This window comes from Mycobacterium sp. NGS58, assembly GCF_059812385.1.
Genome location: NZ_JCALCO010000004.1, coordinates 114353 through 226915, shown reverse-complemented (window position 1 = coordinate 226915; position 112563 = coordinate 114353). Strand labels below are relative to the sequence as shown.

The 112563-nt window shown below is 68.4% G+C and carries 113 protein-coding genes and 2 pseudogenes (2 of these 115 only partly in view); 82 read left to right on the top strand and 33 right to left on the bottom strand.

Annotation, left to right across the window (positions count from 1 at the left end; genetic code table 11):
- Positions 1–104, bottom strand: partial view of a class I SAM-dependent methyltransferase gene (locus tag AC5Y4H_RS06330; RefSeq protein ID WP_499979500.1) — the beginning only. The gene continues 730 nt to the left of window position 1, outside the view; 104 of the gene's 834 nt are visible here — the first part of the coding sequence; the start codon lies at positions 102–104; its stop codon lies beyond the left edge, outside the window.
- A complete protein-coding gene (locus AC5Y4H_RS06325; protein ID WP_499979498.1) occupies positions 104–412 on the bottom strand; it encodes a DUF2249 domain-containing protein in 309 nt (102 codons plus the stop codon). Before AC5Y4H_RS06325 ends, AC5Y4H_RS06330 begins: the two co-directional genes overlap by 1 nt.
- 56 nt (positions 413–468) lie before the next feature.
- On the opposite strand from AC5Y4H_RS06325, the gene fdxA reads away from it, so the two are divergent.
- From fdxA to AC5Y4H_RS06300, 5 genes are read left to right on the top strand one after another with little or no spacing between them, the layout of a single operon-like run.
- Positions 469–825, top strand: a complete 357-nt coding sequence (gene fdxA / locus AC5Y4H_RS06320; protein ID WP_499979497.1) for a ferredoxin — start codon at positions 469–471, stop codon at positions 823–825.
- Positions 826–849: 24 nt separating this feature from the next.
- Entirely contained in the window at positions 850–1548 is a 699-nt protein-coding gene (locus AC5Y4H_RS06315) for a helix-turn-helix transcriptional regulator (RefSeq protein WP_499979495.1), read from the top strand.
- The gene (locus tag AC5Y4H_RS06310; protein ID WP_499979494.1) at positions 1545–1970 is read left to right on the top strand and encodes a hypothetical protein; all 426 of its coding nucleotides are present in this window, start codon (positions 1545–1547) and stop codon (positions 1968–1970) included. The genes AC5Y4H_RS06315 and AC5Y4H_RS06310 overlap by 4 nt, the downstream gene beginning before the upstream one ends.
- Before the next feature lie 50 nt (positions 1971–2020).
- The gene (locus AC5Y4H_RS06305) at positions 2021–2365 is read left to right on the top strand and encodes a cupin domain-containing protein (protein ID WP_499979493.1); all 345 of its coding nucleotides are present in this window, start codon (positions 2021–2023) and stop codon (positions 2363–2365) included.
- A 6-nt stretch (positions 2366–2371) separates the two neighbouring features.
- Complete coding sequence (locus AC5Y4H_RS06300; protein ID WP_499979491.1) at positions 2372–3313, top strand: NAD(P)H-dependent flavin oxidoreductase; 942 nt, start codon at positions 2372–2374, stop codon at positions 3311–3313.
- Between the two features lie 38 nt (positions 3314–3351).
- On the opposite strand, the gene AC5Y4H_RS06295 is transcribed toward AC5Y4H_RS06300, so the two are convergent.
- A complete protein-coding gene (locus AC5Y4H_RS06295) occupies positions 3352–4059 on the bottom strand; it encodes a helix-turn-helix transcriptional regulator (protein ID WP_499979489.1) in 708 nt (235 codons plus the stop codon).
- Positions 4060–4150: 91 nt separating this feature from the next.
- On the opposite strand from AC5Y4H_RS06295, the gene AC5Y4H_RS06290 reads away from it, so the two are divergent.
- On the top strand, positions 4151–4600 hold the full coding sequence (locus AC5Y4H_RS06290; protein WP_499979486.1) for an Rv2617c family stress response/phage resistance protein: 450 nt from the start codon (positions 4151–4153) through the stop codon (positions 4598–4600).
- Positions 4601–4603: 3 nt separating this feature from the next.
- On the opposite strand, the gene AC5Y4H_RS06285 is transcribed toward AC5Y4H_RS06290, so the two are convergent.
- The gene (locus AC5Y4H_RS06285) at positions 4604–5104 is read right to left on the bottom strand and encodes a DUF1990 domain-containing protein (RefSeq protein ID WP_499979483.1); all 501 of its coding nucleotides are present in this window, start codon (positions 5102–5104) and stop codon (positions 4604–4606) included.
- Between the two features lie 22 nt (positions 5105–5126).
- On the opposite strand from AC5Y4H_RS06285, the gene AC5Y4H_RS06280 reads away from it, so the two are divergent.
- The 14 genes from AC5Y4H_RS06280 (at position 5127) to AC5Y4H_RS06215 (ending at position 18545) form a co-directional block, all read left to right on the top strand.
- The gene (locus AC5Y4H_RS06280) at positions 5127–6047 is read left to right on the top strand and encodes an aldo/keto reductase (protein ID WP_499979479.1); all 921 of its coding nucleotides are present in this window, start codon (positions 5127–5129) and stop codon (positions 6045–6047) included.
- A 36-nt stretch (positions 6048–6083) separates the two neighbouring features.
- A complete protein-coding gene (locus tag AC5Y4H_RS06275; protein WP_499979477.1) occupies positions 6084–6710 on the top strand; it encodes a PaaI family thioesterase in 627 nt (208 codons plus the stop codon).
- A gap of 34 nt (positions 6711–6744) precedes the next feature.
- On the top strand, positions 6745–7461 hold the full coding sequence (locus AC5Y4H_RS06270; protein ID WP_499979475.1) for a trimeric intracellular cation channel family protein: 717 nt from the start codon (positions 6745–6747) through the stop codon (positions 7459–7461).
- Entirely contained in the window at positions 7451–8716 is a 1266-nt protein-coding gene (locus AC5Y4H_RS06265) for an amidohydrolase (RefSeq protein WP_499979473.1), read from the top strand. Before AC5Y4H_RS06270 ends, AC5Y4H_RS06265 begins: the two co-directional genes overlap by 11 nt.
- A gap of 109 nt (positions 8717–8825) precedes the next feature.
- Complete coding sequence (thrS, locus tag AC5Y4H_RS06260; protein ID WP_499979471.1) at positions 8826–10880, top strand: threonine--tRNA ligase; 2055 nt, start codon at positions 8826–8828, stop codon at positions 10878–10880.
- Positions 10881–10882: 2 nt separating this feature from the next.
- Positions 10883–11458 (top strand): ATP adenylyltransferase, encoded by a 576-nt coding sequence (locus tag AC5Y4H_RS06255; RefSeq protein WP_499979469.1) that lies wholly within the window; start codon positions 10883–10885, stop codon positions 11456–11458.
- Positions 11455–12096 carry a phosphatidylinositol phosphate synthase gene (pgsA, locus tag AC5Y4H_RS06250; RefSeq protein WP_499979467.1) on the top strand — a complete coding sequence of 214 codons (642 nt, stop codon included), beginning with the start codon at positions 11455–11457 and terminating at the stop codon, positions 12094–12096. Before AC5Y4H_RS06255 ends, pgsA begins: the two co-directional genes overlap by 4 nt.
- Before the next feature lie 23 nt (positions 12097–12119).
- Entirely contained in the window at positions 12120–13073 is a 954-nt protein-coding gene (locus tag AC5Y4H_RS06245) for a phosphatidylinositol mannoside acyltransferase (RefSeq protein ID WP_499979594.1), read from the top strand.
- Positions 13073–14197, top strand: a complete 1125-nt coding sequence (locus AC5Y4H_RS06240) for a glycosyltransferase family 4 protein (RefSeq protein WP_499979466.1) — start codon at positions 13073–13075, stop codon at positions 14195–14197. Before AC5Y4H_RS06245 ends, AC5Y4H_RS06240 begins: the two co-directional genes overlap by 1 nt.
- Complete coding sequence (locus AC5Y4H_RS06235; RefSeq protein WP_499979464.1) at positions 14197–15222, top strand: NUDIX hydrolase; 1026 nt, start codon at positions 14197–14199, stop codon at positions 15220–15222. The genes AC5Y4H_RS06240 and AC5Y4H_RS06235 overlap by 1 nt, the downstream gene beginning before the upstream one ends.
- Positions 15223–15291: 69 nt before the next feature.
- A complete protein-coding gene (gene pdxS / locus AC5Y4H_RS06230) occupies positions 15292–16197 on the top strand; it encodes a pyridoxal 5'-phosphate synthase lyase subunit PdxS (protein ID WP_499979461.1) in 906 nt (301 codons plus the stop codon).
- Between the two features lie 9 nt (positions 16198–16206).
- On the top strand, positions 16207–17052 hold the full coding sequence (tesB, locus tag AC5Y4H_RS06225) for an acyl-CoA thioesterase II (RefSeq protein ID WP_499979459.1): 846 nt from the start codon (positions 16207–16209) through the stop codon (positions 17050–17052).
- On the top strand, positions 17049–17639 hold the full coding sequence (pdxT, locus tag AC5Y4H_RS06220) for a pyridoxal 5'-phosphate synthase glutaminase subunit PdxT (RefSeq protein ID WP_499979458.1): 591 nt from the start codon (positions 17049–17051) through the stop codon (positions 17637–17639). Before tesB ends, pdxT begins: the two co-directional genes overlap by 4 nt.
- Positions 17640–17789: 150 nt before the next feature.
- Positions 17790–18545, top strand: a complete 756-nt coding sequence (locus AC5Y4H_RS06215) for a YebC/PmpR family DNA-binding transcriptional regulator (protein ID WP_499979457.1) — start codon at positions 17790–17792, stop codon at positions 18543–18545.
- Between the two features lie 57 nt (positions 18546–18602).
- Here AC5Y4H_RS06215 and AC5Y4H_RS06210 read toward each other — a convergent pair whose 3' ends face one another.
- Genes AC5Y4H_RS06210 through AC5Y4H_RS06190 form a run of 5 tightly spaced genes read right to left on the bottom strand, consistent with a single transcriptional unit; the run spans position 18603 to position 22222 of the window.
- A complete protein-coding gene (locus AC5Y4H_RS06210) occupies positions 18603–20180 on the bottom strand; it encodes a polyamine aminopropyltransferase (protein ID WP_499979455.1) in 1578 nt (525 codons plus the stop codon).
- The gene (locus AC5Y4H_RS06205) at positions 20177–20632 is read right to left on the bottom strand and encodes a DUF350 domain-containing protein (protein ID WP_067350310.1); all 456 of its coding nucleotides are present in this window, start codon (positions 20630–20632) and stop codon (positions 20177–20179) included. Before AC5Y4H_RS06205 ends, AC5Y4H_RS06210 begins: the two co-directional genes overlap by 4 nt.
- 26 nt (positions 20633–20658) lie before the next feature.
- The gene (locus AC5Y4H_RS06200) at positions 20659–21090 is read right to left on the bottom strand and encodes a DUF4247 domain-containing protein (RefSeq protein ID WP_499979453.1); all 432 of its coding nucleotides are present in this window, start codon (positions 21088–21090) and stop codon (positions 20659–20661) included.
- Positions 21087–21593 carry a DUF2617 family protein gene (locus AC5Y4H_RS06195; RefSeq protein ID WP_499979451.1) on the bottom strand — a complete coding sequence of 169 codons (507 nt, stop codon included), beginning with the start codon at positions 21591–21593 and terminating at the stop codon, positions 21087–21089. The genes AC5Y4H_RS06200 and AC5Y4H_RS06195 overlap by 4 nt, the downstream gene beginning before the upstream one ends.
- 17 nt (positions 21594–21610) lie before the next feature.
- Positions 21611–22222 carry a DUF4178 domain-containing protein gene (locus AC5Y4H_RS06190; protein ID WP_499979450.1) on the bottom strand — a complete coding sequence of 204 codons (612 nt, stop codon included), beginning with the start codon at positions 22220–22222 and terminating at the stop codon, positions 21611–21613.
- 170 nt (positions 22223–22392) lie between these two features.
- Between AC5Y4H_RS06190 and ruvC the strand changes: the two genes are divergently transcribed.
- The 7 genes from ruvC (at position 22393) to AC5Y4H_RS06155 (ending at position 26925) form a co-directional block, all read left to right on the top strand.
- The gene (gene ruvC, locus AC5Y4H_RS06185) at positions 22393–22959 is read left to right on the top strand and encodes a crossover junction endodeoxyribonuclease RuvC (protein WP_499979589.1); all 567 of its coding nucleotides are present in this window, start codon (positions 22393–22395) and stop codon (positions 22957–22959) included.
- Positions 22956–23558 (top strand): Holliday junction branch migration protein RuvA, encoded by a 603-nt coding sequence (gene ruvA / locus AC5Y4H_RS06180; protein ID WP_499979447.1) that lies wholly within the window; start codon positions 22956–22958, stop codon positions 23556–23558. Before ruvC ends, ruvA begins: the two co-directional genes overlap by 4 nt.
- Positions 23558–24601, top strand: coding sequence for a Holliday junction branch migration DNA helicase RuvB (gene ruvB / locus AC5Y4H_RS06175; protein ID WP_499979588.1), 1044 nt, complete (start codon positions 23558–23560; stop codon positions 24599–24601). Before ruvA ends, ruvB begins: the two co-directional genes overlap by 1 nt.
- A 24-nt stretch (positions 24602–24625) precedes the next feature.
- Complete coding sequence (locus AC5Y4H_RS06170; RefSeq protein WP_499979443.1) at positions 24626–24772, top strand: hypothetical protein; 147 nt, start codon at positions 24626–24628, stop codon at positions 24770–24772.
- A gap of 68 nt (positions 24773–24840) precedes the next feature.
- Positions 24841–25563 carry a hypothetical protein gene (locus AC5Y4H_RS06165; protein WP_499979440.1) on the top strand — a complete coding sequence of 241 codons (723 nt, stop codon included), beginning with the start codon at positions 24841–24843 and terminating at the stop codon, positions 25561–25563.
- 150 nt (positions 25564–25713) lie between these two features.
- Positions 25714–26097 carry a DUF1304 domain-containing protein gene (locus AC5Y4H_RS06160; RefSeq protein ID WP_499979439.1) on the top strand — a complete coding sequence of 128 codons (384 nt, stop codon included), beginning with the start codon at positions 25714–25716 and terminating at the stop codon, positions 26095–26097.
- A gap of 132 nt (positions 26098–26229) precedes the next feature.
- Positions 26230–26925 (top strand): hypothetical protein, encoded by a 696-nt coding sequence (locus AC5Y4H_RS06155; RefSeq protein ID WP_499979438.1) that lies wholly within the window; start codon positions 26230–26232, stop codon positions 26923–26925.
- Positions 26926–26988: 63 nt separating this feature from the next.
- Here the strand turns inward: AC5Y4H_RS06155 and car are convergent, their stop codons facing one another.
- Together car and gabT are read right to left on the bottom strand one after the other, a co-directional pair.
- Complete coding sequence (gene car / locus AC5Y4H_RS06150; protein ID WP_499979437.1) at positions 26989–30501, bottom strand: carboxylic acid reductase; 3513 nt, start codon at positions 30499–30501, stop codon at positions 26989–26991.
- A 148-nt stretch (positions 30502–30649) separates the two neighbouring features.
- Positions 30650–31999, bottom strand: a complete 1350-nt coding sequence (gene gabT / locus AC5Y4H_RS06145; RefSeq protein ID WP_499979585.1) for a 4-aminobutyrate--2-oxoglutarate transaminase — start codon at positions 31997–31999, stop codon at positions 30650–30652.
- 199 nt (positions 32000–32198) lie between these two features.
- Between gabT and yajC the strand changes: the two genes are divergently transcribed.
- The 6 genes from yajC to AC5Y4H_RS06115 all read left to right on the top strand — a co-directional run bounded on the left by yajC (position 32199) and on the right by AC5Y4H_RS06115 (position 40407).
- Positions 32199–32525 (top strand): preprotein translocase subunit YajC, encoded by a 327-nt coding sequence (gene yajC / locus AC5Y4H_RS06140; protein WP_499979436.1) that lies wholly within the window; start codon positions 32199–32201, stop codon positions 32523–32525.
- A gap of 109 nt (positions 32526–32634) precedes the next feature.
- Positions 32635–34461: a protein translocase subunit SecD gene (gene secD / locus AC5Y4H_RS06135; RefSeq protein WP_499979434.1), complete on the top strand. Its 1827-nt coding sequence runs from the start codon at positions 32635–32637 to the stop codon at positions 34459–34461.
- A 3-nt stretch (positions 34462–34464) separates the two neighbouring features.
- Positions 34465–35742 carry a protein translocase subunit SecF gene (gene secF / locus AC5Y4H_RS06130; RefSeq protein ID WP_499979432.1) on the top strand — a complete coding sequence of 426 codons (1278 nt, stop codon included), beginning with the start codon at positions 34465–34467 and terminating at the stop codon, positions 35740–35742.
- Positions 35743–35839: 97 nt separating this feature from the next.
- Positions 35840–37441, top strand: a complete 1602-nt coding sequence (locus AC5Y4H_RS06125) for an ABC transporter substrate-binding protein (protein ID WP_499979584.1) — start codon at positions 35840–35842, stop codon at positions 37439–37441.
- 7 nt (positions 37442–37448) lie between these two features.
- Positions 37449–37991 (top strand): adenine phosphoribosyltransferase, encoded by a 543-nt coding sequence (locus tag AC5Y4H_RS06120; RefSeq protein WP_499979430.1) that lies wholly within the window; start codon positions 37449–37451, stop codon positions 37989–37991.
- Between the two features lie 43 nt (positions 37992–38034).
- Complete coding sequence (locus AC5Y4H_RS06115) at positions 38035–40407, top strand: RelA/SpoT family protein (protein WP_499979582.1); 2373 nt, start codon at positions 38035–38037, stop codon at positions 40405–40407.
- A 7-nt stretch (positions 40408–40414) separates the two neighbouring features.
- On the opposite strand, the gene AC5Y4H_RS06110 is transcribed toward AC5Y4H_RS06115, so the two are convergent.
- Both AC5Y4H_RS06110 and AC5Y4H_RS06105 read right to left on the bottom strand, forming a co-directional pair.
- Positions 40415–42187: a protein kinase domain-containing protein gene (locus AC5Y4H_RS06110; protein WP_499979429.1), complete on the bottom strand. Its 1773-nt coding sequence runs from the start codon at positions 42185–42187 to the stop codon at positions 40415–40417.
- A 76-nt stretch (positions 42188–42263) separates the two neighbouring features.
- Positions 42264–43157 (bottom strand): peptidylprolyl isomerase, encoded by an 894-nt coding sequence (locus tag AC5Y4H_RS06105; RefSeq protein WP_499979427.1) that lies wholly within the window; start codon positions 43155–43157, stop codon positions 42264–42266.
- A gap of 118 nt (positions 43158–43275) precedes the next feature.
- Here AC5Y4H_RS06105 and AC5Y4H_RS06100 point away from each other — a divergent pair, with 118 nt between their 5' ends.
- Together AC5Y4H_RS06100 and hisS are read left to right on the top strand one after the other, a co-directional pair.
- A complete protein-coding gene (locus AC5Y4H_RS06100) occupies positions 43276–43944 on the top strand; it encodes an MBL fold metallo-hydrolase (RefSeq protein ID WP_499979425.1) in 669 nt (222 codons plus the stop codon).
- Positions 43945–43947: 3 nt separating this feature from the next.
- Positions 43948–45228 (top strand): histidine--tRNA ligase, encoded by a 1281-nt coding sequence (hisS, locus tag AC5Y4H_RS06095; protein WP_499979424.1) that lies wholly within the window; start codon positions 43948–43950, stop codon positions 45226–45228.
- A 13-nt stretch (positions 45229–45241) separates the two neighbouring features.
- On the opposite strand, the gene AC5Y4H_RS06090 is transcribed toward hisS, so the two are convergent.
- The 3 genes from AC5Y4H_RS06090 to AC5Y4H_RS06080 all read right to left on the bottom strand — a co-directional run bounded on the left by AC5Y4H_RS06090 (position 45242) and on the right by AC5Y4H_RS06080 (position 46477).
- Complete coding sequence (locus tag AC5Y4H_RS06090; RefSeq protein WP_499979422.1) at positions 45242–45541, bottom strand: hypothetical protein; 300 nt, start codon at positions 45539–45541, stop codon at positions 45242–45244.
- Positions 45542–45635: 94 nt separating this feature from the next.
- Entirely contained in the window at positions 45636–45863 is a 228-nt protein-coding gene (locus AC5Y4H_RS06085) for a deoxyribodipyrimidine photolyase (RefSeq protein WP_067133107.1), read from the bottom strand.
- Between the two features lie 128 nt (positions 45864–45991).
- Positions 45992–46477 (bottom strand): SRPBCC family protein, encoded by a 486-nt coding sequence (locus AC5Y4H_RS06080; RefSeq protein WP_499979420.1) that lies wholly within the window; start codon positions 46475–46477, stop codon positions 45992–45994.
- Between the two features lie 132 nt (positions 46478–46609).
- Here AC5Y4H_RS06080 and AC5Y4H_RS06075 point away from each other — a divergent pair, with 132 nt between their 5' ends.
- Positions 46610–47638 (top strand): Rv2578c family radical SAM protein, encoded by a 1029-nt coding sequence (locus AC5Y4H_RS06075; protein WP_499979419.1) that lies wholly within the window; start codon positions 46610–46612, stop codon positions 47636–47638.
- Positions 47639–47648: 10 nt separating this feature from the next.
- Here the strand turns inward: AC5Y4H_RS06075 and AC5Y4H_RS06070 are convergent, their stop codons facing one another.
- Complete coding sequence (locus tag AC5Y4H_RS06070; protein ID WP_499979417.1) at positions 47649–49250, bottom strand: purple acid phosphatase family protein; 1602 nt, start codon at positions 49248–49250, stop codon at positions 47649–47651.
- Between the two features lie 88 nt (positions 49251–49338).
- Between AC5Y4H_RS06070 and AC5Y4H_RS06065 the strand changes: the two genes are divergently transcribed.
- Complete coding sequence (locus AC5Y4H_RS06065) at positions 49339–49773, top strand: Rv2576c family protein (protein WP_499979416.1); 435 nt, start codon at positions 49339–49341, stop codon at positions 49771–49773.
- A 52-nt stretch (positions 49774–49825) separates the two neighbouring features.
- On the opposite strand, the gene AC5Y4H_RS06060 is transcribed toward AC5Y4H_RS06065, so the two are convergent.
- Positions 49826–50359, bottom strand: coding sequence for a helix-turn-helix domain-containing protein (locus AC5Y4H_RS06060; RefSeq protein ID WP_499979413.1), 534 nt, complete (start codon positions 50357–50359; stop codon positions 49826–49828).
- Between the two features lie 69 nt (positions 50360–50428).
- Between AC5Y4H_RS06060 and AC5Y4H_RS06055 the strand changes: the two genes are divergently transcribed.
- Positions 50429–51214, top strand: a complete 786-nt coding sequence (locus AC5Y4H_RS06055; RefSeq protein WP_499979411.1) for an aldolase — start codon at positions 50429–50431, stop codon at positions 51212–51214.
- Between the two features lie 36 nt (positions 51215–51250).
- On the top strand, positions 51251–52132 hold the full coding sequence (locus AC5Y4H_RS06050; RefSeq protein WP_499979409.1) for a dihydrodipicolinate synthase family protein: 882 nt from the start codon (positions 51251–51253) through the stop codon (positions 52130–52132).
- Positions 52133–52144: 12 nt separating this feature from the next.
- Here AC5Y4H_RS06050 and ypfJ read toward each other — a convergent pair whose 3' ends face one another.
- Genes ypfJ through AC5Y4H_RS06035 form a run of 3 tightly spaced genes read right to left on the bottom strand, consistent with a single transcriptional unit; the run spans position 52145 to position 54443 of the window.
- Complete coding sequence (ypfJ, locus tag AC5Y4H_RS06045; RefSeq protein ID WP_499979408.1) at positions 52145–53026, bottom strand: KPN_02809 family neutral zinc metallopeptidase; 882 nt, start codon at positions 53024–53026, stop codon at positions 52145–52147.
- Between the two features lie 9 nt (positions 53027–53035).
- The gene (locus AC5Y4H_RS06040) at positions 53036–53533 is read right to left on the bottom strand and encodes an SRPBCC family protein (RefSeq protein ID WP_499979407.1); all 498 of its coding nucleotides are present in this window, start codon (positions 53531–53533) and stop codon (positions 53036–53038) included.
- Between the two features lie 10 nt (positions 53534–53543).
- A complete protein-coding gene (locus AC5Y4H_RS06035) occupies positions 53544–54443 on the bottom strand; it encodes an oxidoreductase (RefSeq protein WP_499979581.1) in 900 nt (299 codons plus the stop codon).
- 62 nt (positions 54444–54505) lie between these two features.
- On the opposite strand from AC5Y4H_RS06035, the gene aspS reads away from it, so the two are divergent.
- The gene (gene aspS / locus AC5Y4H_RS06030; protein ID WP_499979406.1) at positions 54506–56284 is read left to right on the top strand and encodes an aspartate--tRNA ligase; all 1779 of its coding nucleotides are present in this window, start codon (positions 54506–54508) and stop codon (positions 56282–56284) included.
- Between the two features lie 137 nt (positions 56285–56421).
- On the opposite strand, the gene AC5Y4H_RS06025 is transcribed toward aspS, so the two are convergent.
- Complete coding sequence (locus tag AC5Y4H_RS06025; protein WP_499979404.1) at positions 56422–56562, bottom strand: hypothetical protein; 141 nt, start codon at positions 56560–56562, stop codon at positions 56422–56424.
- A 227-nt stretch (positions 56563–56789) separates the two neighbouring features.
- On the opposite strand from AC5Y4H_RS06025, the gene AC5Y4H_RS06020 reads away from it, so the two are divergent.
- Both AC5Y4H_RS06020 and AC5Y4H_RS06015 read left to right on the top strand, forming a co-directional pair.
- Positions 56790–57224 (top strand): nitroreductase family deazaflavin-dependent oxidoreductase, encoded by a 435-nt coding sequence (locus tag AC5Y4H_RS06020; protein ID WP_499979403.1) that lies wholly within the window; start codon positions 56790–56792, stop codon positions 57222–57224.
- A gap of 3 nt (positions 57225–57227) precedes the next feature.
- A complete protein-coding gene (locus AC5Y4H_RS06015) occupies positions 57228–58307 on the top strand; it encodes an FUSC family protein (protein WP_499979402.1) in 1080 nt (359 codons plus the stop codon).
- 5 nt (positions 58308–58312) lie between these two features.
- Here AC5Y4H_RS06015 and AC5Y4H_RS06010 read toward each other — a convergent pair whose 3' ends face one another.
- Positions 58313–58702, bottom strand: a complete 390-nt coding sequence (locus tag AC5Y4H_RS06010) for an MmcQ/YjbR family DNA-binding protein (protein ID WP_499979400.1) — start codon at positions 58700–58702, stop codon at positions 58313–58315.
- Positions 58703–58830: 128 nt separating this feature from the next.
- Here AC5Y4H_RS06010 and AC5Y4H_RS06005 point away from each other — a divergent pair, with 128 nt between their 5' ends.
- From AC5Y4H_RS06005 to AC5Y4H_RS05995, 3 genes are read left to right on the top strand one after another with little or no spacing between them, the layout of a single operon-like run.
- Positions 58831–59757: a transglutaminase family protein gene (locus AC5Y4H_RS06005; protein ID WP_499979399.1), complete on the top strand. Its 927-nt coding sequence runs from the start codon at positions 58831–58833 to the stop codon at positions 59755–59757.
- Positions 59750–60805, top strand: coding sequence for a zinc-binding metallopeptidase family protein (locus tag AC5Y4H_RS06000; RefSeq protein ID WP_499979398.1), 1056 nt, complete (start codon positions 59750–59752; stop codon positions 60803–60805). Before AC5Y4H_RS06005 ends, AC5Y4H_RS06000 begins: the two co-directional genes overlap by 8 nt.
- Before the next feature lie 58 nt (positions 60806–60863).
- Entirely contained in the window at positions 60864–61544 is a 681-nt protein-coding gene (locus AC5Y4H_RS05995) for a DUF6629 family protein (RefSeq protein ID WP_499979397.1), read from the top strand.
- Between the two features lie 22 nt (positions 61545–61566).
- On the opposite strand, the gene AC5Y4H_RS05990 is transcribed toward AC5Y4H_RS05995, so the two are convergent.
- Together AC5Y4H_RS05990 and AC5Y4H_RS05985 are read right to left on the bottom strand one after the other, a co-directional pair.
- Complete coding sequence (locus tag AC5Y4H_RS05990; RefSeq protein ID WP_499979396.1) at positions 61567–64200, bottom strand: circularly permuted type 2 ATP-grasp protein; 2634 nt, start codon at positions 64198–64200, stop codon at positions 61567–61569.
- 69 nt (positions 64201–64269) lie between these two features.
- Positions 64270–65292, bottom strand: coding sequence for a hypothetical protein (locus AC5Y4H_RS05985; RefSeq protein WP_499979395.1), 1023 nt, complete (start codon positions 65290–65292; stop codon positions 64270–64272).
- A gap of 111 nt (positions 65293–65403) precedes the next feature.
- On the opposite strand from AC5Y4H_RS05985, the gene AC5Y4H_RS05980 reads away from it, so the two are divergent.
- Positions 65404–66759 carry a replication-associated recombination protein A gene (locus AC5Y4H_RS05980; protein ID WP_499979393.1) on the top strand — a complete coding sequence of 452 codons (1356 nt, stop codon included), beginning with the start codon at positions 65404–65406 and terminating at the stop codon, positions 66757–66759.
- Here the strand turns inward: AC5Y4H_RS05980 and AC5Y4H_RS05975 are convergent.
- Positions 66756–67379: a hypothetical protein gene (locus AC5Y4H_RS05975; protein WP_499979392.1), complete on the bottom strand. Its 624-nt coding sequence runs from the start codon at positions 67377–67379 to the stop codon at positions 66756–66758. The two genes, AC5Y4H_RS05980 and AC5Y4H_RS05975, sit on opposite strands and share 4 nt — an antisense overlap.
- A 191-nt stretch (positions 67380–67570) precedes the next feature.
- On the opposite strand from AC5Y4H_RS05975, the gene AC5Y4H_RS05970 reads away from it, so the two are divergent.
- The 6 genes from AC5Y4H_RS05970 (at position 67571) to AC5Y4H_RS05945 (ending at position 73792) form a co-directional block, all read left to right on the top strand.
- Entirely contained in the window at positions 67571–67960 is a 390-nt protein-coding gene (locus AC5Y4H_RS05970) for a secondary thiamine-phosphate synthase enzyme YjbQ (RefSeq protein ID WP_499979580.1), read from the top strand.
- 129 nt (positions 67961–68089) lie between these two features.
- Complete coding sequence (gene alaS, locus AC5Y4H_RS05965; protein WP_499979390.1) at positions 68090–70792, top strand: alanine--tRNA ligase; 2703 nt, start codon at positions 68090–68092, stop codon at positions 70790–70792.
- A complete protein-coding gene (ruvX, locus tag AC5Y4H_RS05960) occupies positions 70793–71299 on the top strand; it encodes a Holliday junction resolvase RuvX (protein WP_499979388.1) in 507 nt (168 codons plus the stop codon). It begins immediately after the preceding gene.
- The gene (mltG, locus tag AC5Y4H_RS05955; protein ID WP_499979387.1) at positions 71292–72539 is read left to right on the top strand and encodes an endolytic transglycosylase MltG; all 1248 of its coding nucleotides are present in this window, start codon (positions 71292–71294) and stop codon (positions 72537–72539) included. The genes ruvX and mltG overlap by 8 nt, the downstream gene beginning before the upstream one ends.
- Positions 72514–73344, top strand: coding sequence for a shikimate dehydrogenase (locus tag AC5Y4H_RS05950; RefSeq protein WP_499979385.1), 831 nt, complete (start codon positions 72514–72516; stop codon positions 73342–73344). Before mltG ends, AC5Y4H_RS05950 begins: the two co-directional genes overlap by 26 nt.
- 10 nt (positions 73345–73354) lie before the next feature.
- On the top strand, positions 73355–73792 hold the full coding sequence (locus tag AC5Y4H_RS05945; RefSeq protein ID WP_499979383.1) for a prepilin peptidase: 438 nt from the start codon (positions 73355–73357) through the stop codon (positions 73790–73792).
- A gap of 5 nt (positions 73793–73797) precedes the next feature.
- On the opposite strand, the pseudogene AC5Y4H_RS05940 reads toward AC5Y4H_RS05945, so the two are convergent.
- Positions 73798–74869: pseudogene (locus AC5Y4H_RS05940) on the bottom strand (LLM class flavin-dependent oxidoreductase).
- 201 nt (positions 74870–75070) lie between these two features.
- Here AC5Y4H_RS05940 and AC5Y4H_RS05935 point away from each other — a divergent pair.
- From AC5Y4H_RS05935 to aroQ, 5 genes are all read left to right on the top strand, one after another.
- Positions 75071–76267, top strand: a complete 1197-nt coding sequence (locus tag AC5Y4H_RS05935) for an acyl-CoA dehydrogenase family protein (RefSeq protein ID WP_499979380.1) — start codon at positions 75071–75073, stop codon at positions 76265–76267.
- A gap of 80 nt (positions 76268–76347) precedes the next feature.
- Entirely contained in the window at positions 76348–77553 is a 1206-nt protein-coding gene (gene aroC, locus AC5Y4H_RS05930) for a chorismate synthase (protein WP_499979379.1), read from the top strand.
- Complete coding sequence (locus tag AC5Y4H_RS05925; protein ID WP_499979378.1) at positions 77553–78089, top strand: shikimate kinase; 537 nt, start codon at positions 77553–77555, stop codon at positions 78087–78089. Before aroC ends, AC5Y4H_RS05925 begins: the two co-directional genes overlap by 1 nt.
- Entirely contained in the window at positions 78086–79177 is a 1092-nt protein-coding gene (aroB, locus tag AC5Y4H_RS05920) for a 3-dehydroquinate synthase (protein ID WP_499979376.1), read from the top strand. The genes AC5Y4H_RS05925 and aroB overlap by 4 nt, the downstream gene beginning before the upstream one ends.
- A complete protein-coding gene (gene aroQ / locus AC5Y4H_RS05915) occupies positions 79174–79620 on the top strand; it encodes a type II 3-dehydroquinate dehydratase (RefSeq protein WP_499979375.1) in 447 nt (148 codons plus the stop codon). Before aroB ends, aroQ begins: the two co-directional genes overlap by 4 nt.
- A 42-nt stretch (positions 79621–79662) precedes the next feature.
- On the opposite strand, the gene AC5Y4H_RS05910 is transcribed toward aroQ, so the two are convergent.
- Positions 79663–80379 (bottom strand): B-4DMT family transporter, encoded by a 717-nt coding sequence (locus AC5Y4H_RS05910; protein WP_499979374.1) that lies wholly within the window; start codon positions 80377–80379, stop codon positions 79663–79665.
- A 33-nt stretch (positions 80380–80412) separates the two neighbouring features.
- On the opposite strand from AC5Y4H_RS05910, the gene AC5Y4H_RS05905 reads away from it, so the two are divergent.
- From AC5Y4H_RS05905 to AC5Y4H_RS05880, 6 genes are all read left to right on the top strand, one after another.
- Positions 80413–81522 carry a M24 family metallopeptidase gene (locus AC5Y4H_RS05905; RefSeq protein ID WP_499979373.1) on the top strand — a complete coding sequence of 370 codons (1110 nt, stop codon included), beginning with the start codon at positions 80413–80415 and terminating at the stop codon, positions 81520–81522.
- A 147-nt stretch (positions 81523–81669) separates the two neighbouring features.
- On the top strand, positions 81670–82233 hold the full coding sequence (efp, locus tag AC5Y4H_RS05900) for an elongation factor P (RefSeq protein WP_067932358.1): 564 nt from the start codon (positions 81670–81672) through the stop codon (positions 82231–82233).
- Positions 82230–82733 carry a transcription antitermination factor NusB gene (nusB, locus tag AC5Y4H_RS05895; protein ID WP_499979372.1) on the top strand — a complete coding sequence of 168 codons (504 nt, stop codon included), beginning with the start codon at positions 82230–82232 and terminating at the stop codon, positions 82731–82733. Before efp ends, nusB begins: the two co-directional genes overlap by 4 nt.
- A complete protein-coding gene (locus AC5Y4H_RS05890) occupies positions 82730–83128 on the top strand; it encodes an antitermination protein NusB (protein WP_499979371.1) in 399 nt (132 codons plus the stop codon). Before nusB ends, AC5Y4H_RS05890 begins: the two co-directional genes overlap by 4 nt.
- Before the next feature lie 95 nt (positions 83129–83223).
- Complete coding sequence (locus AC5Y4H_RS05885) at positions 83224–86085, top strand: aminotransferase class I/II-fold pyridoxal phosphate-dependent enzyme (protein ID WP_499979370.1); 2862 nt, start codon at positions 83224–83226, stop codon at positions 86083–86085.
- Between the two features lie 392 nt (positions 86086–86477).
- A complete protein-coding gene (locus tag AC5Y4H_RS05880; protein ID WP_499979579.1) occupies positions 86478–87890 on the top strand; it encodes a sensor histidine kinase in 1413 nt (470 codons plus the stop codon).
- Here the strand turns inward: AC5Y4H_RS05880 and AC5Y4H_RS05875 are convergent.
- Together AC5Y4H_RS05875 and AC5Y4H_RS05870 are read right to left on the bottom strand one after the other, a co-directional pair.
- Positions 87872–88540, bottom strand: coding sequence for a response regulator transcription factor (locus AC5Y4H_RS05875; protein ID WP_499979369.1), 669 nt, complete (start codon positions 88538–88540; stop codon positions 87872–87874). The genes AC5Y4H_RS05880 and AC5Y4H_RS05875 overlap by 19 nt on opposite strands.
- A 49-nt stretch (positions 88541–88589) precedes the next feature.
- On the bottom strand, positions 88590–89426 hold the full coding sequence (locus tag AC5Y4H_RS05870; protein WP_499979368.1) for a COG4705 family protein: 837 nt from the start codon (positions 89424–89426) through the stop codon (positions 88590–88592).
- A gap of 221 nt (positions 89427–89647) precedes the next feature.
- Between AC5Y4H_RS05870 and AC5Y4H_RS05865 the strand changes: the two genes are divergently transcribed.
- The 6 genes and pseudogenes from AC5Y4H_RS05865 to AC5Y4H_RS05840 all read left to right on the top strand — a co-directional run bounded on the left by AC5Y4H_RS05865 (position 89648) and on the right by AC5Y4H_RS05840 (position 96391).
- A complete protein-coding gene (locus tag AC5Y4H_RS05865; protein ID WP_499979366.1) occupies positions 89648–90418 on the top strand; it encodes a GntR family transcriptional regulator in 771 nt (256 codons plus the stop codon).
- Complete coding sequence (locus AC5Y4H_RS05860) at positions 90415–90645, top strand: 4Fe-4S dicluster domain-containing protein (protein ID WP_008258228.1); 231 nt, start codon at positions 90415–90417, stop codon at positions 90643–90645. Before AC5Y4H_RS05865 ends, AC5Y4H_RS05860 begins: the two co-directional genes overlap by 4 nt.
- Positions 90646–90670: 25 nt before the next feature.
- Positions 90671–92059: pseudogene (locus AC5Y4H_RS05855) on the top strand (ABC transporter substrate-binding protein).
- Entirely contained in the window at positions 92056–92928 is an 873-nt protein-coding gene (locus AC5Y4H_RS05850; protein ID WP_499979365.1) for an ABC transporter permease, read from the top strand. Before AC5Y4H_RS05855 ends, AC5Y4H_RS05850 begins: the two are co-directional and overlap by 4 nt.
- Complete coding sequence (locus AC5Y4H_RS05845) at positions 92925–93668, top strand: ABC transporter ATP-binding protein (RefSeq protein WP_499979363.1); 744 nt, start codon at positions 92925–92927, stop codon at positions 93666–93668. The genes AC5Y4H_RS05850 and AC5Y4H_RS05845 overlap by 4 nt, the downstream gene beginning before the upstream one ends.
- Positions 93665–96391, top strand: coding sequence for a fumarate reductase/succinate dehydrogenase flavoprotein subunit (locus AC5Y4H_RS05840; protein WP_499979361.1), 2727 nt, complete (start codon positions 93665–93667; stop codon positions 96389–96391). The genes AC5Y4H_RS05845 and AC5Y4H_RS05840 overlap by 4 nt, the downstream gene beginning before the upstream one ends.
- Here the strand turns inward: AC5Y4H_RS05840 and AC5Y4H_RS05835 are convergent, their stop codons facing one another.
- Positions 96392–96931, bottom strand: a complete 540-nt coding sequence (locus AC5Y4H_RS05835; protein ID WP_499979360.1) for a GNAT family N-acetyltransferase — start codon at positions 96929–96931, stop codon at positions 96392–96394.
- Between the two features lie 12 nt (positions 96932–96943).
- Entirely contained in the window at positions 96944–98158 is a 1215-nt protein-coding gene (locus AC5Y4H_RS05830) for a serine hydrolase domain-containing protein (RefSeq protein ID WP_499979358.1), read from the bottom strand.
- A gap of 144 nt (positions 98159–98302) precedes the next feature.
- Between AC5Y4H_RS05830 and AC5Y4H_RS05825 the strand changes: the two genes are divergently transcribed.
- The 8 genes from AC5Y4H_RS05825 (at position 98303) to pyrF (ending at position 108077) form a co-directional block, all read left to right on the top strand.
- Entirely contained in the window at positions 98303–98737 is a 435-nt protein-coding gene (locus tag AC5Y4H_RS05825) for a cellulose-binding domain-containing protein (protein ID WP_499979357.1), read from the top strand.
- A 694-nt stretch (positions 98738–99431) separates the two neighbouring features.
- A complete protein-coding gene (gene pyrR, locus AC5Y4H_RS05820; RefSeq protein ID WP_499979356.1) occupies positions 99432–100004 on the top strand; it encodes a bifunctional pyr operon transcriptional regulator/uracil phosphoribosyltransferase PyrR in 573 nt (190 codons plus the stop codon).
- Positions 100001–100960, top strand: coding sequence for an aspartate carbamoyltransferase catalytic subunit (locus tag AC5Y4H_RS05815; protein ID WP_067349801.1), 960 nt, complete (start codon positions 100001–100003; stop codon positions 100958–100960). The genes pyrR and AC5Y4H_RS05815 overlap by 4 nt, the downstream gene beginning before the upstream one ends.
- On the top strand, positions 100957–102261 hold the full coding sequence (locus tag AC5Y4H_RS05810) for a dihydroorotase (RefSeq protein WP_499979354.1): 1305 nt from the start codon (positions 100957–100959) through the stop codon (positions 102259–102261). Before AC5Y4H_RS05815 ends, AC5Y4H_RS05810 begins: the two co-directional genes overlap by 4 nt.
- Positions 102258–102761 (top strand): PH-like domain-containing protein, encoded by a 504-nt coding sequence (locus AC5Y4H_RS05805; RefSeq protein ID WP_499979352.1) that lies wholly within the window; start codon positions 102258–102260, stop codon positions 102759–102761. The genes AC5Y4H_RS05810 and AC5Y4H_RS05805 overlap by 4 nt, the downstream gene beginning before the upstream one ends.
- Positions 102758–103879 carry a glutamine-hydrolyzing carbamoyl-phosphate synthase small subunit gene (gene carA / locus AC5Y4H_RS05800; protein ID WP_499979350.1) on the top strand — a complete coding sequence of 374 codons (1122 nt, stop codon included), beginning with the start codon at positions 102758–102760 and terminating at the stop codon, positions 103877–103879. The genes AC5Y4H_RS05805 and carA overlap by 4 nt, the downstream gene beginning before the upstream one ends.
- On the top strand, positions 103879–107256 hold the full coding sequence (carB, locus tag AC5Y4H_RS05795) for a carbamoyl-phosphate synthase large subunit (protein WP_499979348.1): 3378 nt from the start codon (positions 103879–103881) through the stop codon (positions 107254–107256). The genes carA and carB overlap by 1 nt, the downstream gene beginning before the upstream one ends.
- Positions 107253–108077 carry an orotidine-5'-phosphate decarboxylase gene (gene pyrF, locus AC5Y4H_RS05790; protein WP_499979346.1) on the top strand — a complete coding sequence of 275 codons (825 nt, stop codon included), beginning with the start codon at positions 107253–107255 and terminating at the stop codon, positions 108075–108077. Before carB ends, pyrF begins: the two co-directional genes overlap by 4 nt.
- A gap of 13 nt (positions 108078–108090) precedes the next feature.
- On the opposite strand, the gene AC5Y4H_RS05785 is transcribed toward pyrF, so the two are convergent.
- Complete coding sequence (locus AC5Y4H_RS05785; protein WP_499979343.1) at positions 108091–108513, bottom strand: TOBE domain-containing protein; 423 nt, start codon at positions 108511–108513, stop codon at positions 108091–108093.
- Between the two features lie 952 nt (positions 108514–109465).
- Here AC5Y4H_RS05785 and mihF point away from each other — a divergent pair.
- The 5 genes from mihF to metK all read left to right on the top strand — a co-directional run.
- Positions 109466–109780 (top strand): integration host factor, actinobacterial type, encoded by a 315-nt coding sequence (gene mihF, locus AC5Y4H_RS05780; protein WP_007171927.1) that lies wholly within the window; start codon positions 109466–109468, stop codon positions 109778–109780.
- A gap of 34 nt (positions 109781–109814) precedes the next feature.
- Positions 109815–110486 (top strand): guanylate kinase, encoded by a 672-nt coding sequence (gmk, locus tag AC5Y4H_RS05775; protein ID WP_499979339.1) that lies wholly within the window; start codon positions 109815–109817, stop codon positions 110484–110486.
- A 73-nt stretch (positions 110487–110559) separates the two neighbouring features.
- Positions 110560–110886 carry a DNA-directed RNA polymerase subunit omega gene (gene rpoZ / locus AC5Y4H_RS05770; protein WP_067827913.1) on the top strand — a complete coding sequence of 109 codons (327 nt, stop codon included), beginning with the start codon at positions 110560–110562 and terminating at the stop codon, positions 110884–110886.
- 23 nt (positions 110887–110909) lie between these two features.
- Entirely contained in the window at positions 110910–112175 is a 1266-nt protein-coding gene (gene coaBC, locus AC5Y4H_RS05765; protein WP_499979338.1) for a bifunctional phosphopantothenoylcysteine decarboxylase/phosphopantothenate--cysteine ligase CoaBC, read from the top strand.
- Between the two features lie 95 nt (positions 112176–112270).
- Positions 112271–112563: the beginning of a methionine adenosyltransferase gene (metK, locus tag AC5Y4H_RS05760; RefSeq protein WP_499979336.1), read on the top strand. Its footprint extends 919 nt past the window's final position; only the first 293 of its 1212 coding nucleotides appear in the window; the start codon lies at positions 112271–112273; its stop codon lies off the right edge, out of view.

The following is a 112563-nucleotide window of genomic DNA, read 5'->3' as shown; positions in this document are numbered from 1 at the left end:
ACGCGTTTGCCGAGTCGTGCCAGCAACCAATGTCCCGCGACCGCGTCGTCGGCGCGGTTGCACGACGGTAGCGGAAGGTCCGAACCTGCTCGTGGTCGTGCCATCAGAGCTCCTGCCGCGCAGAGTTTTTCAGCGGCTCCAAGACCAGCTCGAGATGTGCGTGACGGACCGGGGGAGGGGCGTCGGTGAGTTTGCCGATCCTGATCCGCCAGACGGTGGGGCCTTTGTCGAGATACTCCCAGTCATAGCCGCCCGGGTAGTCGGCCTCGAATTCGTCGTGGAGATGCTTGGGGTCGTGGTTATTGACCAGAACGAACGATTCGCCGACTTTCAGCGCGGCATAGGTCGCGAAGATGGTCGGGTGCTTGTCCGGCTTGCGCAATTGGCGGACGTCAAGTTCCTTGGCGGGCATGGGTTCTCCGGCCTTCGCTCTAGTTTTCACAAGTGATGTTGTGTAAACTCTAGCCCATGACCTACGTGATCGGGAAGCCATGCATCGATGTGATGGACCGCGCTTGCGTCGACGAATGCCCGGTGGATTGCATTTACGAAGGCGGCCGGGCCCTCTACATTCATCCCGATGAATGCGTCGACTGCGGCGCGTGTGAACCGGTATGTCCGGTGGAAGCGATTTACTACGAAGATGACCTGCCTGAGGATCTCAAACCCTACCTGGCCGACAACGAGGCGTTCTTCGCCGAAACACTCCCGGGTCGCGACGCCCCGCTGGGGTCCCCTGGTGGGGCGGCCAAGCTCGGTCCACTCGGTGTCGACACACCTCTGGTGGCGGGCCACCCCAGCGCCACTCATTCAGACGGGGCGTGAACGACAAGGATTGGGAGGGGTCCGTTGAAATCCGAGAAATCCGAGAAATCCCAGGACTCGTCAACCGGGGAATCGGCCGGCCGGCGGCGCGCCGTGCTGCGGCTGCTGCGGGCCGCGCCGGATCCGATGAGCATCGCCGGAATCGCCGACGTGCTGGGTGTGCATCCCAACACCGTCCGCTTCCACCTCGACAGCCTGGTCGCTGACGGCCAGGTGGAGCATGTCGAGCTGGATCGGAAGGGGCCGGGCCGTCCACCACTGATGTTCCGCGCGGTCCGGCAGATGGATCGCGGTGGAACGCGGCACTACCGGCTGCTGGCCGAGGTCCTGGCGATGGGCTTCGCCGCGGAGCGCGATCCCGGCCCCAAAGCCCTGGCCGCGGGCCGCGCCTGGGGGCAGAAGATCGACGCCGAATTGCATCCGTTGCCGCAGGCGCCCGACACCGCCGAAGGGGCCATCGCCCGGCTGATCGATGTGCTCGACGAACTCGGCTTCGCCCCTGAGCGCCGGGTCAGCGACGGGGAGCAGCAGGTTGGCTTGCGACACTGCCCCTTTCTGGAATTGGCCGAAAACTCCGCGAGCGTCGTCTGCCCGGTGCATCTCGGCCTCATGCAGGGAGCCATGGAGACCTGGGGAGCGCCCGTCTCGGTGGACCGGCTCGACCCCTTCGTCGAGCCGGACCTGTGCCTGGCCCACTTGACCCTGCAGGGCGCGGCCAAATGAGCACCGGCGCAGCGATTGCCGTTGCGCTGAATTTCATCTGGCTCGGCATGGTGCTGGCCATCTCCTTCCTGGAAGCCCCGCTGAAATTTCGGGCCCCCAACGTGACGTTGCAGGTCGGGCTCGGCATCGGCCGGCTGGTCTTTCGCGCGCTCAACACCGTCGAGGTGGTGTTCGCCCTCGTCATCGGGGCCATCGTGGTTTCCGGTCCGAGCCGCATCGGCGTCGCGGTGGCGATCGCCGTCGCCGTGGTCGCACTGGGCATACAGCTGGTCGCGGTGCGTCCCGCACTGACCCGTCGCGCCGATAAGGTGCTCGCGGGATCGGATGGACCGCGCTCCCGCGCGCACTACGCCTACGTCGCCCTGGAGACGGTCAAAGTCATCGGCCTCATCGTGGCGGGGATACTGCTACTGAGCGGTTAACTCCCAATCATCAAGGCCCGTACGGGCCTTGCAACTTCGAAGGGCCCACTATGGATTCGATCTCGCTGACCGACCTCTCGTCCGAAAAGATCGCCGAGGCCAAGCAATCGCACAGCGGACGCGCCGCCCACACCATCCATGGCGGTCACACCCACGAGCTTCGCCAGACGGTGCTGGCCCTGCTGGCCGGTCACGACCTGTCCGAACACGACAGCCCCGGCGAGGCGACGCTGCAGGTGCTGCAGGGCCACGTTCGCCTGACCACCAGCGGCGACGCCTGGGACGGCAAGGCCGGTGAATACGTCGCGATTCCCGCCGAGCGGCACGCCCTGCACGCGGTCGAGGATTCCGTGGTCTTGCTGACGGTGCTGAAGACCATCCCCTCGGCGCATTAGCCGCCGATGTTGTCGACGCCCTGGTCCAGGAATTTCGGTCTGCGGGTCCCGATCGTCAACGCCCCGATGGGTGGGGTCGCCGGTGGCCGCCTGGCCGCGGCCGTCTCGGCGGCCGGCGGTCTGGGCATGGTCGGCATGGGCAGCGTCGCGACCAGAGCGCTACTCGCCGAGCGGCTACAGCACGTCGACGGGCGGTTCGGTATCGGCATGGTCGACTGGGTGATGCGCAACGAGGCCGGACTGCTCGAGGACGCGCTGGCCGCCCGACCCGCGCTGTTGTCGGTCAGCTTCGGCACCGAGTGGTCGTGGGTGGCCAAGGCGCATGAGGCCGGAATCCCCACCGTCACACAGGTTTACGACAGCGCGGGGGCCCGGCAGGCCGTCGACGCCGGCGTCGACATCCTGGTCGCGCGCGGGTCCGAGGGCGGCGGGCACGGCGAGGACAAGCTGGGGCTGCTGCCGCTGCTGGATGCCGTGTTGGACGCGGTCTCGGTGCCGGTGCTGGCCGGCGGCGGGGTCGCCTCGGCGCGCAGCCTGGCCGCGGTGCTGGCCGCCGGGGCCAGCGGGGCGTGGGTGGGGACCCGATTGTCGGCGTGTCCGGAAGCGCTGACCGGCGACACCGGCCGTCGGGCCCTGGTCACGGCCACCGGAACCGACACCGCCGTCACCCGGGTCTTCGACGTGGCCAAGGGGCTGCCCTGGCCCGCTCGGTTCCCGTCGCGGGTGTTGGCCAACGACTTCGTCGAGCACTGGACGGGTCACGAGGAGGCGCTGGACGCGGGGGCATGCGACGAGCTGGCCGCCGCGATCGCCGCCGGCGACACCCGGATCGCGCCCGTGGATGCCGGTCAGGGCGTCGGGATGATCCACAACGACGCATCGGTGGCCGACGTCATCGACGAGATGTGCACGGGCGCCGAGGAATTGCTGTCCCGCTGGGGCGGGTAGGCCTACCGGCCGTAAGGCCGGCGTGACGCCCGACGACCCTACCGGGCGCCGGCGGTGAGCACGACGCAACACCGGTCCCGGCCGGGGCAGAGCCGGGCGTCGGGACCGTGCGGCGCGAACGCGTCGGCCACACCGGCGACCAGCGCGTGGTTCATGTTGCAGGCCAGCTCCGTCTGCTCCTGCGCCAGTGCGTGGAACGGGCAGTTGGCGAGCTCGACCTCACCGTCGAAAAAACGCGGCTCGTAGCCGTATCGGCGCAGTACCCGGACCGCGCGCTCCAGCGCGGCGGCGGCATCTTTCGGGGGCGCGGACCCCACGGAGGTGGCACCGATCTCGTGGCCATACTCGCGGGCGACACGGTTCAGGATGTCGGCGACCGGCTCGCCGGTAGCGGCCGAGCGTGCGATCGCCGTCGCCATCAGGCGCCCTGCCAACTCGTACTCCCGCTGGGGCAGGCTGACCGCGATGTCGCGACCGGCCCTGCGATACAACTTCGAGGTGCGTCCGGCGCCGGGGCCGGAGCGGCCCGTCAGGCGCGCGTAATCGGACTCCAGCAGGCCCTCGGCGGTGAGCCGGTCCAGGTGGAACTTGACCTGGTGATGGGGAATTGCGAGGGCGTCGGCCGCCTGGTCACGGCTCACGGGCGCAGGTTGGCCACACACGTACCGATACAGCTGCCGGCGCACAGGGTCGGCCAGCGCGCCGATGCCGGCGGCGTCGCGCTGCAGGTCGTCCGCGTCGTCCATTCCACCGCCATTTCTAACAGACAAAATGCTTGACGCTACAGTCTACCCAATTTAACGTTCAAACTGTTATCTGCTAGAGATGGAGGCAGCCATGAGCACAGCACAAGTCAGCGCGACGCCGGCCCTCGCCGACCAGCTGAGAGACCCCGCGTACTCGGCGTACCTCGCGCTTCGCGCGGTCTTCACGATCGCGCCGATCGTGATGGGGCTCGACAAGTTCTTCAACCTGCTGACCCACCCGCACCACTGGAGCATGTACCTGGCCGGATGGATCGACGATCTGGTGCCGGGGACGGCCGACCAGTGCATGTACCTGGTGGGCATCATCGAGATCGTGGCCGGGGTGCTGGTGGCGGTGGCCCCGAGGCTGGGCGCCTGGGTGGTCGCGGCATGGCTGATCGGCATCATCGTCGACCTGGTCACCGGGCCCGGCTTCTACGACGTCGCGCTGCGCGACTTCGGATTGTTCGTCGGCGCGGTGGCGCTGGCCCGACTGGCGCAGGGCGTGCACCGCGGCACCGTCGGCGTCGCGGCGCGTTAGCGATCAGACCGCGCGAAGGTAGCGCCTGGCGATGAGGCGCTGGCCCAGCTTCACCACCGGCCCGCCGGCCTTGCTCCACCAGGTCGCGGGCCGGGAGAAGGCCGACACCTCCGCGTACACCGCCGAGGTGACCGGGTCGCGACGCACCACGAACCGTTCCTCGCCGGACTCGGGGTGGCCCGGCAGGGTGCCGTAGCCGAAGCCACGGATGTCGGGCTCGTCGACGACGTAGACGACGCGGCAGGGCGCAGGCAGAAAGCCCATCTTCACGACAACCACCGCGTCGACGACGGCGACTTCGGAGCTGGCCTGCACCCTCAACCCGGACCCGCGCTGCATGCCCCAGCGCATGACCGCCGCCGCCGCTTGCTCGAAACGCTGCTCGCCCGTGCCGATTTGGCGCTCGGCATGCTGATGGTCGTATCCGGCCGGGAGTTCGCCAGACGCCGTCGCACCCACTTCTGCGTAGGTCAGGGGGAGTTCCTCGAGCGCTCGCAGGTCCACGTCCTCAGCTTGCCACGCCGAGATGCGCCGCCGCATTCGGCGCGTACGGTCGGTAGATGTGACCGCAGAAAACTCGAAAACTGTTGCAGGGGCATCCGGAACATTCACCTTCGGCGGCGACCTGACCGTTAACCGGCTCGGCTTCGGCGCCATGCGCCTGACGGCGAAGGGCGTGTGGGGTCCGCCCGACGACCGCGGCGAATGCGTCCGTGTGTTGCGCCGGGCCGTCGAGCTCGGGGTGAATTTCATCGACACCGCGGACTCCTACGGCCCCTACTTCTCCGAGGAGATCATTCGCGAGGCGCTGCATCCCTACGACGGTCTGGTGATCGCCACCAAGGCGGGGCTGCTGCGCACCGGCCCGGATGTCTGGATTCCGCTGGGCAATCCGAGCTACCTGCGTCAGGAATGCGAGATGAGCTTGCGCCGACTGGGCGTGGACACCATCGACCTGTTCCAGCTGCACCGCATCGACTCGAACTTCCCGCTCGAGGACCAGGTGGGCGAGCTGCTCACGCTGAAGAACGAAGGCAAGATCCGGCACATCGGCCTGTCCGAGGTCGATGTCGATCAGCTGAACACGTCCCTGCGTGTCACCGAGATCGTGTCGGTGCAGAACATGTACAACCTGACCGCCCGTGCCGCCGAGCCGCTGCTGGACGAAGCGACCAAACAGGGCATCGGGTTCATCCCGTGGTTTCCGCTGGCCGCCGGGCCGCTGGCCGCCCCCGACGGCCCGCTGCAGCGCATCGCCGCCGACCACGGCGCGTCACCCTCCCAGTTGGCGCTGGCGTGGCTGCTGAAACGCTCGCCGGTGATGGTGCCGATCCCGGGCACGTCCAAGGTCGGGCACCTGGAGGAGAACGTCGCCGCCGCTCAGATCGAGCTGTCCGACGACGAGTTCGAGACGTTGTCGGCCGCCGGGGCGCAGCAGCCGGTCTGACCACCGCGCGAAGGCCCGTCCGCCGGGCAATACGGTGTGGTGGTGGCCGAACACCAGCGACACCCCGGCGGCGGATTCAACCCGCCGGAGCCGACGACCAAGGGCGGGCCCGACTACGGCAGGTTCATCGACGCCGTGCGCTCGTTGCAGGACCACGCCCGGGCCGCCGACGCGCCCGACGAGGTGATCAGCGAGGCCGCTGACTTGTTGGAGAAGGCGTCGGAGCTGCTGGCGCCGTTCGACGCCGACGAATGGGCGTCGCCGTCGGGCCGGCGGATGGACCTGCCGATGCGCGGCAACATCCTGACGATCCCGATGTCGGCACACAAGGGCCCGGACGGCAGGATCCATGGCCAGGCCCGTTTCGCCCGGTTCCATCTGGGACGCAACGGCGCGGTGCACGGCGGCGCGCTGGGCATGTTGTTCGACTCCATCCTCGGGCTGTCGGCCTCGGTGCTCACCGGCAACCCGCGGCAACGCACCGCATATCTCAAGATCGACTACCGGCACATCGTTCCGGTGGAAAAGGAACTGCAGTTCGACGCGGGCATCGACCGGGTGGACGGGCGCAAGATCTTCGTATCGGGCCGCCTCACCGACGGCGACCAGTTGCTGACCGAAGCCGACGCGCTGTTCGTACGGCTCAAACCTGGCCAGCCCTGAGCGCGGTCGGCCCCCGAGCGGGTACCCCGGTCGGGTGGCGATCGTAGAGCTGACGATGACGGACTTGTTCCGTGCAGTGGACCTGACCGGCGTGTTCGGCAACGCGCTGTTGGGTGGAGTTGTCGCCCGCAGGGAAGAATTGGATGCCGTCGGTTTCGCCGCGCTCGCAGTGCTGTCGGGCCTGGGCGGCGGCATCATCCGCGACACCCTGCTGCAGCACGGCGCTCCGGTTGCTCTCACCGATTACGCCTATCTGCTGACCGCACTGGCGGGAGCGGCGATAGCGTTCGTGTTCCGTGTCGATGGCCGAGTGTGGAATTGGGTATGGCCGATCGTGGACGCGCTGGCGCTGGGATGCTGGGCCGCGACAGGCGCCCACAAGACGCTCGCGTTGGGGCTCGGCTGGTTGGCCGCGCTGCTGCTGGGAACGATCTCGGCGGTGGGCGGCGGCGCGGCGCGCGACATCGTGATGCGGCGGGTGCCCGGAATCTTCGGCGGCAACACGCTTTACGCCACATGCGCGCTGGCTGCGAGTGGTGTGGTGGTGCTCTTTGATTCTCAGAACCGCCCCACGCCAGGGTTATTGGTGGCAGCGCTGACCGGGGCGGCATTGTGCTGGCTGGCCCAGCGGCGCGGTTGGATGTTGCCCGCCGCCGACGCATGGTCGCCCGCCAGGTTTTTCTCAGGGCGTCGATCCCGGCCGGTGATACACAAGACCCACAACCCCAAGGAGGTGAACGATGACCTCTGAGATGCCTTCAGCGCTGGTGCTCGAGAACCTGCCCGATGTCCGGGTTTGGCAGGAGAAGTTCTACCGCGACCTCCATCAGCATCCGGAACTGTCGCACCAAGAACACAAGACTGCGGCAGCGGTGGCCCATCGGTTACGGGGCTTCGGCTACGACGTACACGAGGGCGTCGGCGGCACCGGAGTCGTCGGGATCTTGCGCAACGGCGACGGTCCGACCGTGATGCTTCGCGCCGATATGGATGCGCTGCCTGTGCGGGAAGCCACTGGCCTCCCGTACGCCAGCCGCGTCACCACCACCGATACGTCCGGCAACCAAGTCCCGGTGATGCACGCCTGCGGACACGACGTCCATGTGACCTGTCTGCTCGGTGCCGCTGCGCTGCTCGCTGACGCGCAGGCGCACTGGCAGGGCACCATGGTCGCGTTGTTTCAGCCCGCCGAGGAACTCGGCGATGGCGCACGACGGATGGTGGCCGACGGACTCGCTGAGCTCGTTGGCCACGTCGACGCCGCCCTGGCGCAGCACGTCCTTCCGTTTCCTGCCGGCCAAGTCTGCACGCGATCGGGTCCTGTCCTTGCGAGTGCCGACAGCATGCGGATCACTGTGTATGGCCGTGGTGGACACGGATCGATGCCGCAAGCGACCGTCGATCCCGTGGTGCTTGCCGCCATGATCGTGATCCGACTGCAGACCGTGGTCTCCCGCGAGGTCGCACCCACTGAACCCGTGGTGTTGACGATCGGCAGGGTCGAGTCGGGAGCCAAGAGCAACATCATCGGCGACCGTGCCGTCTTGGAACTGAATCTGCGGACCTACAGTGAGCAGAGCAGGGACAGGGCCCTCGATGCGATCCGCCGGATCGTCACCGCCGAATGCGAGGCATCTGGGTCCCCCGCGCAGCCCGACTTCGAGCTCTTCGAGCATTTCCCGGCAACCGAGAACGATCCAACGGTCACCGAGCGCGTGCGCGCGGCGTTCGACAACTTCTTCGGTGATCGGGCACGAGATCTTCCGCTGCAGACCGCGAGCGAGGATTTCAGCGACATTCCCGACGCGCTCGGTGTTCCGTACAGCTATTGGGGCGTCGGCGGAATCGATGCTGACAGCTATCGACAAGCCGACTCAGCTGGCCGCCTGGCCGCGGATATCCCCGTCAACCACGCCCCGACGTTCGCCCCGGTCATCCAACCCACCCTTGACACCGGCACTCAAGCGCTGACGATCGCGGCGCTCGCCTGGTTGGCAAGATCCTAGGATCCGCCCGACGATCCTCGATTTTTCGCGGCTGGTTGACGGCCCTGCTTGTCTAAAGACCGCCCGGATAGCATGGTCGTCGACCCATCGAGCCTTGGAGACCGCCGCAATGACCGCCGCCGCAGAGCCCAATCCGCAAGCCCCGATCCGGGTGCCTGCCGGGACCACCGCGGCGGCCGCGGTCGGTGAGGCGGGGCTGCCGAGGCGGGGCACGCCCGACGCCGTCGTGGTGGTGCGCGATGATTCGGGAAAGCTGCGCGATTTGAGTTGGACGCCCGACAGCGACGCCGACGTGGTCCCCGTGGCGGCCAACACCGACGAGGGCCGCAGCGTCATCCGGCATTCGGCCGCGCACGTGCTGGCCCAGGCCGTCCAGGAGCTGTTCCCGCACGCCAAACTGGGCATCGGGCCGCCGATCACCGACGGGTTCTACTACGACTTCGACGTGACGGAGCCGTTCACGCCGGAGGATTTGGCGAAGCTGGAAAAGCGGATGCGCCAGATCGTCAAGGAGGGACAACTTTTCGACCGGCGCGTGTACGAGTCCAAGGACGCGGCGCGGGCCGAGCTGGCCGACGAGCCCTACAAGCTCGAGCTCGTCGACGACAAGTCCGGCGACCCCGACATCATGGAAATCGGCGGGGACGAGCTCACCGCCTACGACAATCTCAATCCCCGTACCCGGGAACGGGTTTGGGGCGACCTGTGCCGCGGCCCGCACATCCCGACCACCAAGCACATCCCGGCGTTCAAGCTCACCCGCAGCTCGGCCGCCTATTGGCGCGGCGACCAGAGCAACGCCAGCCTGCAACGCATCTACGGCACCGCCTGGGAGTCGCAGGAGGCGCTGGACGCCTACCTCGAGCTGATCGAAGAGGCGCAGCGCCGCGACCATCGCAAGCTGGGCAGCGAGCTGGATCTGTTCAGCTTCCCCGACGAAATCGGTTCGGGCCTTGCGGTTTTCCATCCCAAGGGCGGCATCATTCGTCGCGAGCTGGAGGAGTACTCGCGGCGCAAGCACATCGAGGCCGGGTACGAGTTCGTCAACACCCCGCACATCACCAAAGAGCAGCTCTACATCACGTCGGGCCACCTTCAGTGGTACGCCGACGGCATGTACCCGCCGATGCACCTCGACGCGGAGTTCAATGCGGACGGCACGGTGCGCAAGCCCGGGCAGGACTACTACCTCAAGCCGATGAACTGCCCGATGCACCACCTCATCTTTCGATCGCGCGGTCGCTCGTATCGCGAACTTCCGTTGCGGCTCTTCGAGTTCGGCAGCGTGTACCGCTACGAGAAGTCGGGCGTCGTGCACGGGCTGACCCGGGTGCGCGGCATGACCCAGGACGACGCCCACATCTACTGCACGCGAGAGCAGATGCGCGACGAGCTGACCTCGCTGTTGCGCTTCGTCCTGGACCTGCTGGCCGACTACGGCCTCAACGACTTCTACCTGGAGCTGTCCACCAAAGACCCGGAGAAGTACTCGGGCTCCGACGAGATGTGGGACGCGGCCACCGAAGTCCTGCGGGAGGTCGCCGAGGCTTCCGGGTTGCATTTCGTTCCCGACCCCGGCGGGGCGGCGTTCTATGGGCCGAAAATCTCGGTGCAGGTCAAGGACGCGTTGGGCCGCAGCTGGCAGATGTCGACGATTCAGCTCGACTTCAACATGCCGGACCGATTCGAGCTGGAATACACCGCGTCCGACGGGTCGCGGCAGCGGCCGGTGCTGATTCACCGGGCGCTCTTCGGCTCGATCGAGCGGTTTTTCGGCATTCTCACCGAGCACTATGCGGGGGCGTTTCCGGCGTGGCTGGCGCCGGTGCAGGCGGTGGGCATACCGGTCGCCGATGAACACGTCGGATACCTGGAAAGCGTTGCCGCACAGCTTAAATCGCATGGAGTGCGGGTGGAGGTCGACACCAGTGATGACCGGATGGCCAAAAAGATCGTGCACCACACCGCCCAGCGGGTGCCGTTCATGTTGCTGGCCGGTGACCGCGACGTGCAGGCCGGCGCGGTCAGCTTCCGCTTCGGTGACCGCACGCAGATCAACGGCGTGCCCCGCGACAGCGCGGTCGATGCGATCGTGAAGTGGATCGCCGACCGCGAGAACTCCGTGCCCACAGCCGAACTCGTGAAAGTGTCAAGTGGTGAGTGACCGTGAGTGATCGCGAACCCGCCGAGCGGGGTGCCGACGACGCCATCCTGGACAGGGGTGTCGGCGAGCAAGATCACCTGCAGCGGTTGTGGACGCCGTACCGGATGACCTACCTGGCCGAAGCGCCGCTGAAGCGCGACAACGGCAAAACCGAGCAGCCGTTCACCGACATTCCGCACCTCGCCGACGAGGACGGTTTGGTGGTCGCACGCGGCGAGCTCGTCTACGCCGTGCTCAACCTGTACCCCTATAACCCCGGACACCTGATGGTGGTGCCCTACCGGCGGGTCTCCGAGCTCGAGGACCTGACCGACCCGGAAAGCGCGGAGCTGATGTCCTTCATTCAGAAGGCGATTCGCGTAATCAAGAACGTCTCGCGGCCGCACGGTTTCAACGTCGGCCTGAACCTCGGGACATCGGCCGGCGGGTCACTGGCCGAGCACCTGCACGTGCACGTGGTGCCGCGCTGGGGTGGCGACGCGAACTTCATCACCATCGTCGGCGGGTCGAAGGTGATACCGCAGTTGCTGCGCGAGACGCGCCAGCTGCTGGCCACGGAGTGGACAAAACAACCATGAGCAAGATGCCGTTCCTGTCGCGGGCGGCGTTCGCGCGGCTGACCACCCCGACCGCGAGGGCGTGCCTCCGGGTGGGCTTGACCCCCGACGTCGTCACGATCCTGGGCACCATCGTCGCGGTGGCCGGGGCGCTGACCCTGTTTCCGATGGGCAAGTTGTTCGCCGGCACGCTGGTGGTCTGGTTCTTCGTCCTGTTCGACATGCTCGACGGGGCGATGGCCCGGGAACGCGGCGGCGGCACCAGATTCGGCGCCGTGCTGGACGCCACCTGTGACCGGGTCAGCGACGGCGCGGTGTTCTGCGGGCTGCTGTGGTGGATCGTCTTCGGCCTGCACGACAAGCTGCTGGCGGTGGCCACGCTCATCTGCCTGGTCACCTCGCAGGTGATCTCCTACATCAAGGCCCGCGCCGAAGCCAGCGGGCTGCGCGGCGACGGCGGGCTGATCGAGCGGCCGGAACGGCTGATCATCGTGCTCGTCGGCGCGGGCGTGTCCGACCTTCCGGTGTATCCGCTGCCGTGGGCGTTGCCCGTGGCGATGTGGGTGCTGGCGGTGGCGAGCCTGGTCACCTGCGCGCAGCGGTTGCACACGGTGCGCACCTCCCCGGGTGCGACCGACAGGCTGGTGAGCGAGCCATGATTCCCAGTCCGCCGGGCATGAAAATGATTGGGGCACAACCCCTTCGCCAGCTGGCAGGCCGCATGGCGGGCCGTGTCACGGGCAGGGTGGGTGCCGACTGGGCGTACGCGTCGGGCTGGATGGCGGTGCGTGCGATGCCGGAGTTCGCCGCGCGCAACGCCTTTGCGGCCGGGGCACGTTACGCCGCCCGCGGCGGCGGTCCCGGCCAGCTGCGCAAGAACCTGGCCCGCGTGATCGGGGTGCCACCCGCGGATGTGCCGGACTCGCTGATGCGGGCCTCGCTGGCCTCCTATGCCCGCTACTGGCGCGAGGCGTTCCGCCTGCCGGGCATGGACCTGGGCGTGCTGGGCCGCGAGCTGCACGACTCGGTCCTGGGGTCAGAGAACATCGAGGCGGCGCTGGCCAGCGGCCGCGGCGCCGTGATCGCGTTGCCGCACAGCGGTAACTGGGACATGGCGGGGGTGTGGCTGGCGCAGACACACGGCACCTTCACCACCGTCGCCGAGCGCCTCAAACCCGAGTCGCTGTACCGGCGCTTCATCGCCTACCGCGAAGGCCTCGGCTTCGAGGTGCTGCCCCTGTCCGGGGGAGAACGGCCGGCGTTCGACGTGTTGTGCGATCGGCTGCGGGCCAACCGGGTGGTGTGCCTGATGGCCGAGCGCGACCTGACCCGCACCGGTGTCCAGGTCGACTTCTTCGGCGAACCCACCCGGATGCCCGCGGGGCCGGCGAAGCTCGCCATCGCGACCGGCGCGGCCCTGCTGCCGGCGCACTGCTGGTTCGAGGACCGGGGCTGGGGCGTCGATATACAGTCGTCGCTGGATTGCACCAGTGGTGACGTCGGCGCCATCACCCAGGTGTTGGCCGATCATTTCGCCAAGAACATCGCCGCCCGTCCCGAGGACTGGCACATGATGCAGCCGCAGTGGCTCGCCGACCTCCCCGAAGCCAAGCAGGCCCGGCTGAAGGAAACCTGATGCGAATCGGGATGGTCTGTCCCTACTCGTTCGACGTTCCCGGCGGGGTGCAGTCGCACGTCCTGCAGCTGGCCGAGGTGATGCGCGCCCGCGGCCATGACGTCAGCGTGCTCGCGCCGTCCTCGCCGCACGCCGAGCTGCCCGACTACGTCGTCTCGGCGGGCAAGGCCGTCCCGATCCCGTACAACGGGTCGGTGGCCCGGCTGCGGTTCGGGCCGGCCACCCACCGCAAGGTGAAAAAGTGGCTCGCCGAAGGCGATTTCGACGTGCTGCATCTGCACGAACCCAACGCGCCGAGCCTGTCCATGTTGGCCCTCAACATCGCCGAGGGCCCGATCGTCGCCACATTTCACACGTCCACCACCAAATCGCTGACGCTGACGGTGTTTCAGGGCATCCTGCGCCCGATGCACGAGAAGATCGTCGGCCGGATCGCGGTCTCCGATCTGGCCCGCCGCTGGCAGATGGAGGCCCTGGGCACCGACGCGGTGGAGATCCCCAATGGCGTCGACGTCGCCTCGTTCGCCTCGGCCCCGCACCTGGACGGCTACCCGCGCCCGGGCAAGACGGTGCTGTTCCTGGGCCGCTACGACGAGCCCCGCAAGGGCATGGCCGTGCTGCTCGAAGCGCTGCCGGCGCTGGTCGAGCGGTTTCCCGACGTGCAGCTACTGGTCGTCGGGCGCGGCGACGAAGACCAATTGCGCGCCCAGGCAGGCGAACTGGTGGAGCACGTCCGTCTTCTCGGCCAGGTCGACGACGCGGGGAAAGCGTCGGCCATGCGCAGCGCCGACGTGTATTGCGCGCCCAACCTCGGCGGGGAGAGTTTCGGCATCGTCCTGGTCGAGGCGCTGGCCGCCGGCACCCCGGTGGTGGCGAGCGATCTGGACGCCTTCCGTCGCGTGCTGGGCAACGGTGACGTGGGATGCCTGGTACCCGTCGGCGACGGTGACGCGCTTGCCGATGCGCTGATCGCGGTGCTGGAGGATGATGTGCTGCGGGAACGGTATGTGACGGCCGGTTCGGCAGCTGTCCAGCGCTACGACTGGTCGGTGGTGGCCAGCCAGATCATGCGGGTTTACGAGACGGTCGCCGCGTCAGGCGCCAAGGTTGAGGTGGCCAGTTGATGACATGGCTGATTGTCGCCATCGCGGTAGTCGTCGCGGTGCTGGCAATATTCGGCGTCTGGGCATACCGGACCGCGAACAGGCTGGATCGCCTGCACGTCCGCTACGACCTGTCGTGGCAGGCGCTCGACGGAGCATTGGCACGGCGCGCGGTGGTGTCGCGCGCCGTCGCCATCGACGCCTACGGCGGTGCCTCCGAAGGGCGGCGGCTGGCGGCGCTGGCCGACGCCGCGGAGGGGGCGCCCCGGCCCGCGCGGGAAAACGCCGAGAACGAGCTGTCGGCCGCGCTCGCCGTCGTCGATCCGGCATCGCTGCCGGCCGGTCTGATCGCCGAGCTGGCCGATGCCGAGGCCCGGGTGGTGCTGGCCCGTCGCTTCCATAACGACGCCGTCCGCGACACCCTGGCCCTGGCCGAACGGCGGTTGGTGCGGCTGTTCCGCCTCGGTGGGACCGCCGCGCTGCCCACCTATTTCGAGATCGTCGAGCGGCCACACGCCCTGGCCCACGGCGATCACGGCGTCCTCAACCACCGCACCTCGGCGCGCGTCGTGCTGCTCGACGACACCGGCGCGGTGTTGCTGCTGTGCGGGTCGGATCCCGCGCTTGCTCGCCTCCACGCGCCGAAGTGGTGGTTCACCGTGGGCGGCGAGGTGCAGCAAGGGGAGCGGCTGGCCGAGGCCGCCGCGCGGGAGCTGGCCGAGGAGACCGGTCTGCGGGTCGCGCCCGCGGAGATGGTCGGCCCGGTGTGGCGGCGCGACGAGGTCTTCGAGTTCAACGGCTCGCTGATCGACAGCGAGGAGTTCTACTTCGTCTACCGCACCCATCGGTTCGAGCCGTCGCGCACGGGCCGAACCGAGCTGGAACGCAGCTACATCCACGGCCACCGCTGGTGTGACGCTGCTGACATCGCTGCGCTGGTCGCCGCGGGGGAGACCGTGTACCCCATGCAACTATCCGGACTGCTCACCGACGCGGCCGCGCTCGCCGGCGGCCGCGCCCCCGGGCCGTTGCTGTCCATCCGCTGACTCCGCGAGTGAACGCGGGCCAAACCGCCTCATTAGACTGGGTCGACAACGGTTGAAGGAGATCATGCAGTGAGTACCGCCCACCCGAGCAACGGGCGAACCGGAACGGCGCGCGTCAAGCGCGGCATGGCGGAGATGCTCAAGGGCGGCGTCATCATGGACGTCGTCACCCCAGAGCAGGCCAAGATCGCCGAGGCCGCCGGCGCCGTCGCCGTCATGGCGCTGGAACGGGTGCCCGCCGACATCCGCGCGCAGGGCGGGGTGTCGCGGATGAGCGACCCGGACATGATCGAGGGCATCATCGCCGCCGTGACCATCCCGGTGATGGCCAAGGCCCGTATCGGCCACTTCGTCGAGGCGCAGATCCTGCAGAGTCTCGGCGTCGACTACGTCGACGAGTCCGAGGTGCTCACCCCCGCGGACTACACCCACCACATCGACAAGTGGAAGTTCACCGTGCCGTTCGTGTGCGGGGCGACCAACCTCGGAGAAGCGCTGCGGCGCATCAGCGAGGGCGCGGCCATGATCCGGTCCAAGGGCGAAGCCGGCACCGGCGACGTCTCCAACGCGACCACGCACATGCGGGCGATCGGGGGCGAGATCCGTCGCCTTACATCGTTGTCGGAAGACGAGTTGTACGTCGCCGCAAAGGAATTGCAGGCGCCCTATGACCTCGTCGTCGAGGTGGCCCGGGCGGGCAAGCTGCCGGTCACCCTGTTCACCGCGGGCGGCATCGCCACCCCGGCCGATGCGGCGATGATGATGCAGCTCGGTGCGGAGGGCGTGTTCGTGGGTTCGGGCATCTTCAAGTCCGGCGATCCCGCCGCGCGCGCGGCCGCGATCGTGAAGGCCACCACGTTCTACGACGATCCCGACGTGCTCGCCAAGGTGTCGCGCGGGCTGGGCGAGGCGATGGTCGGCATCAACGTCGAGCAGATCGCGGAGCCCCATCGGCTGGCCGAACGCGGCTGGTAAAAACAGTCCGTGGCGATCGAAGAGATCCTCGATCTCGAGCAGCTCGAGGTCAACATCTACCGTGGCAGCATCTTCAGCCCAGAGTCGGGATTCCTGCAGCGCACTTTCGGGGGCCATGTGGCCGGCCAGTCGCTGGTGTCAGCGGTGCGGACCGTCGACCCGCGCTATCAGGTGCACTCGCTGCACGGGTATTTTCTGCGCCCCGGGGACGCTTTAGCGCGCACGGTCTTCATCGTCGAGCGCTCCCGCGACGGCGGCTCGTTCGCCACACGACGGGTGAACGCCATCCAGCACGGGGAGATCATCTTCAGCATGGGCGCCTCCTTCCACACCGACCAGGAAGGCATCCATCACCAGGACGCCATGCCGGCCGCGCCGCCCCCGGACGGCCTGCCGGGGCTGAACTCGATCAAGGTCTTCGACGACGCCGGGTTCAAGCAGTTCGAGGAGTGGGACGTCTGCATCGTGCCGCGCGAGCGCCTGCACCTGTTGCCGGGCAAGGCCTCCCAACAGCAGGTGTGGTTCCGCCACCGCGACCCGTTGCCGGACGATCCGGTCCTGCACATCTGCGCGCTGGCCTACATGAGCGACCTGACGCTGCTGGGATCGGCGCAGGTCACCCATCTCGACGTGCGGGAGCACCTGCAGGTGGCGTCGCTCGACCACGCGATGTGGTTCATGCGGGCGTTCCGGGCGGACGAGTGGCTGCTGTACGACCAGAGTTCGCCGTCGGCCAGCGGCGGACGTTCGCTGTGCCAGGGCAAGATCTTCACGCAGTCCGGCGAGATGGTCGCGGCGGTCATGCAGGAGGGGCTGACCCGCTTCAAGCGCGGGTACCAGCCGACCAACCAGTGAGCGCCCCGCGCATCGGAGTCCTGGCGCTGCAGGGCGACACCCGCGAGCACCTGGCAGCCCTGCGCGAGGCGGGAGCCGAGTCGATGCCGGTGCGCCGGCGCGGCGAGCTGGAGGCGGTGGACGGGCTGGTCATCCCGGGTGGGGAATCGACCACCATGAGCCACCTTCTTCTCGACCTCGGGCTCCTGGAGCCGTTGCGGGGCTTGCTCGCCGAGGGGTTGCCCGCCTATGGCGCGTGCGCCGGGATGATCCTGCTGGCCAGCGAGATCCTCGACGCCGGCGCGGGCGGGCGTGAGGCGCTGCCGCTACGTGCAATCGATATGACGGTGCGGCGCAACGCTTTTGGGCGTCAGGTCGATTCGTTCGAGGGTGCCATCCCGTTCGCGGGGCTGAGCGATCCGGTGCGTGCGGTATTCATCCGCGCCCCCTGGGTCGAGCGCGCCGGCGCCGAAGTCGAGGTGCTGGCCAGCGCGGCCGGCCACGTCGTCGCGGTGAAGCAGGGCCGCAAGCTGGCCACGGCGTTTCACCCCGAGATGACCGGTGACCGGCGCATCCACCACCTGTTCGTCGACCTCGTCACCGGCTGACGGTCGATGGTGGGCTGGACGCCGCATCCCTGTCGTGCGGTGACTCGTGGGGCCGCTGAGACGGCCGGGTAGCGGCCGGGCAATTCATCCCGACCGCCCACGTAGACTCGTCTGGCCACAAAAACAAGAGGACATTCAGATAGGACAGCAATGAGCGGCCATTCCAAGTGGGCCACCACCAAGCACCAGAAGGCCGTCAAAGACGCGCGCCGCGGCAAGGAATTCGCCCGGCTGATCAAGAACATTGAGGTCGCCGCGCGAACCGGCGGTGGCGACCCGGCGGGCAACCCGACGCTCTACGACGCCATCCAGAAGGCGAAGAAGACGTCGGTGCCCAACGACAACATCGAACGCGCCCGCAAGCGAGGCGCTGGCGAGGAAGCCGGCGGTGCCGACTACCAGACCATCATGTACGAGGGTTACGGACCCAACGGCGTGGCGGTGCTGATCGAGTGCCTCACCGACAACCGCAACCGCGCGGCCGGCGAGGTCCGGGTGGCGGTGACCCGCAACGGCGGCAACATGGCCGATCCCGGCTCGGTGTCTTACCTGTTCACCCGCAAGGGCGTCGTCACGCTGGAAAAGAACGGACTCACCGAAGACGATGTGCTGACCGCCGTGCTGGACGCCGGCGCCGAGGACGTCAACGACCTCGGTGAGAGCTTCGAGGTCATCTCGGAGCCGACCGACTTGGTGGCGGTGCGTACCGCGCTACAGAACGCCGGCATCGACTACGAATCGGCCGAGGCCAGCTTCCAGCCGTCGGTCAGCGTGCCGGTCGACGTCGAGGGCGCGCGCAAGGTGTTCAAGCTGGTCGACGCGCTGGAGGACAGCGACGACGTGCAGAACGTCTGGACCAACGTCGACCTGTCCGACGAGGTGCTCGCCGCCCTCGACGAGGAGTAGGAGTGTCGATCGCAAGCGCGGCGCCGGCGCCGGCGCGGCGGGTCGGCAGCATCAGAACTAGTCGTACCCGTGCCGCATGTCCTCGACGATGCGGGGGTTCTCCAGGGTCGACGGCTCCACCGGCCTCGGCCCGATGTCGCCGGAGAAGACGCCCGCGGCGTCGAGCACCTGCTGGTTGAGGTAACGCAGCGGCGGCGCATCGGTGGGCACCTTCGGCGCGGGCGCGGCCTCGGCGCGCTGCGCCAGGGCGAACCCCCAGTCACCGAACGTCGGCACGTGCACGTGATACGGCGTGACCGCGTAGCCGGCCGCCCGGATCGTCGAAACCGTGCGCCAATATGCCGTCGGGGTGGAGAAGGGGCTGCCCGCCTGCACCACCATCAGCCCACCGGGAGCCAGCGCGCGGGCGACCAGCGTGTAGAACTCCGTGGAGTACAACCGGCCCAGCACGGGCGTGTCGGGGTCGGGAAGGTCGACGATCACCGCGTCGAAGCGGTCCACGTTCGGCCCGCGCAACCAGTTCATTGCGTCCTCGGTCAGCACGGCCACCCGCGGGTTGTCCAGCGAGCCGCCGTTGGCGGCGCGCAGCGTGGTGCGTGCGACGTCGATCACCGCGGGGTCGAGCTCGACCTGCACGATCCTGGAAACGCCCGGCTGGCGCAGCAATTCGCGCGCCGCCAGGCCGTCTCCGCCGCCCAGCACCAGCACCGAATGGGCGCCTTGGGAAACCCCGCCGAGGGCCGGGTAGACGAGGCTCTCGGTGTAGCGGTACTCGTCGCGGGTGGAGAACTGCAGCCCGCCGTTGAGATACAGCCGGGTGTCGTTGCCGCGGCGGGTTACCACGATCTCCTGATAGGCCGTGTGCCGGTAGGCGATGATCGGGTCGGCGTAAAGCCTTTGCCTGCTTGTCGTTTCGATGTCGGCCGACCGCAGCAGCAGGGTGGAGAGCAGCCCCGCGGCGGCGGCCAGCGCGCACAGTGCCAGCATCAGCTGCCGCGCCGAAACCACTTGTCGTAACAGGAAAATCGCCACGACGGCGGCCGCCGCCAGGTTGATCATGCCGGTGGCCGCCGCGCCGCGAATCATCCCCAACTGCGGCAGCAACAAGAACGGCCAGACCAGCCCGCCCAGCAACGCGCCCAGGTAGTCGGCGGCGTTGAGGTTGGCCAGCGTCCGCCCGGCGTCGGCCGCACCGGCGAGCCGACCGCTGTGCAGCAGCGTCATCAACAGCGGCACCTCGGCACCCACCAGGGCGCCGATGAGCGCCGTGCTGAGCGCGAGCACCCACGTCGACCCGTCCACGAACGCGAACACCACGTACAGCGCCGCCGCCGACAGGCCACCGATGATGCCCAGCAGTGCCTCGACGGCGATGAAGGTGATCGCGGCGTGCGCCAGCAGCGGCTTGACCAGCAGGGCACCGACGCCGAGCGCGGCGATGTAGCCCGCGACGATCAGGGAAGTGGCGACGATCCCGCCGCCGTCGAGACTGGCCGACAGCGTCAGCAGCGCGAGTTCGTAGATGATGCCGCACGCCGCGCACGCCGCGACGGCGGCCAGCAGCAGCGCCCGCCACCGACCCGAGGGCCCCGCGGACGGCGCCGCCTCGGGCGGCCGCACATCGACAGCGCTCATGACACCGCCGCGGCGGTCACCCCTCCCACCGCGAGCAGGATCAGCGCCACGGCGAACGATCCCGGATGCAGCTCCGGCTCGTCGATGTGCTCGTGGAAGCTGCCCGGTATCAGCAAGTGCATCGCCAGCAGCGCTATCCCCAGCAGGATCACGCCCATCAGCCCGTACACCGCCACGCCCAGGAGTCCCTGGCCCAGCTGGCTATAGCTGTTGGCGATGGCGGTGATGATGACGACGGTCAGGGCGATGTACATCGCGCCCGCCACCACCACGGCGTTGGGGCGGCGGTCGATGAAAACCAACTGGCGCAACTTCCCCGGGGTCAGCACGTCGACCGCGTAGAACCCGATGAGAAGCACGGCCATGCCGACGACGAAGTACAGGATCGTCGCGACCGCGCCTTTCAGCACGGGATTGAGGTCGACGGTGCCGATCTCGACGGCGAGGTACATGGTGCTCTCCTTTGCGATGGTGGGAGTCACTTGATTCCGCCGGGGCCGCCGGGGGTGCCTCCGGCGCCGCCCGAGGGGGATCCAGGGGAAAATCCGGGGCCCAGGAAGATGAAGGCGCCGTGGCTGTATCCGGCGCTCAGCGGTTCGACGCGGATACTGCACGGGTAACCGCCGTCGGGGCCGACGATCACGATGTTGTTGCTGTAGCGCAGGTACTCGGTCTTGCCGTTGTCGGCCCGCGCGTCGGGTTGGGCATAGTCGGCGAGCGCGTCGGCGACCTGTTCGGGCGAACCGGTGCACTGGTATCGAGTGCCGTTCGCGTCGCGGGCGTACTCGTGATAATGACCGGCCACGTACGAGGCAATGTTCTTCTGCAGCAGGATGATTCCGAAGATCAGACACGCCACGGCGGCCGCGCCGAGCACACCGGCGACCACGAACAGACGGTTGCGGCTCACGGGCGCCACCGGCTGGCCGTGTGGACCACCGTTCCGCCGCCGCCCGCAAGGCGGCCCGGATAGAGGTGCCAGGTCCGCCAGCGCCAGCCGGCGCCGTCGGGTTCGGCGGCCAGCACCGTCAGCGCCGCGTCATCGCCGGGGAAGATGCCGCCGAGCCAGCCCGCCCGGTGGGCGCAACGGCCGCGCAGGTCCCGCGCGAGCCGGCGAAAGCTCGACTCGTCGTGGGTGTCGGTATGCGACTGCAGGCTGTAGCCGGGCGCGTCGGTGCGCTCGGGTAGGTCGGCCCCGAGATTGCGTGCCGTGCAAGAGATCTCCTCGGAAAACGCGTGCTCGACCGCGACCACATGTGACGCGCCGAGAACGCCCAGCAGGAGCGTGGCACCACCGGTGGGGTGGGCCAGGCGGCAGCTGGCCAGGGGCGCGGGCACGGGCGCGTTGAGCGCGAGTCCCAGCCTTTCCCCGGATACGTCGGCCGGAGTCACGGCGAGCTGATGAAGGGGCACCGCGAAGACCTCTTGCCCTAGGCCGCGCTGGGTGGGGGTGCCGAATACACCGTGATTTCGCCCGGCGAGACGGACTTGCCCGTCGATACCTCCCAGGGCATGTCCGGGGCCCAGCGCTCGAACGAGAGCAGCGCCGACTCGTCGGCGTTGGCGCAGTCCACGAACTCCATCTCGCCCCCGGCCGGCAGGCCGGTGGTGCCTTCGGTCGTGTAGGAGGCGCGGCCGCGTTCGGATTCATGGAACGTCACGCCGTCGACGACGTATTGGTCGCCGGGCCGCAGGGACACATCCTTGCGGGTGACCCACATCGCCAGTTCCAGGCGGCCGTCGTCCTCTTCGACACTGAACCAGAGCGGCTGCTCGCCGCCCTCCAGCAGGTGCTCCCACCACACAAAGGGCCCTTCGCGGAAGGTGACCGAACCTCGCACGATGTAGTCGATCCCGCCGTAGCTGACGACGGCACCGGGGCCGAGTTGGCGCGGCCCGAACTGCGGCATCGCGTCGGAGGAGAGCGGGTCCTGCCGCCCGCCCCGCTGGGCCGGTTGCTTGGGTCGCCGCAAAGCCACCACCAGCACCACGATGGAGGCGATGAAGAGCACCACGGCAATAATGACCAGCACAGATCCCATGCCAACCCCTCCGTTGCCACGCTGCTCGAGCGAACGTGGGCTAAAGCTAACAGCTTTTCGGCGGGTTCGGCGACGTAACGTTGCCCCGGGAAGCGCCGCGTGTCCTACCCAGACCCGTCGCCGGTGGCCGCTAGGGTATCGAACGGTTGTTCTACTAGGTGGGAGCGGGAATGCGGGTGATGGGCGTCGATCCCGGCCTGACCCGATGCGGTCTGTCGGTCGTCGAAACCGGGCGCGGGCGCACGGTAGTCGCGCTCGATGTCGACGTGGTGCGCACGCCCTCCGACGCGCCGCTCGCCGAGCGGCTGCTGACGATCAGCGATGCCGTCGAGCATTGGCTGGCCACCCACCAGCCGGACGTCGTGGCGATCGAGCGGGTGTTCTCCCAACTCAACGTGTCGACGGTGATGGGCACCGCGCAGGCCGGCGGGGTCGTCGCGCTGGCCGCGGCCAAACGCGGCATCGACGTGCACTTCCACACCCCCAGCGAGGTCAAGGCCGCGGTCACCGGCAACGGCGCGGCCGATAAGCTGCAAGTCACCGCGATGGTCACCAGAATCCTTGCGCTGCAAGCCAAACCGACACCGGCCGACGCCGCCGACGCGCTGGCGCTGGCCATTTGTCATTGCTGGCGCGCGCCGATGATCGCCCGGATGGCCGCGGCGGAGGCGATGGCCGCCGAGCAGCGACGGAAATACAAGGCCACGCTGGATGCCAAGCTGAAGGCGGCGAGATGATCGCCTCGGTGCGCGGCGAGGTCATCGAGGTGGCGCTCGATCATGTGGTGATCGAGGCCGCCGGCGTCGGCTACCGGGTGAACGCGACCCCGTCGACGCTCGCCACGCTGCGGTCCGGGACCGAGGCGCGGCTGATCACCGCGATGATCGTCCGCGAGGACTCGATGACGCTGTACGGCTTCGCCGACAGCGACACCCGCGATCTGTTCCTGACGCTGCTGTCGGTGTCCGGGGTCGGTCCGCGGCTCGCGATGGCGACCTTGGCCGTACACGACGCCGGGGCGCTGCGCCAGGCGCTGCACGACAGCGACGTCACCGCGCTGACCCGGGTGCCGGGAATCGGCAAGCGCAGCGCCGAACGGATGGTTTTGGAGTTGCGCGACAAGGTCGGTGCCGGCTTCGCGACCGGAGGAGCATCCCCGGTCGCGGGCCTCAACGGCCACGCGATCCGCGGGCCGGTGGTGGAGGCCCTGGTCGGCCTAGGTTTCGCCGTCAAGCAGGCCGAGGAAGCCACCGACAAGGTGCTGGCCGCCGACCACGACGCCACCACGACGGCCGCCCTGCGCGCCGCCCTGTCGATGCTGGGTAAGTCCCGATGATGGACGACGACGAGGAACGCGAGGTTTCGCCGGCGCTGACCGTGGGCGAGGGCGACATCGACGTCAGCCTGCGTCCGCGTTCGCTGCGCGAGTTCATCGGCCAGCCGCGGGTGCGAGAGCAGCTACAGCTCGTCCTCGAAGGCGCCAAAAACCGCGGCGGCACACCGGATCACATCCTGTTGTCCGGTCCGCCGGGGCTGGGCAAGACGTCACTGGCGATGATCATCGCGGGCGAGCTCGGGTCCTCGCTGCGGATGACGTCGGGGCCGGCGCTGGAACGCGCCGGTGACCTGGCGGCGATGCTGTCCAACCTGGTCGAGCACGACGTGCTGTTCATCGACGAGATCCACCGCATCGCCCGGCCCGCCGAGGAGATGCTGTACCTCGCCATGGAGGATTTCCGCGTCGACGTGGTGGTCGGCAAGGGTCCCGGGGCGACGTCGATTCCGCTGGAGCTGGCGCCGTTCACCCTGGTCGGCGCGACCACCCGGTCCGGCGCGCTGACCGGCCCGCTGCGGGATCGGTTCGGTTTCACCGCGCACATGGACTTCTACGAGCCCTCCGAGCTGGAGCGGGTGCTGGCCCGCTCCGCCGGGATCCTGGGCATCGAACTCGGCGGCGACGCAGCCGAGGAGATCGCCCGGCGCTCACGCGGGACACCGCGGATCGCCAACCGGTTGTTGCGCCGGGTCCGCGACTTCGCCGAGGTTCGCGCCGACGGCGTGATCACCCGCGACGTCGCCAAGTCAGCGCTGGCCGTCTACGACGTCGACGAGCTGGGGCTGGACCGGCTGGACCGGGCGGTGCTTTCGGCGCTGACCCGCAGCTTCGGCGGCGGACCGGTCGGGGTGTCGACGCTGGCGGTGGCGGTGGGCGAGGAGGCCGCGACCGTGGAGGAGGTCTGCGAGCCGTTCCTGGTGCGCGCCGGCATGGTCGCCCGGACGCCGCGGGGCCGGGTGGCCACCGCCCAGGCCTGGTCACATCTCGGCATGACCCCTCCTGCCGGCGTCACCGGCTTCGGCCAGGCCGGTCTGTTCGACTAGCGGCCCGCCAATCGCGGCCAAATCGTGACCTTTGCGCCGGGCATGGCCGGTGCCACCGCCGACGCGACCTCCGGCCAGGTCAAACCCGCACTCAGCGCAACCCGCAAGGCCTGCGCCGCACCCGCCGCGCCTCGCATCAGCGATCACAGCAAACACTCGGACATCGCGTGAGCGGTTACACCCCAGCACCGTCGGGTAACCAGCGTCACAGCAGTCATACCTGTCCGAAGGAGGTTCCGATGAGGACCACGAGCCACGACTACGACCGCCCTCGCGCGCTGTACATGCCACGTACCCGCGGCGCGCTGACGGGGTTGCTTCTGATACTTCTGGGTGCGTGGGGTGCATTGGTGCCCTTCTTCGGGCCGAACATCGATTGGGCGTACATGGCCGACCCGGCATGGACGTGGACCACGGCCAAAGGCTGGCTGGAGGTCCTCCCCGGGGCGGCGGCCGCGGTGGGCGGCTTGCTGGTGCTCATGTCCGGTAACCGGGCCAGCGCGGTGTTCGGCGGCTGGCTGGCGGTCGCGGGCGGCGCCTGGTTCGTGGTCGGCCGCGCGTTCGCGTCGACGCTCGGTATCGGTGACCTCGGTCAGCCGATGGCTTCGACGGACCTCAAGCGTGCACTGCTCGAGGTCACCTACTTCACCGGCCTGGGCGCCCTGATCGTGTTCCTGGGCGGGGCCGCGGTCGCGCGGCTGGCCGTTCGCCACGCACGAGACGTCGTGGCGGCCGAGTCGGCGCCGGTGGCAGGCGAGGCCGTGCCCGCGGCCGAACCGGCCATGTACGACGAGGGTCGCGTCCCGGCGGCAGCGCGGACGGACGCCATGGCCGCCGAGCCGGCGCCCGGCGGGCGCACCGGCGGTGGGTTATTGCGTCGGCGTTCCGGCGAGCGCGGCCTGTTCCGTCGGCGCACCGAAGGTGGCGGCCTGTTCCGTCGGCACCACCACGCGGACGCCTAGCGACTCTGAGGCGGGAGGCACCGGTAGCCGCGGCTACCGGTGCCTGTTCGCGTCAGGCTGGCCTGGGTGAGCGCCTGTCGGTAAAGTTCACCGGCGCCCGAGATGCGGAATCTGCCGCGCGTCGCGGGCCCCGGCCAGCGAGGAGGAGCGATGATTGCCACCGCGTTGGTGTTCGCCGCATTGGCGGCGTTGCTGCACGTCTACATCTTTGTGATGGAATCGTTGACCTGGACCTCGCCGCGCACCCGCGCCACCTTCGGCACCACGGAGGCCGAAGCCGAAACCACCAGACTGCTCGCCTTCAACCAGGGGTTCTACAACCTCTTCCTGGCGGTCGTCACCGTGGTGGGTATCATCGCAGTGGCCTTGGGGCACAGAGGCATTGGAGCGTCGCTCGTCTTCGCCGGCGTCGGATCGATGGCGGCGGCCGCGTCGGTTCTGGTCGCGTCCGATCGCGACAAGGCGCGTGCCGCCGCGACGCAGGGCACCCTCCCGGCGATCGCCATCGTGCTCCTGCTGCTCGGCCTTCAGTAGTAACACCAGTCTCATCAGCCTCAAAAGCCACGGTCAGCAGTGGCTTTTCGCCTGCCTCATGGGTTAGTAGTGGAAGACGCTGGGTAACCACCCCAGGCCGGAAACCGACCCGGTATTCAACGAGGGGATGTCATGAAATACGCAGAAGACGGCCATACCCGCCGGCTGGGTATGCCGCGCTCGCGCGGCGCGGTCAGCGGATTGCTCCTGGTCATTTTGGGCGCTTGGGGCGCGTTAATACCGTTCGTTGGTCCGCACTTCAATTTCGCCTACACACCAGACCGGGACTGGGCATGGAGCACGGCCCGGGGATGGCTCGAGGTGGCCCCAGGAGCGGCGGCCGTGCTGGGCGGTCTATTGCTGATCGTCGCCGGGAACCGTGCCGCCGCCATGCTGGGCGGTTGGCTGGCCGTGCTGGCCGGTGCCTGGTTCGTCGTAGGCGGTCAGGTCGCCCCTTTGCTGGGAATCGGCTCCGCCGGTGACCCGATCGCCGCGACCGACCGCAAACGTGCGGTGCTCGAGGTCACGTACTTCTCGGGCCTGGGCGCGCTGATCGTCTTCGTGGGTGGCGTCGCGCTGGCCCGCACCGCCATGCGGCTGGCCCGCGATGTGCATCCGGTGGCGGCCGACTCCGCCGGAGCGGTGCCGACCATCGAGCCTTACCGGGATTCGGCTTACGACGAACCGGCCGAGGTCTCCTCGGGCGCGCTGACCAAGCCGCGATCCGCGGCCGACGCCGCACCCAAGCGGGGATGGCGTCGCAACCGGACCGCTGCGGGGGCCGGCGGTAACGCCGCGTACCTGCGCTGGCCGCACCCGCAGCAGTAACCCTGCGCAAACAGTAAGTCGCCCAACCCCAAAGGGGCTGGGCGACTTACTGTTTGGCCTGCCTTAGAGCAGTCCGAGCAACTGCAGGTTGGTGACGTACTTCACGATCACCGGCGCCGACACATGCGGAATGTCTTTGTCGGGGCCAATTTTCGCTTCCTGCACCGCCGCGCGGAACACATCGGTGGTTGCCATCGAGCCGTTGATCGGCGTGTCCGGCTTCTGGTAGTTGTGCAGCAGCGGCAGCAGCGAGTACTGACGCTGCCGGTCCGGCAGGGCCCGCAGCGAGGTCTCGAACCGCCGCAGCCAGTCGGCGTAATCCGGGATGCGCTCGATCGAGTACCCGGCCTCGATCAGCCAGTCGATGTACTCGTCGAGTCCGATGCCGTCGTCGTAGGGGTTCATCACGTGGTAGGTCTGGAAACCGGTGTCGCTGTCGAGGATCTGGGTTCCCAGCGTCGAGATCGCCGCGGCGATGAACTCCACCGGCAGCCCGTCGTAGTGCGACCGCTGCCGGTTGCCCTCGGCGTCGAGCTCGTAGAACGACCGCGGCGCGATACCGGTGGCCACCACGCTCAGCATCAGCCGGGTGAACATGTCGGGCAGGTTGAGCTGCCCGGCGTAGGTGGTGTCGGCCAGGATCATGTCGCAGCGAAACACCGAGACCGGCAGGCCGCACAGGTCATGTGCCTCACGTAGCAACACCTCGCCGGCCCACTTGCTGTTGCCGTAGCCGTTGGCGTAGTTGTCGTTGATCTCGCGGGTGGCGCTGATCTGGCGGATGTCGGCGTCCTCGACGAACGCGCCGGGCGCGATCTGGTCGCCCACGCCGATCGTCGACACATAGGTGTAGGGCTTTTGCTTGGAGGTCAACGCGATCCGGATCAGCTCCGCGGTGCCCAGCGCATTGGGCCCGAACAGCTCGCTGTAGGGCAGCACGTGGTTGACCAGGGCCGCCGGGTCGACGATGACATCGACGGTGTCGGCCAGGCGCTGCCAGGTCTGCGGGTCCAGCCCGAGGTTGGCCTCGCCCTTGTCGCCCGCGATCACCTCGAGGTGATCGGCGGCCAACTCCTGGTAGTGCGCCAGCAGGGTCGGGTCGCCGCTGTCGAAGGTCTTGTCCAGCCGGGCGCGCGCCTCCTGGTCGGACTTGGCCCGCACCAGGGCGATGACCTTGCCCTCGACCATGTCCATCCGCTCGAGCCAGTCCAGCGCCAGGTAGCGGCCCAAAAATCCGGTCGCTCCGGTCAACAGCACGGTGCGCACCTCGCTCGCCGGCTTCGGCAGGCTCGGCGCGCCGGCCAGCAGGGCCTCGTCGAGGAACTTGTCCAGCGTGAGGTCACCGGCGTGCACGGTGGTGGCGCCGCGTCCGTGCACCGCGGCGAACGTGGGGCGCTTGGAGCCCTGCCGCTCGGCCTCGATGTAGGCGGCGATGCCCGCCAGGTCGTTGGCCGGGCTGACGATGACCCCCACCGGCACGTCGACGTCGAAGATCTCGCGCAGCAGGTTGCCGAACGTCAACGCCGACAACGAGTCGCCACCGAGATCGGTGAAATGCGCATCGCCGGACAGGTCACCGGTCGCGGCCCCTAGCATCGCGGCCGCGGCCCGGCTCACCGTCTGCAGCACCGGCGCCCCCGCGCCACTGCGGCGCAGCTCGGCCAACTCGTTGGCCTGTCCCGCGGCCAGGTCGGCGTACATCTGCTCGAGCCGTTCCCCGTAGTGCTGCTTGAGCTTCGGCCACGCTAGCTTGCGGATACCGGTCAGCAGGCCGTTTTCCAGCGTGAACGGGGTGGTCTCGATGATGAAATCGCGCGGCACCTCGTAGGACTGCAGGTTGGTCTCCCTGGCAACCTTCTGCAGCGAGTCGGCGATCTTCGGCTTGAGCGACTCGATGTCGTTGTCCGCCAAGGCCTCTTCGGTCGGCACCACGACGGCCAGCAGGTAGGGCTGGGAGCTGTTGCCGTAGACGTAGATCTGGCGGATCAGCGGGCTGTTGCCGAACACCGCTTCGAGCTTGGCCAGCGTCACGAACTCGCCCTGTGCCAGCTTGAGCACGTTGTTGCGGCGGTCGACGTACACCAGCCGGTCCGGAGCGATCTCGGCGAACACGTCACCGGTCCGGTAGTACCCGTCGTCATCGAAGACGTTGGCGGTGGTCTCGGCCCGCTTGTAGTAGCCGGGGAACATGTTCTGGGTCCGCAGCAACAGCTCGCCGCGCGGGTGCGGGCGGTCGGTGCTGAAGTAACCCAGGTCCGGAACGTCGACCAGCTTGTAGTCGATCACCGGCGGACGCTGAATCTCCCCGTCGAACAACACCATTCCGGCCTCGGTCGAGCCGTAGCCGTCCATCAGGTGCATCTGCAGCAGCGACTCGGTCCACTTCTTCAATTCCGGTGAGGTGGGTGCGGAGCCCGTCATCGCGAAGATGAACCGCCCGCCCAGCAGGTACTCGCGCTGTTCGTCCAGAACCGCGGCCTCGACCGCCTCCCGGTCACCGCCCTCGGCCAGCCGACGCTCGACCTGCCGCTGGAATTCGCCGAACAGCGTCTCCCAAATGCGCGGGACGAAGTTCAGCTCGGTGGGCCGCACCAACTCGAGGTCCTCGAGCAGGGTGGACAGGTCGCTGCGAGCCGCGAAGTAGGCGGTGCCGCCATTGCCCAAGGTGCCATAGAGGATGCCGCGTCCCATGACGTGGCTCATCGGCATGAAGTTCAACGTGATCGACGCCGCGCTCGGCGCGAACCAGTTCTTGCTACCGCGGCGCCACATCTTGCCGACGTTGCTCTGCGGGTACATCGCGCCCTTGGGCGCGCCGGTGCTACCGGAGGTGTAGATCAGCAGCGCCAGCGAGTCCTCGTCGGTCTCCGGCTCGGCAACGGCCGGCAGGTCCTTGCCGCGCTGCAGCACGTCGGCGAGGGCCTCGACGACCACGCCGGTGCCGGCCAACCGCGCCACTGCGCTGTCCACGGCCTCGCGCTGGTCGTCGACCTCGGGCTGGTAGTCGAACACGACCAGCCTGCCCGGCACGTGATCGCCGGCCAGGATCAGCTCAACGGCGTCGGTCAGCTGGTTGACGCTCGACGCGAGCAAACTGGGCTCGGTCTCGGCCACGATCGGCTGCAGCGACGTGATCGCCGCGCTGGTCTGCAGCGGCACCGACACGGCTCCGATGGTGCCCAGCGCCATGTCGATGGTGGCGTAGTCGACGCTGTTGAAACCCATGACGCAGACGCGGTCGCCGGGGCTCAGGGAGTCACTCAGCCACGCCCGGCCCAGGGCGGAAACCCGTTCGCCCAGTTCGCCATACGTGATGGTCTCGAAGCGGGGGAGCAGCTCGGCCGACGTGCGTCCGGTTTTGGCGTCCTGGACGAACTCGACGGCGCGCTGCGCCAGCGCGGGCCGGTCGGCGTAACCGTCCAGCACCGTCCGAATGATCTGGGGCAGCCGCAGCCCGGGCTGTTCGAGGGCCGCGGTGATCGCCAGGTCCGGTCGGGCGGCGGCGAACTGGGGGTCGTTGGCAGTGAGTTCTTCGACGCGACGGTCGAGTTGCTCGTCGTGAATAGCAGTCGACATAAATAGATCCCTTGCGAATGAAAGTTAGCGAGTCAATGTGCGCTGTCCGCGCTGACCTATAGAACGTTAGCTAAAGTAACGGTATTCCACCATCATCCAGCCCGTGTGGTGGTTGTGACATTGCCCACGCGGGACCCGTGCGAAGCTTCTACAGGTCGCGCAGCAGCCCGCCGAGCACGTCGATGCCCTCGGCCAGCAGGTCGTCGCCGATGGTCAGCGGGGGCAGCAGCCGAATGATGTTGCCGTACATGCCGCAGGTCAACACGATCACCCCGGCGGCGGCCGCCGCCACGGACAGCTTCTGGGCCAATTCCTTGTCGGGCTCGGCGGTGCCCGACTTCACCAATTCGATGGCGATCATGGCGCCCCGACCACGCACGTCGCCGATGCGGTCGTCGCCGGCCTGCAGGCGCAGCAATGGTTCGGTGATCAGACGTTCCAATTGCCGGGCCCGATCGATCAACCCGTCATTCTCGATCGTCTCGATGGTGGCCAGCGCGGCCGCACAGGCCAGGGGGTTTCCGCCGAAGGTGCCGCCCAAACCGCCGACATGCGGCGCGTCCATGATCTGCGCCCGGCCGGTGACCGCCGACAGCGGTAGTCCGTCGGCGATGGCCTTCGCGGTGCAGATCAGGTCGGGCTCTAGACCGTCCGGGCCCTCGTGCTCACACGCGAACATGGCGCCGGAGCGCGCGAATCCGGTCTGCACCTCGTCGGCGATGAACACCACGTCGTTGTTGTGGCACCAGTCCAGGAGGGTGGGCAGAAATCCCTCGGCCGGAACGATAAAACCGCCCTCGCCCTGGATGGGCTCGATGAGGAGGGCGGCCAGGTTGTCGGCGCCGATCTGGCTGTCGATGACGTTGATGGTGCGCGCGGCCGCCTTCTCCCCGTCGGTGGCCAGTTCCTTGTCGACCAGCCCGTCGCGGTAGGGGTAGGAGAGCGGCGCGCGGTATACCTCCGGCGCGAACGGGCCGAAGCCGCCCTTGTACGGCATCGACTTGGCGGTGAGCGCCATGGTCAGGTTGGTGCGGCCGTGGTAGGCGTGGTTGAAGGCCACGACGGCCGGCTTGCGGGTGTACGCGCGCGCGACCTTGACGGCGTTCTCGACCGCCTCCGCGCCGGAGTTGAACAGCACCGAGCGCTTCTCGCCGGAGCCCGGGGTGATTCGGTTGAGCGTTTCCGCGACGGCGACGTAGGACTCATACGGCGTCACCATGAAGCAGGTGTGGGTGAACTCGGCCACCTGCGCGCGCACCGCTTCGACCACCCGGGGCGACGAGTTGCCGATCGTGGTCACCGCGATCCCGGATCCGAGGTCGATCAGCCGGTTGCCGTCGACGTCCTCGATGATGCCGCCGCCGGCGCGCGCCACGAAGACCGGCACCGACACGTTCACCGCATGCGACACCGCCGCCGCCCGGCGCTTGGTCAGTTCCAGCGATGCCGGACCGGGGATCTCGGTGACCAGCTGGCGAGTCTGCTCGAGGCTGGCCACCAGATAACTCCTCCCCGCGGCGCGCGTGTCACGTCGCATCAAAAGCCTATCTAGCTTGACGCCGGCGGGCACTCGGTGCACCGTGGCGGACGGTCGCCGCCCGTGGCCTGCCAGACTGAACGGGCACACTGGACCGTTACTAGGTGCGCGAAGCTCGCGGCACCGGTGGTCCGATAGTTAACGAAAGACAGGCGCGTCCATGCAGAGCTTGATCCTGTTCCTGCCGTTCCTGCTCATCATGGGCGGGTTCATGTACTTGGCATCGCGCCGTCAGAAGCGTGCGATGCAGGCCACCATCGACCTGCACGAGTCGTTGCGCCCGGGCGACCGGGTGCACACCACGTCGGGCCTGCAGGCCACCGTCGTCGAGATCACCGATGACACCGTCGACCTCGAGATCGCACCCGGCGTCGTGACCACCTGGATGAAGCTGGCCATCCGGGACCGGATCCTGCCCGACGACGACGAGGACCTGGCCGACGGCGACGGCTCCGCCGAGGAGGGCTCGATCACCAAGGATTCCTGACGGGATCCCCACCGCTCGCCGCGACCGGGACCGCTTGCACGACGGGCAAGTGGGGGCCACGTAGGCTCTGTCCGGGGTAAGAAACCGATTACAAGGAGATAGAAGGAACGTGGCATCGTCTTCGGCGCCGGTGCACCCTGCCCGCTACCTGTCGGTCTTCTTGTTATTGCTCGTCGGCGTGTACCTGCTGGTGTTTCTCACCGGGGACAAGCGGGCCGCTCCCAAGCTCGGCATCGACCTGCAGGGTGGCACGCGCGTCACCTTGACCGCGCGCACCCCGGACGGTTCCAAGCCCAGCCGTGAGGCGTTGGCGCAGGCCCAGCAGATCATCGGCGCCCGGGTCAACGGGCTCGGTGTCTCCGGCTCGGAGGTCGTCGTCGACGGCGACAACCTGATCATCACGGTCCCCGGAAACGACGGCAACGAGGCTCGCAACCTCGGCCAGACCGCCCGCCTCTACATCCGGCCGGTGCTCAACTCGATGCCCGCCCAGAGCGTCGAGCCCAAGCCGCCGGCGCGCCAGCCCGCGGGCGGCCAGCCGGGCCCCGGCCAACCCGCGCCAGGGCAGCCCGCTCCTGGCCAACCGGCGCCCGCTCAGCCGGCCCCTGCCCAACCGGCGCCCGCTCACCCAGGTGCCCAGCCCCGGCCATATCCCCAGGAACCGCCGCCGCCCAGCCCCGCTCCCGCGCCACCGGCGCCCGGCTCGAATGCGCCGGCTCCGGCACCGGCACCCGGTGCTCCCGCTCCCGCGCCCGGTGGGCCCGCAGCGGAGGCGCCGCCCGGCGAACAACCCGCGCCGCCCGATCCGCGCAAGGAGCTCGCCGACCGCATCGCCGACGAGAAGAAGTGGCGCCAGAGCACGCGTCAGGGCATTCAGTTCCTCGCCCTGCAGTTCCAGGCCACGCGTTGCGACAAAGAAGACATCCTGGCCGGCAACGACGATCCGGCCCAGCCGTTGGTCACCTGCTCGACCGACCACAAGGTCGCCTACTTACTGGGCCCGTCGATCATCAGCGGTGATCAGATCCAGGACGCCAGCGCGAGCCAGAACCAGCGCGGGATCGGCTACATCGTCGACCTCCAATTCAAGTCCGCCGCGGCCAACACCTGGGCCGACTTCACCGCCGCCCACATCGGCACCCAGACCGCGTTCACCTTGGACTCGCAGGTGGTCAGCGCGCCGATGATCCAGGAAGCCATTCCCGGCGGGCGAACCCAGATCAGCGGTGGCGATCCGCCGTTCACCGCCGCCACCGCCAAGCAGCTGGCCAACGTCCTCAAATACGGCTCGCTGCCGCTGTCCTTCGAATCGTCGGAGGCCCAAACCGTCTCGGCGACACTGGGATTGACCTCGCTGCGGGCGGGCCTGGTCGCGGGCGCGATCGGGCTGATCCTGGTGTTGCTGTATTCGCTGCTCTACTACCGGGTGCTGGGACTACTCACGGCTCTGTCGCTGGCCGCCTCCGGGGCAATGGTTTTCGCGATCCTGGTGATCCTCGGCCGTCAGATCAATTACACCCTGGATCTGGCGGGCATCGCGGGTCTGATCATCGGTATCGGTACCACCGCCGACTCGTTCGTCGTCTTCTTCGAGCGCATCAAAGACGAGATCCGCGAAGGCCGCTCGTTCCGATCGGCGGTGCCGCGAGGCTGGGTGCGCGCCCGCAAGACGATCGTGTCGGGTAACGCCGTGACCTTCCTGGCGGCCGCGGTGCTGTACGCCCTGGCCATCGGCCAGGTGCGCGGATTCGCCTTCACGTTGGGCCTCACCACGGTCCTCGACATCGTGGTGGTGTTCCTGGTGACCTGGCCGCTGGTGTACCTGGCGTCCAAGTCTCCGACGCTGGCAAAGCCGGCCTACAACGGCCTGGGTGCCGTTCAGCAGGTCGCCCGCGAGCGGCGGGCTTCGGCGCAGGTCAAGACGGGACGGGGATAGCGGATGTCTTCCTCCAAAGCCTCCAAAGATGCAACCGAGATCACCGAAGCCTCCGAGGGTGCGACCGAGTTGACCGCCAGCAGCGCCGCCGGGCAGCCGCACCACGGCTTCCTGTCGCGGCTCTACACCGGCACCGGCGCGTTCGAGGTGGTAGGACGGCGCCGGTTGTGGTTCGGCATCAGCGGCGCGATCGTCGCCGTCGCCGTCCTGTCGATCCTATTGCGTGGCTTCACCTTCGGCATCGACTTCAACGGCGGCACGACGGTGTCGATGCCCGCCGCCGGGTCCGCCGGCACCGTGCAGACCTCGCAGGTCTCCGAGGTGTTCCGCAAGACCATCGGCAACGATCCGGAGTCGGTGGTCGTGGTCGGCAACGGCGCGGGCGCGACCGTGCAGATCCGGTCGGAAACGCTGACCAACGACCAGACGACCAAGCTGCGCAACGCCCTGTTCGACGCCTTCAGACCCAAGGGTGCCGACGGCAAGCCCAGCAAGCAGGCCATCAGCGACGCCGCGGTCTCCGAGACGTGGGGCGGCCAGATCACCGACAAGGCGCTGATCGCGCTCGCCGTCTTCCTGGTGCTCGTCGGCGTATACATCATGGTCCGCTACGAGCGGTACATGGCGCTCTCCGCGCTGACCACCATGGTCTTCGATCTGAGCGTCACGGCAGGGGTGTATTCGCTGGTCGGTTTCGAGGTCACGCCGGCCACCGTCATCGGCTTGCTGACGATTCTCGGTTTCTCCCTCTACGACACCGTCATCGTGTTCGACAAGGTCGAGGAGAACACCCACGGCTTCCAGCACACCACCCGGCGCACCTTCGCCGAACAGGCCAACCTGGCGATCAACCAGACGTTCATGCGCTCCATCAACACCAGCCTGATCAGCGTGCTGCCCGTGCTGGCGCTGATGGTCGTGGCGGTGTGGCTGCTGGGCGTCGGCACGCTGAAGGATCTGGCGCTGGTGCAGCTGGTCGGGATCCTGGTCGGCACCTACTCGTCGATCTTCTTCGCCACGCCGTTGCTGGTCACCCTGCGCGAGCGCACCGAGCTCGTGCGCACCCACACCCGACGCGTGATGCGGCGCCGCCGCCCTGGCTCGGGCGCGGCGGCCGAGACGGTCGAGGGTGACACCGAGACCGCCGACGAAGCGGAGGAAGCGGCGGCCGCGGCCGAGCCGGCCAAACCCGCGCCGAGCAAGCCGGCGCCGGGCGCACGTCCCGTGCGGCCGACCGGGACCCGGCGTCCCACCGGCAAGCGGAACGTCGGCCGGCGGTAGGCCCATGGCCACCAGGTACCCCGGGGCAGGGGCCGATCGTGGCGGGCTCATCGGCCGCCGGGCCTTGGCGGGGTGGATCGGCACCGGATTGGTGGTGATGCTGGCGGCGAGCTTCACGCTGACCGCCTGCGCGGGCAGCGCCGCGTCCCAGGTCGACTATGTGGTCGACGGCCCGCTGTCCACCTACAACACCAACACCGTCGCCGGCGCGGCGTCGGCCGGGGCGCAGGCGTTCGCCCGCACGCTCACCGGCTTCAGCTATCACGGCCCCGACGGGCAGACCGTCGCCGACCGCGACTTCGGCACCGTGTCGGTGGTCGGCGGCACGCCGTTGGTGCTGGACTACCAGATCGCCGACAACGCCGTCTACTCCGACGGCAAGCCCGTGACCTGCGACGACATCGTGCTCGCCTGGGCGGCTCAGTCCGGCAAATTCCCCGACTTCCACGCTGCCACCCAGGCCGGCTACCTCGACATCGCCAACGTCGAATGCATGCCCGGGCAGAAGAAGGCCCGGGTGTCCTTCATCCCGGACCGCAGCGTCGTCGACTACGACCAGCTGTTCACCGCGACCTCGATGATGCCGTCGCACGTCATCGCCGACCAGCTCAACGTCGACGTGACCGCCGCGCTGCTCAGTAACAACGGACCCCTGGTGCAGCAGATCGCGAAGCTGTGGAACACCACCTGGGACCTCAAGCCCGGAATCGACGTCAAGCGCTTCCCGTCGTCGGGGCCGTACAAGATCGAATCCGTCCTGGACCGCGGCGCGGTGGTGCTCGTCGCCAACGACCGGTGGTGGGGTCCCAAGGCCATCACCAAGCGGGTGACGGTGTGGTCGCAGGGGCCCGACATCCAGGACCGGGTCAACAACCGCAGCGTCGACGTCGTCGACGTCGCCTCTGGCTCCTCGGGGGCGCTGACCACCCCGGACAACTACGAGCGCTCCGATGGGCCGTCGGACGGCGTCGAGCAGCTGATTTTCGCCCCACAGGGGCCGCTGGCGGCGCCCACGGCGCGGCGCGCGGTCGCGCTGTGCACGCCACGGGATGCGCTGGCCAAGGACGCGGGCACACCGATCGCCAACTCGCGCCTGGACCCGGCCACCGACGACGCGGTGTCGGCCGCTGACGGCGCCGCCGAGGCCGGCCCGTTCAGCAAGTCCGATCCGGTCGCCGCGCGCAAGGCGCTGGGCGGCGCGCCGCTCACGGTGCGGATCGGGTACCAGGGACCCAACGCTCGACTGGCCGTCAACGTCGGCGTCATCACCAAAGCGTGCGCCGCGGCCGGCATCACCGTCTCCGCCGTCATCCTGGACGGATCGGGACCGCAGGCGTTGCGGGACGGCAAGATCGACGCGTTGCTGGCCAGCACCGGCGGGGCTACCGGCAGCGGGTCGACGGGGTCGTCCGCGCTCGATGCCTACGCCCTGCACACGGGTAACGGCAACAACCTCTCCGGGTACACGAATCCCCAGGTCGACAACGCGATCAGCGCGCTGGCCGTCTCGGCCGACGCCGCCGAACGAGCCCGGCTGCTGACCGAAACCGCGCCGGTACTGTGGGGCGACATGCCCACCCTGCCGCTGTACCGGCAGCAGCGTACGCTGCTGAGTTCGAAAAAGATGTACGCGGTGAGCAAGAACCCGACCCGGTGGGGCGCGGGTTGGAACATGGACCGATGGGCCCTCATCCAGTGAGGCTGCGATGACTAACGCCGCCGGCGCGGCATCGGTGGCCGAGCTGATCGCGTCGCTGACGCGCAAGGTGGCCGACTTTCCCAAGCCGGGGGTCCAGTTCAAGGACCTCACCCCGGTGTTCGCGGACGCGACGGCGATGGCGGCGATCACCGGCGCATTGGCCGAGATCGCGTCCGGCGCGGATCTCGTGGCCGGCATCGAGGCCCGGGGGTTCCTGCTGGCCGCCGCCGTCGCCGATCGGCTGCAGACCGGCGTGCTGGCCATTCGCAAGGCCGGGAAACTGCCGCCGCCGGTGCACGCCGAGGCGTACGACCTGGAATACGGCACCGCGACGCTGGAAATCCCCGCGGACGGAATGGACCTGCGCGGGCGCAACATCACCATCATCGACGACGTGCTGGCCAGCGGCGGTACCCTGGCCGCGGCGGCCAGGCTGCTCGAGCGCACCGGGGCCAACGTGTTGGCGGCTGCGGTCGTGTTCGAACTCGGCGCGCTGCGCGGCCGCGAAGTGGTGGCGCCGTTGGCAGTGCACAGCCTGACTTGCGAGTAGCGCTCAGGCATTGGAGATATCCTCGATTTCGGAGGTGACCGACGTGGCGGAGGAAAACAGCGCTGCACAAGCGCTTGACGCGCCAGTCTCGGAGTCGCCGGCCATCACGCAGCCGATGGAGATTCCCGAGGCTCCGGCCGAATCCCTGAAAACGTCCAGCAGCGCGTCGCGGCGGGTCCGGGCCAGGCTGGCCCGGCGGATGACCGCCCAGCGCAGCACGCTCAATCCGGTGCTGGAACCGCTGGTGGCCGTGCACCGCGAGATTTACCCGAAGGCGAACGTGTCGCTGCTGCAGCGCGCCTTCGAGGTCGCCGACCAGCGGCACGCCAGCCAGTTGCGCCATTCCGGTGACCCCTACATCACCCACCCGCTGGCCGTCGCCACCATCCTGGCCGAATTGGGCATGGACACCACCACTTTGGTGGCGGCGCTGTTGCACGACACCGTCGAGGACACTGGGTACACCCTGGACGCTTTGAGCGAGGAATTCGGCGAAGAGGTGGGCCACCTGGTCGACGGCGTCACCAAACTGGACAGGGTGGTGCTGGGTAGCGCCGCCGAGGGCGAGACCATCCGCAAGATGATCACCGCGATGGCCCGCGATCCGCGCGTGCTGGTGATCAAGGTCGCCGACCGACTGCACAACATGCGCACCATGCGGTTCCTGCCGCCGGAGAAGCAGGCGCGCAAGGCCCGCGAGACGCTGGAAGTCATTGCGCCCCTTGCCCATCGGCTGGGTATGGCCAGCGTCAAGTGGGAACTGGAAGACTTGTCGTTCGCGATCCTGCATCCCAAGAAGTACGAGGAAATCGTTCGGCTGGTCGCGGGGCGCGCGCCCTCGCGGGACACCTACCTGGCCAAAGTCCGCGCCGAGATCGTCAATACCCTGGGCGCTTCCAAGATCAAGGCGACGGTGGAGGGCCGACCCAAGCACTACTGGTCGATCTACCAGAAGATGATCGTCAAGGGGCGCGACTTCGACGACATCCACGACCTGGTGGGCATCCGCATCCTGTGCGACGAGATCCGGGATTGCTATGCGGCTGTCGGCGTGGTGCATTCGCTGTGGCAGCCGATGGCGGGGCGGTTCAAGGATTACATCGCCCAGCCGCGGTACGGCGTCTACCAGTCGCTGCACACCACCGTCGTGGGTCCGGAAGGCAAGCCGCTGGAAGTCCAGATCCGCACCCGCGACATGCACCGCACCGCCGAATACGGCATCGCCGCGCACTGGCGATACAAGGAAGCCAAGGGGCGCAACGGCGTTCCGCATCCCCACGCCGCAGCCGAGATCGACGACATGGCCTGGATGCGCCAGCTGCTCGACTGGCAACGGGAGGCCGCGGACCCGGGCGAGTTCCTCGAGTCCCTGCGCTACGACCTTGCGGTACAAGAGATCTTCGTGTTCACCCCCAAAGGTGATGTCATCACCCTGCCCAACGGTTCCACGCCGGTGGACTTCGCCTACGCGGTGCACACCGAGGTCGGCCACCGTTGCATCGGCGCCCGCGTGAACGGACGGCTGGTCGCGCTGGAGCGCAAGCTGGAAAACGGGGAAGTCGTGGAGGTTTTCACCTCCAAGGCGGCCAACGCCGGGCCGTCGCGAGACTGGCAGCAATTCGTCGTCTCGCCACGTGCCAAGGCCAAGATCCGGCAGTGGTTCGCCAAGGAGCGCCGCGAGGAGGCGCTCGAATCCGGCAAGGACGCCATGGCCCGCGAGGTTCGTCGCGGTGGACTTCCGTTGCAGCGCTTGGTCAATGGCGAAACGCTGGCCGCGGTGGCCCGTGAGCTGCACTACACCGACGTGTCGGCGCTCTACACCGCGATCGGTGAGGGCCACGTGTCGGCGCGCCATGTCGTGCAGCGACTGCTGGCCGAACTCGGTGGCATCGACCAGGCCGAAGAGGACCTCGCCGAACGGTCCACGCCGACAACCATGTTGCGCCGCCCGCGCAGCAGCGACGACGTCGGCGTCTCGGTTCCCGGTGCCCCGGGCGTGCTGACCAAGCTGGCGAAATGCTGCACCCCGGTGCCCGGCGATCAGATCATGGGATTCGTCACCCGCGGCGGCGGGGTGAGCGTGCACCGCACCGATTGCACCAATGCTGCCTCGCTGCAGCAGCAGGCGGAGCGCATCATCGAGGTGCACTGGGCGCCGTCGCCGTCGTCGGTGTTCCTGGTGGCCATCCAGGTCGAGGCGCTCGACCGGCACCGGCTGTTGTCGGACGTCACCCGCGTGCTTGCCGACGAGAAGGTCAACATCCTGTCCGCGTCGGTCACCACCTCCGGTGACCGGGTTGCGATCAGCCGCTTCACCTTTGAGATGGGCGACCCCAAGCATCTCGGCCACCTGCTCAACGTCGTACGCAATGTCGAGGGCGTCTACGACGTCTACCGCGTGACGTCCGCGGCGTGATCCGGCCTTAACTCAGTCGCACCGAGGTGATCTTCACCGGGTTGGTGGGCGCACCGCTTTGACGATTGCCGGCGATGCCGGCCCGCGCGATCTTGTCGAGGGTCTCGAGCCCGGCCTGGTCGATGGTCCCCAGCACCGTGCTCTGCGGTTCCATCTCGGAATCCTTGAAGATCAAGGCGAATTGGCTGCCGTTGGTGTTGGGCCCCTCGGTGGCCATGACGATGGTGCCGCGCGGGTACACCACCGTCGCGCGCAGCGCGGGGTCGTCGGGCTTGTATTGGTCGGCCGGGTACTCGTCGGCGAATTCGTAACCGGGACCGCCGGATCCGTCCACGTCGGGGCCGCCACACAATAGCGATCCGCCGTCCTGGGAGCTGATCAATCGGGCGCATTGGGTGCCGTCGAAGAACTGCTGCTTGACGAGGCTGACGAAGCTGTTCACCGCGCAAGGGGATTCGGAATTCGCCAGCTGGATGGCGATGTCACCGACGTTGGTGGAGATCACGGCACCGATCCGCGGGGGAGTGGTGGACACGCGGCCCGACTGCGGCGGGTTCACCGGCCGGGTGACCGGGTCGGGCACCGATCGATATTGGCAGTTGGCGCCCAGATCGGGCGGTGGCGCGAACGCGGGCAGCGGCGGCACCGTCGCTGCCGCCGGGCCGCTCGTGCCGCGGCTGGATCCGGTCCGGCCGGCAACCGGAACCCGGGCCTGGGTGGACGCGCCCGCGCTCTCGGCGGAACCGTGGCTCTGGCTCACCAGCGCTATGACCAACGCCGCCACCGCGGTCAGCGCCAGCGCCGATGCGCCGACGGTGCCGATCAGCAAACGCCGCGAATGCATTGGGCGGCGATGCTGTAACGGCGCATCGGGTTTGCTGTCCGGCGGGGAAGTCGCGGGTGCCGGCGGCGACGCTCCGGGCGGTGGCGGTGGCGGTGCGGATCCGGTCGGCCCGGCTGACGGACCGGCGAGTGCGACGCGGGCGGCCTCGGCGAGTTCCATCACCGACTGGTAGCGGTGTTCGGGGTCCTTGGCCATGCCGCGCGCCACCACCGCGTCCAGTCCCGGGGGCAGTCCGGGCACGCTGACCGACGGTTGGGGCGGCGGAATGGTCAAGTGCGCGTTGAGCTGTTCTTCGAGGCTCTCACCCGGGAAGGGACGCTTTCCGGTCAGGCACTCCTGCAGGACGCAGGCCAGCGAGTAGACGTCGGCGCGGTGATCCGTTGTGCCCCTGAAACGTTCGGGCGCCATATAGGCGACGGTGCCCATCGTGTGTCCGGTCTGAGTCAGGGCCGTGTCGGCGGCGCTGCGGGCGATGCCGAAGTCGATCAGGTAGACGAAATCCCGCGCCGTGGTGACCAAGATGTTCTTCGGCTTGACGTCACGGTGGATCAATCCCGCCGCATGCGCGCTATCCAGCGCCGCGGCAACCTGTTCGACCACCGCGACCGCGCGCTCGGGGCTCAACCGCCCGCCGTTCTCGGTGATGTAGTCGACCAAGTCGCGCCCCTCGATCAGCCGCATGTCGACGTAGAGCCGGCCGTCGATTTCGCCGTAACTGTGGATCGGCACCACATGCGGATCGTTCAGACTTGCAGCAATGCGTGCCTCGCGCCGGAACCGCTGCTGAAACTCGTGGTCCTCGGCCAGGTTTACGGGCAGCACCTTGAGCGCGACGACCCGATCCGTGGTGGCATCAAAAGCGCGGTAGACCTGCCCCATGCCACCGCGCCCCAAGACTTCCAGCAATTGGTATTGCCCGAATGACTCTCCCGCCACGCAACGACAATAAGCCGTCGGTCGCGGCCGCCGCGTGATTCTCGCGAATCTCCGCCTGCGTTGCGCCGCTATGGATTCAGTCGAGCAGCAGCGAGGTGATGGTCACCTCGGTGGCGGGTGCCCCATCTTCGCCGCCGCCGGCGACGCCGGCCTTGGCGATCTTGTCCAGAGTGGCAAGTCCGTCGGGCTGGATGGTGCCGAACACGGTGTATTGCGGAGGTAGCTGGGAGTCCTTGTACACCAGGAAGAATTGGCTGCCGTTGGTGCCGGGACCGGCGTTGGCCATCGCCAGGGTGCCGCGCGGATAGAGTACGGGCTCCTGCGCCTTGGGGTCGTTCGGCGGGTACTGATCGGTCGGGTACTCGTTGGCGAATTGATAGCCCGGCCCGCCGGTACCCTCGCCCTTCGGGTCGCCGCACTGCAGGACACCCAGGCCCTGCGAGGTGGTCAGCCGGTGGCACTTGGTGTTGTCGAAGTATTTCTGGCCGATAAGGCTCGCGAAACTGTTGACCGTGCAAGGTGATTCGTTGTTCGCGAGCATCAGGCCGATGTGGCCCTGATTGGTCACCATGCTGGCGCTCACCTGGGCCGGGTCGGTCGGCACCTTGCCGGTTCGCGGTGGTTTGACCTGCTTGGCCGCCGGCTCCGGTGAGGCCGGGTACTGACAGTTGGCGCCCACGTCGGCCGACGGCTTGAACGGCGGCAGCGGCGCGGCGGCCGGCGGCGGTCCGGCGGGGCTGGTGGACTCCGCGGACGAGCTGCTGGTGGTCGTCGACGCCGCGGTGTTGCTCTTGTGGTCGTGCTTGGTGTTGACGATCGTGATCACCACCGCCGCGATCACGGCCACGGCCACGATCGAGCCCGCCGCGATCAGCACGATCCGGCGCGTCTTGGCTTGCTTCGCGCGCCGCTCCAGCTGCCTTTCGAGCTTGCGCTTGGCGTTGGCACGTCGCTGTTCGTTGGTCGGCACGGCCGCTATGCCTCCATGGTTGGTGAGTCGGAACCTCGCTGAACCGGTGAGCTGCCAGCTCAGGCTAATGTGGGCGCCGCGACTCGTGTCAAGTGGGGCCCGTGGGAAACTGGGAACCGTGTTGATCACCGGATTTCCCGCCGGCATGTTGCAGTGCAACTGCTACGTCCTGGCGCAGCGGCCGGGAACGGACGCCGTCATCGTGGATCCGGGGCAGCGGGCGATGGGCCCCTTGCGAAACGTCCTGGACAAAAACCGGCTGACGCCGGCCGCGGTGCTGCTGACCCACGGGCACATCGACCACATGTGGTCGGCGCAGAAGGTGTCCGACACCTACGGTTGCCCGACCTACATCCATCCCGAGGACAGGTTCATGCTCACAGACCCGATCTACGGCCTGGGCCCGCGCTTGGCGCAGATGGTCGCGGGAGCCTTCTGGCGGGAGCCCAAGCAGGTCGTCGAGCTGGACCGCGATGGCGACAAGCTGGACCTGGGCAGCGTGACCGTCAACGTCGATCACAGCCCCGGGCACACTCGCGGGTCGGTGCTGTTCCGGGTCCTCGAGGCGAGCAAGGAGGGAACCGACGTCGTCTTCACCGGCGACACGCTGTTCGAGCGCTCGATCGGCCGCACTGACCTGTTCGGTGGCAGCGGCCGCGATTTGCTGACCTCGATCGTCGACAAGCTCCTGGTCCTCGACGACGCGACCGTTGTGCTGCCGGGGCACGGCAACGCCACCACCATCGGCGCCGAGCGGCGCCTCAACCCGTTCCTCGAAGGCCTGTAGCCCGTGCCCGAGTCATCAGCGTTCTCAGCCTTCGCGGCGCCCAAAGGCGTGCCGGACTACGTCCCGCCGGACTCGGCGCAGTTCGTCGCGGTGCGCGACGGCCTGCTCGGGGCCGCCCGACGGGCCGGCTACAGCGACATCGAGCTGCCTATCTTCGAAGACACCGCCCTGTTCGCCCGCGGCGTCGGCGAATCCACCGACGTGGTGTCCAAGGAGATGTACACATTCGCCGACCGTGGCGATCGTTCGGTGACGCTGCGGCCCGAGGGCACCGCCGGCGTGGTGCGCGCGGTGATCGAACACGGTCTGGACCGCGGCGCGTTGCCGGTCAAACTCTGTTACGCGGGGCCGTTTTTCCGTTACGAGCGTCCGCAGGCCGGTCGCTATCGCCAGCTGCAGCAGGTCGGCGTGGAGGCGATCGGCGTCGACGACCCCGCTCTGGACGCGGAGGTGATCGCGATTGCCGACGCCGGGTTCCGCTCGCTCGGGCTCGACGGCTTCCGCTTGGAGATCACCTCGCTGGGTGATGACAGCTGCCGCCCGCAGTACCGGGAGCTGTTGCAGAACTTCCTTTTCGCGCTCGACCTGGATGAGGAAACGCGACGGCGGGCGCAGATCAATCCGCTGCGCGTGCTCGACGACAAGCGACCCGAGGTGCGCGCGATGACGGCCGACGCTCCCGTGCTGCTCGATCACCTCTCCGATGCGGCCAAGCAGCACTTCGATACCGTGCTGGCCCACCTGGACGCGATGGCAGTGCCCTACGTCCTCAACCCGCGCATGGTGCGCGGGCTGGATTACTACACCAAGACCACCTTCGAATTCGTGCACGACGGCCTGGGCGCACAGTCCGGCATCGGCGGCGGCGGCCGATACGACGGCCTGATGCGCCAGCTCGGCGGACAAGACCTGTCCGGCATCGGTTTTGGGCTCGGTGTGGACCGCACCCTGCTGGCGCTGCGCGCCGAGGGCAAGAGCGTGGGGGTGACGGCGCGTTGCGAGGTGTTCGGGGTGCCGTTGAGCGAACAGGCCAAGCTGCGGCTGGCGGCGCTGGCCGCACGGCTGCGCGCCGGCGGTGTGCGCGTCGATATGGCCTACGGCGATCGCGGTCTCAAGGGCGCGATGCGCGCGGCCGACCGCTCCGGTGCCCGGCTTGCGCTGGTCCTGGGCGACCGCGACATCGAGTCCGGCACCGTCGGTGTGAAGGATCTGACGACGGGGGAGCAGGTCCCGGTCGCGCTGGATTCGGTTGTCGCCGAGGTGATTTCGTGGCTAGCTCGCTAGCCGGCCGCTTGCGCTAGTGCGGTAGATTAGCCAGATAGCACTGTACTCGAGTGGCGGCGTCGTTTGGGTTGACTCCCATAGTCACTAATCTCTGCACTACTTGGTCCGCGGGTATGCCAGAACCGATGTCGGTATCGATCACGTGCAGGCTGGGAAACCAATTCTCCGCGCTCACGCCCGGCGGCGGCGGCTTCGCGTCGCCCCCCACGCATTGAGCGTAACCATTGACGCCAGTGTCGGCGTGAGCTGACGACGTGGCGACCAGTATGGCGATGGGGACGGTGGCGGCCGCAGCGACGCAGATGAAACGCATGGGGGCATTATCTCGCGTCCACATTGTCTGACCAAGCTCCAATTTCGGCGATGCCCGGCCGCGCGCCCCACATTGCCGTCCTGGGAAGCGCGTTTCAGCTTTTCTTGCTTGGAATAATGATGACGACGATCAATGTGAGGATCGAGAAAAACAGCCCGAGAATTCCCCATCCGAGCGGGTTGCGGCCCTTCATCATTGCGATCACCCCGCAGACTATTGCCGCGATAATGCTGCCGATAGCGACGAAAATCCCCTTGATGCCGCGCAGGATAAAGCCTGCCGCGACGGGGTCCGAACTCGCCAAAATCACCGAGTGCAACATGACAGGTCCTTTCGTGAGGGGCCCGAAGGTTATACCCGAACAAATGCGGCGTGAAACCGCGTCTCCGTTGGACCCACTGGCCCCAAACGCCATGAGCAACACCGCGTGTGGGGGTGGCGGGATTGAAATTATCCGGTCGGATAGCCGCGGCGCACGGTACGGTCCAGAATTCCCAGCGTGGCCCTCAGGGCGCCCTCGGACAGAATCGGGAAAATTCCGGCTTCCCGCCACTGCGGGTCGATGTTCGACCAGTCGTAGAACGACGTGACCACGGTGGCCGAACCGTCCTCGGACGGCGCAAGCGAATAGCCGTAGACATGGCCGAGCGGCGGCTGGATCTGGCCCAGAACCGTCCACGCGATCAGGCGGTCCTGCTCGAACTCCTTGATGTCGACGGTGACGTCGTATTTGCCCAATTCCGGGAAATCGTTGAGAGATTCGCGGTCCATGTGAACGACGAAGCGGTCGCCCACGGCGCGTACCGGATCGCCGGCGGCCGCCTGCAGCATCCCGGACGAGTCGATTGCGACGTGGCCCTGCGGGTCGCACAGCACGGCGAAGATGGCCGGCGCCGGTGCGGCGATGGTGCGGGAAGTCTCGATGCGGTCGGTCATTTTTCCTCGCAGCCGGGGAGGGGCGATACGATCCGCAGCTTATCCTCGGTCCGGCCTTCGTTCGCCGCGTTCGGTCGCTGAGGTGTCGTACCCCGCTTGACTCGCGCTCGAACTAATGTTCGAATAGGCGCTATGTGGTGGGCAAATCAGGCCGTCGCGGTCAACGGGAAGCCGGTCGAGGACGGGGCGTTGCCGGGGCTGCAACGCATCGGCTTCCTGCGCAGCGTGCGAGCGCCGCAGTTCGACGGGATCACCTTTCACGAGGTGGTGTGCAAGTCCGCGCTGAACAGGGTGCCGAACGCGTCGGCGCTGCCGTTCCGCTACACCGTCAACGGCTACCGCGGCTGCTCGCACGCCTGTCGGTACTGCTTCGCCCGGCCTACCCACGAATACCTGGAGCTGAACTGCGGCAACGACTTTGACACTCAGGTTGTTGTCAAGACCAACGTGGTCGAGGTGCTGCGCCGCGAGCTGCGGCGGCCGTCGTGGCAGCGCGAAACCGTCGCCCTGGGCACCAACACCGATCCGTACCAGCGGGCGGAGGGGCGCTACGCGCTGATGCCGGGCATCATCGGCGCCCTGGCGGGCTCGGGCACGCCACTGTCGATCCTGACCAAGGGCACCCTGCTGCGCCGCGACCTGCCGCTGCTCACGGATGCCGCGGCGCAGGTTCCGGTCTCCGTCGCGGTGTCGCTGGCCGTCGGCGATCCGGAACTGCACAAAGACGTCGAGCCCGGCACCCCGACACCGCAGGCCCGGTTGGGCCTGATCAGCGCCATCCGGGCCGCCGGGCTGGACTGTCATGTGATGGTCGCGCCGGTGCTGCCGCATCTCACCGATTCCGTCGAGCACCTCGACGGGCTGCTCGGCCAGATCGCCGCGGCCGGTGCCGGCAGCGTCACGGTTTTCGGGCTGCACCTGCGCAGTTCGACCCGGGGATGGTTCATGGGATGGCTGGCGCGCTCGCATCCCGAGCTGGTCGGCCGCTATCGCGAGCTGTACCGGCGCGGTGCCTACCTGCCGCAGGATTATCGCGCCATGCTGCGGGAGCGGGCCGCACCGCTGATCGCCAAGCATCGACTGGCCGGGGACCACCGCCCGTTCTCGCCAGCGGCCTCGGTCGCGCCTGCGCCGGAACCCGTTCAGCCGACCTTGTTTTAGCTGAGCCGAGCTAGCCGGCCTTGTCGGCGCGCGGCTTCGTGAGCGTGAATTCGTCGATGACGGCGACTTCACCGGACGGACCCCGCAGCGCGTAGTGCGTCGCCTTGATCGAGGTGTTACCGCCGGGTTGGCCCGGGTCGACGTCGAACGCCGCGAAGCCGTATGGGTTGTCGCGGTCGCGGAACGCCGACCATGGCGCGTCCTCGAGGACGTACACCGGGGCCTTGCGCCTCAGCCCGGGATCGAACGCGCCCACACCGGTCACCACCCGGCACCGGGGCTCGGGGAAGAACATCGCGTTGCTCGGTGCGGAGGTGCCACCCCCACCGATGACCAGGTGCACCGTCCCCCGCGTGGCGTCGATGACGTCGTTTCGCGTGTCGACGGGTATCGGGGTGCGGGTGTCGGTCCCCAGCGTGCCGCGCAACGGATGCGAGCGTTCGTAGTGGTGCTCGTGACCGCACACCACCAGATCGACCTGGTACTGGTCGAACAGCGGCAGCCACTCCTCGCGGATGCCCAGGTCGGCGCCGTTGGTCCGGTCGGCCGTCGAGATCGCGGTCTGGTGCATGCACACCACGACCCAGTCGATGCGGGGGTCACGTCGGGCCGCAGCGAGTTCGGTTGCAAGCCAGCGCTTTTGCTCCCCGCCGGAGTAGCCGTGCACGTAGAAGTTGCCGCCGTCCTGGAAGGCGACGTCGTCGTTGCTCAGGCTGATCACCCGCACCGAGTCGGCGGTGAACGAGTACCACATGCCGCGGGTCTCCGGGCTCGACCCGGAATCGGGCACCGCGAAGTAGGTCTGGTAGGCACCGTATCCGATTGGGCCGTTACCCAACTCGTTCTCGTGATTGCCGGCCGCCGGCATCCAGGGCCGGTATCGCGCCGAGCGGGTGTTGTTCTCGAACCAGTTCGACCACGTGCGCACCCGGTCGTGAGCCAGGTTGGCGTAGCACAGGTCGCCATTGATCAGGTTGAACAGCGGCCCCATCCGTTCGATCGCCGTGGTGGTGTCGGCGGCGGCCGGCGAGCCGATGTTGTCGTTGGCGTAGCTGCCGTCGGGCATCTTGGCCAGCGCAGGCGTGGACTGGTCACCGAAGCTGGTGAACAGCAGTCGTTTTCGGCCCACGGGCGCCGTGCGCACGGTGGCCTGCTCGGGTTGTGCGCCGTCGTGCACCGCCGCGTACACGTAGTCGGTGTCCGGGGTCAGGCCGGTCAGCCGGGCATGATTGACGCGAACTTCGGTGCCCGACTTCGCGTCCCGGTAGGTGCGGGTTTCGGCGGCGACGGTGCGGCCGAAGCCGGACGTCGGCGTCCCGATCATGACGCGCGGATTGCGGACCGCGTCGGTGGTGTGCCAGGACACCACCACCTCGGTGCCTGCGTCCTTCCCGAATTGCAGGTGCAGCCCGCCCACCGGTGGCGCGCCGTGGCGATCGGGCTGCAGCCAGGCCATCGGGGCTCGCGGGCGAGACTGCAGCAGCACGGCGCCGCCCCCGAGGCTCACCCCGAGCGCGGCCGAGACCGCCCCGGTCGTCAGCAACCGGCGGCGGGTCACCGGCGCGTCGGCGATATCGGCTTGTTTCGGTGCCGAGTGTGGCTCATCGCTCATGCTTGCTTCATACCGGAGCCGGGCAACCGCGGGCACAGCTGCCGGTAAACAGCGAACCGCCGCTAACGAATCCGGTAGCGTTTTCGATATGACGAACGTGCACAGGACAGCGAGCGCGATCTCAGCGGTAATGCTGGCAACGGCCGTGGGCGCGGTGCTCGCGCCCGCGACCAGCCATGCGGAGGGCCATCAGGTGACCTACACGGTGACGAGCCCCAACAATCTGACCGCCACCGTCAACTACGTAAATTCGGATCCGCCCAGCCAGGCGGCCTACAACGCGGACCCGTCGAAGTTCACGACCAGCGTGCAGGCCCCGCTCAGCGCTGGAACACCGGTCACCTACACCGCCACCTTGGCGAACCCGACCCAGTCGGCGCGGATCAGCGCCAGTGGCATGCTGCATTGGCCGGATTCGGGCAACGGGCCGGCCTCGTTCCACTGCGAGATCGCCGTGGACGGCCAGGTGATCGCGCAGCAGGATGCGACCACCACCGTGACCTGCGCGGCCCAGCCGGGTTAATCAGCCCGGTTTCGCTGAGGGCGAACACCGTCCGTCGACGTGCCCGTCGCGTTCAAGCCGGTGCGCTGCCGGGTGCGGCGTGCGCGACGACGACGACTTCGGCGCGTGCGTCGCCGACCGCCCGGATCTTATGGCTGATCGATGCGTCGAAATACGCGCTGTCGCCGGCCTCGAGCGTGAATGTCTGGTCGCCGTAGTCGAATTCGATGGTTCCCGCGTGCACGAACATGAATTCCTGGCCGGCATGCTCGGGATGCGGGTCGTCCGCCTGCTGTTCCGTCGGGCGAACCACGAACGGCGACATCGTCTTTCCCAGCAGTGACGAGGCGAGCACCCGATAGCGCTCACCGTCGGCGCCGGCGCTGGCACGCTCAATGGCGATCTTCTCCTGCGCCGCGTCCTCGGAGAACAGGCGTCCGACGTCGACATCGAGGGCCTTGGCCACCTTGAGGGCCACCGCGATCGACGGTGTGCTGCGCCGGCGTTCGATCTTGGACAGGTAGCTCTTGGTCAGTCCGGTCTGCTCGGCCAACGCCTCGAGGGTGAGGCCGCGCTGGGTGCGGACCGCGCGCAACAGTGCCGTCATCGGCGACCCCTCTCATGACACAAGGTTTCCTATAATGATACGGTTGTGTCATCTCTTGAGGAGCCGATTATGGCCAGCACGTTCACCGATTCGAAGTCCGAGCTGATGCGCCGGGCCGCCGAGCAGTTGACCGCGAACGTCACCGATTCGCAATTGACCACCCGCCAAAAGCTGGCTCTGACCTGCCGGGCGTTGTTCGACGCCGGGCATGACTCGGGGCTGGCCGGGCAGATCACCGCGCGCGCCGAGGCCGACGGCACCTACTACACCCAGCGGCTGGGCCTGGGATTCGACGAGATCACCGACGGCAACCTGCTCCTGGTCGACGAGGACCTCAATGTCCTCGACGGGGACGGAATCGCCAACCCCGCCAACCGGTTCCACAGCTGGATCTATCGCGCCCGGCCCGACGTCCAATGCATCGTGCACACCCACGCGTTCCACGTGGCGGCGCTGTCGATGCTGGAAGTCCCGCTGATCGTCTCGCACATGGACACCACGCCGCTCTACGGCGACTGTGCGTTTTTGCCGAAATGGCCGGGCGTGCCGGTCGGCAACGAAGAAGGGGAGATCATCAGCGCCGCCCTCGGCGACAAGAAAGCGGTGTTGCTCGCCCACCATGGCCACGTCATCGCCGGTGCCAGCGTCGAGGAGGCGTGCTCATTGGGAATCCTCATCGAGCGTGCCGCCAAGCTTCAGTTGGCCGCCATGGCCGCCGGCACCGTCAAGGAACTTCCCGACGAGCTTGCCCGCGAAGCCCACGACTGGACGCTGTCACCGCAGCGCAGCCGCGCCAACTTCGCCTACTACGCCCGCCGCGCCCTGGCCCGGCATCCCGATGTATTGACCAACTGAACCCGCTATCCGCCAACGCAATCCGAGGAGACCTCCGTGGCACATGCGTCTCAGCCCAAGATCCACGGCATCATCGCCTACCCGGTCACTCCGTTTTCCGAACAGGGCATCGACGCCGAAAGGCTGGCCGCACTGGTCGAGCGGCTGGTCTCCGCCGATGTTCACGCGATCGCCCCGCTGGGTAGCACGGGCGAGCTGGCGTACCTCGAGGAACCCGAATTCGACACCGTCGTCGACACCACCATCGCCACCGTCGCCGGCCGCGTCCCGGTGATCGTCGGCGTTTCAGATGTGACCACCGCCAAGACCATTCGGCGCGCCCGCTACGCGCAGCAGGCCGGGGCCGACGCGGTGATGATCCTGCCGGTGTCCTACTGGAAGCTCACCGAGCGGGAGATCTTCCAGCATTACCGCAGCATCAGTGACGCCATCTCCATTCCGATCATGGCCTACAACAACCCGGCCACCAGCGGCGTCGACATGCCTCCCGAACTGTTGGTGCGCATGTTCGAAAGCATCGACAACGTCACCATGGTCAAGGAATCCACCGGTGACCTGACCCGCATGCAGCGCATCGCCGAACTGTCCGGCAACCGGCTGCCCTTCTACAACGGCAGCAACCCGCTGGTGCTGGACGCACTGAAGGCCGGAGCGTCCGGATGGTGCACGGCCGCACCGAATCTGCGGCCACGGCCCTGCATCGACCTGTACGAGGCGGTGCGTGCACAAGAACTCGACACGGCTCAAAAGCTCTACGACGACCTCAAGCCGTTGCTCACCTTCATCGTCGCGGGCGGGCTGGCCACCACCGTGAAGGCCGGCCTGGAGCTGCTCGATTTCGGAGTCGGCGACCCCCGCGCACCGCTGTTGCCGATCGACGAGCAGGGCCGCGCCGAGTTGCGGGCCTTGCTCGCCTAGAACGTCGTTCGGCTAACCCAAGTCCGGCGCGGAGAAGGTGTCACACTTGTTCGGGTCGCCGGTCTGGTATCCGATGGTGAACCACTTCTGCCGTTGTTCCGACGAACCGTGTGTCCAGGACTCGGGATTGACCCGCCCGGTGGATTCCTTCTGGATGCGGTCATCGCCCACCGATGCGGCGGCGGAGAGGGCATCGGAAATGTCTTTGTCGCTCAACGGTTCCAGATAGGGCACACCCGTGCTCTCCTGCTTGACCGTGGAGGCGTAATGCGCCCAGATCCCGGCGTAGCAGTCGGCCTGTAGCTCGGTGCGCACGCCGTTGCCGCCGGCGCCCTGCGCGCCCTGCTGCGAGCGGCCCAGCAGGCCCTGCAGGTTCTGCACGTGGTGACCGTATTCGTGGGCGACCACATACTCCTGGGCGAACGGCCCACCGCTGGAACCGAATCTGTCGACCAGCTCCTTGAAGAAGTCGGTGTCGAAATACGCGGTCTTGTCCACCGGGCAGTAGAACGGCCCGACCGCGGTGGTCGCGTGTCCGCAGCCGGTCTCCACGGATCCGGTGAACAGCCGCACGCGAGGCCGGGTGTAACCCTGCAGCAGCTGATGCCACACCGCGTCCACCGAGTTGCCCGTGGCAACCACGCGACATTGCACGTACTTGTTGGCGTCGGCGCCGGTCTTGCACTGGCTGAGGTCGAAGCCGGGTGCCGAGTAACCGCCGGTGTTCGTCTGCGGCTGCTGGTTCATCACGCGACCGGGGTCGACGCCCAGTAACAGCGCACCGATGAGGATGAGCAGCCCGAGTCCGCCACCCCCGACGGCCATTCCCATCCCACCCCCACCGGACGAAGACGCGGTGCTGGTGTCGATCTGCATGCCCTCGTTGAAGGTCATGGCGCTCTCCTAACGTTGCCGGGTCGCAAGGGAGTCGGTGTAGGTGCGCAGGTTGCGCAGGTAGCGGCGCAGGGCCAGGTTCAGCAGCGGGCCCACCACGGCCATGGCCAGTTTCGCCGGGCCGGCCGGTTTTTGGGCCATCGTCCACGTCAGCCGGCAGCCGCCCGGGATGACCTCCACCCGGTAATCCTCGGCGAATGCCGCCACGGATCGGGTCGAGCATTCGTTGAACCGAAAGGCCATGTGCGTGAAGGGTTCCCAGGCGAGGAATTCTTCGTTGCCGACGAGGCCGCCGCGCATCTCGACGACGCGGGTGGTCCCGACGCCGCGCGGCTCGGGGCTGGTCCAGGTGACCTTCGTGATCACCTTCGCCCACCGCGGCCAGGACTGCGCGTCAGCAAGCACCTCGAACAGCTGCTCGGGCGTGATGGCCAGGTCGACGCTGTTGCTGAACCGGAACGGTGCGGTGTCGGTGAAGCTCGTATCGACGCGTTCGCAGGGGAACATGACAAATAACTTAGCCGGGGCCGTCGCTGGCCGCGGCCAGTAAGGGCACGACGACGTCGCTGATCGGCGTGGCCAGGCCGTGGGCCCGGCCTTTGCGAATGATCACGCCGTTGCGGATGTCCCATTCCATTGGCCGGTGTTGTTCCGCATCGGTCAGGATCGACGTGCTCAAGTCTTCGGCGACGTTGCGGAACATGTCGACCAATGCGTCGGCCACCCCGTCGGCCAGCCTGGCGCCCTCGGCCCGAGCGACGGCCAGGCACTCGGCGACATACCGCCGCGACAGCGCGGCGACGTCGTCGCGGCGGAACATCCCGGACCGCCTCCGCGCCAGCGCCATGAACCCGGCCAGTGCGTTGGTGAGCAGCTTGTGCCAGGCCGCGGTGATGATGTCGGGGTCGCAGTCCACCCGGCAGCCGGCGCCGCGCAGCAGTCCGGCGATGGTCTCCGCGGCTGGCCCGCTGGGCAGGACCAGGGCCGCCTCGGTGCGCAACCGCACCCAGCCGTCGGGCTGGGTCTCGGCCGAGTACCACACGATCCCGGGAATGACGGGGGACAGCGGGCAGTGCGGCTGCACCTGCTCGACCTGCTCCACGCCGTTCTGCAGCACTAGAACGATGGTGTGGACGTCGCACAGCCGGGCCAGCCAGCCGGCCGCCGCGTCGTTCTGGGTCGCCTTGACGGCCAGCAGCACGACGTCCACCGGCCCGGCCACCTCGGCGGGATCGGTGCGCACCGGCCCGGGAACGACGATCGGGTCGGCCCCGTCGGGCCGCAGTTCGATGGCGTCGCGTGGGGTGCGACCGCACACCATGACCGAATGGCCCGCCCGGTACAGCAGCGCGGCGGCCGTCGTGCCGACGGCTCCGGGACCGACCAGGGCGATGTTGGTAGCAGCGTCTGTGGCGATGCCACCGAAATTACCTCCTTTAGACTGGTCACTCGTTCAAGCCAGGTGAAAGGGAGTGTTTTGTGCTGCGCAGTCACGCCGCGGGTTCGCTGGACAGTAGCGACGCCGGGCAGCAGGTGACGCTGGCGGGCTGGGTGGCCCGTCGCCGCGACCACGGCGGCGTCATCTTCATCGACCTGCGCGACGCCTCCGGGATCGCCCAGGTGGTGTTCCGCGAGGGCCTCGAAGAAGGACAGGTGCTGGCCCAGGCGCACCGGCTGCGCGCCGAGTTCTGCGTCGCCGTTACCGGTCGGGTCGAGATCCGCCCCGAGGGCAACGCCAACCCCGAGATCGCCACCGGCGACATCGAGGTCAACGTCACGTCGCTGACCGTGCTCGGGGAGAGCGCCCCGCTGCCGTTCCAGCTCGACGAACCCGCCGGCGAGGAGCTGCGGCTGAAGTATCGCTACCTGGACCTGCGCCGTGATGGCCCGGCCGCCGCAATCCGCCTGCGCTCCAACGTAAATGCCGCCGCTCGGTCGGTGCTCGCGCAACACGATTTCGTCGAGATCGAAACCCCGACCATCACCCGCTCCACGCCCGAAGGGGCCCGCGACTTCCTGGTGCCGTCCCGACTGCATCCGGGCTCGTTCTACGCATTGCCGCAGAGCCCGCAGCTGTTCAAGCAGCTGCTGATGGTGGCCGGGATGGAGCGCTACTACCAGATCGCCCGGTGCTACCGCGACGAGGATTTCCGCGCCGACCGCCAGCCCGAGTTCACCCAGCTCGACATGGAAATGAGCTTCGTCGACGCCGAGGACATCATCGCCATCTCCGAGGAGATCCTGGTCGCGTTGTGGGCGTTGATCGGCTACCAGATCCCGACGCCGATCCCGCGGATCAGCTACGCCGACGCGATGCGACGGTTCGGCTCCGACAAGCCCGACATGCGCTTCGGGCTCGAGCTAGTCGACTGCACAGAGTTCTTCAAAGACACCACATTTCGTGTCTTCCAGGCGCCGTACGTCGGTGCCGTGGTGATGCCCGGTGGGGCGTCGCAGCCGCGGCGCACACTGGACGGCTGGCAGGAATGGGCCAAACAGCGCGGCCACCGCGGGCTGGCCTACGTGCTGATCGCCGAGGACGGCACGCTGGGCGGTCCGGTCGCCAAAAACTTGTCCGACGCCGAACGCGACGGTCTGGCCGCCCACGTCGGGGCGAAACCGGGGGACTGCGTCTTCTTCTCGGCGGGCCCCGCCAAGCCGTCGCGGGCGCTGTTGGGCGCGGCCCGCGGTGAGATCGCCCACCGGCTGGACCTGATCGACCCGCAAGCGTGGGCGTTCGTCTGGGTGGTGGACCCGCCGCTGTTCGAGCCCGCCGGCGATGCGACCGCCGCCGGCGACGTCGCCGTCGGGTCGGGGGCATGGACCGCCGTGCACCACGCGTTCACCTCACCCAAGCCCGGCCATGAGGACGCCATCGAGACCGATACCGGCAACGTCCTCGCGGACGCCTACGACATCGTCTGCAACGGCAACGAGATCGGCGGCGGATCGATACGTATCCACCGCCGCGACATCCAGGAGCGGGTGTTCGCGGTGATGGGCCTCGATCACGCCGAGGCCCAGGAGAAGTTCGGATTCCTGTTGGAGGCGTTCACGTTTGGCGCACCCCCGCACGGCGGGATCGCGTTCGGCTGGGACCGGATCAACGCGCTGCTGTCCCGAGTCGACTCCATCCGCGAGGTCATCGCCTTCCCGAAGACCGGCGGCGGCGTGGACCCGCTCACCGAAGCACCGGCGCCGATCACCGCCCAGCAGCGCAAGGAGTCCGGAATTGACGCCAAGCCGGAGCGCAGCTGACACACGCGCTGATCCCCAACAAGCTCGGGCCGAGTGTGGTGGGTTACCAGCCGCTTTCGTCACCCCACATGCCGAACTGGCGACCGCGGCGGTCGAGCGTCCCTGCCGGCAAGCGGTCGTTTTATTGGCCAGGCCTACTAGCAGCCGGCGCGAAGTGCGGCGCAGCTGATGGCACCGCCTTCGATCATGATGCAGCTCGACGATCCCAGCATTACCCCGATCAGCACGACGGCCAGTGCGGCAGCTTGCAGAGGTCTCTTGGTGACCTTCGTCCTCATGAGTCACACCTTTCTGCTGGTGAGATGACCGCGGTAGGTCCGCTACCGCCGACTTGCCGATGCTATCGCGGGCATTTGGACACGTGTTTAATATCACGCAAACTGCCGGGTGCCGTGGAGTGCCCGAATCGACGAGCGACTAGCGTTGACGACCGCTGGCTGGATTACTCGACGGGCCCTCGCGGGGAGTCCGGAATAGACGCCAAGCCGGAGAAGGTTGACGGGGCATGACCGAACAGATGCCAGACACCGAGACGATCAACGCGTTCAACAAGGCGATCGCCGACGAGTTCCGCGCCAACGACGGCAAGGTCGGCGGCCAGTTCGCCAACGCCGACCTGCTGTTGCTCCACACGACCGGCGCCAAGTCGGGTCAGCCGCGGGTGTCGCCGCTGGCGTATTTCCGCGTCGACGGCAGACTCATCATCATCGGCTCCTTCGCCGGCGCCCCGGTCAGTCCGGCCTGGGTCCACAACCTGCGGGCCAACCCCCAGGCGCGCGTCGAGATCGGCACCGACACGTTCGACGTCGCCGCCCGGGAACTTCCCGCCGACGAACGGGCAGAGCTGTTCGACAAGATCACCGCAGTCGCTCCCGGCTTCGCCGAATATCAGGCCAAGACCACCCGGGTCATCCCGCTGTTCGAGTTAAACCGGACCTAGCCGGTGGGCGGTTCGCGGCGAGCGGTGCCATCCGTGGTTCTCGCCGCCGCGCGCGCCGGCGGCAAGCGGCTGCGGGTGGTGTGGTTCAACCTGGTGCAGACCGCGGTGGCCGCGGGCCTGTCCTGGTACCTGGCCCACGACGTCCTCGAGCACCCGCAGCCGTTCTTCGCGCCCATCGCCGCCGCGGTGTCGCTGTCGACCAGCAACGTGCTGCGCGCTCAACGGGCCGTCCAGATGATGATCGGGGTGACCCTGGGGATCGGCCTGGGCTCGCTGGTGCAGGGCCTGCTCGGGCCCGGTGAGCTACCCATCGCGGTCGCCGCGCTGGTGGCCTTGGCCGCCGCGGTGTTCATCGGGGGCGGCTTCATCGGGCACGGGATGATGTTCGCCAACCAGACGGTGGTGTCCGCGATCCTGGTGCTGGCCCTGTACCACGGCGGCGTCGGGCTGGAACGCATCTTCGACGCGCTGATCGGTGGTGCGGTGGCCATCGTCTTCGCCGTTTTGCTGTTTCCCGCCGACCCGCTGACGGTCCTGCGCAACGCCCGCGTCGGCGTGCTCGGCGTGCTGCACGGCGTGCTGTCGCGCGCCGCGGACGTCGCCGCCGGACGCAAAGCCCCGCCGCCGGATTGGCCGCTGACGGCCGTCGACCGGGTGCACGAACAGCTCAGCGGGCTGCTCGAGGCGCGCACCACCGCTCGCCACGTCGTCACCATCGCGCCGCGACGCTGGGGCCTGCGCACCACGATCCGGGCCGCCGATCATCAGGCCGTGCACGTGGCCCTGCTGGCCGGCTCGGTGCTGCAGCTGGCCCGCGCCGTCACGCCCGGCCCCGATGACGTCTCAAGTGGCGGCCGCGAACCCCTTCCGGATCCCGTGCCCGCCGTGCTGGTCGTACTCGCGGCCGCGACCGCCCTCGCCGACTCCGATCCCGCCGGCGCCTGCGCATACACGGCGTCGGCGCGCCAGCACGCCGCGGAAATGCAGTCCGGGGCGCAGGAGAAAACGCACGTGATCCTCGCCGACGTCGTCAGCGCCTGCATCGACGACCTGCAACGCGTCATCGACCTTCGGCACGCCTGAGCGCTTCAGCGCGAGTCGGCCAGGAACTCCTGAACCAACTTCCGGGGGGCCTGGGTCAGCCACGCCTCGGTGATGAGCTCTTCGAGATCGCGCACCGAGATTTCGGACAGGTTGACCAACACGGCGGGATAGCCGTCGAAATGCGGGGTGGTGAAGTAAGTCCCGGGCTCGTCGTCGATCAGCGCGAACTTGACGCCCTCGTCGGACACCCGGACCCCGAGAATGTCGCCGTGCGGTGGTCGCGGGCCGTTGCGCTCCAGCGCCTCGCGCTCGGAGGGCCGCAGCGGCCGCTCCCAGGCCAGCAGTTTCTTGCCGACCCGCCAGTCGTGTGGTGACGGCTCGGAGGTGAGTGCCAGCTCACCGACGATGCGGGCGACCTCGCCCCAGGTGGCCACTACACGATTGTGCTCCCGTTTTGACGCCCGTGCCGTCGGATTGGCAAACGGTCGGTGACGCGAAGTTCCGCGCGCCCCACGCGGGGGGCCGCCATGTGATGAGATCAGCGGTGAGGAGGGAGAAGCGCTTGCCAGCAGAACCAGGCGAAGGGGCCGCTCGCCGGCACCGGGTGACCCACCGCACCGAGTACCGCTACTCCGACATCGTGACCAGCTCGTATGGGCGCGGGTTTGTCACGCCGCGCGACTCGCTGCGGCAGCGCTGCGTCGCGCATCAGCTGATGATCGAACCGGCGCCCGCCGACAGCTCCACCAGCGTGGACAGCTACGGCAACACCAGCTCCTATTTCCACGTGACCGAGCCGCACCGCACCCTGAAGGTGACCAGCGATTCCATCGTCGACGTCTATCCGCCCCACGCGGATTCCCATAGCTCCGCGGCGCAGCCGTGGGAGGCGGCCCGGCCCATCGGACCCGGCGCAGCGTTGGCGACCGAGTTCACCCTGGACCTCAATCCGCCGGAGATCACCGACGACATCCGGGACTACGCGGCGCCCAGCTTCACCCCGGGACGCCCGTTGATCGACGTGCTGCGGGACCTGGCGTCGCGCATCTTCACCGACTTCACCTACCGGTCGGGGTCGACGACGATTTCCACCGGGGTCAACGAGGTTCTGGCCGCCCGCGAAGGGGTATGCCAAGACTTTGCCAGGCTGGCGATCGCCTGCCTGCGAGCCAACGGGCTGGCGGCCAGTTACGTCTCCGGATATCTGGCCACCGACCCGCCACTTGGAAAGGATCGGATGATCGGCATCGACGCCACCCACGCCTGGGCAGCCGTGTGGACTCCGCAGCAGGCCGGCCAATTCGAGTGGCTGGGGCTTGATCCCACCAACGACCAGATGGTCGACGAGCGCTATATCGTCGTGGGCCGGGGTCGTGACTACGCGGACGTCCCACCGCTGCGCGGCATCATCTACACCGACTCCGAACACAGCGTGATCGACGTCGCCGTCGACGTGGTGCCCTTCGAAGGCGATGTGCTGCATGCGTGATTTCACCTGCCCGAACTGCGGTCAGCGCCTGACCTTCGAGAACTCCACCTGTCTCAATTGCGGTAGCGCGCTGGGGTTTTCGCTCGACCAGATGGCTCTGCTGGTGATCTCGCAGGACGACACGAGCGAGCACGCTGGCTTCGTGCACGCGAGCGAGTATCAACTGTGCGCTAATTTGCTTCTTGCCGAATGCAATTGGCTGGTCCCCGTCAACAACCCCCGGCTGCTGTGCCCCTCGTGCGCGCTGACGGTCGAACGTCCCAACGACGCCGACACCACCGGGATGGCCGAGTTCGCCCGGGCCGAGGCGGCCAAACGCAGGCTGATCGCAGAGCTGCACGAACTGAAGCTGCCGATCGTCGGGCGTGACAAGGATCCCGACTACGGGCTGGCCTTCCGGCTGCTGTCCAGCGCGCACGAGCAGGTGATGACCGGGCACGAAAACGGCGTCATCACCATCGACTTGGCAGAGGGCGACGACGCGCACCGCGAGCAGTTGCGGGTCGAGATGGACGAGCCGTACCGGACGCTGCTGGGCCATTTCCGGCACGAGATCGGGCACTATTACTACTACCGGCTGATCGCACCGTTCGCCGATTATGTGGAGCGGTTCAACGAGCTGTTCGGCGACCACGAAGCCGATTACCAGGAGGCGCTCGACCGCCACTACAGCGAGGGCGCTCCCGAGGGCTGGCAGGAGAACTTCGTATCGTCCTATGCCACCATGCATCCCGCCGAGGACTGGGCCGAGACGTTCGCACACTACCTGCACATCCGTGACACGCTGGACACCTCGGCGTGGTGCGGGCTGGCCCCGGCGTCGGCCACCTTCGACCGGCCCGCCCTGGGTCCCAGCGCTTTTCAGACGATCATCGACATGTGGCTGCCGTTGTCGTGGTCGCTGAACATGGTGAACCGGTCGATGGGCCACGACGACCTGTACCCGTTCGTGCTCCCCACCGCCGTGCTGGAGAAGATGAAGTTCCTCTACACCGTGGTCGACGAGGTGACCTCGGAGTCGCGGGGTCCGGCCTCGGTCGCCGGCTGAGTCGCGCGGTCGGGGCCGAAGCCCGATTCGCAGCGGCACAAACGGGAACCCTGCGGCGATGTGCTTTTCGATCACAGCGGATCTGGTGGTGGGCACCACCCTGGTTCCGGTCGCCGTGGCGACCCTGCGCGAGGTGAGGCACTGGCGCGAGGTGCCGTTTGCGTTGTTGCCGACGGTGTTCGCGGTCCACCAATTGATCGAGGCGGCCGTGTGGCCCAACGGCGTCGTTTCACCCGGGCTGGCCCACGTGGCGACGCGTGCGTACGTCTTCATCGCCCTGCCGCTTCTTCCCGCGCTGGTCCCGTGGGCGATCCTGATGCTGGAACCGCGCGGTGCGCGGCTGCGGGTCGCGCCTTTCGCGGTGCTCGGCGCCGTCGTGGCCGTCTATCTCGCCGTCGTCGTGCTCACCGAGCCGGTCGAAGCGACGAAGGGCCCGCATGCACTGCAGTACCAGACCGGCGTCCACGACGGCTACCTGTGGGCGGTGCTCTACGTCATCGCGGTCATCGGGCCGGCATTGCTGTCGGGCTATCGCTCCATCGTGGTGTTCGGGTTGGCCAACCTGGTGGGGCTGATCGTGGTTGCCGTCCTCTACGTGAAGGCGTTCGCGTCGCTCTGGTGCATCTACGCCGCCGCGCTGTCGGTCCTGGCGCTGGTGCACATGGTGCGGCGCCGCCGACTGCCCGACCCGCACCGCTACCATGGCGTCACCGCGGATCGGGCCACCTCGGACGCGTGAAAGATGAAAGCGGAGAACGGAATTAGGCCGGCATCACGCGCCGTGCGTCGGGACCCCAAATCGGTTGCATGCCACCGGGCAGCGCCAGCTGGGTAGTGGTGATGACCTCGGCCAGGTTGCGCAGCTCGGCGTGCACCGACGCGAGCAGCTCCGCCAACTCGGCGCGCCTGCCGTCGTCGCTGACCCGTTCGAGCTCGGCGGGGTGGGACCGGCGCAACATCGTGCCGATCTCGTCCACCAACCGTTCGGGGCGCGACGATCCCGAGGAGCCGGGCAGGTCCCTGAGATTGGTCCGCAGTCGCTCCAGCTGATACTGGAGCGACCGCGGGTTCTGCGCGTCGAACAGCATCAGCTCGGCCATGGCGGCCACGCTGATCTTGCCCACCGTGCGGCGCCGATAGATGACCGAGGACTCGCACGCGACCAGGGTGGACTCGATCACGGTCTGTTCGGCCGCGGCGCCGCGGACGACGGTGAGGGTGGACTGCAGCAACGCCGTCAGCCACAGTCCCCGTTCGATCCGCTTCCCGATGTCCATCATCGTCCAGCCCACGTCGCGCACCATCGACTCGTTGGCCACCCCGGACAGGGTCAGCATGCCGGACAGCGTCTGGGCGTGAGCTCCGGTGAGCAAGGCGTCGGCCTCGGAAAGCGACTCGGGCGGATCGCTTTTCAGCGCCAGCGCCCGCTCCACCGCGGCCAGCACCATCCAGGTGTCGTTGGACATCTGGTCGCGCACCGCCCGCGCGGCCAGCGCCAAACCCTCCACCGATTGCACCAGCGAGCCGGGCCGGTTCGGATCAAGGGTGAGTGACCACAGCGTGGAGGGGGCGGTGGCGATCAGCTCGGCGTGGTCGCCGTCGCTGTCGGGCGTTCCGGTGATTCTGCCCAGCGCGGTCATCAGCACCGGCACACATTCGCTTTCCTCGCTGTGCTGATGGTGGCGGTAGACGTGGAACCGGTCGCGGGCGACGATCAGCAGCCGCGCCATGCTTTCCGCGCGCTCACCGTAGCGGCCGATCCAGAACAGGTCGGACAGCACGCGCGGCGAGCTGACGCCCCAGGTGCCGGCGGCCGTCTTCGCCGGCGGCTCCGGCGCCGGAAGGCTGATCGCCTCGGCGTGTGCCCGCTCGGTCGGTCGCACCCAAACATCTTTTGCTGCAATGGTTTTCAGCGTATACGCGGCCGGTCCGGGGGTCAGCACGTAACCAATGCCGCCGATCATCGGTGCGTAGCCGCCGCGCTGGGCGACGGTGAACAAACGGATGCCGACGCCCGCCGAGGACAACACCCCGGCGTGATCGGTGGGCACGGACGAGAATTGCGGCAGTTCCTGGCCGACCCACTGCCACGGCATCTGCTCGATGCGGGCCGCCAACCGGGTCAGCTGGTGAGACGAAAGCGTCGGCCCGACAAGGGTTTTGTCGCCGATGGTGGACTTGACCAACAATGACGGCAGATTCGCCAGCAGGTGTGAACGTTCACTGGCGATGCCGCCCCAGTACATCCCGGGGGTGGGCAACCGCAACGTTTCCGACAGCAGGTGCTCGGCCATGGCGGGCAGGAAGCGCAGCAGCCCAGGGTTTTCCAGAATCCCGCTGCCCAGTGTGTTGACCACGGTCACCGTCCCGCGGTGCTGGGCCTCCACCAGGCCGGCCACCCCGAGCCGGGAGTCGGCGCGCAGATCCAGCGGGTCCGTGTACTCCGCGTCGACCCGGCGAAGGACGACGTCGACGCGCTTCAAGGTACCCAGCGAACGCATCCACAACATGCCGTCGCGCACCACCAGGTCGGCGCTTTCCACCATCGGGAAGCCCAGCAGGGTGGCCAGGTAGGCCTGGTCGAACGCGGTCTCCGAGTAGATACCCGGGGACAGCACCACCACGACGGGATCCTGGGCGTCATCGGGAGCGGCGTCGATCAGCGCCAGCCGCAGCGCCTGCGCGAACGGAGTCGTCGGCCGCGGCGCGATTCGCTCGTAGAGGTCGGGGAGCGAGTGCGCGACGACGCGCCGGTCGGCCAGCGCGTACCCGGCACCCGAGGGTGCCTGGGTGCGATCGCCGTTGACGACGAAAGTGCCGTCCGGGCGCCGGCTGACATCGCAGGCATGCATGAAAAGCTGATGGCGCCCGGGGATTTCGATTCCATTGGCCGCGCGCACGTACCCGGGATGGCCGAACAGCAGCTCGGGGGGCAGGACGCCTTCGGTGAGCAGGCTGCGCGGCCCGTACAGGTCGGCCAGCACGGCGTCGAGCACCCGGGACCGTTGCAGCAGGCCGGTCTCGAGCACCTCCCAGTCGCTGGCGGACAGCACGATCGGCAGCGTGTCCAGCTGCCAGGGCCTGGGCTCCTGGCCGCGACCGTCGGGCTCGACGTCGGTGTAGGTGATGCCGTCGTTGTCGATGAGGTCGTGCACGACCGAGCGCAGCCGTTCCAGCCCGGCGCGGCCCCGCTCCGCGATGGCGTCGGCCAGCTCGGCCCACGCCGGTCGGACGCTGCCGTCCGCGTCGAGGAATTCGTCGTAGCCGCTTGCCGGACCGTGGCGCAGATCGAAGAGCGCCTCCTGGGCCCGCGCGGCGCGGTATCCGGCGAGCAGGCGATCCGCGTCATAGCCCGTGGCGGCGGCCCCTGACGGTGCACCGGTGCCGAATGTCATCGGTGGGCCGGCCTGATAACCCGACTGAGGCAGCGGGGCCGCCTCAGTCGACGGTGTCGATCATGGGATTCACGGCGCGACCGTTCCGCCGGACAGGCGGCGGTAGGTGTAGACCTGGATCAACAGCGCTACCGGGGCGGCGACGACGAGCCCGACGAGGCACAGCAGGGTGCCCACGATCACGATCGCGAACTGCACCAGCCACGACAGCAGGGTGCTGCCGATGTCCGAGCGGACCGTGGCGAAGCTTGCTTTCAGCGCCTCGATCGGCGGCAGGTCGCGATCAATCGCGAAGGCGATGGTGAACAGCGCGAAGAAGCTGAAGACCGCAACGGCCAACAGCGCCACCAAGTTGAAGACGATCGTCGGCGGGATCAGCGACAGCGCGTCCAAGGCCACGGTGATCACGCTGAGCAGCGCCGCGGCCAGAAGCGCGTTGCCGAAGTGGCGCGGCTTGAAGAAGGAACTGACGGTCACCGGCCGGGCGTCGGCTATGTCGAGGGCGCCCGACAGGAATGCCGCCTGGACGAAGATGGTGTAGACGAAAATGACGATCTGCAGGACGATCGCGCCGACGCCGCCCATGCTTCCCGAAAACGATGCGCCGTAATTTCCGTCGGCGTTGCTCGTCGTGGCGTCGCCCCCGCCTACCAGCACGAATACCAGGCCGTACAGGATCAGCCCGACGACGGCGTACACCAGTAAGGCAACGATCAGCGGGACGGCGTTCTTGCCGAACTTGTTGAACGCCCACGAGAAGCCTTCACCGATGCTGAATCGCTGCGGGCCTCCCGCGGGGTAGCCCGGTGGCGGCCCGTAGCCGGGGGGTGGGCCGTAGCCGGGAGGGGGTCCGTAGCCGGGCGGCGGCGCGCCGTAACCCGGTTGCTGGGGAGGCGGGCCGTAACCCGGTGGCGGCCCGTAGCCGGGGGGTGGGCCGTAGCCGGGCGGTGGGCCGTAGCCGGGCGGCGGCGCGGAGCCGGGTGGTGGCCCATATCCGGGGGGCGGCCCGTAACCGGGCGGCGGGTATCCGGAGTGCTCAGGATTGCCTTGCGGCCCGATCGGATTGCCGGGGTACTCCGGGGGTTGGCTCATGGCCGCTCCTACGTCGTCGACGTTCTGGGCATGCGTCGCAGAACTTAACAAGTATCCGACGGCCGCGCAGACCCTGCCACGTGAGTCGCCGCCGTGTCGCGGCTTCGTGGTATGCCTGAAGCCGTGTCCGACGGTCTGTTTGACCTGCCCGGCCCGCCGCAGTCAAGCGATCATGGGCTGGGCGTGTCGGGCGATGCGCCCCTGGCGGTCCGGATGCGTCCGGCCTCGCTGGAGGAGGTCGTGGGCCAGGACCACCTTTTGGCGCCCGGATCCCCGCTGCGCCGCCTGGTCGAGGGGTCGGGTGTGGCGTCGGCCATCCTGTACGGCCCGCCCGGTAGCGGCAAGACGACGCTGGCCGCGCTGATCTCGCAGGCGACCGGCCGTCGGTTCGAGGCGCTCTCGGCGCTGTCCGCGGGCGTCAAAGACGTACGGGCGGTGATCGATACCGCCCGCCGGGCGCTGCTGTCCGGGGAGCAGACGGTGCTGTTCATCGACGAGGTGCACCGGTTCTCCAAGACTCAGCAGGACGCGCTGTTGTCCGCGGTGGAGAACCGGGTGGTGCTGCTGGTGGCGGCGACCACGGAGAATCCCAGCTTCTCGGTGGTGGCGCCGCTGTTGTCGCGCTCGCTGATCCTGCAGTTGCGGCCGCTGAGCGCCGACGACATTCGCACCGTGGTGCAGCGCGCGATCGAGGACCCGCGCGGACTGGGCGGTCAGATCACGGTGGTGCCCGACGCCGTCGACCTGCTGGTGCGGCTGGCCGCCGGTGACGCCCGCCGCGCCTTGACCGCGCTGGAGGTGGCCGCCGAGGCGGTCGATCCCGGCGGCGAGTTGACCGTCGCGGCCGTCGAGCAATCCCTGGACGAGGCCGCCGTGCGTTACGACCGCGACGGCGATCAGCACTACGACGTCATCAGCGCCTTCATCAAGTCCGTCCGCGGCTCGGACGTCGACGCCGCACTGCACTATCTGGCCCGCATGCTGGTCGCCGGCGAGGACCCGCGATTTGTCGCACGCCGGCTGATGATCCTGGCCAGCGAGGACATCGGCATGGCCGACCCGACCGCGCTGCAGGTCGCGGTCGCGGCCGCGCAGACGGTGGCGCTGATCGGCATGCCAGAGGCGCAGCTCACCCTGGCGCACTGCACAATTCATCTGGCCAGCGCGCCCAAGTCGAACGCGGTCACCACGGCTCTGGCCGCGGCGATGGCCGACATCAGGGCCGGCAAAGCCGGTCTGGTTCCGCCCCATCTGCGTGACGGGCACTATTCGGGTGCGGCGGGCCTGGGCAACGCGCAGGGCTATCGGTACTCGCACGACCACCCCGACGGGGTTGTCGCACAACAATATCCACCGGATGAGCTGGTAGGGGTGGACTACTACCGGCCCACCGGCCGCGGCGGTGAACGCGAGATGGCAGGCCGGCTGGACCGGCTGCGCGCGATCATCCGCCGCAAGCGCGGTTAGACCAGCTCGGGCACCCGCAGGTGTGCGATCGCCAGTTCGAATTCGGCGACGTCGATCACTTCTGCGCCCAGGTCGCGCACCCGCCTGCTGCGGAGTTCGCTGGCGCGGTCGCGGTTGCGGGCCATCGCCTCCATGGAGTCGAACGTGGAGCACGTCACGGCGCGGCGGCAGGCGGGGTGGTCGACCATCAGGCTGGCGCTGCAGAACCCGTCGAGATTCTCCATCTCGGGTAGCACCGCCATCCGGTAGAACTCCAGCGACCGGTTCAGCTGGTCCGGCACCACTTTGAGCCAGGTGGCCCGAACGCACGCCCCGGGGCGGGAGGGGTGGTCGCGGTGCAGCAGCGGGATGTCCCATTCCTCGACCCGCGCGCTGCCGTCGAACATCAGCGCGGCGCGGTCCCGGATGGGTGCGACCTGCTCGGCGCTGCCGCGCATCGCGTCCATGGTTTCCCACGCGCTGGTGGCGATGCAGGTGCCGGACTGCCGGTCGACCAACAGCGACAGCCCCACGCACCCATCGATCTCGGTGAGGGCGGGCATGACGACATCGCGAACGTGCGCAATACCGATGTCGACCGACAGGGGTTGCGCCTGGATGGTGGTGGAGCGTGCGTACACGGTTGGCCCCTCCTATATCGGGGCGGCGCCCCGGTGGCGCCACCGGTCCCACCCGCTACCTTCCTCCTGCCGGTTACTCGCCGCAACGCTTTCGGCAAGCTTCTGGCGGCCGTTGGTCGCTGTGGCGGCACTCACAATGGATTGGCTGGTCGTGACGCTCGCGCCGTAGGCTGGGCCGGGTGCATACCGATGTGTTGGACGTCGACACCTCGCGCCGCCGAATAGTCGATCTGACCGAGGCGGTGCGCGGCTTCTGCTGGTCGCGAGGGGACGGCCTGTGCAACGTGTTCGTCCCGCACGCCACGGCCGGGGTGGCCATCATCGAGACGGGCGCCGGTTCCGACGACGACCTGGTCGACACGCTCGAACGCCTGCTGCCGCGCGACGATCGTTACCGGCATTCGCACGGCTCCGCGGGCCACGGCGCCGACCATGTGTTGCCCGCTCTCGTCGCGCCGTCGGTGACCGTTCCGGTGTCGGCCGGTGAGCCGATGCTGGGCACGTGGCAAAGCGTCGTCTTGGTCGACCTGAACCGGGACAATCCGCGACGCTCGGTCCGGCTGAGTTTTCTGGAGGGTTAGCGCCCGGTGCCCGTCACATCGGGGCAGGTACTGTGAGCGGTCGAAATGCGTCGTTAGACGGCTTCCCATGTCCCGGCGAATAGGCTGGGATCCAGACGTCGAAGTAACAGGAAGAAGCGGACTCCGAAAGTGCAGACACACGAGATCAGGAAACGGTTTCTTGATCATTTCGTGAAGGCCGGGCACACCGAGGTGCCGAGCGCATCGGTGATCCTCGATGATCCCAACCTGCTGTTCGTCAACGCGGGCATGGTTCAGTTCGTGCCTTACTTCTTGGGCGCCCGCACCCCCGAATACTCGACCGCCACCAGCATCCAAAAGTGCGTCCGCACCCCTGATATCGACGAGGTCGGTATCACCACCCGGCACAACACGTTCTTTCAGATGGCCGGCAACTTCTCGTTCGGCGACTATTTCAAGCGCGGCGCCATCGAACTGGCGTGGACGCTGCTGACCAACAGCGTCGAGCAGGGCGGCTACGGTCTCGATCCCGAACGCATCTGGACGACAGTCTTTTTCGACGACGACGAGGCCGTGCAACTGTGGCGGGAGATCGCCGGGCTGCCGGAGGAGCGCATCCAGCGCCGCGGCATGGAAGACAATTACTGGTCGATGGGCATCCCCGGCCCGTGTGGCCCGTCCTCGGAGATCTACTACGACCGCGGCCCGGAGTTCGGCGTCGATGGCGGTCCGATCGCCAACGAGGACCGCTACATCGAGATCTGGAACCTCGTGTTCATGCAGAACGAACGGGGCGAGGGCAGCGGCAAAGCCGACTTCGAGATCCTGGGGCCGTTGCCGCGCAAGAACATTGACACCGGCATGGGTGTGGAGCGGGTCGCGTTCATCCTGCAGGGCGTGCACAACGTCTACGAGACCGACCTGTTGCGGCCCGTCATCGACACCGCGGCGGCGCGGGCACCGCGCGGGTACGACGCGGGCAACCACGACGACGACGTGCGCTACCGGGTCATCGCCGACCACAGCCGCACCGCGGCCATCCTGATCGGCGACGGCGTGACGCCCGGCAATGACGGCCGCGGCTACGTGCTGCGCCGGTTGCTGCGCCGGGTGATCCGTTCGGCCAAGCTGCTCGACATCGAGGGACCCATCGTCGGTGACCTGATGGCCACCGTGCGCGACGCGATGGGCCCGTCGTATCCCGAACTGGTCGCCGACTTCGACCGCATCCGGCGCATCGCCGTCGCCGAGGAGACCGCGTTCAATCGCACGCTGACGGCGGGCTCCAAGCTGTTCGACGAGGTGGCCGGTACTACCAAAGCCTCTGGCGCGAAAGCGATCTCGGGGTCCGACGCCTTCACCCTGCACGACACGTACGGATTCCCGATCGAGCTCACGCTGGAAATGGCGTCCGAGGCCGGCCTGCGGGTGGACGAAGTCGGCTTCCGGGAATTGATGGCCGAGCAGCGCCGCCGCGCCAAGGCCGATGCGGCCGCGCGCAAGCACGCGCACGCCGACCTGACCGCCTACCGGGAACTGGTCGACGCGGGGCCCACCGAGTTCACCGGCTTCGACGAATTGACTTCCGAGGCAAAGATTCTGGGTATCTTCGTCGACGGCAAGCGGGTCCCGGTGGTCACCCACGGCGCCGAAGGGGCCGACCGGGTCGAACTCGTGCTGGACCGCACGCCGTTGTACGCGGAGGCCGGCGGGCAGATCGCCGACGAGGGCACGATCAGCGGGACGGGCGCCGGACAGAGCGCCCGCGCCGCGGTCACCGATGTGCAGAAGATCGCCAAAACCCTGTGGGTGCACCGGGTTAACGTCGAGTCCGGTGAATTCGTGGAGGGCGACACCGTCGTCGCGGCGGTCGACCCGCAGTGGCGCCGCGGGGCGACCCAGGGCCACTCCGGCACCCACATGGTGCACGCCGCGCTGCGGCAGGTGCTGGGCCCCAACGCCGTTCAGGCCGGGTCGCTGAACCGCCCGGGCTACCTGCGGTTCGACTTCAACTGGCAGGGGCCGCTCTCCGAAGACCAGCGCACCCAGGTCGAAGAGGTGACCAACCAGGCCGTGCAGGCCGACTTCGAAGTGCACACGTTCACCGAGCAGTTGGAGAGGGCCAAGGCGATGGGCGCGATGGCCATGTTCGGCGAGGCCTATCCCGACGAGGTCCGGGTGGTGGAGATCGGCGGCCCGTTCTCGCTGGAGCTCTGCGGTGGGACCCACGTGCACAACTCGGCTCAGATCGGGCCGGTGACGATCCTGGGCGAATCGTCGGTCGGTTCTGGGGTGCGCCGGGTGGAGGCCTACGTCGGGCTGGAGTCGTTCCGGCACCTGGCCAAGGAACGCGCGCTGATGGCGGGGCTGGCGTCCTCGCTGAAGGTGCCGTCCGACGAGGTCCCGGCCCGGGTGGCCAACCTGGTGGAGCGGCTCAAGGCGGCGGAGAAGGAGCTCGAACGCGCCCGGCTGGCCGGCGCGCGGGCCGCCGCGACCAACGCCGCGGCGGGCGCGGAGCGCATCGGTAACGTCCGTGTGGTGGCGCAACGGATGTCGGCTGGGATGACGGCGGCCGATCTGCGCTCCCTGGTCGGCGACATCCGCGGCAAGCTCGGCAGCGATCCCGCGGTGGTCGCGCTGATCGCCGAGGGCGGGGGCGGGTCGGTGCCGTACGCGGTCGCCGCCAACCCGGCCGCCCAAGATCTCGGGCTTCGCGCCAACGACCTGGTCAAGCAGCTCGCAGCGACCGTCGACGGACGTGGCGGCGGTAAGGCCGACCTGGCGCAGGGATCCGGCAAGGATCCGGCAGGCATCGACGCGGCGCTAGACGCGGTGCGTTCCGAGATCGCCGTGATAGCGCGGGTCGATTGAGTGGCCTGGACACAGCACCGCTTGCCTGACCGGCCCGGCGATCCTCACCAGGACCCTGGACGGGGACGACGCCTGGGCATCGACGTGGGCAGCGTCCGCATCGGCGTGGCCTGCAGCGACCCCGACGCCATCCTGGCCACCCCCGTCGAAACCGTCCGCCGCGACCGCAACGGCAAGCATCTGCGGCGGCTGGCCGCACTGGCGACCGAACTCGAGGCCGTCGAGGTGGTCGTCGGGCTGCCACGCACGCTGGCCGATCGCACCGGGCCGTCGGCGCTGGACGCGATCGAGGTGGCCGACGCGTTGGCCGAGCGGATCGCGCCCACTCCGGTGCGGCTGGCCGACGAGCGATTGACCACCGTGGCCGCGCAGCGCTCGCTGCGCGCGGCCGGGGTGCGGGCCAGGGAACAGCGTGCGGTGATCGATCAGGCGGCGGCGGTGGCGATCCTGCAGAGCTGGCTGGATCAGCGCCGCGCGGCGGTGGCCGGGGAGCTCAGCGATGGTTGACAGCGCACGGCGGGAGCGGGCCGAGCCGGAGGCGGTGGGCGCGCCGTCCCGGCGCAGGTCGACCCGCGTCGCCCGCAACCAGGCGAAGCGGGGCCGTCGGCGGCGCTTCGCCGCCAAGGTCGCGCTCGCGGTGTTCGTCGTGGTGGTGATCGCCGGCGTGTTCGCGGGCGGCAAGCTGTGGCACACGCTGTTCGGACTCGGTGACGACTACAGCGGTAGCGGCAAGCGAGACCTGGTGATCCAGGTCCAGGCCGGTGACTCGACCACCAACATCGGCGAGACGCTGCAAAAACAGCAGGTCATCAAGACGGTGCGGGCGTTCGTCAACGCCGCGCACGGCAACAGCGCCATCAATTCGATTCAGCCCGGCTTCTACCGGATGCGCACCGAAATCCCGGCGGCCGACGCCGTCTCACGGCTGACCGATCCGAATAGCCGGGTGGGCCGGCTGGTCATCCCCGAGGGCCGTCAGCTCGACGACACCACCGACATGAAGACCAACGTGGTGACGCCGGGAATCCTGACGCTGATCTCTCGAGCCACCTGTGTGGACCTCGACGGTGACACCCGCTGCGTCCGGGCGGAGGACCTGCGCGCGGCGGCGACCAACAGCTCCGCCCTGGCGTTGGCGGTGCCGCCATGGGCCACCGAACCCGTCGGCGAGCTCGGCAAGGACCACCGCCGGATCGAGGGCCTGATCGCGCCCGGCACCTTCAACATCGACCCGTCCGCTTCGCCGGAGACCATCCTGGCCACCCTGATCGGGGCGGGCGCCGAGGAGTACGTGAAGTCCGGGCTGGTGGACACCGCCCAGGCCATGGGCCTGTCGCCGTACGACATCCTGGTGGTGGCGTCGCTGGTGCAGCAGGAATCCAACTCCCAGGACTTCGCCAAGGTCGCGCAGGTCATCTACAACCGGCTGCACGCCCACCACACGCTCGAGTTCGACTCGACGGTCAACTACCCGCTGGACCGCCGCGAGGTGGCCACCAGCGACGCCGACCGGGCCCAGAAGACGCCGTGGAACACCTACGTGTCGCAGGGCTTGCCGGCCACCGCGATCTGTTCACCCGGAACCGACGCGCTGCACGCCGCCGAGCACCCGGAGCCCGGGGACTGGCTGTACTTCGTCACCATCGACGCTCAGGGCACGACGTTGTTCACCCGCGACTATCAACAACACCTGGCCAACATCGAGCTGGCTAAGCACAACGGTGTCCTCGACAGCACGCCCCGCTAGCGCGGGTTCTCGCAGGGCGGCTGTGCTCGGGAAGCCGATCGCCCACTCGAAATCCCCGCAGTTGCACCTGGCGGCCTACCGCGCGCTCGGCCTGGCCGACTGGACCTACGACCGCATCGAATGCGACGCCGAACAGCTACCGGGCGTGGTCGGCGGATTCGGCCCCGAATGGGTCGGGGTGTCAGTGACGATGCCCGGCAAGTTCGCCGCCCTGCGGTTCGCCGACGAGCGCACCGACCGTGCGCAGCGGGTGGGCTCGGCCAACACCCTGGTGCGTACGCCGACCGGCTGGCGGGCCGACAACACCGACATCGACGGCGTCGCCGGGGCGCTCGGCAGCGCTTCTGGATGGGCGCTCGTCTGTGGATCGGGCGGCACCGCGCCGGCCGCCGTCGCCGGCCTGGCCCAACTGGGCGTCGCCGGTATCACCGTGGTGGCCCGCAATGCCGGCAAGGCGGACCGGTTAGTGGACCTGGGCAAGCAACTGGGCGTGCCGACCCGGTTCTGCGACCTGGACGGCGACGGGCTGATCGACGAGGTGGCGGGCGCCGAGGTGCTGGTCAGCACCATCCCGGCGGACGTGGCCGAGCGCTATGCCGGCACCTTCGACAGCATCGGTGTGCTGCTGGACACCGTCTACGATCCGTGGCCCACGCCGCTGGCCGCCGCGGTGAGCGCCGCCGGCGGCCGGGTGGTCAGCGGTCTGCAGATGCTGCTGCACCAGGCTTTCGCGCAGGTGGAACAGTTCACCGGGCTGCCCGCGCCCCGCGAGGCCATGACTTGCGCGGTGGCCGCACCGGATTAGCCTGCCGCGCATGCGGATCGCGACGGCGTGTCTGGTGTTGGCCTGGTTGGCGGCGCTGAGTTGCTATGACCTCCGCGAACGGCGCCTGCCCAACGCCCTGACGCTGACCGGGGCCGCGGCGGTGCTGGCCGTCGCGACTTTGGCCGGGCGCGGGCTACCGGCGCTGGCTGGAGCCGCGGCCTTGACCGCGGTCTACCTGGCGGTGCACTGCGCGGCGCCGCGCGGCATGGGCGCCGGTGACGTCAAGCTGGCGCTCGGTGTGGGCGCGCTGACAGGTTGCTTCGGCGTCGGCGTGTGGTTTCTGGCCGCGTTGGGGGCGCCGCTGCTGACCGCGGTGGTCGGGGCCCTCGCCCGCCTTCGCGATTCTGCAGACGGCACGGCCGCGGTACCCCATGGGCCGTCGATGTGTCTGGCGAGCGCGGCGGGCGTCGGGCTCGCGCTGCTCTGACGCCCTCAGTCCGGCACGGCGGTGGGGCGCAGCAGCGGCAACAACTCGTCGCCCAGCCTGACCGTCTCGGACGTGTACGGGGTGTCGGACAACACGAAATGGCTGACCCCGAGGTCGGCGTATCTGCGCAACGCGTCAGCGACTTCGACGGCCGAGCCGACCAGCCAGGTCGTGCCGGCGCCCTCCCCGCCGTATCTGCTCGGCGTCGTGTACAGGCAGGAATCAAGCACTTCTCCGCGCCCGGCAAGGTCGTTGAGCCGCCGCTGCCCCTCGGACCCCGCCGGGTCGTGCAGCAGCAGCATGGGCGGCGTGCCGGCCAGCCTGGCGACCTTCGCCTCGGCGTCGTGCCACGCCTGCTCGGAGGTCGCGCACCAGTGTGGTCACCCGAAGACCGAATTCCAGCGGCGCGTGTTCGCGACCGAGCTTGTCGGACAACGACTTAAGCCTGTCGATGCGTTCGGCGATCCCGTCCAGTGACTCGCCCCAGAACAGTTGGACGTCCGCGTCGGTCGCGGCGACCTGCTCGGCGGTCGCCGATGCGCCGCCGAAGTACAGCTTCGGGAACCGGCCGTCGGCCGCACCGAGCGGGCGCGGCTGCAGCGTCGAGTGTTCGACGGTGAAGAACTCGCCGCGGAAGGTGACGTCGTCCTCGCTCCACAACCTGCGAACCAGCCGCATGAATTCGCGGGTGCGGTCGTAGCGCCGTGCTTTGTCGACTTCGGTGTCGCCGTAGGCGGCCAAGTCGTCGGCGCCGCTCACGATGTTGATCAACAGCCGCCCGTCGTTGAGCCGGTCCAGCGTCGCCGCCGCACTGGCAAAATGCGCCGGCTGCCAGTAGCCGGGGCGGACCGCGACCAGGGGGGCGAAGTTGTTGGTGCGCGCGGCGATTGCGGTCGCGACGGTGAAAGTGTCCGGCCGCCCCCAGCCGGTGCCGATCAGCGCGCCTTCCCAGCCGTGCTGCTCGGCGCGCAGCGCCAAGTCGACCGAATAGTCCAGGCTTCCCCAGCCATCGACGGTGTCGTCGCCTCGATGGCCCGGCTCGACGGTATTCGGTATGTACCAGAGAAATTGCCCCACCAGGCAACATGGTGGCACATGGCCGCGACGGCGTGGCGCGGCTTCGCGGCTTATCGCATCGTCATCGGGGAATCGGCGCGGATCAAAGTCGGTGTTGGGCGAAAAATTCAGGACGCTGCAAACCGTTGCCGGTAACGTCCGCTCCTGACAGCCTTTCGGGCTGGCGTACGACAGTTATTCGCCCAGAGAGGCTTTGCTCCCGTGCCCGTTGGATCCGACGAATACCCGGCGGGGGTCGACGGGGTGCTCGCCGAAATCGCCGCCGACTACCGCCAGCGGTTGGCCGAGGGCGGAACGCGGCCACCCCTGCGCGGCCTCCAACTCGTCCGCGACCATCGGTGGGGCGCGGTGCGATTGGCCCGCGAGCACGGCGGCGCCGGCTACTCGGTGGCCCGATTCTTCGACCATCTCATCGCGCTCGCCGCGGCCGATCCCGACGTGGCCCACATCCTGCGAATCCACTACGCATTGGTGGAGGAGTTACAGGTCACGCCCCGGCCGCCGGGCAGCGACCGGTGGATCGCGGTGATCGCCGCCGGCGGGCTGATCGGCGGCGCCAACGCCGAGAAGAGCCAGAAGTCGATCGGGGGCAACGAGCGTGACACCCGGCTGGTGTCGACCCCGGACGGACTGCGGCTGCGCGGCCGGAAGTTCTACAGCACCGGTGCGCAGTTCTCCGATTATCTGCGCATCACCGCGCAGGACGACGACAACACCCCGACCGCCGTGGTGATCCCGGTGGACCGGACCGGTGTCGAGCACCTCGACGACTGGGACGGCATCGGCCAGCGCCAAACAGGCAGCGGCACAACGGTATTCAACGACGTCGTGGTCGCGCCCGACGAGGTGTTTCCGATGGCCGACACGATCGGGGTGAACCGCGCCCGGGGCGCGCTGATGCAGCTGTACCTGCACGCGATAGCCGGCGGCATCCTGCGGTCCCTGACCGAAGACGCCGCGGCGCTGGTGCGCGGCCGGGGACGCACCTACACATTCGCCAGCGTCGACGAGCCCACCTCGGAACCCCAGCTGCTGCAGATCGTCGGCGAGATCGACGCCGTGGCCTACGCCGCGCAGGCGTTGGTGCACAGCGCGGCGGTCGAGCTGGGACTCGCGTTGGAGGCGGCGCGCGACACCGGGATCGACCCCGATCTCGAAACCAGGTCGTCGATCGCGGCCGCGCGCGTCAAGGTCGCGATCCAGGAGCCCGCGCTGCGGGCCGCCTCGCGCATCTTCGACGCCGGGGGCGCTTCGGCCGTGCAGGCCTCGGCATTGTTGGACCGGCACTGGCGCAACCTGCGGACGTTGTTCTCGCACAATCCGACCGTCTATAAGGCGCGGGTGCTCGGCGATATCGCCGTCAACGGCGCGGACCTGCCGCAGAGCAGTTTCTTCTGACCCGCGCCGCGCGCGGACCCGCTACCGCCGCGGACTGCGCGAATCGGCTTTTCGGAACTCGACATGGGAAGATGGGACCCGTGTTGCGTTGGATCACTGCTGGGGAATCGCATGGCCGCGCGCTGGTGGCCGTGCTCGAAGGCATGGTCGCCGGTGTGGAGATCACCTCCCTCGACATCGCCGAACAGCTGGCCCGGCGCCGTCTCGGTTACGGCCGCGGCGCCCGGATGGCCTTCGAGCGTGACGCGGTGAGCGTGTTGTCCGGGGTGCGTCACGGCGTCACCCTGGGCGGGCCCATCGCCGTCGAGATCGGCAATACCGAATGGCCGAAGTGGGAGACCGTGATGGCCGCCGACCCGGTCGACCCGGGGGAGCTGGCGGACAGCGCGCGCAATGCGCCGCTCACCCGGCCCCGGCCCGGCCACGCCGACTACGCGGGCATGCTCAAGTACGGCTTCGATGACGCGCGGCCGGTGCTGGAGCGGGCGAGCGCCCGCGAGACCGCGGCCCGCGTCGCGGCCGCGACCGTCGCCCGCGCGTTTCTGCGTCAGGCGCTCGGCGTCGAGGTGCTGTCGCACGTGGTCGCGATCGGCCCGTCCGCGCCCTACGAGGGCCCGCCGCCGGGCCCGGGCGACCTGCCCGCGATCGACGCGAGCCCGGTGCGCGCCTTCGACAAGGCGACCGAGGAGGCGATGATCGCCGAGATCGAAGCCGCCAAGAAGGACGGCGACACGCTCGGCGGTGTGGTCGAGGTGGTGGTCGTGGGCCTGCCCGTCGGGCTGGGTTCGTTCACCAGTGGCGACAACCGGCTCGACAGCCAACTCGCCGCCGCCGTCATGGGTATCCAGGCGATCAAGGGCGTCGAGATCGGCGACGGTTTCGAGACGGCACGCCGCCGCGGCAGCCGTGCCCACGACGAGATGTACCCCGGCCCCGACGGCGTGATCCGCTCGACCAACCGCGCGGGCGGCCTGGAAGGCGGCATGACGAACGGCCAGCCGCTGCGGGTGCGCGCCGCGATGAAGCCCATCTCGACGGTGCCGCGGGCGCTGGCCACCGTCGACATGGCGACCGGCGACGAGGCCGTCGCGATCCACCAGCGCTCGGACGTGTGCGCGGTGCCGGCCGCCGGTGTGGTGGTCGAGGCCATGGTGGCGCTGGTGCTGGCCCGGGCGGCGCTGCAGAAGTTCGGTGGCGATTCGCTGGCCGAAACCCGCCGCAACGTCGACGCCTACCGGCAGGCGGTCGCCGAGCGGGAGTCGCCGGCCGCCCGGGGCACCGCGTAATGGCGCCCAAAGCGGTTTTGGTGGGGCTGCCCGGGTCGGGCAAGTCCACAATCGGCCGGCGGCTGGCCAAGGCGCTCGGGGTCGATTTCCTGGACACCGACGTGGCCATCGAGCAGCAGACCGGGCGCCGCATCGCCGACATCTTCGGCACCGACGGCGAGCCGGAATTCCGGCGCATCGAGGAGGGCGTGGTGCGCGCCGCGCTGGCCGACCACGACGGCGTGGTGTCACTCGGGGGCGGCGCGGTCACCAGCCCTGGGGTGCGCGAGGCGCTCGCCGGACACACCGTCATCTACCTGGAGATCAGCGCCAGCGAAGGCGTGCGGCGCACCGGCGGCAACACCGTGCGCCCGCTGCTGGCCGGACCCGATCGCGCCGACAAGTACCGCGCGCTGCTGGCCGAACGCAGCCCGCTGTACCGGCGGGCGGCGACCATCCGCGTCGACACCAACCGGCGCAATCCCGGCGCGGTGGTGCGCTATATCGTGTCGCGGTTGGAGGCGCCCGCCCCTGATCCCTGCCGAGCCGCCACATGAGTGATCTTGGCGATCCGGTCACCATCGAGGTGGCCGTCGACCCGCCGTACCCGGTGATCATCGGTACCGGCCTGCTGGGCGAGCTGGACGAACTTCTCTGCGGCCGGCACAAGGTCGCCATCGTGCATCAGCCGGTGCTGACGGAGACCGCCGAGGTGATCCGAAGCCGGCTGGCGGACAAGGGCGTTGACGCGCACCGCATCGAAATCCCGGACGCCGAGGAGGGCAAGGACCTCCCGGTGGTCGGCTTCCTGTGGGAAGTCTTGGGCCGCATCGGGATTGGGCGCAAAGACGCGTTGGTCAGCCTCGGCGGCGGAGCGGCGACCGACGTCGCCGGGTTCGCGGCCGCCACGTGGCTGCGCGGCGTCGACATCGTGCACGTGCCCACCACGCTGCTCGGCATGGTCGACGCGGCCGTCGGTGGCAAGACCGGGATCAACACCGACGCGGGCAAGAACCTGGTCGGGTCGTTCCATCAGCCACACGCCGTTCTGGTCGACCTGTCGACGCTGCAGACGTTGCCGCCCAACGAACTTGTCGCGGGGATGGCCGAAATCGTCAAGGCGGGATTCATCGCCGATCCGGTGATTCTCGACCTCATCGAGGCCGATCCGCAGGCCGCGGTCGACCCGTCGGGTGACGTGCTGGCGGAGCTGATCCGCCGTGCGATCGCCGTCAAGGCGGAGGTGGTGGCCGCCGACGAGAAAGAGTCGGAGCTGCGCGAAATCCTCAACTACGGGCACACGTTGGGGCACGCGATCGAGCGCCGCGAGCGCTACCAGTGGCGGCACGGCGCCGCGGTATCGGTGGGCCTGGTCTTCGCCGCCGAGCTGGCCCGGCTGGCCGGCCGCCTCGACGACGCCACCGCGCAGCGGCACCGCACCATTCTGTCCGCGCTCGGCCTGCCGGTCAGCTACGACGCCGACGCGTTGCCGCAGTTGCTGGAATTCATGGCGGGAGACAAGAAGTCGCGCGCCGGGGTGCTGCGGTTCGTTGTCCTCGACGGCCTGGCCAAGCCGGGCCGGCTGGCGGGTCCCGACCCGTCACTGCTGGCGGCTGCCTATGCCGGACTCGCGGAGGTGCCATGACCACGACCGTGAACGTCATCAACGGCCCGAACCTGGGGCGGCTGGGCCTGCGTGAGCCGGACGTTTACGGCGACACGACCCACGATGAACTGGCCGCGCTGATCGAGCGGGAGGCCGACGCGCTCGGCCTCAAAGCCGTTGTGCGACAGAGCGATAACGAAGCAGAACTGCTGGACTGGATCCATTCCGCCGCCGACGCGGGCGACCCGGTGATCCTCAACGCCGGCGGGCTCACCCACACATCGGTGGCGCTGCGCGACGCGTGCGCCGAGTTGGGTGCCCCCCTGATCGAGGTGCACATCTCCAATGTTTATGCGCGCGAGGAGTTTCGGCGACACTCCTACCTCAGCCCGGTAGCGACCGGCGTGATCGTCGGGCTGGGGGTGCAGGGCTATCTGCTCGCCCTGCGCTATCTGGCCGGCGAGCAAGGCGCCAAAAGCTAGTCCTTGTCGTGTTCCTTGCCGGGCCTGGTGTGCTCGTCGCGGCTATTTGCGCCGCTCCTCCTCATCGCTTCGCTCTGCATCGTCGCCGCCGCGGGTGCGGATCACCTCGGTCTTCGGGTCGTCGCCGGGCTTGGCGATCGTCTCGGTCGGTGATTCGGTGGTGGACACCTTGTCGGTGGGCGCCTCGCGCTCGGCCGTGGCGACGGACGCGGTCCGCTCCTCGGTGTGGGCAGGCGACCCCTGCGTGGGAATCTCGCCGGTGGGCGCGTCGTCGGCGCGCACCGCGGAGAACACGTCAGTGTCGGCCCGGTCCTCGTCGGTGCCGGGCCGGCGTGCCGGCGGATTGCGATCGACTCGCCAGCGCCCGATGGTCACGCCGATGATTCCCGGCACGAAGACAATCAGGGCGGTGAAGGCGGCGAACGTCGTCAGCTCATTGAGCAGCCCCCCGGTGTACAGGCCGCTGTAAAAGGTCGCGATCAGCCAGGTGACGGCTCCGCTGAGCACACCGGCTACCAGGCCGGCGAGCAGCCAGGTCATGGCCAAGTCGCCGCGGCGATCCGGGTCGGGGTTGGCGATGGCGTCGGCCCGGCCGTCGCGAATCCCCCAGATGATCACGCCGATGATGAACACAAGCAGCAGCAACACGCTGAACAGCGTCGCCTGCGTCTGCCACGCGTTGATCAACGCACCCTGGAACAATCGGACCACGACCATCGCCGCGGCGTAGACCAATCCGCGCAGCATCCAGTTACTCATGGCCCAAAAGCGTAGCGAGTACCGTCAAGACCCGTGACACATTCACAGCGTCGAAACAGGCTCAGGGCGCGACTCGAGGCCGCCGGATTGAATGCGCTGCTGGTCACGGACCTGGTGAACGTCCGTTACCTCTCCGGTTTTACCGGGTCCAACGGCGCGTTGCTGGTGTTCGCCGACGATCGCGGCCCGGTGCTGGCCACCGATGGGCGATACCGGACCCAGGCGGCCGAGCAGGCACCGGACCTCGAAGTCGCGATCGAACGCGCGCTGGGACGTCACCTGGCCGCACGGGCCGCCGAGGCGGGCGCGCACAAGCTGGGCTTCGAGAGCAACGTGGTGACCGTCGACGGATTCGACGCCCTGACCCGGGAGCTGGACGAGCGGAAGTCGGGCACCGAGCTGGTCAAGGCGGCCGGAACGGTCGAGGCACTGCGTGAGGTCAAAGACGCCGGTGAGGTCGCGCTGCTGCGGCTGGCCTGCGAGGCGGCCGACGCGGCACTGACCGAGCTGGTCGCGCGTGGCGGCCTGCGGCCCGGGCGGACCGAACGCGAGGTCAGCCGCGAGCTGGAGGCCCTGATGCTGGACCACGGCGCCGACGCGATCTCATTCGAGACCATCGTGGCCGCCGGACCGAATTCGGCGATCCCGCATCACCGCCCCACCGATGCGGTGCTGGCGGGCGGCGACTTCGTCAAGATCGACTTCGGCGCGCTGGTCGGCGGTTATCACTCCGACATGACCCGCACCTTCGTGCTGGGCAAGGCCGCCGACTGGCAGCTGGAGATCTACCGCCTGGTCGCCGACTCGCAGCGGGCCGGCCGCGAGGCGCTGCACGCCGGCGCCGACCTGCGCGAGGTGGACGCCGCGGCACGCCAGGTGATCGCCGACGCCGGCTATGGCGAGCAATTCAGCCACAGCCTGGGCCACGGCGTGGGCCTGGAAATCCACGAAGCGCCCGGCATCGGCGCCACGTCGACCGGCACGTTGCTGGCCGAATCCGTGGTGACCGTGGAGCCCGGCGTCTACCTGCCCGGCCGCGGTGGGGTGCGCATCGAGGACACGCTGGTGGTGCCCGACGAGGCTCGCGGCAAGCCCCCGGAATTGCTGACGAAGTTCCCCAAGGAGCTGACCGTTTTGGCGTAGTCCCGGAGGTGCACCGCTCATGGGGTTTCGCGCGTCACCGCCCGACCCCGGCCCGGGGGGCGCGACCGCGGAGCGCTCTAAACTAGCCGACAAGTCACAGACAGTTCCGCAGACGACTGTCCAACGTCCGAGGAGATATACCGAACCGTGGCAAGCACTGCCGATTTCAAGAACGGACTGGTGCTGGTGATCGACGGCCAGCTCTGGCAGATCGTCGAGTTCCAGCACGTCAAACCGGGCAAGGGCCCCGCATTCGTGCGGACCAAGCTGAAGAACGTGCTCTCCGGCAAGGTCGTCGACAAGACCTACAACGCCGGCGTGAAGGTGGAGACGGCCACCGTCGACCGGCGCGACACCACCTACCTCTACCGCGACGGGTCGGACTTCGTGTTCATGGACAGCCAGGATTACGAGCAGCACCCGCTGCCCGAGTCGTTGGTCGGCGACGCGGCCCGGTTCCTGCTGGAGGGCCTGCCGGTGCAGGTGGCCTTCCACGACGGCGCTCCGTTGTACATCGAGCTGCCCGTGTCGGTCGAGATGGAAGTCACGCACACGGAGCCGGGCCTGCAGGGCGACCGGTCCAGTGCCGGCACCAAGCCCGCCACCGTCGAGACCGGGGCCGAAATCCAGGTGCCGCTGTTCATCAACACCGGAGACAAGCTGAAGGTCGACACGCGTGACGGCAGCTACCTGGGGCGCGTCAACGCGTGAGCAGACCCGTCAGGGGACGCCATCAAGCCCGCAAACGTGCCGTCGACCTGTTGTTCGAAGCCGAGGCCCGTGGGCTGAGCCCGGCGGAGATCGTCGACGTCCGCACCGGGCTCGCCGAAACGAACGCGGAAATCGCGGCCCTGCAGCCGTATACGGCTGCGGTGGCCCTGGGCGTCGGCGAACAGGCCGCGCACATCGACGACCTGATCAGCTCGCATCTGCAGGGCTGGACGCTGGACCGGCTGCCCGCCGTGGACCGCGCCATCCTGCGGGTCGCGGTCTGGGAGCTGCTGTATGCGGACGACGTGCCGGAGCCGGTCGCGGTCGACGAGGCCGTCCAGCTGGCCAAGGAACTGTCCACCGACGACTCGCCGGGCTTCGTCAATGGGGTTCTGGGCCACGTCATGCTGGTGACGCCGCAGATCAGGGCCGCCGCCCGGGCGGTCCGGGGCGCGGTGGGTTCCGACATGACACCGGAGGACCACGGACCGCAGCCATGACCCGGTTGGAGCTGCGCCTGCTCATCGCGGCCGTCCTGGCCGCGACGGTGGTGCTGGGTGCGGTGATCTGCGCCGCATACGGGCTGACCATCGTCGCCTCGGTGCTCTCGATCTACGCGCTCGGTGTGGGCGCCTGGCTCTATCACTGCGTCGAACGGGTGCTCGTCGCCCGCCGCATCAGCACGGTGCGCTCGGCGGCCAAGCCGCTGCAGCCGCTGCTGCCGGTGATGGCCGCGATCATGGGGCTGACGCAGGGCGTGGTGAGGTCGCTCACCGATGTCACCGAGTTGCCGGCCCGCCGCTGGGAGCTGCCGATGCTGCGGTGGACGGACGGCGCCCGGGGGCGACGGCGGGTAATAGAGGGTGACGTGGACAGCGACGACGAGGCGGATTGATCGAGCTCCGGTGAAACGACCACGGGCGTCGCGCGGCGGGTTGACAATACGAGCGGCACGTCAGCGGCGGCGATCCGACAAGAGCAGGTGAGGTCATGATTCGATACAGCACCCAGCCGCGACGACTTCGAGTGTCCGCGTTGGCGGCCGTGGCCAACCCGTCATACGCCCGGGTCGACACCTGGAACCTGCTCGACGACGCCTGCCGTCACCTCGCCGAGGTGGACCTCGCCGGACTGGACAAGGCCCACGACGTGGCGCGGGTGAAACGGTTGATGGACCGCATCGCCGCCTACGAGCGGTACTGGTTGTACCCCGGTGCGGCGAATCTGGCGATCTTCCGCGCCCACCTGGAAAGCCTGTCCACCGTGCGGCTCACCGAAGAGGTTTCCTTGGCCGTGCGATTGCTGAGTGAATATGGCGACCGCGCTGGGCTTTTCGACACCTCGGCGCCGCTGGACGACCAGGAGCTGGTCGCCCAGGCCAAGCAGCAGCACTTCTACACCGTGCTGCTCGCCGACGACGCCCCGAGCACCGCGCCGGACAGCCTGGCCGAGTGCCTGCGCGCGCTGCGCTGTCCATCCGACGACGTGCAGTTCGAAATCCTGGTGGTTCCCAGCGTCGAGGACGCGATCACCGCGGTCGCGCTGAACGGGGAGATCCAGGCCGCGATCATCCGCGACGACCTGCCGCTTCGGTCCCGCGACCGGTTGCCCTTGATGAACACGCTGCTCGGGCCCAACGAGGATGCGGGGGACGTGATTCCGGACCGCGCCAACGACTGGGTGGAGTGTGGCGAGTGGATCAGGGAGCTGCGGCCCCACATCGACCTGTATCTGCTGACCGACGAGTCGATCGCCGCCGGCGATGACACCGAGCCCGACGTCTACGACCGGACGTTCTACCGGCTCAACGACGTCACCGACCTGCACAGCACGGTGCTCGCCGGCCTGCGAAACCGCTACGCCACACCGTTTTTCGACGCATTGCGCGCGTATGCCGCGGCACCGGTCGGCCAATTCCACGCCCTCCCCGTCGCGCGCGGCGCCAGCATTTTCAACTCCAGGTCGCTGCAGGACATGGGGGAGTTCTACGGCCGCAACATCTTCATGGCCGAAACCTCCACCACGTCCGGTGGCCTCGACTCGTTGCTCGACCCGCACGGCAACATCAAAAAGGCGATGGACAAGGCCGCGAAGACGTGGAACGCCGACCACACCTACTTCGTCACCAACGGGACCTCGACCGCCAACAAGATCGTGGTGCAGTCGCTGACCCGGCCGGGCGACATCGTGCTGATCGACCGCAACTGCCACAAGTCGCACCACTACGGGCTGGTGCTGGCCGGCGCCTACCCGCTGTATCTGGACGCGTATCCGCTGCCGCAGTTCGCGATCTATGGTGCGGTGTCGCTGCGCACCATCAAGCAGACGCTGCTGGACCTGGAAGCGGCCGGTCAGTTGCACCGGGTGCGCATGCTGCTGCTGACCAACTGCACCTTCGACGGTGTCGTCTACAACCCCATGCAGGTCATGCAGGAGGTGCTGGCGATCAAGCCCGACATCTGCTTTCTGTGGGACGAGGCGTGGTACGCGTTCGCCACGGCCGTGCCGTGGGCCCGGCAGCGGACCGCGATGGTTTCTGCCGACCGTCTCGAGCAGATGCTGGCATCACCGGAATACGCCGAGGAATACCGGAAATGGGCCGCATCCATGGCCGGGGTCGACCGATCGGAGTGGACCGAGCGCAAGCTGATGCCCGATCCGGCCGCCGCGCGGGTGCGCGTGTATGCCACGCACTCCACGCACAAATCGCTGTCGGCGTTGCGGCAGGCGTCGATGATCCACGTGCGCGACCAGGATTTCAACGCGCTCACCCGCGACTCCTTCGGTGAGGCGTTCCTGACCCACACCTCGACGTCACCGAACCAGCAGCTGCTGGCGTCCCTGGACCTGGCCCGGCGCCAGGTCGACATCGAAGGCTTCCAACTGGTCCGGCAGGTCTACGACATGGCGCTGGTCTTCCGGCACCGGGTGCGTAAGGACCGGTTGATCAGCAGGTGGTTCCGGATTCTCGACGAATCGGATCTGGTGCCCGAGGAATTCCGCGAGTCGGCGGTCAGCTCGACCGCATCGATCAGGCAGGGTGCCCTGGCCGAGTGGAACGAGGCGTGGCGTTCCGATCAGTTCGTGCTGGACCCGACGCGAGTCACGCTGTTCGTCGGCAAGACCGGGATGAACGGCTATGACTTCCGCGAGAAGATCCTGATGGAGCGATTCGGCATCCAGATCAACAAGACGTCGATCAACAGCGTGCTGCTGATCTTCACGATCGGTGTCACATGGTCGAGCGTCCACTACCTGCTCGACGTGTTGCGAAGGGTGGCAATCGATTTCGACCGCACAGAGAAGGCGGCCAGCGTCGCCGACCGGGAGTTGCAGGAGCGTCACGTCGAGGAGATCACCGAGGATCTGCCGCATCTGCCCGACTTCAGTGAGTTCGACGTCGCCTTCAAGCCCGTCGATGAGTGCAAGTTCGGCGACATGCGCTCGGCCTTCTACGCCGGATACGAGGAATCCGATCGAGAGCATGTGCTGATCGGCACCGCCGGCCGGCGGCTGGCCGAGGGCAAGACGCTGGTGTCGACCACGTTCGTGGTGCCCTACCCACCCGGATTCCCGGTGCTGGTGCCCGGCCAGGTGGTCTCCAAGGAGATCGTCTACTTCCTGGCCCAACTCGACGTCAAAGAAATCCACGGCTACAATCACGATCTCGGGCTGTCGGTCTTCACCGAGACCGCGCTGGCCCGAATGGAGGCGCAGCGCAATGCCGCGATGGCGGCGGTGGGGTCGGTGACCGCGGCTTTCGAGCTGCCCGCGGACGCGTCCGGAACCAATGGGGCACGCATCAACGGTGCCAACGACGCCCCTGCCGTGCCGTCGGTCGCCGACAGCTGAGCGATCACCCGGTTGTCGGAGCCGGATTCGCGCCGCAAATGGTGCGGGCAGAGGTGTGCGGTGCCGCCGGCGACCAGTCGGCGATACCCCGCCGGATCCCCTGAAGGAGCGCGTCCCTGCCCCCGGGGGCCGTCTGATTGCAGCTCGAGCTCAGGGTGTTGAACGGGCTCGGGTCGGCACCGGCCGGGGCCGCTCCCAGCGCGCCGCAGCTGAAGACGACGGCCGCGCAGAGCAGCATTCGGGTGATCGCACGATCGTTACGACGCCCAGGGCGTGCAGTACCAAGCATGACGACGCTAGCGTAAGACGCTGCCGCTGAGAGGCCGCTGAGAACGCGCTGAGCTCGATGTTTTCGCCCGGACCGGCGGGGCTGCAGAATCGAGGGCGTGCGGATATCCGGTTTCTGGCCGTCTCGGCGAAGCGGGCGAGAGCGTTCGTGGCGCCCCGCGCACCTGGGCATTTCGGCTCGTTCGGCGGCCGTGTCGGCGATCGTCGTGCTGTGTGCCCTCGGCGTTGCCGGCGCGGGCTTGGACGCGGTCTTGTACCGCAAGTTGCTGGCGGGCGTCGACTACGCCGCCGCCGAAAGGGTCGGCGACATCACCAAGGCGCTGCAGTCCGACTCGCCCGACGACCTTGACAACGCGTTGCTGACCACCGACCAGCGGGTGGTCGCAACCCAACTGATCGGTCCGGATGGCAAGGTGGTCAAGCGATCCGGGTCCGCACCGAAAACACCGCTGGTCGGCCCGAGCGAGTTCGACTTCAACCTGCGCCGCGGCCTGCCCGACGACGCGGTGGCCGGTGACGACATGCGTGTCAGTGGTCAGAAGGTCGCGACCCGATCCGGTGTGTACACGGTGCTGGTCGGGGGAGGCAGCGAGGCGGTCGAGGCGACCGCGCGGACTCTGGCGATCTTGTGGGCCTGCAGCGCACCGGTGATCGTCGGGGTGGTGGCGGCCGCAACCTACTGGCTGGTGCGACGGTCGCTGCAGTCGGTGGACGCCATCCGGACCAGGGTCGCCGACATTTCGACGTCCGATCTGGCCGAGCGGGTACCGGTGCCCGACGGGCACGACGAGATCGCGGCCCTGGCCGTCACCATGAACGAGATGCTCTCGCGTTTGGAGGCGGGTCACCGTGCGCAGCAACGCTTTGTCGGCGACGCCTCCCACGAGCTGCGCAGCCCGCTGACGACGATCATCTCCGGACTGGAAGTGGCCGAGGCGCACCCCGATCTGCTCGACGCCGAATTGGCGGTCAACGCCTTGCTGCCCGAGGCGCGGCGCATGCACACGCTGATCGAGGACCTGCTGCTGCTGGCCCGCGCCGACGAACAGACGCTGCTGCGGCGCACGGAACAGGTGGCGCTCGACGACGTCGCGCACGCTGAAGCGGACCGTGCGCGGCGTGACACGCAATGCGTGATTCACACCGACATCCGTCCGGTGCGCCTGGAGGCCGACCCGGCGGCCATGTCGCGGATGATCCGTAACCTCGTCGAAAACGCCGTCCGCCACGCGGTTTCGTGTGTCGCCATCGAAGTAGTCGGGCAGGACGGGGCGGCGGTCCTCAGCGTCAGCGACGACGGCCCCGGAATCGCCCCGGCTGACCGGAGCCGGGTATTCGAACGTTTCGTGCGCCTGGATTCGGATCGGGCCCGCAGTGGGGGAGGGACCGGGCTGGGCTTGGCGATCGTCGCCGAGGTCGTCGCCGCGCATGGGGGCGCGGTCACCATCGACGACCCGCCCCGCGGTGGAACGAAGATGATCGTGACGCTGCCCGTGTCTCAGCCCAGCAGTCGGTAACCGACGCCCCGAATCGTCTCGATGGTGTTGGTATTGAAAGGAACATCGATCTTGCGTCGCAGATACCCCACGTAGACCTCTACCACGTTGTCGGGGCCGTGGTGATGCGCGTCCCAGACGTTCTGCAATATCTCGGCCTTGGTCACCACTACGTCCTTGTTTTGCATCAGGAACTCGAGCAACCCGTATTCGCGGGGCGTCAGCGCGATCGGGGTCGAGCCCCGTTTCACCGTGTGCCGGGCGGGATCCAGGGCCAGGGTCCCCGCTTTCATCACTACCGGCCGCGCCGGTGCGCCGCGGCGAATCAGCGCCCGCAGCCGCGCCACCAGCACGCGGAACGAGAACGGCTTCGTCAGATAGTCATCCGCTCCCAGGTCGAAGGCGTCGGTTTCGTCATACTCACCGTCCTTGGCGGTCAGCATGAGCACCGGGGTCCACACGTTGTGCGAACGCATCCGGCGCAGCACCTCATAACCGCTGAGCCCGGGCAGCATGATGTCGAGAACGACTACGTCAAAAGCGTTTTCGCTGGCCTCACGCAGGCCATCCACCCCATTGCCCACGGCCACGACGACGAACCCCTCGGCCTTGAGCCCCCTGGCCACGGTGGCGGACAGCCGCGGTTCATCCTCAACGAGCAGGACTCGCATGTTTCAACGCTACGTCCTGCGGCAGCCCGACCCTCGGTCGGGCGGCCGGTCAGCGTGTGTCCCGGTCCGCTTCATCGACAGTGGCGCCCGGAGGCGATTCCGCCGCATCGCCTTTCAGCTCACCCGGGTGGCGGCCCGGACGCTGCGGTATGACGATGATCAAGACCGCGATGAGCGCCGCGAGCACCGCCGAGGCCAGCGGGCGACTCCACGCCAGGCCGCCGTCGGCCACGGGCTTGTCGATGAAGTCGCCCACCGTCGCCCCGAGCGGCCTGGTGAGGATGAACGCGACCCAGAACAAGGCGACACGCGAGATCGACGTCCAGAAGTACAGGGCCGCCACCGCGGCCAGCCCGACAGCGAAAACCAGTGCGCCGCGTTCGTACCCGAAATCGCGCGTGTCCGCCAGCCAATCGCCGAGCGCGGTACCCAGTGTCTGCGAGAACGTGATGGTCGCCCAGTAAAAAGCCTCGACTTTGGGTGTCGAGACGGTGCTGACCGACACGCTGCCCTGTGACCATCGCCAGAGACCCAGGATGGCCAGCAGGCACGCCAGGAGCACCAGCGACCCGCCCGTGTAGCCGATGCCCAGCGATCGGTCGGCGAAATCGGCCAGCACCGTGCCGAACGTCGTCGAGGCCACGATCGTCGCCCAGTAGAGGGCCGCATGGAAACGCTTGGCGAGGATCTGGGCCGCGACCAACACCACCAGCGCCACCCCGAAAATCGCGACCCCGGCGGCGTAGCCCCAATTCAGCGTCATCGTGACGGTGTCGCCGCCCGTCTCGCCCAAGGTCGTCGCCAGCACCTTGATGACCCAGAAGCCCAAGGTGACGGCGGGAACCTTGGTCAGCGCGTGTTTGGAGACGTCAGTCATGCAAGCCATCTTCCTTCGTCGAGTCCTTCATGGGGGAATCGTCAGGTTCCGCGGCGTGGCAGGTTCTGCTCACCAGGATCGCAAAGCCGCCGGATTCTCGCAGGTGGCGCAATGCCGTAGCGGGGGGCGGTTTTAGCTGGTCGGGCCTCGAGGCCGCCCGGCGCAATGCGTCCGGCCGTCACCGCGGGGCCACATGGGCGAGCCGAAAAACGGCCCTGAGCTGCGTTAGCGTGACTGCCGTGGCGCAACCAGCACCCAGCCGGGATATTCAAGACTCCCGGGCCAATCGCGCCCGCCGGGTCGCCGATGTGGTGCGCCAACAGATCCACGCCGACGCCTACCCGGGGGGCCTGCCCCCCGAGCTGGAGCTGGCCGCCGAATTCTCGGTGTCGCGCAACACCATTCGCGAGGCACTGGCAGTCCTCAAGCATGAGGGGCTGATCGACCGCGGACCCAAGGTCGGCACGCACGTCGCGCAGCGCAAGTACGACCACGGGCTCGACGCGCTACTGGGCCTGAAGGAAGCGTTCAAGGATCTCGGTGAGGTCCGCAACGAGGTGCGCGCCGCGATGCCTGTCACCGCGCCGCCGTCGGTGGCCCGCCGGTTGCGGTTGCGACCGGGCGAGCGGCCGGTGTTCGTCGAGCGGCTGCGCTACCTGGGCGACCTACCGCTCAGCCTGGACCTCACCTACCTCGCCCCTGAGCTGGGCCGCGAGGTGCTGAACCATCCGCTGGAGACAAACGACCTGTTCGAGCTCATCGAGGAGGTCAGCGGGCAACGATTGGGCTCGGCGGCGCTGGCGCTCGAGGCCATTCCGGCCGATGCGCATTCGGCGGCAACCCTGCAGGTGCCCGACGGGGCGGCGCTGCTGATGCTGGAGCGGCTCACCAGCCTCGCCGACGGCACACCCGTCGACTTGGAGTACATCCGGATGCGGGGCGATCGAATCACCATGCGGGGCAATCTCGTTAGAGCCGAGCCAATGAGGAGTAACCCATGACGCTGATCAACAACACCCGCGCCGACGTGCCGGTCACGATCGACGAGTCGTTGTGTATCGACGGCTGCACGCTGTGCGTGGAGGTCTGCCCGCTCGATGCGCTGGCCATCAACCCCGACACCGGCAAGGCCTTCATGCATGTCGACGAGTGCTGGTACTGCGGGCCCTGCGCGGCCCGCTGTCCCACCGGCGCCGTCACCGTCAACATGCCCTATCTCCTTCGCTGAAAAGCATTCGACCCCAGGATCATTCATGAAACGACGCGCCACCCGGCTGGCGTCGGTGGTGATCGCGATCGCCGCGTTCACCTCCGGTTGCTCGCTCGAATCCCTGTCACAGTCCTCCGGTGTGGTCAACGTGGTGGTGGGCTATCAATCCAAGACCATCAACACCGTCACCGCCGGCACGCTGCTGCGGGCGCAGGGCTACCTGGAACGCCGCCTGGCCGACATCACCACCCGCACCGGCACCAAATACGCGGTGCGGTGGCAGGATTATGACACCGGCGCCCCGATCACCGCCCAGATGCTCGCCGAGAAGATCGACATCGGCTCGATGGGCGACTATCCCATGCTGATCAACGGCTCCAAGACGCAGGCCAACCCGCTGGCGAGAACCGAGATCGTCTCCATCACCGGCTACAACCCCAAGGGCGCCCTCAACATGGTGGTGGTGGCGCCCGGGTCACCGGCGACCACGTTGGGCGACCTCGCCGGCTCCAAGGTCTCGGCGAGCGTCGGCTCGGCGGGCCACGGCACGTTGGTGCGGGCGCTGGACAGGGCCGGGATCAAGGGCGTCGAGGTGCTCAACCAGCAGCCGCAAATCGGTGCTTCTGCTCTGGAATCCGGTCAGGTGCAAGGTCTTTCACAGTTCGTCGCCTGGCCGGGTCTGCTGGTGTTCGCAGGCAAGGCCAAGCTGCTCTACGACGGCGCCGAGCTGAACCTGCCCACGCTGCACGGCGTGGTGGTCCGGCGCTCCTATGCGTCGGCTCATCCGGAAGTGCTGGGTGCTTTCCTGCAGGCGCAACTGGACGCAGGAGACTTCCTCAACGCCAAGCCGCTGGAGGCGGCCCGGATCGTCGCCCAAGCGGCCGGGCTGGCGCAGGAAGTGGTGTACCTCTACAACGGGCCCGGCGGCACCTCGTTCGATACCACTCTCAAGCCGTCGCTGATCGAGGCGTTGAAAAACGATGTGCCATAGCTGAAGTCGATCGGCGACTTCGCCGACCTCGACGTCGCCGCCTTCGTGCAGGACGGGCCGTTGCGGTCCGTGTTCGGCGCCCGCGGCCTGAACTACGACGCGGCCCGGGCCGCCACCGCCAACCCGTCCGCGCTGCGCGGGGATCCCGCCCTGGCCAGCGAACTGTGGCTGGACGGCTCGGATTCCACCCAAACTGTCGCCAACCCGACCGGTCTGCTTCGGGCGGTGCGGGACGCGACCGCCCGCGGCGCCAGAGTCCGTGCCGCCTACGTTCCTGACGCGGAGCTGGGCACCCGGTGGTTCGCCGACAAGGCGGTCTGGGTCAAGGACGGACAGAACTACCTGCCGTTCGGAACGCCGGCGGGTGCGCGTCGTTATCTCGCCGCGCACCCGGGCGGCGCCATCGTGAACTACGAACAGGCCCTTGGAGGTTCGGTATGACCGCTTATCTCACCGGCGACCCGGCAGCCCCGGTCGCCACGCAGGTCGTCGACCCGGTCCCGGCGGCGGTCCACCCGCGGCGTGCCGGGTCTCCCTGGCGGTGGCGGCTGCTGCGGCTGGCATCGGTTGCCGCCGCGATCGGGCTGTGGCAGGTGCTCACGGCCGACAAGGTCCGGCTGCTGCTGCGCTTCGACACGCTGCCCACCGTCGCCGACATCGCGCACGCGCTGGGACGCCGGCTCACAACCTCCGAGTACTGGCTTGACCTGGCGCAGTCGCTGATCCGCATTCTCACCGGCTTCGGACTGGCCGCGGTGGTCGGTGTCGCGACGGGCGTGCTGCTCGGCCGTTCGCGGTTGTTCGCCAACACATTCGGCCCGCTGACGGAGTTGGTCAGGCCCGTTCCTGCCATCGCGATCGTCCCCGTGGCGATCCTGCTGTTCCCGACCGACGAGGCCGGCATCGTGTTCATTACCTTCCTCGCGGCCTACTTCCCGATCCTGGTCAGCACCCGGCACGCGGTGCGGGCGCTACCCACGCTGTGGGAGGACTCGGTGCGCACGCTCGGCGGCGGCCGGATCGATGTGCTGAGGCGGGTGGTGTTGCCGGGCATCCTGCCCGGGGTGTTCGGCGGCCTGTCGGTCGGTATGGGCGTGGCGTGGATCTGCGTGATCTCCGCGGAGATGATCTCGGGCCGGCTCGGGATCGGCTATCGCACCTGGCAGGACTACACGGTGCTGGCCTACCCGCAGGTGTTCGTCGGCATCATCACCATCGGCGTGCTGGGTTTCGCGACGGCGGCGGCCGTCGAGGTCGCGGGCCGCCGGGTTACCAGCTGGCTACCGCGCGCGGAGGAGGAGCAGCGATGACTGTCGGGGTGAGTCTGGAGCTGGATCGAGTTCGCTTGTCCTACAACGGAGAAGCGGTGATCGACGGGCTGAGCCTGACGGTGCGCCCCGGGGAGGTCCTGGTGCTCACCGGCCCCTCGGGCTGCGGCAAGTCGACGGTGCTGCGGGCCCTGGCGGGACTGCTGCGACCCGACGAGGGCCGGATCGTCGCCGACGGCGACGAGGTGACCACCACGTCGGGCGACCGCAGCATGGTGTTCCAGGACAACGCGTTGCTGCCCTGGCGCACCGTGCGTTCCAACATCGAACTGGCCCTGCGGCTGCGCGGTGCCCCCCGGGCCGGCCGACGCGCCGAGGCCGACCGCTGGATCGCCGAGCTCGGCCTCACCGGCTTCGGCGACTACCTGCCCAAGAGCCTGTCCGGCGGCATGCGGCAGCGCGTGCAGCTGGCCCGCGGGCTGGCCGGTGCGCCCCGCGCGGTGATGATGGACGAGCCCTTCGGCGCACTGGACACCCAGACCCGTACGGCCATGCAGCGGCTGCTGATCGACACCTGGCGTGCCCATCCGACGACGATCGTCTTCGTCACGCACGATGTCGACGAGGCGCTGCTGCTGGGTGATCGGATCGCCGTGCTGGGCAAGGCCGGTCAGCCGCTGCGCACCCTGATCGACGTTCCGGAGCCGCGCGTCGACCGGCAACGCACCGCACTGCGCGCCGAAGTCATTGCGGCACTGAATCACTCGGCGGTGGCGGCATGATGCAGATTCCCGACCCGGCGACTCCGGCCCGGCTCGACTGCGACGTCCTGGTCATCGGCGGCGGCACCGCGGGCACCATGGCCGCGCTGTCGGCCGCCGAGAACGGCGCGCAGGTGCTGCTGCTGGAGAAGGCCCACGTGCGCCACTCCGGCGCCCTGGCGATGGGCATGGACGGGGTCAACAACGCGGTGATCCCCGGCAAGGCCGAACCCGAGGACTACGTCGCCGAAATCACCCGCGCCAACGACGGAATCGTCAACCAGCGCACCGTATACCAGACGGCCACCCGCGGCTTCGCGATGGTGCAGCGGCTGGAACGTTATGGCGTGAAGTTCGAAAAGAACGAGCACGGCGAATACGCCGTGCGCCGGGTGCACCGCTCCGGCTCCTACGTGCTGCCGATGCCCGAAGGCAAGGACGTCAAGAAGGCGCTGTATCGCGTGCTGCGGCAACGCTCGATGCGCGAGAAGATCCAGATCGAGAACCGGCTGATGCCGGTCCGGGTGCTCACGCACGAAGGCCGCGCCGTGGGCGCGGCGGCCCTGAACACGCGCACCGGTGAATTCGTCACCGTCGGCGCCAAGGCGGTCATCCTGGCCACCGGCGCCTGCGGGCGGCTCGGCCTGCCCGCGTCGGGGTACCTGTACGGCACCTACGAGAACCCCACCAACGCCGGCGACGGCTACTCGATGGCCTACCACGCGGGCGCGGAGCTGTCCGGCATCGAGTGCTTCCAGGTCAACCCGCTGATCAAGGACTACAACGGACCGGCATGCGCGTATGTCGCCAATCCCTTTGGCGGCTACCAGGTCAACTCGCTCGGCGAACGGTTCGTCGACTCCGACTACTGGTCGGGGCAGATGATGGCCGAGGTCAAAACCGAGATCGACTCCGCGCGCGGACCCATCTACCTGAAGGTGTCGCACCTGCCCGACGAGACGCTGACCGCGCTGGAGAACATCCTGCACACCACCGAACGGCCGACCCGGGGCACCTTCCACGCCAACCGCGGCCACGACTACCGCACCCACGACATCGAGATGCACATCTCCGAAATCGGCCTGTGTAGTGGGCATTCCGCATCGGGTGTGTGGGTCGACGAGCACGCCCGCACGACGGTTCCCGGCCTGTACGCCGCGGGCGACATGGCCTGCGTCCCGCACAACTACATGATCGGGGCGTTCGTGTTCGGCGATCTGGCCGGCACACACGCCGCCACGACGCTGGCCGACGTCGTTGCGCCACAACAGCTTCCGGAAGACCAGGTGCGCGAGGCGCACGAGCTGATCTACCGGCCGCTGCGGCATCCGGACGGCCCACCCCAACCGCAGGTCGAGTACAAGCTGCGCCGCTTCGTCAACGACTACGTCGCGCCGCCCAAGACCGGGGCCAAGCTGTCGCTGGCCATCCGCACCTTCGAGCGGATGAGCGCCGAGATCGCCGAGATGGGCGCCCGCAATCCGCACGAGCTAATGCGCGCGGTGGAGGTGTCGTTCATCCGGGACTGCGCCGAGATGGCCGCCCGTTCGTCACACACCCGCACCGAATCGCGATGGGGCCTCTATCACGATCGCGCCGATCTGCCCGGCCGCGACGACCACCAATGGGGCTATCACCTCAACCTGCGCAAAGCGACCCAAGGCGACGCCGAAAAAGGAATGGTGTTCCTGAAGCGGCCGGTGGCACCGTACTTCGTGCCCGTCCCGGAGCTCGACGGCCTGCCGCCCACTGACCAGACCGTGTACCCGGTGGAGCAGCCGCCGCTGGTCGGCGGTCAGGCGCCGGCCACCGCGGTGTCCCGAATCACCTCGGCAGCAACCGCATTCGAGCCGCCCTCGCCGCGCATCGCCAAGGTCCTGGCGCTCGAGGAGCCCGCGATGGCCGACCTGAGGCCCTACCTCGCCGACGCGGATCCCGGCGTGCGGCGCACCGCGGTGTCGACGCTGACCGAGCACATCCCCGACGGGTACGCGCCGGCCCTGGTCGCCGCGCTCAGCGACGGCGACGCCTCGGTCCGCCGCACCGGCGCCGAGGGCATCCGCGAGCTGGTCGAGGTGCTGCCGCAGCCGGAAAGCGTTGCAGAGCATCTGGATTCAGTCGATCGGGCGGTGCGCGCGGCCTCCCTGTACGTGCTGGCCGCACGCCGGGCCGGCGACGCCGCGCAGTACCGCCGGGCCCTGGGCGACGTCGATCATCGGGTTCGCATCGAGGCGGTGCGGGCGCTGGTGTCCGTCGACGACGTGGCCGGTGTCGTCGCCGCCGCCGGTGACGAGAACCGCGAGGTCCGCATCGCGGCGGCCGCCGGGCTGGCGACGCTAAGGGCCGCAGCAGCCCCAGCTACCGACGCTGTGCGCCGGCTCGTCGCCGATTCCGACCCGCTGGTTCGCGCGGCCGCGCTGGCGGCGCTGGGCCAATTGGGTTGCGGCCCCGATGATTACGACTCCATCAAGCAGGCGCTGCGGGCGCCGGCCTGGCAGGTGCGGGAAGGCGCGGCCCGCGCGCTGGCCGGCGCGCCGGACGAGTTCGCGGTTCCACAGCTGTCCGTGGCGCTGGGCGACGCCCATCTGGACGTGCGCAAGGCGGCCGTGCTCAGCCTGACCCGGTGGGCCGGGGAGCCCGCCGCCCGGGACGCGCTGGGGCTTGCGCTCAAGGACGGCGACGCCGACGTGCGGGCCTACGCGCGCCGCGCGCTCGAGCAGGACAGCCTGGCGGAAAAAGGTTAGTCAGCGCAGGATCTTGGCGTACAACAGGCTGTCCTGTGGCTCGGGCCCCATCGTGGGGTAGACCGCGTGCCGGGCCAGCCGCCCCTCCAGGAAGAAGCCGGCGTGCTCGAGCAGCCGCGCCGAGCGCTCGTTGTCCACGCTGCAGGTGGCCCAGACGCGGTACACCTCGCGATCGGCGTCGAGCGCCGTGAGCAGCATGCCGAGCACCTCGGACATCAACCCCTTGCCCCACCAGCGCCGGCCCAGGCAGTAGCCGACCTCGACCGAGTGCGGCGCGGTGCGCCGGCAGCTGGCCAGCCCGATCACCTCGCCGCGGTGCCGCGACTCGATGACCCACGTCTTCTCGTCCGCGCTGGCGTTGAGTTTTTCGGTGATTACGCGCCGCGTCGCGGCCACGTCGGGGTGCGGCGCCCACAGCAGATACTTGGTGACCTGCGGGTCGCGGGCGACCCGCTGGAACAGCGCCCCGGCGTCGTCGAGCGTGGGTAGGCGCAGCAGCAGCCGCGGACCGCTGATGCGGTCGGGTGGATATCCGGGCATCGGGATGTGACTTTAGAGGTCGAGGGCGCGATAGGTGTTGCGGACGAATCGCGGTTGCGCCGTGCGGAGTTTGGCCAGCGACGTGTTGCCGGCGACGGCCGTGGCGGCGTCGACGGTCAGGTCCGGCAGGTTCTGAATCAGGTAGAGCAGGATCAGGTCCGCGCCGGGGTCGGCCTGCCACCACGTCCCGTAGGCGCCGGGCCAGCTGAACGTGCCGAGGCCGCCGGGCCCGAAAAGCGGTGTGCTCTTGGCCGGATCGGTCACCAGCGACAGATTCAGCCCGAATCCGCGGCCGACCCAGTACGGCGCGCCCAAGAAGTTGTGCCGCTTGTGCTCCTCGGTGAGCCGGTCGGTCCGCATCGACCGGACGGACTCTTCCGAAAGCACCCGCACGCCATCGACCGTTCCGCCGCCGAGCAGCATCCGCACGAACCGCAGGTAATCGTCGGCGCTCGACCACAATCCGCCGCCGGCATTGCAGAACGACGGTGGCGTGATGTGCGGTGGACCCATCACGCCGTGATGCAGCCGGCTCTGTTCGTCGAGTGAATACATGGTCGCGGCGCGGCGACGCGCCTCGGGCGAAACGAAGAACCCGGTGTCGGTCATGCCCGCCGGGCCCAGGATCCGTTCGTCGAGCACCTCGTAAAACGGCTTGCCCTCGATGCGGGAGGCGATGACGCCCAGCAGGTCGATCGAGTGGCTGTAGGTGACGCGGTCACCGGGCTGATGCACCAGCGGCAGCTTGGCCAGCTCGGCCAACCAGGCGTCCGGGCCCTGATTGAAGGGCAGCCGCATGTAGGCCTTGGAGATCGGCCCGGATACCGAGAAGCCGTACGCCAGCCCGCTGGTGTGGGTGAGCAGATCCTCGATCAGGATGGTGCGGTTCACCGGGTGCGTGCGGTCCAGCGGCCCGTGCGGATCGTCGAGCACCCGCACGCCGGACAGCTCCGGCGCCCAGCGGGTGACCGGATCTTTGAGCGTCAGCTTGCCCTCGTCGACCAGGCTCATCACCGCCGCTACCGTCACTGGCTTGGTCATCGACGCGATGCGAAACAGCGTGTCGCGCTGCATCGGCAGGCCCGCATCCACGTCGCGATAGCCGATTTCGTTGACCTGTAGCAGCTCTCCGCGCTGCCAGACCACCGTCACCGCACCGGCGAGCAGGCCGGCGTCGCACACTTCCCGGATGGAGGCGGCATTGCCATTGAGCGTCGAGCGATTCACCTGGTCAGGTTAGCGGGCCCGGGGCGGCGCCGATCAGGCGTGTCGAAGCCAAAATTTCGTAACGGTTTCGGTTGCGCAAAGGTACAGCAGCTCACCCGCGCTGCGCGGGCCGCTATCGCCTGTTCGGCTTTAATGTTGGCTGCTATGTCCGGACTGAATAATTGCGTGAAGCGCTGGCGCACAGCGCTTCACGTAACCGTGTCGGCATTGGCAGTCGCCACCCTCGGGCTCGCCGCCACCCCCGTGGCTCATGCGGCCGCGGCGACGGCGACGTTGTCGGTGGAACACACGTGGCAGACCGGTTTTATTGCCCGCTTTGCGGTCAATAACCCGAGCGCGGTGCCGCTAACCGATTGGCGGCTTGAATTCGACTTGCCGGCCGGAGAATCCGTCGTGCACACATGGAATAGCACGATTACCCAATCCGGGACGCATTACGTTCTCACCCCCGCGAATTGGAATCGCACCATCGCGCCCGGTGGTTCAGCCACAGGGGGAATGAGAGGCCTGCTGACCGGTTCCTACTCGCCACCGGCGAATTGCGTCCTCAACGGGCAATACATGTGCGCCGCCTCCTGACGGCCAGATTGGGCCGCCGCGCCTATATACATTCAGCGCGAAGAATTTGAAATTTCGTGTCATGGCCAATCAAAAGGCCAGGACGATAGCCGCGGCGTGCGGTGGCGCTGCCGTGTTTGCCCTGGCGCTCATCGGAATCGGCGACGCTGATGTGTCGCCCAGCAACCTGGCGGACCCGGCTCCGACGGTGGAGCCGTCGCCAACGGTGGACCCGTCGGCGACCGTGGAGCCGTCGCCCACATCGCCGGATGACGTTTGCTGCGACGAGCCCCAACCGCAGGCGAGCGCCTGGCATTGCAAAATCGGCCTCAATTGCGGCCCAATCAGGCCACGCCGCACCTCGTCTGCGCCCGCGCCGCCTCCGCCAAATGCGCCGCAATAGCTGCCCTCGCGTTCATTGACGTCCTACCCGCCCGTCGCTGGAGTGGACACAATTCGTGCCCGCCTTTCAGCGACAAAACGCGCGAACGGTCTACCGGAACGGCAACCGGACGCGACGTGTCGCTGTGAGGCGGGCAAACACCAGATACCCTTCTCCAGAGACTGATGGGGCATATGTGACTGGCGCGCGTGAGCGGCGACGGGCGCCACACCTGCCTCGCGGCGCCGCGCGCGAAATTAGTGCTACGCTGCCACGCAGTCGACATCCTTTAACGATCCGTCCGGCGAGGCGGAGAAGGAGGTCAAGTTTCGTATGGGTGCTGCGGGCGACACCGGCTTGGGCAGCGATTCCCGGGAGTTGATGTCGGCGGCCGACGTGAGCCGCACCATTTCCCGCATTGCACATCAGATCATCGAAAAGACCGCGCTGGACGCTCCCGACGCGCCACGGGTGGTGCTGCTGGGCATCCCGACCCGCGGTGTCATCCTCGCCAACCGTCTGGCGACCAACATCGCCGAATACAGCGGTGTCGAGGTCGGCCACGGCGCCCTGGACATCACGCTCTACCGCGACGATCTGATGCAGAAGCCGCCGCGGCCGTTGGAAGCCACCTCGATTCCGGCCGGCGGCATCGACGACGCCTTGGTGATCCTGGTGGACGACGTGTTGTATTCCGGGCGCTCGGTGCGCTCCGCGCTGGACGCGCTGCGTGACGTGGGCCGGCCGCGAGTGGTGCAGCTGGCGGTGCTGGTCGACCGTGGCCATCGCGAACTGCCGCTGCGCGCCGACTATGTCGGCAAGAACGTCCCCACCTCACGCAGCGAGAGCGTGCACGTGTTGCTGAGCGAGAGCGACGGTGACGACGGGGTGGTGATCTCACGATGACGCGCCATCTGCTGGCCGCCGGCGACCTGAGTCGCGACGACGCCACCGCCATTCTCGACGACGCCGACCGCTTCGCGCAGGCTTTGGTGGGCCGCGAGATCAAGAAGCTGCCAACGCTGCGCGGCCGCACCATCGTCACGATGTTCTACGAGAACTCGACCCGCACCCGGGTGTCCTTCGAGGTCGCCGGCAAATGGATGAGCGCCGACGTGATCAACGTCAGCGCGTCCGGATCGTCGGTGGGCAAGGGGGAGTCACTGCGCGACACCGCGTTCACACTGCGCGCCGCCGGCGCCGACGCACTGATCATCCGGCACCCGGCTTCCGGCGCCGCGCATCTGCTCGCGGACTGGACCGGCGCGAAGGACGACGGCGGGCCCTCGGTGATCAATGCCGGCGACGGCACCCACGAGCACCCGACTCAGGCGCTGCTGGACGCGCTGACCATTCGCCAGCGCCTCGGCGGCATCGAAGGCCGCCGCATCGTGATCGTCGGCGACATCCTGCACAGCCGGGTCGCCCGCTCCAACGTGATGCTGCTGGACACCCTGGGCGCCGAGGTGGTCCTGGTCGCGCCGCCGACGCTGCTGCCGGTCGGGGTCGAGGGCTGGCCGGTCACCGTATCAAACGACTTCGATGCCGAGCTGCCCGCCGCCGACGCTGTGCTGATGCTGCGGGTCCAGGCCGAGCGGATGAACGGCGGCTTCTTCCCGTCGGTGCGCGAATATTCCTCGCTGTACGGGCTTTCCGATCGTCGCCAGGCGATGCTGCCCGGCCATGCCGTGGTGTTGCACCCCGGGCCGATGCTGCGCGGCATGGAGATCGCCTCATCAGTGGCCGACTCGTCGCAATCTGCTGTGCTGCAACAGGTTTCCAATGGTGTCCACGTGCGAATGGCGGTGCTGTTCCATGTGCTGGTCGGCACCGAATCGGCCGGAGAAGAGGGTGCGGCGTGAGCGTGCTGCTGCGCGGGGTTCGGTTGTACGGCGAAGGCGATCGCGTCGACGTGCTGGTCGATGACGGCCAGATCGCCGACATTGGCCCCGGTCTCGGCAAGGCCGGAGGCCTGCAGGAAGACCTGGACGTGATCGACGCGACCGACCACGTGCTGTTGCCCGGCCTGGTGGACCTGCACACCCATCTGCGCGAACCGGGGCGTGAATACGCCGAGGACATCGAAACCGGCTCGGCCGCAGCGGCCTTGGGCGGGTACACCGCGGTATTCGCGATGGCCAACACCAATCCGGTCGCCGACAGCCCGGTGGTCACCGACCACGTGTGGCATCGGGGCCAGCAGGTCGGCCTGGTCGACGTGCACCCGGTGGGCGCCGTCACCGTCGGGCTCGCCGGCAAGGAGCTCACCGAGATGGGCATGATGGCGGCCGGGGCGGCGCAGGTGCGGATGTTCTCCGACGACGGCATCTGCGTGCACGACCCGCTGGTGATGCGCCGCGCCCTGGAATACGCCACCGGCCTGGGCGTGCTGATCGCCCAGCACGCCGAGGAGCCGCGGCTGACCGTCGGCGCCGTTGCCCACGAAGGGCCGATCGCCGCCCGGCTGGGCCTGGCGGGATGGCCCCGGGCGGCCGAGGAATCGATCGTCGCCCGCGACGCGCTGCTGGCGCGCGACGCCGGCGCCCGGGTGCACATCTGCCACGCCTCCACGGCGGGCACCGTCGAGATCGTGAAATGGTCCAAGGAGCAGGGGATCTCGATCACCGCCGAGGTCACCCCGCACCATCTGATGCTCGACGACAGCAGGCTCACCACTTATGACGGGCGAAACCGCGTCAACCCGCCGTTGCGCGAAGCCGCGGACGCCGTGGCGTTGCGGCAAGCGCTGGCCGACGGCGTCATCGACTGCGTGGCCACCGACCACGCCCCGCACGCCGAGCACGAGAAGTGTGTGGAGTTCTCCGCGGCGCGTCCCGGCATGCTGGGGCTGCAGACCGCGCTGTCGATCGTCGTGCAGACGATGGTCACCCCCGGGCTGCTGACCTGGCGGGACCTTGCCCGGGTGATGAGTGAAAACCCCGCACGCATCGTGGGCCTGCCCGATCACGGCCGGCCGCTCGAGGTGGGGGAGCCGGCCAACCTCACGGTGGTGGATCCCACTGCCTCATGGACCGTCGCCGGCTCCGACCTGGCCAGCCGCTCGGCCAACACGCCGTACGAGGCGATGACCCTGCCCGCCACTGTGACCGCCACCCTGCTGCGCGGCAAGGTCACCGCGCGAGATGGGAAGTCCCCGGCATGAACTCGGGCACGCTGGTGGGATCGCTGATCTTCGCGGCCGTGGTGGTGGTCGTGCTCACGGTGGTGATCCAGTTGATGATGCGGAGCTGGCACCGTCGGTCAAAGCAGCAGGCGGAGCTGATCGGGGCGTTGCCCGAGATTCCGGACCGGGTCGGGGCTGCGACCATCACCACCCGCGGGCACTACTGCGGTTCCATGATGGCGCCGGGCTGGAGCGAGCGGATCGCGGCGGGTGATCTGGGCTTTCGTAGCAAAGCGGTGCTGACCCGCTATGCCGGGGGCGTTATGGTGGAACGCGTACGCGCCCAACCCATTTGGATACCTCAGGACTCGATCACGCACATCCGGATGGAGCGCAGGATGACGGGCCGGGTCGGTATCCTGGCGATCCGCTGGCGGCTTCCGTCGGGCGTCGAGATCGACACCGGCTTCCGGGCGAATCACCGTCACGAATACGACGGCTGGCTTGAATCGCACCATGAGGAGGGGCGGCGCTCGTGAGTAAAGCGCAATTGGTACTCGAGGACGGCCGCGTCTTCACCGGCACGCCGTTCGGTAAGGTCGGCCAAACTCTGGGCGAGGCCGTCTTTTCCACCGGCATGTCCGGCTACCAGGAGACGCTGACCGATCCCAGTTATCACCGGCAGATCGTGGTGGCCACCGCGCCGCAGATCGGCAACACCGGCTGGAACGGCGAGGACGCCGAGAGCCGCGGAGACAAGATCTGGGTCGCCGGCTACGCGGTCCGCGATCCGTCGCCGCGGCCGTCCAGCTGGCGGGCCACCGGAACACTGGAGGACGAACTGGTCCGCCAGCACATCGTGGGGATCGCAGGCATCGACACGCGAGCGGTGGTGCGGCATCTGCGCACCCGCGGCTCGATGAAGGCGGGGGTCTTCTCCGGTGACGCGCTCGCCGATCCGGAGGAACTGCTGCAGCGGGTGCGCGGTCAGCAGTCGATGTTGGGGGCCGACCTGGCCGGCGAGGTCAGCACGCCCGACACCTACATCGTGGAACCCGATGGCTCACCGCGGTTTACGGTGGCCGCGCTGGATCTGGGGATCAAAACCAATACGCCGCGCAACTTTGCCCGCCGCGGCGTCCGGACCCACGTGCTGGCATCGTCGGCGTCCTATGAGCAGATCGCCGACATCAAGCCCGACGGCGTCTTCTTGTCCAATGGACCCGGCGACCCCGCCACCGCCGATCACATCGTTGCGGTCACCCGCGAGGTGCTGGGCGCCGGAATCCCGTTGTTCGGCATCTGTTTCGGCAATCAGATCCTGGGTCGGGCGCTGGGGCTGTCCACTTACAAGCTGGTGTTCGGTCACCGCGGCATCAACATCCCGGTGATCGACCACGCCACCGGCCGGGTGGCGGTCACGGCACAGAATCACGGCTTCGCGCTCGAAGGGGAGGCGGGCCAGTCCTTCGACACACCGTTCGGCCAAGCGGTCGTCAGCCACACCTGCGCCAACGACGGAGTGGTCGAGGGCGTCAAACTCGCGGACGGGCAAGCCTTTTCGGTGCAGTACCATCCGGAGGCCGCGGCCGGCCCGCACGATGCCGAGTACCTGTTCGACCAATTCATCGAGCTGATGGCAGGGGAGGGCCACTAGTGCCACGTCGCACCGACCTCAACCACGTGCTGGTGATCGGCTCCGGGCCGATCGTCATCGGTCAGGCCTGCGAGTTCGACTATTCGGGGACCCAGGCCTGTCGGGTGCTGCGTGCGGAGGGGCTGCAGGTCAGCCTGGTCAACTCCAACCCGGCCACCATCATGACCGACCCGGAGTATGCCGACCACACCTACGTCGAGCCGATAACCGCCGCATTCGTCGAGAAGGTGATCGCCCAGCAGGCCGAGCGCGGCAACAAGATCGACGCGCTGCTGGCCACGCTGGGCGGGCAGACCGCGCTCAACACCGCGGTCGCGCTGTACGAGAACGGGGCGCTGGAGCGCCATAACGTGGAGCTCATCGGCGCCGACTTCGACGCCATCCAGCGCGGCGAGGACCGGCAGATGTTCAAGGACATCGTCGCCAAGGTGGGTGGTGAATCCGCCCGCAGCCGGGTGTGTTTCACCATGGAAGAGGTCCGCGAGACGGTCGAGGAGCTCGGCCTGCCGGTCGTGGTGCGGCCCAGCTTCACCATGGGCGGCCTGGGCTCGGGGATGGCGCGATCCGTCGAGGAGGTCGACCGGATGGCCGGCGCCGGCCTGGCCGAAAGCCCGAGCGCCAACGTGCTGATCGAGGAATCGATCTACGGCTGGAAGGAATTCGAGCTCGAGCTGATGCGCGACGGCAACGACAACGTGGTCGTGGTGTGTTCGATCGAGAACTTCGACCCGATGGGCGTGCACACCGGTGACTCGGTCACCGTCGCGCCGGCGATGACGCTGACCGACCGGGAATACCAGCGGATGCGGGATTTGGGGATTGCGATCCTGCGCGAGGTCGGGGTGGACACCGGCGGCTGCAACATCCAGTTCGCGATCAACCCGTCCGACGGCCGGCTGATCGTCATCGAGATGAACCCCCGGGTGTCCCGGTCGAGTGCCCTGGCCTCCAAGGCCACCGGCTTCCCGATCGCCAAGATCGCCGCCAAGCTGGCCATCGGTTACACCCTCGACGAGATCGTCAACGACATCACCAAGGAAACGCCGGCCTGCTTCGAGCCCACCCTGGACTACGTGGTGGTCAAGGCGCCGCGCTTCGCGTTCGAGAAGTTCCCGGGCGCCGACCCCACCCTGACCACCACCATGAAATCGGTCGGTGAGGCAATGTCGTTGGGCCGCAACTTTGTTGAGGCGCTCGGCAAGGTGATGCGGTCGCTGGAAACCACCCGCGCCGGTTTCTGGACCAAACCCGACGATCCGGCGGCGGCCGAAAAGGGACCGGCCGAGGTGCTGACCCGGCTGCGCACGCCGACCGAGGGCCGGCTCTACGACATCGAGCTGGCGCTGCGCCTGGGCGCCTCTGTGGAACAGGTCGCCGAGGCCAGCGGGGTGGACCCGTGGTTCGTCGCGCAGATCGGCCAGCTGATCGACCTGCGCGCCGAGTTGACCGCCGCCCCGGTGCTCGATGCGGACCTGTTGCGGCGCGGCAAGCACAGCGGGCTGTCGGACCGCCAGATCGCCGCGCTGCGGCCGGAACTGGCCGGCGAGAACGGCGTGCGCTCGCTGCGGGAGCGCCTGGGTGTGCACCCGGTCTACAAGACGGTCGACACCTGCGCGGCCGAGTTCGAGGCCAAGACGCCGTATCACTACAGCAGCTACGAGCTGGACCCCGCGGCCGAGACCGAGGTGGTGCCGCAGACCGAGAAGCCCAAGGTGTTGATCCTCGGGTCGGGCCCCAACCGCATCGGCCAGGGCATCGAATTCGACTACAGCTGTGTGCACGCCGCAACGACGTTGTCGCAGGCCGGCTTCGAGACCGTGATGGTCAACTGCAACCCGGAGACGGTGTCCACCGACTACGACACCGCCGACCGGCTGTACTTCGAGCCGCTGACGTTCGAGGACGTCCTCGAGGTGTACCGCGCCGAGCAGCAGTCCGCCGGGGACGGCCCGGGAGTTGCCGGGGTGATCGTGCAACTGGGCGGCCAGACTCCGCTCGGGCTGGCCCAGCGCCTCGCCGACGCGGGGGTGCCGATCGTCGGCACCCCGCCGGAGGCCATCGACCTGGCCGAGGACCGCGGCGCTTTTGGCGACGTGCTCACCGCGGCCGGCCTGCCGGCGCCGAAGTACGGCACCGCAACCACTTTCGACCAGGCCCGCCGGATCGCCGAGGACATCGGCTACCCGGTGCTGGTGCGGCCGTCCTATGTGCTGGGCGGTCGGGGCATGGAGATCGTGTACGACGAGGAGACGCTGCGGGGCTACATCACTCGCGCCACCGAGCTCTCACCCGAGCACCCGGTGCTCGTCGACCGCTTCCTCGAGGACGCGGTGGAGATCGACGTGGACGCGCTGTGCGACGGCACCGAGGTGTACATCGGCGGCATCATGGAGCACATCGAGGAGGCCGGGATCCACTCCGGTGACTCGGCGTGTGCTCTGCCACCGGTGACGCTGGGCCGCAGCGACATCGAGAAGGTGCGGCTCGCGACCGAGGCCATCGCGCACGGCATCGGGGTGGTGGGCCTGCTCAACGTGCAGTACGCGCTCAAGGACGACGTGCTCTACGTCCTGGAGGCCAACCCGCGCGCCAGCCGCACGGTGCCGTTCGTGTCCAAGGCCACCGCGATCCCGCTCGCCAAGGCGTGTGCCCGGGTCATGTTGGGCGCCAGCATCTCCCAGCTCCGTGAGGAGGGGCTGCTGGCGGCGTCCGGCGACGGCGCCCACGCGGCCCAGAACGCCCCGATCGCCGTCAAGGAGGCCGTGCTGCCATTCCATCGCTTCCGCCGCGCCGACGGGGCCGCCATCGACTCGCTGCTGGGCCCGGAGATGAAGTCCACCGGCGAGGTGATGGGAATCGACCGCGACTTCGGCAGCGCGTTTGCGAAGAGTCAGACCGCCGCCTACGGGTCGCTGCCCGCGCAGGGCACCGTCTTCGTGTCGGTGGCCAATCGGGACAAGCGCTCGCTGGTGTTCCCGGTCAAACGCCTGGCCGACTTGGGATTCCGCGTCCTGGCCACCGACGGGACCGCGGAGATGTTGCGCCGCAACGGGATTCCCTGCGACGAGGTGCGCAAGCACTTCGAGGACCCGCAGCCGGGGCGTCCCGAGATGTCGGCGGTCGACGCAATCAAGGCCGGTGAGGTCGACATGGTGATCAACACGCCCTACGGCAACTCCGGGCCGCGCATCGACGGTTACGAAATCCGTTCGGCCGCCGTGTCGGTCAACATCCCCTGTGTCACCACGGTGCAGGGCGCCTCGGCCGCCGTCCAGGGCATCGAGGCGGGTATTCGCGGCGACATCGGCGTGCGCAGCCTGCAGGAGCTGCACAGCCAGATCGGTCAGGGCGGCCGGCCCGGTAATGGGGACCGGTGACCGGGTTCGGCGTCCGCCTCGCGGAGGCGAAAGCCAAACGCGGGCCGCTGTGTGTGGGGATCGACCCCCATCCCGAGCTGCTGCGCGCCTGGGACCTGTCCACGACAGCCGACGGGCTGGCCGCGTTCTGCGACATCTGCATCGAGGCGTTTTCCGGATTCGCCGTCGTCAAGCCTCAAGTCGCGTTCTTCGAGGCGTACGGCGCCGCGGGATTCGCGGTGCTGGAACGCACCATCGCGGCCCTGCGATCGGCCGGGGTGCTGGTGCTGGCCGACGCCAAACGCGGTGACATCGGCACGACGATGGCGTCCTATGCGACCGCCTGGGCGGGTGATTCACCGCTGGCCGCCGACGCCGTGACGGCCACCCCGTACCTGGGATTCGGCTCGCTGCGGCCGCTGCTGGAGACCGCCGCGGCGCACGACCGCGGGGTGTTCGTGCTGGCGGCCACGTCCAACCCCGAAGGCGCCACGGTGCAGCGTGCCGCCTTCGACGGCCGCACGGTGGCCCAACTGGTCGTCGACCAGGCGGCGGTGGTGAACCGGTCCGCGACCCCGTCGGGGCCGGGCTATGTCGGCGTCGTCGTCGGCGCGACGGTGTTGCAGGCCCCCGATCTCCGCGCGCTGGGTGGTCCGGTCCTGGTGCCCGGGCTCGGTGTGCAGGGCGGGCGGCCCGAGGCGCTCGCCGGGCTGGGCGGCGCGGAACCCGGGCAGCTGCTGCCCGCGGTGGCCCGCGAGGTGCTGAGGGCCGGACCGAACGTGGCGGAGTTGCGCGAGGCGGCGGATCGCATGCTGGACTCGGTCGCCTACTTGGCGGTGTGAGCGGAATTGACGTCTAGTCCGACGCCAATGGGGTGCTGGGCCGCGCGGTTTCGACGATGACGGTGGTGGCCTTGACGACGGCCACCGCGACGCTGCCGGGGCGCAGCTGCAGTTCATCGGCGGCTTCGGTGCTCATCAGTGAGACGACGGTGAACGGACCGCACTGCATCTCAACCTGCGTCATCACCTTGTCGCTGACGACAGACGTGACCAGCCCGACGAAGCGGTTGCGGGCTGAGCTGCCGATGCTGAGCGGGTCCGCCGGCGGGGCGGGCGCATTGGTGCGGGAGAAGTGAGCCAGGTCCTCGCTGGCGATCACCTTGCGGCCGGCGGCATCGTGACTGACTGTCAATGTGCCCTGGTTGATCCAGCGCCGCACGGTGTCGTCGCTGACTCCCAGCAGCTCAGCCGCCTGGCGAATTCGCAGGTTGGACACTCATCGATCGTATCGGATTTCGCACTGCCCATTAGCTGCAATATGGGCGGGAGGCGCTCTCCATCCGTAATCACGGACCTAAGCGGGTCATATGGCCGCGGGTATGGGAGATAAGGAGGTAATGCGCACGGATCCGCCGGAACCGAGCAACGGTCATCACCGCGCGCGTCCGGCGGCGGCGGCGCAGCCTTACCGTCAATAACGCTGTAGCCCTTGATGATTGGTCAGAGATGGCGATGTACTGCGGCGAGGACGGTGCTGACGTCGAACGCGATGGGCCGCCCACCGACGCGGACGCCGCGGGTGACGAATGTGCATTCGTCGGACGCGCCGGCTTACCCGGCCTGCGCCCTCGACGGCGAAGTCCGGCGTCGCCGCGTTGGTTGCTGGACGATCCGCGCCTCAGTTCGCCCACAGCGGTCACTGGTCCGGCCCACGGGGAGGGCCCTGCCCGGAAGGGGCCTGCCGCGCGGATTCGGGCCTTTGAGCGTCTACCGAGGGCCCCTCAGGGCCGGCCTGACATCGTGGCACCGCGTCAGACGCCGCGTTGGCCTGCGTTTGACCGGCGACGCGACACGCGCGACACGCCGCAACAAATCCGTGATCCCTGGCACCGGGCCGGACGGCCGCCCGGCGGCACCATTTCCGGACGACCCGAACCGCCCGCCCCGACTCGCCTCGGTGGATAAAACCGCAGCTAGATGGCGCAACGGCGGGCTGAAATGTGGCGGATGCCGATACCGGGACGGTGCCGCCGGCGGCCGTGGTCGGCGCCCGTGGCGGCGCCGCTCCGGCCTGCCACGCGCGGGTCCATGCTGGGACTTTGCCCCCTTAAGCAGGGGGTCGGGTTAGATTTCGTCAGGTGGCCTGAGTACGGTCGTCTGCGCTGGCAGAAGTGCCGGCGAGACAAAATGAGATCGATTGAAATTGATTGATCAGATACGGAGGAATCGTGGCCCTTCCCCAGTTGACCGACGAGCAGCGCGCGGCCGCGTTGGAGAAGGCGGCAGCCGCACGTCGAGCGCGAGCAGAGCTGAAGGACCGCCTGAAGCGTGGCGGCACCAACCTCACCCAGGTGCTCAAGGACGCCGAGACCGACGAAGTCCTGGGCAAGATGAAGGTTTCCGCGCTTCTCGAGGCGTTGCCCAAGGTGGGCAAGGTCAAGGCGCAGGAGATCATGACTGAGTTGGAGATCGCCCCGACCCGCCGCCTGCGCGGTCTCGGCGATCGTCAGCGCAAGGCCCTGCTGGAAAAGTTCGGCTCCTAACCCGAGCCGTGGGCGCACCGGCCCAGGAGCGCCCGTGAGCGCCGGCGGGGGACCGGACGTCCAGCACGGGACACGTCCTGAACCATCAGGTAACGGACGTGTGCTCGTGCTGTCCGGTCCCTCAGCGGTCGGCAAGTCAACTGTGGTCCGATGCCTGCGTGAGCGGGTGCCGGACCTGCATTTCAGCGTCTCGGCCACGACGCGGGCGCCGCGGCCCGGCGAGGTTGACGGCGTCGATTACCACTTCGTCACCCCCGCCCGCTTCCAGCAGCTCATCGATGAGGGTGCGCTGCTGGAGTGGGCCGAGATCCACGCGGGACTGCATCGATCGGGCACCTTGGCCGAGCCGGTCCGCGCCGCGACCGCCCGCGGCTTCCCGGTGCTGATCGAAGTCGATCTGGCCGGTGCCAGGGCGGTGAAGAAGGCCATGCCGGAGGCCCTGGCGGTCTTCCTGGCGCCGCCCAGCTGGGAGGATCTCAAGGCCAGGCTCGTCGGCCGCGGCACCGAGACACCCGAGGTCATGGAGCGGCGGCTGGAGACCGCCCGCATCGAAATGGCGGCCCGAAATGACTTCGATCGGGTGGTCGTGAACAGCGAATTGGAGTCAGCCTGCTCCGAATTGGTATCCTTGCTGGTGGGAACTGCGCCGGTTCGCCATGATCCGTCTGGTCAGACCACAAGCGAGACCACATCCCAGCACGATTGACCACGAATTTTGAGTATCTTTCAGCGGCTTGTCAGTTCGAGAGCCGCTCCAATTCGCCAGGAGATTGACCTAAGTGAGCATTCCGCAGTCCGACGCGGCATTGGCCGCCGTCCCCGACCGGTTCGATCCGTCCGCCGGGGGACCGGGCGCGTACGACACCCCGCTGGGGATCACCAACCCGCCAATCGACGAACTGCTGGACCGCGTTTCGAGCAAATACGCCCTGGTGATCTACGCCGCCAAGCGAGCCCGTCAGATCAACGACTACTACAACCAGCTCGGTGAGGGCATCCTCGAGTACGTCGGACCGCTGGTCGAGCCGGGGCTGCAGGAGAAGCCGCTGTCGATCGCGATGCGCGAGATCCACAGCGACCTGCTCGAGCACACCGAGGGCGAGTAACCGGGCCGGGCCGGGCGCGCGCTGTGGACAACCGCGATCGGGTCGCGAAAAGAGTGATCGTCGGCGTCTCGGGCGGTATCGCCGCCTACAAGGCGTGCACCGTCGTCCGTCAGCTCGCCGAGGCCGGTCATTCGGTACGCGTCATCCCGACCGAGTCCGCGCTGCGTTTCGTCGGGGCCGCCACATTCGAGGCGCTGTCTGGACAGCCGGTGCACACCGGCGTCTTCAACGATGTGCCCGAGGTTCCGCACGTCCAGCTCGGCAAGCAGGCCGACCTGGTCGTGGTGGCGCCGGCAACGGCGGACCTGTTGGCCCGGGCGGTGCACGGCCGCGCTGACGATCTGCTCACCGCCACCCTGCTCACGGCGCGATGTCCGGTGCTGTTCGCGCCGGCGATGCATACCGAGATGTGGTTGCACCCGGCCACCGTCGACAACGTGGCGACATTGCGCCGCAGGGGTGCGGTAGTGCTCGAACCCGCCGCCGGGCGGCTCACCGGGACGGACAGCGGGTCGGGCCGGCTACCCGAGGCCGAGGAGATCACCACCTTGTCGCACCTGTTGCTGGAGCGCCAGGACGCGCTGCCCTACGACCTCGCCGGCTGCAAGATGCTGGTGACGGCCGGCGGCACCCGCGAACCGGTCGATCCGGTGCGCTTCATCGGCAACCGCAGCTCCGGCAAGCAGGGCTATGCGGTGGCGCGGGTGGCCGCCCAGCGCGGCGCGGAGGTCACCCTGATCGCGGGGCATACCGCCGGGCTGATCGATCCCGCGGGCGTCGACGTGGTCCACGTCAGCTCGGCCGAACAACTGGGCGACGCCGTGGCCAAGCACGCGTCCGAGGTGGACGTGCTGGTGATGGCCGCCGCGGTCGCCGACTTCCGGCCGGCCCGGGTTGCGGCCGCCAAGATCAAAAAGGGCCCCAAGGAGCAAGACCAGCCGCCGACGATCGAGTTGGTCCGCAACGACGACGTGCTGGCCGGCGCCGTGCGGGCACGCGCCAACGGTGAGCTGCCCAACATGCGGGCCATCGTGGGATTCGCCGCCGAGACCGGCGACGCCAACGGGGACGTGCTGTTCCACGCCCGGACGAAGCTGCGCAACAAGGGTTGTGATCTGTTGGTCGTCAACGCGGTGGGCGACGGCAGGGCGTTCGAGGTGGACAGCAACGACGGCTGGCTGCTGGCGGCCGACGGTACCGAGGCGGCGCTGCAACACGGCTCCAAGACATTGATGGCCAGTCGTATCGTGGATGCGATCGGCGCATTCCTGCACGGGGACAGCGGGTAAAGCGGCCGAGTTCTTCTCGGCACCGGACCAGGTGCCGGCGAGCCGACGCCAGTCGATATAATTCGGCTAACTAACTAATTGGAAGGATCGGCATTGTGAGCGAAAAGGGTCGCCTGTTTACCAGTGAGTCGGTGACTGAAGGACATCCCGACAAGATCTGTGACGCGATCAGCGACTCGGTCCTCGACGCGCTGCTGGCGGCGGACCCGAGCTCACGTGTCGCGGTCGAGACGCTGGTCACCACCGGACAGGTGCACGTGGTCGGCGAGGTGACGACGACGGCCAAAGAGGCGTTCGCAGACATCACCAACACCGTGCGCGCGCGCATCCTCGACATCGGCTACGACTCGTCGGACAAGGGCTTCGACGGGGCCACCTGTGGGGTGAA

Coding starts and splice junctions, on each gene's coding strand:
- AC5Y4H_RS05875 (WP_499979369.1), bottom strand. CDS start 88,540: ATGCGAGTCCTGCTCGTTGAGGATGAACCGCGGCTGTCCGCCACCGTG.
- AC5Y4H_RS06325 (WP_499979498.1), bottom strand. CDS start 412: ATGCCCGCCAAGGAACTTGACGTCCGCCAATTGCGCAAGCCGGACAAG.
- AC5Y4H_RS06160 (WP_499979439.1), top strand. CDS start 25,714: ATGATTGCCACCGCGTTGGTGTTCGCCGCATTGGCGGCGTTGCTGCAC.
- AC5Y4H_RS05815 (WP_067349801.1), top strand. CDS start 100,001: ATGACGCGCCATCTGCTGGCCGCCGGCGACCTGAGTCGCGACGACGCC.
- AC5Y4H_RS06190 (WP_499979450.1), bottom strand. CDS start 22,222: ATGGGATCTGTGCTGGTCATTATTGCCGTGGTGCTCTTCATCGCCTCC.
- AC5Y4H_RS06025 (WP_499979404.1), bottom strand. CDS start 56,562: ATGAGGACGAAGGTCACCAAGAGACCTCTGCAAGCTGCCGCACTGGCC.
- AC5Y4H_RS06065 (WP_499979416.1), top strand. CDS start 49,339: ATGACGAACGTGCACAGGACAGCGAGCGCGATCTCAGCGGTAATGCTG.
- AC5Y4H_RS06070 (WP_499979417.1), bottom strand. CDS start 49,250: ATGAGCGATGAGCCACACTCGGCACCGAAACAAGCCGATATCGCCGAC.
- AC5Y4H_RS06280 (WP_499979479.1), top strand. CDS start 5,127: ATGCGCCGCCGCATTCGGCGCGTACGGTCGGTAGATGTGACCGCAGAA.
- AC5Y4H_RS06210 (WP_499979455.1), bottom strand. CDS start 20,180: ATGAGCGCTGTCGATGTGCGGCCGCCCGAGGCGGCGCCGTCCGCGGGG.
- secF (WP_499979432.1), top strand. CDS start 34,465: ATGTCTTCCTCCAAAGCCTCCAAAGATGCAACCGAGATCACCGAAGCC.
- AC5Y4H_RS05870 (WP_499979368.1), bottom strand. CDS start 89,426: ATGGCTTGCATGACTGACGTCTCCAAACACGCGCTGACCAAGGTTCCC.
- pgsA (WP_499979467.1), top strand. CDS start 11,455: ATGAGCAAGATGCCGTTCCTGTCGCGGGCGGCGTTCGCGCGGCTGACC.
- AC5Y4H_RS06080 (WP_499979420.1), bottom strand. CDS start 46,477: ATGACCGACCGCATCGAGACTTCCCGCACCATCGCCGCACCGGCGCCG.
- AC5Y4H_RS06215 (WP_499979457.1), top strand. CDS start 17,790: ATGAGCGGCCATTCCAAGTGGGCCACCACCAAGCACCAGAAGGCCGTC.
- AC5Y4H_RS06235 (WP_499979464.1), top strand. CDS start 14,197: ATGACATGGCTGATTGTCGCCATCGCGGTAGTCGTCGCGGTGCTGGCA.
- AC5Y4H_RS05845 (WP_499979363.1), top strand. CDS start 92,925: ATGACTGTCGGGGTGAGTCTGGAGCTGGATCGAGTTCGCTTGTCCTAC.
- ruvB (WP_499979588.1), top strand. CDS start 23,558: ATGGACGACGACGAGGAACGCGAGGTTTCGCCGGCGCTGACCGTGGGC.
- AC5Y4H_RS05890 (WP_499979371.1), top strand. CDS start 82,730: ATGACCCGGTTGGAGCTGCGCCTGCTCATCGCGGCCGTCCTGGCCGCG.
- AC5Y4H_RS05825 (WP_499979357.1), top strand. CDS start 98,303: ATGTCCGGACTGAATAATTGCGTGAAGCGCTGGCGCACAGCGCTTCAC.
- yajC (WP_499979436.1), top strand. CDS start 32,199: ATGCAGAGCTTGATCCTGTTCCTGCCGTTCCTGCTCATCATGGGCGGG.
- car (WP_499979437.1), bottom strand. CDS start 30,501: ATGTCGACTGCTATTCACGACGAGCAACTCGACCGTCGCGTCGAAGAA.
- AC5Y4H_RS05805 (WP_499979352.1), top strand. CDS start 102,258: ATGAACTCGGGCACGCTGGTGGGATCGCTGATCTTCGCGGCCGTGGTG.
- ruvC (WP_499979589.1), top strand. CDS start 22,393: ATGCGGGTGATGGGCGTCGATCCCGGCCTGACCCGATGCGGTCTGTCG.
- AC5Y4H_RS06000 (WP_499979398.1), top strand. CDS start 59,750: ATGCGTGATTTCACCTGCCCGAACTGCGGTCAGCGCCTGACCTTCGAG.
- AC5Y4H_RS06060 (WP_499979413.1), bottom strand. CDS start 50,359: ATGACGGCACTGTTGCGCGCGGTCCGCACCCAGCGCGGCCTCACCCTC.
- AC5Y4H_RS06300 (WP_499979491.1), top strand. CDS start 2,372: ATGTTGTCGACGCCCTGGTCCAGGAATTTCGGTCTGCGGGTCCCGATC.
- AC5Y4H_RS06265 (WP_499979473.1), top strand. CDS start 7,451: ATGACCTCTGAGATGCCTTCAGCGCTGGTGCTCGAGAACCTGCCCGAT.
- AC5Y4H_RS05910 (WP_499979374.1), bottom strand. CDS start 80,379: ATGAGTAACTGGATGCTGCGCGGATTGGTCTACGCCGCGGCGATGGTC.
- AC5Y4H_RS06120 (WP_499979430.1), top strand. CDS start 37,449: ATGACTAACGCCGCCGGCGCGGCATCGGTGGCCGAGCTGATCGCGTCG.
- mltG (WP_499979387.1), top strand. CDS start 71,292: ATGGTTGACAGCGCACGGCGGGAGCGGGCCGAGCCGGAGGCGGTGGGC.
- AC5Y4H_RS06205 (WP_067350310.1), bottom strand. CDS start 20,632: ATGTACCTCGCCGTCGAGATCGGCACCGTCGACCTCAATCCCGTGCTG.
- aroB (WP_499979376.1), top strand. CDS start 78,086: ATGAGTGATCTTGGCGATCCGGTCACCATCGAGGTGGCCGTCGACCCG.
- AC5Y4H_RS06085 (WP_067133107.1), bottom strand. CDS start 45,863: ATGTTGCACTCGGTGATTTTGGCGAGTTCGGACCCCGTCGCGGCAGGC.
- AC5Y4H_RS06245 (WP_499979594.1), top strand. CDS start 12,120: ATGATTGGGGCACAACCCCTTCGCCAGCTGGCAGGCCGCATGGCGGGC.
- AC5Y4H_RS06155 (WP_499979438.1), top strand. CDS start 26,230: ATGAAATACGCAGAAGACGGCCATACCCGCCGGCTGGGTATGCCGCGC.
- AC5Y4H_RS05980 (WP_499979393.1), top strand. CDS start 65,404: ATGCCTGAAGCCGTGTCCGACGGTCTGTTTGACCTGCCCGGCCCGCCG.
- AC5Y4H_RS05840 (WP_499979361.1), top strand. CDS start 93,665: ATGATGCAGATTCCCGACCCGGCGACTCCGGCCCGGCTCGACTGCGAC.
- AC5Y4H_RS05945 (WP_499979383.1), top strand. CDS start 73,355: ATGCGGATCGCGACGGCGTGTCTGGTGTTGGCCTGGTTGGCGGCGCTG.
- AC5Y4H_RS05860 (WP_008258228.1), top strand. CDS start 90,415: ATGACGCTGATCAACAACACCCGCGCCGACGTGCCGGTCACGATCGAC.
- thrS (WP_499979471.1), top strand. CDS start 8,826: ATGACCGCCGCCGCAGAGCCCAATCCGCAAGCCCCGATCCGGGTGCCT.
- AC5Y4H_RS06290 (WP_499979486.1), top strand. CDS start 4,151: ATGAGCACAGCACAAGTCAGCGCGACGCCGGCCCTCGCCGACCAGCTG.
- AC5Y4H_RS06055 (WP_499979411.1), top strand. CDS start 50,429: ATGGCCAGCACGTTCACCGATTCGAAGTCCGAGCTGATGCGCCGGGCC.
- AC5Y4H_RS05985 (WP_499979395.1), bottom strand. CDS start 65,292: ATGAGCCAACCCCCGGAGTACCCCGGCAATCCGATCGGGCCGCAAGGC.
- AC5Y4H_RS06305 (WP_499979493.1), top strand. CDS start 2,021: ATGGATTCGATCTCGCTGACCGACCTCTCGTCCGAAAAGATCGCCGAG.
- aroQ (WP_499979375.1), top strand. CDS start 79,174: ATGACCACGACCGTGAACGTCATCAACGGCCCGAACCTGGGGCGGCTG.
- AC5Y4H_RS06310 (WP_499979494.1), top strand. CDS start 1,545: ATGAGCACCGGCGCAGCGATTGCCGTTGCGCTGAATTTCATCTGGCTC.
- AC5Y4H_RS06240 (WP_499979466.1), top strand. CDS start 13,073: ATGCGAATCGGGATGGTCTGTCCCTACTCGTTCGACGTTCCCGGCGGG.
- AC5Y4H_RS06075 (WP_499979419.1), top strand. CDS start 46,610: ATGTGGTGGGCAAATCAGGCCGTCGCGGTCAACGGGAAGCCGGTCGAG.
- AC5Y4H_RS05925 (WP_499979378.1), top strand. CDS start 77,553: ATGGCGCCCAAAGCGGTTTTGGTGGGGCTGCCCGGGTCGGGCAAGTCC.
- ypfJ (WP_499979408.1), bottom strand. CDS start 53,026: ATGACCTTCAACGAGGGCATGCAGATCGACACCAGCACCGCGTCTTCG.
- ruvA (WP_499979447.1), top strand. CDS start 22,956: ATGATCGCCTCGGTGCGCGGCGAGGTCATCGAGGTGGCGCTCGATCAT.
- AC5Y4H_RS05885 (WP_499979370.1), top strand. CDS start 83,224: ATGATTCGATACAGCACCCAGCCGCGACGACTTCGAGTGTCCGCGTTG.
- fdxA (WP_499979497.1), top strand. CDS start 469: ATGACCTACGTGATCGGGAAGCCATGCATCGATGTGATGGACCGCGCT.
- AC5Y4H_RS05995 (WP_499979397.1), top strand. CDS start 60,864: ATGTGCTTTTCGATCACAGCGGATCTGGTGGTGGGCACCACCCTGGTT.
- AC5Y4H_RS05835 (WP_499979360.1), bottom strand. CDS start 96,931: ATGCCCGGATATCCACCCGACCGCATCAGCGGTCCGCGGCTGCTGCTG.
- pyrR (WP_499979356.1), top strand. CDS start 99,432: ATGGGTGCTGCGGGCGACACCGGCTTGGGCAGCGATTCCCGGGAGTTG.
- AC5Y4H_RS06125 (WP_499979584.1), top strand. CDS start 35,840: ATGCTGGCGGCGAGCTTCACGCTGACCGCCTGCGCGGGCAGCGCCGCG.
- AC5Y4H_RS06040 (WP_499979407.1), bottom strand. CDS start 53,533: ATGTTCCCCTGCGAACGCGTCGATACGAGCTTCACCGACACCGCACCG.
- AC5Y4H_RS06165 (WP_499979440.1), top strand. CDS start 24,841: ATGAGGACCACGAGCCACGACTACGACCGCCCTCGCGCGCTGTACATG.
- AC5Y4H_RS05990 (WP_499979396.1), bottom strand. CDS start 64,200: ATGACATTCGGCACCGGTGCACCGTCAGGGGCCGCCGCCACGGGCTAT.
- AC5Y4H_RS06020 (WP_499979403.1), top strand. CDS start 56,790: ATGACCGAACAGATGCCAGACACCGAGACGATCAACGCGTTCAACAAG.
- AC5Y4H_RS06295 (WP_499979489.1), bottom strand. CDS start 4,059: ATGGACGACGCGGACGACCTGCAGCGCGACGCCGCCGGCATCGGCGCG.
- AC5Y4H_RS05850 (WP_499979365.1), top strand. CDS start 92,056: ATGACCGCTTATCTCACCGGCGACCCGGCAGCCCCGGTCGCCACGCAG.
- AC5Y4H_RS06090 (WP_499979422.1), bottom strand. CDS start 45,541: ATGCGTTTCATCTGCGTCGCTGCGGCCGCCACCGTCCCCATCGCCATA.